The following is a 115,343-nucleotide window of genomic DNA, read 5'->3' on the forward strand; positions in this document are numbered from 1 at the left end:
TTGGAAAACCGCGCTCATCAAGTAAAAAGGTAAGGTATGGACCATATTCTCATCATACCACTCAAACAAGAGAAATTCTGGAACACATACTTGAAAATACCAGTTCTAATCTTGTTGAAAAATATGAATTGAATAAAATCGTTCCAAAACTTGCAGCACAGCATCATTCAAGAGATACCTCCACAAAACTGGAACGATTGCTCAGCAAAGCAGATACAGTGGCTTCAGCTGCAGACAGGATCAATGAAATTGACAGTAATCTGGAAAACGGAAATCTTCATCTTGAAAGCAAGGATAAAATATTTCCTCATGAGATCAACTGTGATGCAGGGAATCTGAAATGTCTGGAAAAGAATCATACCACTGTACTGGGTAATGGAAGCACAATTGATTGCAAGGTTGAAATCAAAGACCCAACAGCAAACTCTGCTCAACTGTTCTATGATTCTGTATGCTATGGAGGGCCTGTAAAATATCTCGGGAAAACATATCCTATATCGGGCAACATCGGTATTCTTTCTCTTGATGTAATGGGCATTCAAGGGTTCATAGGTGAAGCAGATAAACTCAATATGTTGAGGGGTGGAAGTTACTTTGTAGACAAAGTTCTTGAAGCAGCAAAAGACGTAATTGCACATAAAGTATGCCCTGAAGCAGTCCTTTTCTGGGGAGGAGGCAATCTTCTCTCATTCATTCCAGCAACTGAAATGTATAGAAAAGAATTAAAGGAAACTATAGAAAATAAGGTAAAAGATATATCAAACGACGGATTGCAGGTTGCGGTAATTACCTTTGAAGAAGAACTTGCAAACGTTGCGGGGCAGTTCAATGATACTCTGGAAAAATCGCAGAATGAACTTGAAACCAGGAAGAATGAGACAAGATCCAGACAGCCCATAAAGAATACGAAAAAGACATGTCGGTATTGTGCCAAAAGACCTGAAGCATCAAGTGGTGGTTCTTGCAAGGTATGCAAGGAGAAAGAAGAAAAAGGCAAATTGGCGAAGTGTCGTCTTTTCAACAAATATATCAAGAATACTCATGATTGTTCCATACCCACAGAGCTTTCTCATCTTGGTGAATCGATCGGTGCACTGGTAATCGATGGTAACATGATGGGGAGATTATTCCAGCAGACAAGTACACCTGCAGAGTATACCTATAAGAGTCACACCTTCAAGACCAAATTCGACAAAATACTGGAAGATTCAATAACCACTTTTCTTGATCAAGAAGAGAATCTCAACCTGGTAAAGCATCGAAAAGAAGGTATTGACTATCTTGGAATCGATGTACTCTATGCGGGTGGAGATGATGTACTGATTCTCATGAATGCAAAAGCTGTAATCCAGTTTGCAAGTCATTTGATTGAAAATGTATCTGAAGAGTTCATGTTTAAAAAGAAATTCTATGATACCACTACATTTGAGAATCCTACCGTAACCATATCCTGTGGAATTGCAATTGCGGATAACAGTTTTCCTATCTATTTCCTGCTGGATGCAGCAAGAGAGATGGAATCCAGTGCCAAGAAAAAATTCAGGCAGACTACCAGCACAGATGATTACAACATAATCAAAATTCCAAAAGGTGCCATGTCAGTAACAGCTATAAGTTCTGCTATGCCTGGAAAGGACCATATTTCATTTGTTTTCCCTCATAATCTCAAAGATTTTGAACAGTTAAGCAGGATATTTGCTATTGCTTTCTATCGGGAAAAATCTCGAACTCTCATTTCAGACCTGGTTACATGCGGTAATTCAAAACATGAACGTTTGAACCTGATAAAATACATGTATTCATCTGTGCAGCGTAAAAGTGATAGCATAAATATTGATGATTGTGAATGGATGGCCGATACATTATGTAATGACAATCTGCTTTCGGCATCCCGTATGATCATACCTCATCTGTTACATGGGGAGGGGGAATAAAATGAATATTTGGAAAGTATCACTCAAAGCCACCAGTGATTTCCATACAGCAGGAAAATCCAGCGGTTCAACGATTGACTATCTGAAAAACAGTGAAGATATGCCATACATACCTGCCACTCATATCAAAGGGGTTATGCGAACAGAGGCAGAACGGATAATACGCACTTTAAAAGATGTTAATTGCTGGGTTACGGGTGACCCAGATCAAAAGGAAGTATCTGAAGAAAATAAGCGCAAAATTCGAAGCTGTAGGGATTTATCTGATGAAACGTGTGATGTCTGCAGGATATTTGGCACTCCCAATGACGATAATAAGTACACGGAAGGTAAAATTCGAGTAACTGATTTTGTCTATACGGAAGGGAATAAGAGTACATCTGCAAGGATGCATGTATCTATAGATAGAGATATGCTTTCGAATACAGGTGGTGGATTATATCGAACTTTTGCAGTACCATCAGGCACTGTTTTTTCAGGATATTTCATAATCCGAAACTTAAGTGATGACGATAATAAATTGCTATGGGGTGCCCTGCATTCAATGTGTCATTATGGTCTTGGTGGTGAACGGTCACGTGGAATGGGTAGTTTTGAAGTTGCTGGAATTAAAGAGATCAAATATGAGCAATTTTGCACAGAGGTAGATTTATAATGAAAGTTTTAACGGCAACACTGAAAAACCTGGCACCTCTGCATATTGGAACAGGAAAAAAGACTGGAAATTTTTCAAAAACCCTTGAGTATATTCCAGGCCGAACAATACGGGGAATGGTGGGGTATTACCTATACAATAATAACAAATCTCTATTCAACGCCCTTCGCATCAATGAAGATGAGGATATGAGTCAAACTGGAGTATTCTTCAAAAACGCTCTGCCGATTAATAAAGGTAAGTCCACACGAGCCTGTCCTGTATCATTTAAGTGGTGCAAAAAATGTGGTCATATGATTGAACCTGACAAAAAAGAGTGTACCAATACAGTGGAAGACAGACCGTGTTTGCATGAAGGGAAAAAATATGGAGGCTTTATTACTGCTGATTCGTTTGAAACAGGGGAACTTGAAAGCGTCTCGGTGAATACACAGATTTCTACAAAATGTCCGATTACACGAGATGGTAATACAAGTCCTGGACCATATGATGACATTGCTCCCTATAACATAGAGAGTATTGTAGAGGGTACAGAATTCGAATTCCAGTGTATTGTTGAAGATGAATATGTAGATGGTTTGAAAGAAGCATTGAATGAATCTGGTATATTTGGGGGACTGGGTGGTTTCCGCTCCCGTGGATATGGAACTGTGACATTTTCCAATTTCAATGCAACTCCTGCATCTGATATGATTCAGGAAAAAGCCAGTAATATCTCGCAATTCAAGAATGCAATGATGGTTACTAATTCTCCAATGATTCTCAGGGATGGTGAAACTTCCATTATAGGCTTTGATGAGAATTTCGAACAATATGTTTCTAAAAGTTGTGACATTTGCGCCACTCAGGGAAATTTCAAAATTGTGAGTGGAGATAAGGGTTCACAGAAACTCAATGAAGGTATTGCACGTGGCTGGTCCATTAAGGAAGGTAACAAGGTTTCCGAGATCATTCCCTGTATTGGAATGGGTAGCTGCGCAGTGGTTGAAGGAGACCCTGAAGTCATGGCAACTCTGGAAGTCTATGGAATCGGGGAGATGATCAACAGTGGATATGGTGACGTGTATTTCATGGAGGGCCATCTATGAGCAGCAATTTGATCGAAATCAATCAATATGCCTGGGAACTGGCAACACTGGCCATGTGGAAAGCTGGAAAAGAACTTAAAGCGTATTCTACTGACCAGATTCGCAGAATTGTAGCAGCTGGCAACTCAGGCAACATTAACGATATCAAGAATATTATAGATCAATATTCACCTGCTCCCCCTCAGGGGAAGAAAGAGTACCAGGCTCAGGGTGAAATCCGCGCAAAACGCCAGAAAAATAAGGACTTTGGGAATAATTTGATTCAAGTTATATCTGAAAGAGATGTAGAAGATATACAGCGTTTGTTACAATATGTATTATGGAATATAAAAATTCTTGAATATGCTTACAAGAAATCTGAAGATAAATTTATAGATGAAATTGCTCTGGAGCTTGATTGTGAATATGTAAATAAAGAAAAGATTACGGGTAATTTAAAGCAATTCATAGATGATAACAGAAGGAAAGGTAATTCCAGGGATAAAAGGAGGAGATAATTATGACTGTTGAGTTCAATAGAGATGAGTTGGGGAGTATAGTTCTGGATTCGTATGAACTTATGCTGGAAATTCCATCTCCCAATAAAAAAGGAGATAAATACGAAATTCCTTCCAGGGGCAAACTGAAAAATCTTCCTGAAGCACTGCGGGAGTTTGTAGATCCACAATCTGCAATATTACATTTCACAAAAAGTGCGTCTTATTTTTTACCACGTTCTGATGCTAAATTGAGTGACTATTTGCAAATGTTGCTCTCCAAAGTCCAAAAGATACAAAGGGAAGAATCTGATCCTGAAAAGGCCAGGGAAAGAATACGCTATCTTATAGGATACAGTAACTGGAGTATGGATGCGGTTTGTAATATATTCGGGATGTCTGCCAGTGATCAGCAAGTGCGTGAGAGGGTTCACACCATGGTCAATGCCGAACTTGACCTTATTGACAGAGAAAAAGATGTTGACATAATCGTTGACAAAATTATGAAATGGAAATCAAACAATCCCAGGGGAAGATAATTATGTTCAGAAAACTGGTGGACAGAGCAATTTTGCAGTATAAGGTCACTACGAAATCCGATTTACATATCGGGGGTCACACTACTGTTGAACCTGCAGAGGTTGACAATCCTGTAATCAAAAATACGGAAGGTTATCCAATCATACCAGGTAGCAGTCTTAAAGGTGTAATGCGAACCGAAGTGGAGCGATTGCTTAAAGGACTGGATATTAAAGTATGTGATGTATTTGATAATGAAAGTTATGGAGGCTGTAATGAGTGTCCAGTTTGCTACCTTTTCGGAGGCAAAGATTTGGCATCATCGATACGCATTAAAGATGCAGTTGCCGATAATAAAAAGACATTGATCAGAGATAGTGTAGCCATTGACCGCCAGACAAGGAAAGCCCGTGATGGTGGCAAATATGATATAGAGGCAGTTCCCAGGGGTACAATATTCAAGGGAACAATAACAATAGAAAACACAGGAATTGAATCGGATGGTTATCTCTATGACCATGCAAAACTTGGTGGATTACTCGGTCTGATCGATTTTTTCAATGCATGCAGTGGAAACATAGGTCATGCTGTGTCCCGAGGATTTGGGGAAGTGGAAATTGAAATCGAAAAACTCAATCTGATTACAGCACAGGATTATCTTGACGGCAAATATGAAGGAAGCGAATATTCTCCACAGACTGATGAATATCAGGATTTAAAATCAAATGCTGCTGCTGACTGGTCCAAATATGTAAAAGAAGATAAGCATGTCTGTCAAGAGGGATGATAGTGACCGATTATAGCATCTTTCAAAATCGATGGCAAATAACTGCCAGGTTAACACTGGTTACACCTCTGCGTATCGGTGGTGGACAGAATGCAGGTGCATATTCTCTCTCACAGAGTCCAGTACTCTTATCCTATGATGCCCAGACAAAAAAACCCGACCCGTATATACCAGGCAGCAGCCTTAAAGGTGTATTGAGAAGTACGGTTGAAAGAATAATACGTACTTTCAATGAAAACAAATCCTGCATTGCTGTAAGTAATAAAAGAGATAACAATTTGCTTTGTGGAAAAGAGGATTGTATTCCCTGCTCAATATTTGGATCACAGAAAGAAGGTGCCAGTATTAGGGTACAGGATGCACATCTTTCCGATGAACTAAATCAGAACCTTGCTCTGGGAGAACGTCCACACTGTGCAACCCGCTATAAAAAAAGGGGACACGAATATGTGATGCAAACCAGAAAGAAAGGCAACGGACAAGTACCAAATGCAAATCCTCGCTTTGAAGAAATTGTAACAGCAAACAATTCGTTTGATGTCACTATTAATCTTGATAATGCAAACGAGCAGGAAGTTGGTTTTGTATTACTTGCCCTGAATGAATTCAACCATAAGAGATGCTGTCTTGGAGGAGGGACATCTAGAGGAAACGGGTTTGTAGATGTAAATCGGGTTAGGGTTGCAAAAAAGAGTGTTGACAATGATGATGATGCCTTGTTTCAGGTGAAGACAGAACAAATGGACCCTATTATGTTCTGTAATGCAGCAAAGAAGTACCTGAAAAATATAGATAACGGTGAGGATACATGTCGTAGAGATTTCGATGTATACTATCGTGCTTATTCTACCGATAAATTGGAAGGCAATGTGGTTGTTCCTTATGAGATTATTACAACGAAGGATTTCCAGATGCCAGGGGCAGATGAGGCTACCGTAACCAATCAAGGGGTACCAATAATACCAGGTTCAACCATCAAGGGTTACCTTCGACATACATTGATTTCTAAAGGTGAAGATGCAGATACTATAGACGAGTTGTTTGGTGCCTCTGTGGGTAATAACCAACATCGTTCAAGGATTTTAATCTCCGATGCATTTCCACTAGAACAATTTGCCTCTAGCGATATGATTCCTGCAAATACAAGACTGAAACTCTGGATGGTTTTTGATAATATTGAAAGGCACGAAGTTGAACTTATTAGCAACATCCTGAAAAAAGAATGTACAATTACAGGAAAAAGTGTTGCCGATCCCAACAAAACAGGAAAATCTTCACGAAATGTTGTGAGATTTCATCCAGTATTACCAGAAAAATTTGAGGCAAACAAGTTCCTGGAATTAATGGTATAAATATGAAATACTGGTTGGCTTTTATTGGTTCGAGCCCGTTTGCTGTAATCAATACAATCTGGGCGGCCTGCAGGGAAGAAGGTTATGTACCCGAACATGTCAAGTTCCTTACAAACAGGGAACTTAAAGAAGAGTGGAAGGACACTATTGGCAATTGGGTCCCCACACTTCTTGAAAAATATGGTGTAATCGACCCGCTATACTCCATCGAGGACATTGTAGAAACTGATTTTCAGATGATTCATAACAAATATCGTTCCCTTCTTTCTGAAATCGGTGATAATGATGAGGTTGCTGTGGATATCACGCCTGGACGAAAATATATGTCAGCCATATCGATGGAAGTTGGACTGGAGATGGGGGTGGATCATGTATATTACATGCATCTATCAGATAACAGGTATCAGAATTCTCCGTATCCTTTAATTCCAAAACATCGCCATGCCTTGATTGATATGAAGAAAGAATTCTATGATAATACATCGGTTGGGGAAGATGAATGATAATACCAAAACAATATTTGATTGGTTTGCTTAATGTTTTATCTGAAACTTCCAGCCAATTGGAGGTGGATTATCCTCCTCTGGGAAATCTTTTGGATATCAGGATTGGCGAAAAATGCGAAATAACTGCTATTTCCAGAGAATATTTCAGAACAAGCAGAAGTAATGCATTACGTCTCTATCGGAATGATAATTTCTTGTCTCGGGAAATTCCTGATCATGATGACTTTAAAATATGTATGTATGCCTCATCCCTGTTAAATTCGGAAAATGAATCCGTACTTGAACATGAATTACAGGATGAAGGCAAACGTAACTTATTGAAGGGTGATAAGCCTCTTTTTATTGGATACGATACCAATTCCTTACGTCACAGAAGCAACCTTTTAATTCAAAACACATTATCCAAATTGTCTTTGGCGGATTCTCCAAACATTGGCTTTTGCCTGAGTGAGGTCGTTAAAAGAGAATTGCGCAATCAATGGGAAAATAAACATAAAAAATCAGATATCGACAAACTCTGTGCATTACATCCACAGGCTACACGTTTTCTGAACCAGCATCCTAAAACTGCCCGTATGGCCCGATTGGGTGCAGTAGAATACAAACATCTGATGGCCCAATTAAATTGTGAAGAGATCAATGGGAAGGGTCTGGGGGATAATAATATCATTCAATCGTATGAATTTTTTAGGGATAAGCGTAATGTGGACCTTCTTTTGATAAGTGGTGATAATGATTTTACTGCAATGGCACATGAGGAAAAGATACGTTCTGTGTACATGAAACAGCCATCTAATTATGACACTAACTTCGAGTGTCAGTGGGAAGAGCTTGTTGAATTGCTTTACTGCATGGCAATAATATTCGGTCATATACGTCTGGAACATATCGATATATATGGCATATGGACAGGCAAAAATGAGGACGATTGGGACGATTACAGAATTTCTGTTGAAACAGGTGATCCTTCTATTTTCAAGGACCTGATTATTCTCGAACAAAGTTATAAGTTGCCTATTTGATTTAAGGAAGTGCTTTCTGATGGTTAATCAAAGAGATATCGAAAATAGGGTAAACGACAGTACAGATTGCCAATATGTACTGGATAGGATCTCGGATTTTGAAAATTCGGATGATAGGACCCAGCTGGTATCCATATCAAAGGAATTGTTTTCCTATGAGAAGAAGTATCTTCCAGAATACACAGGAAATTGTGACGTGTTGATATGCACGGTGGGGATGCGTGAGGCTCCTATTATTTTATCCCAGATTTCTGTTAAACCCAAAAGAAGTATCCTTTTGCATACCGAGGGTTCAGAGCATGTGGCTGACAAAATCCAGGCTGATCCAGATATTAAAAAATTGAATATTGAATTTAAAAAGATAGAGATTGATGATCTGGATGCTGCACATAATTATAATGTATTAAAAAATGAAGTACTTCCGCAAATCGGTAATCGACAGAATGTAAGAATTGATCCTACCGCTGGAAGAAAGATTATGGGTACTGCAGTGGGATCATTTGCCTTCTTTTACAGGATTCCGATGATATATCTGCATGCCGAGGAAAAAATGGGTATCAGTGTTCCTTTTACAGGCAAGATCTGTGATATAGAGAATCCCTATGATTACTATGGGGATGTGGATATGCAGATATTGAAAGCAAATTTCGATAATGGGTATTTTGATGCTGCAGCAGAGGTATGTGAACAATTAAGAGGAAAAGTCAGGGATCTTGCTCTGGGTAAGAAACTGGATTTACTGCAGGATTTTATTCAGGTGTACTGTGATTGGGATAGGTTTTTACATAGCAGTTTTGCTTCCAGTGCAAAGGAGAGAAAAGACGAATCCTATCTTTCAGACAGGTTAAAATCCATTTGTGCAGATTGTAAAAGATATGGAATAAGGCTTGTACGCGAAGATGACCTTAGACAAAATATTGAGTTCCTGGAAGAGATTGAGAATCACTGGAAACCTGGTACCAATATCGTGGATAAGTTTCGTATAGTGGATATTTTCAAAAACGCCCAGCGCAGGGCGATTCAAGGTAAGTATGACGATGCAACTGCAAGATTATATCGCTGTCTTGAAATGTGTGCGGCTCTTTTGATGGAAAAGGAAGGCGTTTGCGACATCAACAAGATTGATTATGAAAAATTTGCAGCAGATCATGGTATGACTAAAGAGGATTTGTTTGCCAGGTTCAAAGAAATTTCTAATTTTGATAGTCCAAGGTCACCTCCTGGGTTGAATGATATTATGACAATATTACAGGTAATCAATGTTCCATCTGCACATATGTATGGTCGTATGAATAGTTCAGATGAGAATGGAGAAAATCTTAGAGATAAAAGAAATCGCTCTTTGCTTGCGCACGGTACGAATCCAATCACCAGGGAAGATTACAATGTACTTTTTAATGGGACTGAAAAAATAATTGCCAGTACCCTTGGCAAAAAGCAATTCAAACAATTAGCCAGACGGTCTGATATCCCCAAACTGCTGATCTGATATGAAATCCTCGACACCTTCTACCCTCCATATATCTGGATATGGAAAAAAGTTGAAAAAACATAATAATTCACTGGTGGTGGAATGGAAAGAGGGAGAGAATTCTGAAAAAGCATCTTTTACCCCATCCAAACTTGAGGATGTGATACTTTCAGGAGAGCATTCCATAAGTACTGGTGCCATAAGATTACTTTTCGAGAATAATGTAAGCCTGTCTTGTATGGATAGTTTTGGAAATCCAATCGGGTACCTGTTTCCACATGCATACTGCCAGTATATGAATATATGGGAAAAACAGCTTTCAATAGACTCTATTCATAAACTCGATATTGCTAAAAATATATGTCTGGCAGGAGCAACTAACAAAAAGAGTATACTGCAAACGATACAAAACAGTCGGGATATAGAACTGGGAGAGTTTGTTGCCAGTATTGAAAATATCATAGATAAGATGTATGACGTATCCCATACTGATTCTCTGATGGGTTATGAAGGCAGTGCTGCAAATGCATATTTTGAGGCTCTTAAACTGATTATTCCTGCTAGATTTGAATTCGAACGCAGAATAAAACATCCTTCCCCTGATCCTGTAAATGTGTTGTTAAGTTATGGATACGGTATTCTGTATTCAAAAATACGTGCAGCCATTAACAAAGCCAAACTGAATCCATACCGTGGTGTGCTTCATTCGAATTACAGAAATCAGGAAGGACTTGTGTACGATCTGATTGAAGAATTCAGACAACCTGTTGTAGATAGAGTTGTACTTACCATGATCGGCAGAAATCAGGTGCATCTTGATTATTTTTCAAACGAAGATGGATTTTGCAGGATAGACAATAGTTTCAAGAAAATCTTTGCAAATATGATTTTTTCCAGACTTGAAAGCGAGACGATCTACAGGGATGGAAAGAAGACTTTCCAGGACATTATTGACCTGCAGGCCATCGAGTATCAAAAGGCAATTGTTGAGGGTTATGAGTATGAACCCTTCATGTACAGAAGGAGGTGATTGTTCCTGCCTTCAAAATATATTGTTGTGGCATATGATATTGAGAATGACAGGACAAGATTACAGATTGCCGATATTCTTCAATATTATGGTTTAATGAGAATTCAATATAGTGTTTTTGCAGGTGAAATTCCTTCGAATAAAATAAATGAATTGTCCTCCCTACTATTTGACAGTAATCTAGCAGAAACAGATAATATCACAGTATTTCCTTTATGCAGGGAATGTCTGAATAATGTCCTTACATTAGAACCATTGCCTCAGGAAATCAAGCATCTGTCATTATGATGTACAGACCTTTATAAGGGGTTGAGCAAAAAGGAGGTCTGTACACACATATTATCATTTTTAGGCATCAATGATAGAAATCTTACCTAAAACGGACATCGACTTTATATTAATATTTTTTTGATGATGGCACTTGATAGTGTTTTACTGATGTTAACAGCGTTAATTTTCACGACGCCTCCTGCTATCGATTGTACAGACCTTTTTAAAGGGTACTGGCAAATTGAGGTCTGTACACTACCCCCTCAAAAAGAAGTATTCTAAGGTCTCCAAAAAGGATTTAAAGGAAAAAAACATAGGGTTGACATAAGCACCCGTGATAAAAGGGAATGGTAACATCAAATTGTGGAATTGCCCTGTTCTTAATATTTTTAGTTGACATAAGCACCCGTGATAAAAGGGAATGGTAACATGCTATGAATCGGGCATTCATTCACCCATATAGAAACGTTGACATAAGCACCCGTGATAAAAGGGAATGGTAACTGTTTGTATTTCCTGCATGAAGACTTGCGTAGAAGGGTGAGTTGACATAAGCACCCGTGATAAAAGGGAATGGTAACGTATCTTTAATACCTTTCAGGTCTTCTATTCTTGCTTTGTTGGTTGACATAAGCACCCGTGATAAAAGGGAATGGTAACACACCTTATACATACTTTATTATGTCATCGGGTTTAAAATGTTGACATAAGCACCCGTGATAAAAGGGAATGGTAACGTCTTTGCTATGTGGCTATACTCAATTTCAAAATCTGTTGACATAAGCACCCGTGATAAAAGGGAATGGTAACTAATGAAATCGTCATGAGTAATCCTGCGTTTTTTGCCGTTTGTTGACATAAGCACCCGTGATAAAAGGGAATGGTAACATTTCAAATTAAATCCGAAGAAGGTGCGATAACATATAGTTGACATAAGCACCCGTGATAAAAGGGAATGGTAACTCAATAGCACGCCTGACAAACGAACTAATACAAATATGTTGACATAAGCACCCGTGATAAAAGGGAATGGTAACAGCCTAACTGTTTGTTGCGTAGGGGTATTCTTCATATCGTTGACATAAGCACCCGTGATAAAAGGGAATGGTAACCCCCGGAAAGAGCATCCACCTGATCATCGTGTGGCCTCTGTTGACATAAGCACCCGTGATAAAAGGGAATGGTAACCCTTCTTGATTTCACCATGTGTGATATCTTACTGTTTTTGTGTTGACATAAGCACCCGTGATAAAAGGGAATGGTAACTCCAAGGTATTCCGCCATTATATTTATAATTTCTATCTGTTGACATAAGCACCCGTGATAAAAGGGAATGGTAACAACTGTGGACCGTAATAGGATAATCTGAGTTGCCTGTGTTGACATAAGCACCCGTGATAAAAGGGAATGGTAACGCAAGAGAGCCAAAACTTGCATACTTCATACCAAAGTGTTGACATAAGCACCCGTGATAAAAGGGAATGGTAACCTTGGCATAATAATACATATACTTTCCAGTATTAGGAGTGTTGACATAAGCACCCGTGATAAAAGGGAATGGTAACCCTTCAAGAATGAACCTCTGGCTGAAGGCACATCCACAAGTTGACATAAGCACCCGTGATAAAAGGGAATGGTAACTCGTTGTAATATACCATTCATGTGTCAACGGTGATTGAGTTGACATAAGCACCCGTGATAAAAGGGAATGGTAACCTTTATCTCTTGAAGAGACATCTTCTTTTTTGTTTCGAAGTTGTTGACATAAGCACCCGTGATAAAAGGGAATGGTAACGTTGGTTTTGATTCGGATGCCGTAAAAACTATGAAGTTGACATAAGCACCCGTGATAAAAGGGAATGGTAACTCATTTAATTCATCATCATAACTTATATTTTGCAATACTGTTGACATAAGCACCCGTGATAAAAGGGAATGGTAACATTCTATCAATAATTACACCCTTATCAATAATTGTAGTTGACATAAGCACCCGTGATAAAAGGGAATGGTAACATACTATGAGGACTGTAATTCACACAACCGTTGGCCAGCGGTTGACATAAGCACCCGTGATAAAAGGGAATGGTAACGGGTTGCAGGGATGATAGTTCGTTTGTGGTTGTTGTGGTTGACATAAGCACCCGTGATAAAAGGGAATGGTAACATGCTTGTCGGCTCGTAGGTTTCAGGGTTATGTTCAGTAGTTGACATAAGCACCCGTGATAAAAGGGAATGGTAACTCTAAGATAATAGATTACTTCTCTAGCCTTTTCATGTTGACATAAGCACCCGTGATAAAAGGGAATGGTAACCCTTTATAACTTCCTAAAAATTGAACCATAGTTTATTGGTTGACATAAGCACCCGTGATAAAAGGGAATGGTAACAACACTTCAACACAGTTGAGTTCCTTTGTTTTATATGTTAGTTGACATAAGCACCCGTGATAAAAGGGAATATGGTAACGTGGCAAGACGTTGCAATGGAGTGGTGGTATTTGTTGTTGACATAAGCACCCGTGATAAAAGGGAATGGTAACTCATTTTTCTGGTCTCCTTAAAAATAGAAGGGTTAAGTTGACATAAGCACCCGTGATAAAAGGGAATGGTAACAGAATGCATTACAATAAAAGTTATGAAGTGTAAAGTTGACATAAGCACCCGTGATAAAAGGGAATGGTAACGCCCGCCTTCGCCATACATATAATATATTGCCATCTGGTTGTTGACATAAGCACCCGTGATAAAAGGGAATGGTAACTGAAAAAGTACAATTTTTCCCCGTTCACAGTTATTTCATGTTGACATAAGCACCCGTGATAAAAGGGAATGGTAACTTAGGGAGTACCCACTTTATGCACTTTTGGGATATAGGGTTGACATAAAAACCTGTGAAAATAGGGAATACTTCCTTTTGCAATATATTTAGACTATGCGACAAATTATCCACTCAAAGAACAATTTGCTCAATAATTATAGGTCGATGAACATGGAACTTAATGAAAATATGTATTATGCTTGCTCATTATGCAGTACAGAAAATAAGGTTGTATGGCACAGACCAAAAACGAAGACCTGGCAAGAACACAGACGATACATCGATTTAGATCAGACAAATTCAGAGACTCCACAATACTTCTGGTGTCTAAAACACAATCGTGCACATTCATTGAAAAGAGAATGCCTGAAATATAAGGCTACAATTACTTTCAATGGTAATGAAGGAAATAGGGATTGTAATACAAAACAATTATCCCATAACGACACACTTGATGAAATCAGAAAAACCGTTACTGAAAAGTCCAATCAATTGGATTGGAAAAAAGTTATTGGCAGCAACAGTCTTCCATATCCCTGCACCAGGGAATCAAGGTTGATATTACCCGACATAATATATTGTCAGCGTGATCCAGGTACAAATTCAAGATACTCAATTACTAACATTATTGAATTCGAAACAAAAACACCACCCGAAACAATAATTGACAAGGTTAAAAGATTTGATAAATCTTTTGAAGAAATGAAAAGAAAGAATTATCAAGGAGACATATTGCCCAGAATCATATTTTTATATGACACGGAGACAGAGGTCTCTTTAAGACAGATTCAGAAAATGCTTGATGGAATTGATTACAAACATCTGGAATCTGTTTGTATCGGATATTACGACACTAAAGATAATTGGTATAATAAGTATTTTAGTAACATATGATTTGAACTAATGTTGTGAGTTTGATTCATTCAGCCAAGAGTTTTTCTGAAATTCATGGCGAAGCAATGATATTAGATTTTTCAGAAGTTGCTTATATATACTCATTCATTACCTCTATTAGCTTTGAACACGCCTCATCATTGCTCAGATTCCTTTCCAAATCAGCAGATATCACAGTGAAAAAAATCAAATGTGCACTAAGGTCCTTATAGTATTGTTTGCTTTGAAACTGAAAAATAACATTTTCTTTGACAATCCCATCATTTTTAAATGATATTAGTTTATCCAAAATGTATGCTCTATTTACTGACCGAGTGTATGGAACTAAACTATCTGGTTCAATTTCATCAAACTTTAAGGACAGAGGACCGCATTTTTCAGTTATCAATTCTAAGCTAATTTTATTTGATTCTTTTATGGCTCCTATAGTAGATATAACAACCACTTTATCAGTCATTTCATAGTATACAGAATCTTACTCATTGTTGACAGCATTGTTTCAATCATTTGAATTAATTCTTTTTTGAAGATAAGATACATTATCTATTTTTAAGTTGTTTCCATAAAATTCTCATGGCATCCCTCACAAAATACTGTTCATATCTTTTGGCCCAGATAGGAATAGATATCTTTCGGGTGTTGCCTTTTCGACCACGGTACACCATTTGAGTTTGAATTAATATACCAAAAGAAGTTATATTAGCTGAAAATGTTTCCATTATAGAAATATGTTTTATCTGAAGTGTGCCGATTTCGCCTATCCTTCCACCAGTATCATAGAGAGTAGCGATGATTGCCTTGTCCCTAGGATGATCAGCCACCTCGATGAGCCTGAGAATTTCTTCCTCTGTCAGCAATTCTTCAGGAATTTTCGATTCATTGACCTTGTTTTTGATTTTGATCCAATTTAGTGCAGAATCATCATTGTACAGCCATCGGAAAAACTTTCGAAGACATATCTTATAATCCCTCTTTGTAGAGGCAGATACATCCCTTCTCTGTATGTAGCCGACCAGTCTCTTTAGATCGTTCTCTTTGGCCAACTCAAAATCAGTATCCAGCCAAAGCCGTAATCGATACAATTGATCCAGATATTTTAGAACTCGACATTCACCAAGCCCGTCTACAAAAAGATCAGCTTCGTAAGAAAAAAGGAGGTTTTTATCTCGTTCAGAAAAATTAGAATTTTCAATACGTCTCTCTGAAGACTTGAGCCTTCTTTCCGTATCATAGAGTACAGACATTCTTCCCACCTTCCTTGACCATTCAAGGCAGGAGGGCTTTGTACTGCAAGTTTAAAGCCTCGGGCGGGATTCGAACCCGCGACCTCGTCCTTACCAAGGACGCACTACACCCCTAAGCCACCGAGGCACGCTTTTCTTGACTGCGACCCCTCAATAGGAGTGATACCATAATAAGTTTTCGGTTTTCTGGATTCGGTTCAGAGCAACCAGCGACCATCTGCAGGGAAGCGTTCTTTGATCCACATGAGCGTGTCATTGTGGTGCACAATACGATAGGTCCTTGAGAGACATTCACGACTGCCAAAAAGCGGATCATCGGCTTCCATCTGTATGGTGTCAAGGTCCCTGCGGGTCTCCATGCCGTAATTACGCAGGATCTTACCAATTGGTATATCGGCACGCATCATATCCCTGCGAACCTCTTCTGGCATACGGCCTATAGGAGAGAGGGAAACCGCATGAACATAAGGGACACCATCCGCCACCAATCGCACGGTGCGATTATTCACTTCTTCACCAACATCCACATCCAAAAGCCCGGCCATTTCCTCATCTGCTTTTACAAGATGCTGATCCTCGGTAATTACCTCAACTTCGTGGCGTGTCATGATCTCAAGCAGGAAGGTGACAGAACCATCGGTACCTGCACAGACACGCAGGCATGTGGGAATTTCAAAAGCCTTAAGATCCTTGAGAAAGTCGCGATTGGCAAACACGTATGATCCTGTTATTTGGAAACTGCCTTCTTGGCGTTCTTAACTCGTTCCTTGGCAGTGTAACCTGTTGCCTTATAGAGAAAATCGCGGAATCTCTTGTTGGTATCAAGAATAATCTCATCAGAGACACCTTCAGCTTCAGAATTCGTGTCAACTGCAAGTTTTTTACCGTTCATCCACACAGAAAGTTCCTTCATAACACCGTATGAAGTAACTAATCTATCTCCTTTTCTGGATATATCGGAAGGGAAACATTCCTCAAGCGCTTCATAGATACGCTCAATATCGGGGGAATGACCACGTTTTAATTTGTATTCCTGCATGTCGATCGATTAATTACATACCGGCAGACATGGATAAATGTTTTGGTCTAAAAAAATTATCTGAATTCAAACCACATAGAAAACAAATAAACAAAATATAATTTCTCATATATAAAAACATATTTAAATACCTTCATATCATAGTGCGGTTTGTAATGAGCAAGGCTGAAAAGCAGCTTTCATATCGTACCACCACCATACCACCAATCTGCTTTTTTTTACGATACCTTGCTCATTACCTTATCGTTAAAATTATTCCTTACCAATTATCTTACGCCCATTTTCTCCCACAATTATTACACGGGGCACCTTTTCTGCAACAATAGCGGCAAGGCTTTCCATATCCTCCCAGGCAGGCACAGGCGAGGTGTATCCTGCAAAAGGATGATCAAAGTCGGGATTGCTTAAGAATTGATAAAGAAGTACCTCACAGGCTCCTTCCATAACAGGCAACATCCTCTTCACGGATTCTTCAGTAACATAACCGGGAATTACACGAACCCAGAGTCGCAACCATCTGGTTTTAGCAATATCTATCGATGTTTTGAGATTTGCTACATATTGTTCTACCCTTTTGGAGGAAATGCCTGTAAGTTCCTCAATTGCAGCCGTGTCTTCAAATGGAACTTTCAATTCCAGAACAAAACCTTTTACAAAGGGCAGAGATTGCTCCAGTACTTCAGGTTTCATGCCATCCGACTTTAGAATAATCTCCATACCCATTGAATACAACCGCTCAATCAAAGGGATTAAATCCTTCTGGAGAGTGGGTTCGGCTCCTCCGATAAAAACCTTTTTTGCAGCTGAATTTTTAACAAAGTCAACAACTTCATCTATACTGTATTCCTCAAAGGGTTGCCTGATATGAATACAATAAGGACATTTCAGGTTACATCCAAAAAAGTCCAGACGTACCTGTTCTCCCTTTAACCCCATATTGATAAGTCGCATTTTATATTCCCACTCACAACAATAAATATAGAAGTATATCAAACTTTCTAAAATTGAATTACGCCTGCAACCATGGACAAATTATAATACCAGAAAAACCAATTTAGCCTCAAGATATACGTTACGGGTGAACTTATGGTAAAAAAACTGACCCTCGAAGACCTAAAACTGAGCAAGGAAAAAATGGAAGATGAGATGGGAACTGAAATCGAAGGCCTGTATGACCTCGTAATCCCTCCGGGCACTCCTTCATATCTGGTCTATGATCTTGTTGAAGAATTCGATCTTGAACCCCTTGAGAGAAAGATTGGTGTAAACATTGTTGAATGTGATGAAAGAGAAGTTATAGTACTGAGGGGAGAACTTGAAGCCGTCCAGGCAGCAGAACAATACCTTTATGATGAATTGAAAGCCTATGTGGGATCCGAGTGAAATTACTCCTGGATCCCCGTTATTAAATCTTTGCTGAAATCAAAAACTTCTGCTAAATCTTTACCATCGGTTACTTTCACACAACAACTATCATCAATTTTCCCGATGGCTGCAGCAGTTATATCCACTTCCTCGAATGCATCCAGGCATTCATCGACATTTTCCGGTTTTGCAGTCACAATGTAACCGGTTGCCGGATAAATCATCAGCCACTGATCCAGGGCAACATCTGCAGGTTTGGGAATCTGTCTCAGATCTACCTCTGCACCCACCATACTTGTTTCACAAAGCATCCCCAGCGTACCTATGGTACCCGGATTACTGATGTCCTTGCCGGCGGTGACAAGATGTCTTTCGCCGATCTTTTGCATTATCATGAACCGGGAGCGAACGGTTTCAGGGTCCTTGAAAGAAGTCGTATCCCAGCTGTAAGGAGAATTTTTGCCCACACGACCATCCATATCATAGCCGACAATAACTGTATCACCCACACAGGCAGTGTCACTGCGGATGACACAATCCTTCTTTGCGATTCCTATAATGGACACTGCCAGTGAATTGTAAGGTGTGTCAGGATGCAGATGACCACCGACCATGGGCACACCAAATTTTTTCACCCCGTCTTTCATACCCTGCAGCATACCGTCACATACATCCTTATCAGAAGAAGACATCACATTAACCATGGCAAGCGGCCGTGCCCCCATAGCAGATATGTCGTTAATATTTACAACGACAGAAGTATAACCTGTCCACCAGGGACTTGCTTCTGTGATCCTGCCCCATATCCCATCAGCCGCAAACAGGATGACGTCATCACCATCAATATCAATTATTGCAGCGTCATCACCCATATCAACGACAGCACCCCCATAACTTTCCCTCACGTCATCAAACATACGTGCAATGTCTGCGATAGGTGCCTTGCGGGATACACCCTCAAAATCATGCAGTTTTTGGGCAAGGGTATGTACATCCAATTGAAAGTCTCCACATTTATTCTGGTGTGTCATCAGAAGTTTTCTTTTTGGCGGATTCGGCCTTTTTAAGAGCATCAACTTTAACCATATTGCGACGCTGCTCACTCATTTGAGAAAGATCTTTACCCAAAAGGCCATAAGCATCGGACCGGCACTGGCGACAGTGGCGCATTTGTTGAACATAGGGTTCACAGGAATCCTGTATAGCTTTGCGTTCCTGTGAAGTAGGAGCAGTCCAGTCAGCAAAATCAGCCTGACAGATAAGAGGCATAACATTCATGATATACACACCCATGTCATTGAGTTTCTGTGCAATCTCGATAATATGATCCTCATTGATACCCGGAACAAGCACCGTGTTGATCTTAACAACCAGTCCTGCTTCCACAGCCTTGCGGATACCTTCAAGCTGGTTTTCAAGAAGAATGCTGGCTCCTTTAACACCCCGGTAGGTTTTACCGTTATAGTTTACATGATCTACAATTTTTGCCCCTATTTCAGGGTCAATGGCATTCAAAGTAACAGTTAATGTGGAAACACCGGAATCCAGGACATCCTGTATCCTGGCAGGCAGAGCCAGACCATTGGTACTCAGGCAGAGAGTGACATCCGGGAAAAGTTGTTTTATAAGTTTGAAAGTCTCAAAGGTTTCCTCATTTGCAAGCGGATCGCCCGGACCGGCAATACCCACGACTTTAATGAAGGGATATTCTTCCAATACCTTTTGTGTTTTTTCAAGGGCCTGTTGTGGAGTTAAAACTTCACTTGTAACCCCGGGTCGACTTTCATTTACACAATCAAATTTACGGTCACAGTATTTGCATTTAATATTGCATTTAGGAGCCACCGCCAGATGAATCCTTCCAAATTTATGTTGTGCATCCTTGTTATAGCAGGGATGCTGGGCAATAAGTCTCTTTATCGAGTCCCGGTATTCTTCCGGCAGACATTCCTCAGGGTCCTTTCCGCTCTCCGTGGCCAAAACATTTCCTCCACTCTAGACAAATCTTATGTTGCTATTGAGTCACAGCTAGATATAGGTTTTGGAATCCTGCTCAGTCAATTCCACTTAACTGGCACCACTTGCCGTGTCCTTCCCAGACCTTCACAGAGAGAGGGAAATCCAGCTGCTGGGATAAGCGGTTATAGATGTGCTCACAGAGATTTTCCGAACTTGGATACTCCAGGATATCATTGAGCATGCAATGATCGTACTCTTTCAAAGTAGACCGGACGGTCTGTTTTACATTATAGAAATCAATGACCATTCCGGATGGCTTCTTCTCTCCTTCAAGGACAACTTCGACTTTATATGTATGACCATGAACTATACCACAACTTTCATGCCCGGGCAGATAGTGGGCACTGTCAATATATTCCTCTACTCCAAGTTTCATTTTTGTCATTATAGACACCCCCACATTTTGTGAGTCTGAGGGATTATTAGAGTGTTTTTAATTTCAAGTAAATTTTCCTGCAGGGAAAGTATTGTTTGTATATCTGTAGCCCTTGTGTGCTGTGTGACCGGCTGCAGTACTACACAGCTTATGTAATCGGATATCTGCGCTACAACATCCATCACATCAGCCGGTTTAGTTGAAGAAGTTACTACAATTTTACAGAAACAATCCCTGTGTTGATTGCTGCGAAGTGTGCGGAAACACTGGTATGTGCGTTCGATGTGTTCAACAAAATTACTCCCTTCAAATTCTTCAGGTAATTTCACATCTCCGGCCACATAATTCACCGAGTCCTTTACAATCGCTGCTTTTTCCGGCAGAGTCATGTTGGTTTCAAGATAAACAGGTGCAGGCAGATTCAGCTCCCTGATGAATTCTGCATGCAAAAGAGGTTCCCCGCCTGTCAGGGATACCGAATGAAGATTATTAAATGCTCTGGTTTTCTCTTCAATGTCTGAAGCGCAAAGCAGGGGTGAGAGTTTCTCAAATTCACCACTTCCAGGCACTTTTTCAAAAAGACAATGATCCGGCTCATCGAGAGGAGTATCACAGTAGGAGCAATCCAGATTACACCCAACAAACCTGACAAAGGCCTGCCGCGCCCCTACATAAGGACCCTCTCCCTGTACCGCACAGAATATCTCGGACACCGGCTTCCTTTCCACTTAAACCACATCCAGGGGCCGGGATTTTCGAAGATCTCCTTCGATATCCTCCATCTCTTTAATGTATCTGCCTGTGATAGCTTCCAGCAATTGCCGGGCTTTTTCTGCAGCAATACCACATTCATCCAGGTTGCCATAAAAATCATGGGATACGTTGATGCCAAAATGTATCTTCTGTGAGACCGCAGAGGTGCTTGCAATTGATACTGTCAGTTTTTTCCCATTGACAAAAAGATCATCCCCTTCCCTGTTAGTCATGATTCCCATAGAAAAAAGAGTTTCAGCAACAAGAGTTGTGAAAAGCCGCTGCCTGCTGTAGATTAATTTCAGATCGGTGGAATCGAAATGCTCAATGATGAAATGAAGCATGTCTGCAGATACAATGGATTCGTTTTTCCTTTTGTCCTCAAGGTCTATCATGTGTGCGATTTGCACATCACATTGTCCCCGGAATGCCACCACTGAATCGGCCTGTATCCCGAACATCTGGTAGGCCCAGAGAGAGGATATCTGGCTGCCGTCATAATCATAAATCTCATCCATTATATGCATTTTAATTCCCATTATATATTCTCCACTGCCGGATCCTTGATGCCAGCTTTCCGGAAAGCCCGTGCCCGCCTGACACAACTTTCACATAACCCACAGGGTTTTTCTTCGCCCTGATAGCAGCTCCAGCTTAAAACCAACGGAGCCTGTACTCGCACTGCTTCCTTTACAATGGCCACCTTATCCATTTCAAGCACAGGAGATATCAGCCGTACTCCATTAAGAGTGGAGTAAGAAAAAGCCCTGTTTATACAGTCGACAAATGCCGGCGAATTGTCCGGGAAAGTAGCGGCTTCCTCGGCATTGAAACCGGCAATAATATAACCACAATCCATGGCTTCGGCAAAAGCGGCAGCAATATTTGCCATCAATCCGTTCCTGTTGGGAACCCAGACGTTTGCGGCGGATTCAGAAGTCACTTCCCCATTCCCGAGGTCTGCCTCGGCCATATCCGGTACGTGTCCCTGCCGGTTTACCAGGGATGTTGTAGTAATATCTTTCATCCAGTCCAGCGAAATGACACGGTGTGGAATGCCATAATGGGCACATATCTGCCGGGAGCGTTCAATCTCTGCATCCACAGCCAGCTGCCCATAATCAAAGGTCAGGCCAAGCTGTACATCGTATTTTGCAGACGCTATCGCAAGGGATGCGAGAGAATCCAATCCACTGCTGATCAAACAAACCGCTTTCATTAATATACACCGGTATTCCTCCAGTACTCCCCGAGTATTATTTATAGATATCCCGTCGAAACTGGCAAATATAATATCTACAATATATTAATATAAAAGGTGAAAGTGTGTCCGGAATAAAAGATAAAGAAACACTGAAATCCCAGTTACAGAAAATGTACTGGATCGAAACAGAAATGGAACAACTTGTCGTATGGGAATCACGCATCGAACTCATGGGAGAAGAATTGGATGCCCTTGAAAGACTTGCAAATGATTCAGACAAACACGGCCTGAAACTCAAAAACTGGATGGAAAAAGCCGACATACCACTTCCAGATAAAATACCAAGAGGGCTTCCTCAAAAAGTATTTGATTTTGAGAGTATGGACAGCCCCGAAATGTTCAAAGCCATAATGAAATATGAAATCCTTGCACGAGATGTTTACAAGAATATCACTGAGATCGAGCCCTATATAATTGAGGAACTGTTTCCTGATGAAAATGACCAGAAGAATTTCCTCAAGGAGATGGAACATATCTCTAAAGAGGAAGAAGGCCACAGGCAGATCTGTGAGGAAAGGGTCGGCGGATTTAAGACCATAAGGGGCAAAAGGTGAGTGGTTACCTTGCCCTTACCAGACATAATCAGAACAATTTTGCCTTCGAGCCTATACCTTTATTTTTTGCTTTCTTGTAAACCAGATTGGCAGTCACAATGTCCTGTATTGCCAACCCCGTTGAATCGAAAACCGTGACCTGAGAATCCGATTCGCGCCCCTCATGCAGACCGGCAACTATCTGGCCCAGCTGGGCGAAGATGTCTGCCTGTCGGATGTATCCCTCAGAAAGGGGGACATTCACTTCCCCGGAATGGGTGGCCTGTGTCATATCATCGACCACAACCCTTGCTTTCTGGAGGATAGAAGGGTCCAGTTCCTCCTTACCCCTGGCGTCAGCCCCGATAGCATTTATATGGATACCCTCAGGCAACCATTGTGCTTTGATGATTGGCTGTCTAGAAGGAGTGGTAGTTACCAGAATATCCACATCACAGGCTTTCTGGACACTATCTATTACTGTTATGTCACAGCATGCAACTGATTCCATTCCTTCTTTGAAATCCTCCGCCCTTGAAGTATCCAGATCAAATACATATACCTGTTCAAGCTCGAAAACGTTCGATATAGCCTCTAACTGTGTCCTGGCCTGGTTACCAGCTCCCACCATCCCCACGACACTGCTGTTTTCATGTGCAAGATAGCGGGCTGCCACACCTCCTGCGGCCCCGGTACGTATTTCCGTGAGGTATGTACCATCCATCATGGCAAGAGGTGCACCGGTTGATGTGGAATTGAGTATCACCGTCGCCATAACAGTAGGCAGCCCTACTTTGCGGTTTTCAGGATGAACATTTACGACCTTGACACCTGCAACATCCTCTTCCTCCAGGAAAGCGGGCATTGTGCGTAGATCACCATTATGCTCGGTAAAATAGAGATAGGACTTAGGTGGCATCTGTACCTTATTCCTGCCATGCTGGGCAAAAGCCATTTCCACTGCCTCCAGGGCTGAAGGCATATCCAGCAGGGATTTCACATCATCCTGATCAAGCCAGAGTATTTCCAAAAAATCACCATTAAAGGGTGGTTGCCGACATGTATAAAACTTATCGGAAGAGATTGTCAGATATGACATCTGCCGCAGGTAGCACATCAGTCGAAAGACTCAAAAATAAACTAAGGGAACCTGCAGCCGACATAAGGTACCTTCTCTACCGGGGATACAGGAGAAAAGGTGCAATCAGGTTTGTCAGTAACCATTACCGTCTGGCAGAAGAAGAAAGGCACATTCTCACAAGGCTTATATTTGACCCGGAGACCGCAGCCAGACGCAGTAATAAAAGGCTTGCGTGCTCCCGGCTAAAAGGGTGTGATATATTCATAGACGGGTACAATGTACTGATAACCATGGAAAGCGTGCTTCATAACGAGACAGTATGGTTTGCAGACGATGGATTCCTGCGTGACACCCGGGGAATTTTCAAGAACCACACCAATACAGCTACAACCTACCAGGCTGTTGATGAGATGCTGACCACACTCTCGGTACTGGCAATAAATTCTGCAACAATCCTCCTTGACAGCCAGATGAGCAACAGCGGTAAACTTGCACAATTTATCCGTAAGAGAGCAGCTAAATGCCCTTTCAAAACAGCCGTCACGACATCAAAAAATGTGGATTTCGATCTCAAGCAGGTTGGATACCGGGGGGTTATAGCAACCGCTGACAGCGTAATAGTAGATGCTGTGGAGAGGGCGGCCGACCTAACCGCCTGCTGGATGGAACAGAACGGTATTGTGGGAGAGAATATAGGTAATGGAGAAAAACATACGTCAATCACAGATATTGATCGGATGAACAGAATCTGCCAATGAAATTGATTATTGTCCCCCCCATTCTGCATAAACATTCAAAGACAACAGTTAGATAAATAAGAGACATGGATCATACATTCAATGAATATAAAATATAACAGGCAGTGAAATGAATGGCAGAAGAAATGAGTCCTGAGGAAATGGAACAAAAGAAAGAAATGGTAATGTCCATGTGCATATGCCCTAGCTGTCCCTCTTGGGTCGAATGTGGGGAAAAGGGAGGATATTGTTTCCCAACAATCGGAAAGAGTGACTGTATTAACGAAGAGAGTGGCTGTATCTGTGGAGGCTGTCCGGTAACAGAGGAAATGGGACTTACTAACGGCTATTACTGTACCAGGGGATCCGAGAAGGAACAGCTTGGGAAGTAATCCTTTCATAATATCTTTTTTTGAACATACATATTCCGTGCAGTACATCAGGGAAATATACTGTGATACAATGTCCAAATACCGATGTGAGATCTGTAATGTTTTTGAGTATGACGACGATAGAGGAAAGCCACTTACAGATATCAGGCCGGATACGAAACCGGAAGATTTCCCTGATGACTGGGAATGTCCTATCTGTAAAGCGAATAAGACCCACTTAAAACCCGTAAAAGAGGAGAAGGCTGAGACCCGGAGCAACTGCGGCTGCAAAGAAGTTTGTCAAGCAGGCAACTTCAATACCTACACTGTTTGCCCTGCACAGAGCCAGGAAATTTCTGGATGACAGGAACATAAAGGATATCTCACTGGTTATCACAGGGGGCCTAAGGGTTTCCTCTGATTTTGCAAAGGCCCTTGCAATGGGAGCCGATGCCATAGCAATAGGCACTGCAGCCCTGATGGCATGTGCATGCCAGCAATACCGTTTGTGTGACACCGGCCAGTGTCCTGTAGGTGTCACCACCCAGGATCCGGAACTTCGAAAGAGGTTGAAGATCGAATATTCCGCCAAAAAACTGGAGCATTTCCTGAGAGTTTCAACGGAGGAAATGAAGGATTTTGCCCGGCTGACTGGCAACGATGATGTCCATAAATTAAGCACAGAGGACCTGTGCACCACAAACACGGAAATTTCAGGAAATACTGATATAGAGCATGTCTGATTAAAGACATGTCATTTTTACTAATTTTTCTACTTAATGGACAAAAACATAATTATCCGATCAGGATTACATTAAATCCAGATGAAAAACATAGGAATACTCATAACCGATCCTGAAGACTGGACCACAAAATCCCTAATCGAAACCGCATCTCACAACAACATTAATCCTATTCCGATAAACATTGCAGATGCAGAAGTGACTATCGGGACAAACATAACCTACCACGCAGGGGACATAAACCTGCAGGACCTTGATGCCATCATTGTGAGGGATGCCGGCGGAGGAAATGGGGAAGGAATCATTTTCAGATTTGATATTTTACGCCAGTTGGAAAACTTTGGGATACCTGTTATCAACTCACCGGCATCAATCCAGAATGCTGCAAACAAATATCATGCTACATATCTTCTGGCAGAAGCAAATATACCGGTACCTCCCACAAAAGGTGTCCAGGATATAGAAAGTGCCATGAATGCCCTGGAATCATTCGAAGACGCCATCATCAAACCAGTATTCGGGTATAAAGGCAAGGGAATATACAGGATAAAGAACGCACAGCTAATCAATCCTGATGGAAATTTGGATGATACACCGGCAAGGGAATTTGTGAGCAGGATGATGAATGAAAGAAAAATGTTATACATCCAGAAATATATAGCAAATCCCGGCAGGGATATACGTGCCTTTGTTGTTGGTGATGAAGTAATCGGGGCCATTTACAGGAAAGCAGAAGGGGGATGGTTATACAATCTCAGCCAGGGTGGAAATACTGAGAAATGTATGCTGGGAAAAGAACAGGAAGAACTTTGCGTCCGTGCATGTGAAAAAATGGGGGCTGAATATGCAGGAGTCGACCTGATAGAGGGAAAAGACGGTAATATGGTGCTGGAAGTCAATGCAACTCCTTCCGGGGCAGGTATTTATAGAACATGGGGGATAAATCCGGCAGAGAAGATAATAGACCACCTTATGGAAAGACTTTGAACCGATTTCCTGAAGAGGATATTAAAATGTTTACCTGCAAACAATGTATTGTGATCCGACAGGACCTGAAATTATCAAAGGGCAAACTTGCAGTACAGGTGGCCCATGCTGCAGTATCAGCATCCGAGAAGGCAGATTCCAGAATATATTCAAAATGGAAAGCTGAAGGACAGAAAAAAGTAGTACTTAAAGTGCCTGCCGAAAGGGACCTTTATGAGTTAAGGGAAATAGCCCGGGCACAGAACCTTCCCACCGCCCTGATACAGGATGCCGGTCTGACCGAGATAAAACCGGGTACTGTCACTGCTCTTGGCATCGGACCCGCAACAAATGAAGACATAGAACGTATTACCGGTTCCCTGAAATTGCTTTAAAGGATGGTACAATGGGGAAAAAAGGGTTCATGTTACTGGTAGCCCTGATTGGCATACTGGCCTATATCGGCGCTCAAAATCCGGAAATTCTGCAGGAAAGTTTTTTCGTCTCCGATGACAGGAGTATGGAAACTGCCTATGAACTCGATACACAAACCCTGACATCCCCAAATGTACACATTCTTGATCCAGAATATGATGATAAACCCAGCCAAAGCAATATACTGTCCCCCGGATACAGCATATCAAGTGCTTACAGTTATGGAGAACCTTTCCGGGAAAATACCGGTATGCTCACAATGACCATCACAAATAAGGGAAATAATGAAATTTACGTATATGGATACGGCATCCGGCAGGCAAGTGGAAGTGGCATATACGATTTTGATAGCGGATACCTGATAGCCCCGGAAGAAGAAAAAGAGCTGGGATATGCCTGTTTTGACGTACCCGACAAATCGACAATAAAACCAGAGCCTTTTGTAAAGATAATGGCAACTTCCGAATCCGGGAAATGGCACGATTACGGAATACAGTATTTTGACGCAATTGAAATCAAAACCCGGGCTGCTGCTACAGAAGTAAGTCCACAATATACGTACAACCCGGCCTATCTTTTCGATAAGATAAACTCCCTTGTCAATTCATCCGACCCACAGGTCAGAAGCAAAGCTGCAAAAGCAGCAAAAGAGTACCCCGGCAAATACAATATTTACCAGGTATGTGCCCTTTATGATAATTTGATAGAAGATGTGGATTATATCAGCGACCCCCGTGGATCGGATTACTGGGTCGGGCCGGGTGAGACTCTGGAAATCGGGGCAGGAGACTGTGATGATTACGCTATTACAATGGCTTCCCTGGTAGAAGCTATCGGGGGCACATCCCGGATATACCTGACCGAAACACATGCCTATGCAGCAGTTTACATCGGAATGGAGGAAGACATCGATCGTATCTCAGAGGCCATAGAGCAATACTATGGATGCGTACCCGTATATTACGCAACCGACAAATACGGTTGCTGGTTACTTCTTGACCCCTCGGCAGGCATGTATGCAGGGAGCCTGCCGGTGGAAACCGCTCCCACAGAAAATGGCTGGACATACACCAGGCAGACAAATGTAACAGTAATAGATATTGCCGCAAGATGAGGATTATCCATGCAAGTGCCTGATATAGAGAAACAAACCGGTATCGACCTTTATGTAACGGAAACAGAAGGTATCGGTGGAAAGTTAAAACAAACTAGTGAAGATTTTGTTGTTGAGGAAATCACGGGTAGGGATGAAGGCAATGAAGGAAAATACCTGATCCTCGAACTTACGAAAAAAAACTGGGAAACCCACCACCTGATAAGAGACATGTCCCGAATTCTGGGAATAAGTTCCAAAAGGTTTGGTTTTGCCGGTACCAAGGATAAAAGGGCACTTACCACCCAGCGTATAAGTATATACAACCTTGAAGCAGAAGACGTTGAAAGGATAAAACTCAGGGATGTAAATCTGAAAGTTCTGGGTCGTTCCAACAAAGATGTGGGTTTGGGAGACCTCGTGGGAAATAAATTCAAAATAATTATCCGGGATGTCGACCTGCCACAGGAGGAACTTGATAACAGACTCCTGAATATCACTTCCACAATAAATAAGATTGATGGAGTACCCAACTTTTTCGGGATTCAGAGATTTGGCTCCCGTCGTCCCATCACCCACCTTGTGGGAGAATCGATAGTCAAGGGAGATATTGAGAAAGCTGCAATCGATTATATTGGTTTAAGTTTTCCAGATGAGCACGAGAAAACAAGGCTTGTACGCGACCGTTTCTATAAGGAGCGCAACTATATCGAAAGCCTGAAAGAATATCCGGTTCAGTTGCGCTATGAAAGGGCAATGATGCACTATCTTGTGAATAATCCGGATGACTTTGCCGCAGCATTCGGAGAATTAAGTTCCAATATGCGGAACATGTTTGTCCATGCTTACCAGTCATATATCTACAATCGGATCATCTGCAGGCGAATCCGGGAAAATCTGCCCCTCAATGAAGCTGTGGAAGGTGATATTGTGTGCTTCAAGAATAAACAGGGATTGCCAGATACCTCCCGGCTTGAAACTGTAACATCCTCCAAGATAAAAGGAATCAATAACCTGATTCGCAGGGGCAGAGCTTTTGTGACGGCCCCGCTGGTCGGCACATCCACCGAATTTACGGACAGCTCCCCGGGCAATATAGAAAAAGAAATACTCCAGGAGACAGGTGTTGAACAGAAAGATTTCCATATTCCCGAGATTCCCCGTATCACTTCAAAGGGCAGGCGCAGGGAAATCCTGTTGAATGTAAAACCGGCTTACACAATTGACGATGACGAATTAAATGCAGGGAAGAAAAAAGTTACACTGGAATTCTGCCTGCCCAAGGGAAGTTATGCGACAACCGTCCTCAGGGAATACATGAAAGCAGAACCCGCAGATATGAGTTAATTATTTTTTCTTATACATTGCTTCCACAAAGGCCCTGAAAGGAGGAGAGGGCCTGCCGGGTCTTGAGCGAAATTCAGGATGGAACTGGGAAGCAAAAAAGAAACTATGAGAAGGGATTTCGGCTATTTCCATACGATTGCGATTTTTGCCCGAAAATACCATTCCCTTTTCTTCCAATCTATCTACAAAATTGGGATTTACCTCATACCGGTGACGATGGCGCTCGACTATGGTATCGGTTCCATATATTTTTTCTGCCAGTGAACCTTTTTTGAGAACGGCTTCATAATCCCCGAGTCTCATTGTGGCACCCATATTTACTATATTTTCCTGTTCCGGCAAAAGGTCAATTACCGGATAAGGGGTGTTTTCATCAAATTCGGAACTGTTGGCATTTTCCATATCCGCTACATTACGTGCAAACTCAATTACACACAATTGCATACCAAGACATAGTCCCAGGAAAGGGATATCATTGTCCCGGGCAAACTTTACTGCCTGGATCTTACCTTCTACACCACGTTCTCCGAAACCCCCAGGAACAAGCACACCATCATACATCTGAAGCTTATTGATTGCCGCGGGGTCTTCATCAAAGGATTCCGAGCTTACCCAGTCGGTCCTTACCTTGCATCCAACTTCTATTGCTGCGTGTTTCAGGGATTCCCTTATGCTCAGATAGGAATCCTCAAGATTGGTATATTTTCCAACAATTGCAAGCCTGACTACCCGTGTCGCAGCATTCATTCTTTTGACTATATCTTCCCAGGAATGATCTTGCTGTTTGGTGACAAGATCGAGTCTTTGCATCATATACCCTGTAAGTCCCTGTTCTTCCAGCAGGAGGGGGACATCATAAATATCATTTGAATCATGAGCACTTACTACAGCTTCCTTTGGAACATCACAGAAGAGGGATACTTTAGCGCGGGTACTTTCATGCAGAGGATTTTTACACCGTGCGACAATCACATCCGGGGATAGACCAAGCTGGCGCAGATCTTTGACCGAGTGTTGCGTGGGTTTTGTTTTCTGATCTCCCTGGGCATCAATGGGAACCAGTGTTACATGAAGGAAAATAATGTCCTCCTCGGATTCCTCCCTGTGCATCTGCCTGACTGCTTCAAGGAACGGCATACTTTCAATGTCACCCACCGTCCCACCGACTTCAATCAGACAGATATCAGCACCACTTTTGGCTGCAACCCTGCGGATACGGGCCTTTATTTCATTGGTAATATGAGGAATGATCTGCACGGTCTTACCAAGATATTCGCCCCTTCTTTCTTTTTCAATAACAGACTGGTATATCTTACCTGTAGTCAGGTTATGATCCCATGTCAGTTCAGTGTCAAGATACCGTTCGTAGTTGCCCAGATCAAGATCTACTTCACCACCGTCTTTCAGCACATAAACTTCACCATGCTGGAAAGGACTCATGGTACCTGCATCAATATTGATATAGGGATCTATCTTGATGGCGGTTACCTTTTGTCCCTTGTTTTTCAGGTTCCGTCCTACAGAAGCAGCAGTAATCCCCTTACCGAGACCACTCATAACACCGCCTGTGATTATAATATATTTCATTCTAAGTACCTCGTTATTTCCTGAAAACAGGTAGTTTGGTTAACATATAAACAAATAATAAAGTCAGAAGAATAGCAATTGCCAGGGATGTATAAAAACTGGTTGAAAAACCAGCAGGATTCAGGTTAACAGATGATATTACATAATAGGCACCAAAAAGGAAACCAATTAAAAAAAACAGAAGGATGACTAGTTTCATATCATTCGGAGTGATGGATTTCTTAAGGAACTGGCCAAAATCCATGCTCCATTTAGTCTTTGATGCAGAAGAAGGAGGGGAAGGATTATGGACAGGTTCAATTTTAGGTTCTTCCTCTACAGGGATTCGTATATTGTCCTTCTGCCCTATGTTTATACCAAATGATTCTGTTTTGGAGCCATATCCCATGGTAACAAAAATTGTGCCACTACTGAATACCCTGCCTTCATGTGGAATCCTGACAACAACGGGTACATATTCTTCATGGGTCACATAAGGATTGTCATCAAGGAAAGTTACATAACCATCCAGATTTTCTGAAATGGAAAAATTGACATGAGTAGGCGAACCATAATTGATAATCACAATCTCAAAACTCTGTTCTCCACCGGGAGAGAGGGAGACCTCAACAGAAGGAATATCAAATTCAATGGAATTTACACCAAGTCTGTTGATATGTATCTGTTGCAACGGGGATTCACCTGTTTAGTCTCTCATTTCAGGAGGAAGCATATTGGGAATGCCTTCCTCGATGGGATAATATTCGTCACATGCAGCACAATAGAGGGTACCACTAATAACCTCTTCCCCTTCATCACTGCTTATATTTAGAACTAGCTCCCCCTTGCACAGGGGACAGGCAAGGATGTTTATCATTTCTTTTTTCATGACATTCACATCTCCAGATATTATTGCTAATAATATCAAATTAATGGTATTAATAAAAAGGGGATAAATAGATTAATTTACAGGGATTGTCAACTAAAATGATATGATCGACCTGCTACTTCGGGTTCTTGATTTTGCAGTTCCCATACTTATAATGATCTTTATCGGATTATGGGGTGCCGGACTCCTTGTAGAACTGGGGCTGATGAAAAAATTATCCCGCCTCACAAGACCTCTGCTCAAGCACACCAATCTGCCCGAGTCCTGCAGAAGTGCTTTTTTAGTTGCTATCGGATCAACGGTTGCTGCAAATAGCATGGTAGTCCAGGCAAAGGATAAGGGGTGTATTAATGATAGGGAAGCAATACTATGTGCCCTCCTCAACAGTACGCCTGCTTATGTAAGGGGAATCATAACGTATCAGATTCCCATAATATTACCTGCACTGGGACCTGTAGTCGGTGGATTCTACGTGATGGTATTCATTATATCAGCCATTGTGAAGTTTTCAGTTGTTATTATACTGAGCAAATTCTGGATAAAAGAACAAAAAAGCTGTACACTGGATGACGGACATAACGGGAATAGACCTCCACTAAAGGAAGCAATGAAAGCAAGTTTCAAAAAAGAAAAGAAACTTTTCTTCAAGATTGCCACAATATATCTGGGTATGACCACCCTTGTTTTTGCACTGAGGGAGCAAGGCTTCTTTGAGATATTCAGTGTGCTACCCCTGGCAGACCTTTTTGGGATTCCTTCAGAAAGCATCATTCCCCTGACAACTTACATTGCCAGCCCTATATTGGGAGTGTCATTGCTTGGCCCCATGATCGGTGAAGGAAGTATATCCTACCTGCAGGCTATGATCATCATAATGCTTGGAAGTATGTTCATGCTGCCGATATTCAGTATAAGGACTTTGTTGCCAAGATATATTTCTATTTTCGGTCCTAAACTGGGCGTGAAAATAGTAACAATATCAACCGGAATGAGTATACTGATACGATTAACGATACTGTTGATATTACTCAGTATAATTTAAAAAAAAGTAAAAAGAGGGGAGAATCTCCTTTTAGTGGTGTTCTCCAAAACACTCATCTTTCCTGTCATAGGCCTCATTACAGCTTTCAAGACAGCGCCTGCAGAGATGTCTTGTCTCTTCATCGTATACATTCTTGAAAGAGGGAACAAAAACATCTATGTCATAGAGCTGGCATGTGGTTCCGCATAGGTCACATTTCTCGAATTTATTGCCGGGAACGCAGTTGCCTTCCTCATCACTTTTTTCGTCAAATGTACCTTTTGCAGAATCAAGACATTTTTCGCAAAGACCTTTCCAGATTCCTTCGGGATAAGAGTGTTCAAACCGGGGTTCAAACACTCTTACCGGACAAACGGTGGGTATTGACACACCACATAGATCACAATCTGCCATATTAAATACCTCCGACAAGTACACTGGCTGCCTGCATTGCAATTTCAACGAATGGCTCTGGCCATAAACCAATAGCCATTACACCCACAAGGGATATCAGAAGAGCTGCTACATAAGGAACTGGCTCAGATACTTTTTCACCTTCATGGGGCATTGCATACATGTATCTTACAAGCCTTGCATAATAATACAGGGAAAGCGCACTGTTTAAGATTGCGATTACCGCAAGCCATACCATTCCTGACTGAATGGTCGAGGAGAACAGGATGAACTTGCTCATGTATCCTGCTGTTGGCGGAATTCCTGCAAGTGCAAATACAAATACTGTAAGACACAGTGCAGTTATTGGCATTTTCTTACCCAATCCCTTGAAATTATCAATGTGATCCGGGATTTCCGTATCCCTCTTTTCCTTTATAACCATGTAGACTACAACGGCAGTAGCTATGAAAGCACCGGCTTTCATGAAACCGTGAGCCAGGGTATAAAGTATACCTCCGGTCAGTGCCATCGGGGTCAGGACAACAAATGCCATAGAAATGTAGCCTGCCTGTGCAATAGAGGAGTATGCGAGCATACGTTTCACACTTTTCTGGGACAGGGCCACGACATTACCATAGGTCATGGTAATTACTGCCAGTATCGCAAAAGCCATCCTCCAGTCCGCCTGCATTGCCAGAAGGGCTACTATGAATACCTTGAATGCAGCAACAAATGCCATCTTCTTGGAACCTGCGGCCAGAAGGGCCGATACAACAGAAGGCGAACCCTGGTAGGTATCCGGAGCCCACATGTGGAATGGTACAAGAGCAATCTTGAAACCAAAACCTGCTATCAGGAGTACTATTGCAAGTAAGCCGATTGCGTTGGAGGCCAATACATCCATATTCTGGGCGATACCCGGAATGGATGTGGTACCGGTTGCACCGTAAACAAAGGATATTCCCATAAGCAACAGGGCCGCTGAGAGAGCACCCATAAGCAGGTATTTCATTGCTGCTTCGACAGACCGGGGGTTCTTCTTCTCAAATCCGGCAAGGGCATAGGTTGCTATACTTGCCAGTTCAAAGGCCACAAAAAGAACCATGAGGTCATTGGCAGATGCCACAAACATCATACCGAAAGTGGCAAACAACACAAGGGCATAGAAGATTTCCGTGTCTTTATTGTCTTCAGTATACTTGATAGATGCAATGGACACAATAAGAGCAACCACCAAAAACACCAGTTTAAAGAACTGGGAAAGGGGGTCCACACTCAGGGTATCGGAAAACATCAATGCAGAGGCACTGAAGTTGCCGATCACCATTGCAAGGGCTGCCAGACAGCCTGCTGTTGCGATATAGCCAAGTACGTTTTTGGATGAAGAACCCATGAAAATACCAATCATGAGTACGATCAATCCGGTCAATGCAACTATAATCTCAGGTGCAAGTAACATCAAATCTACCATTCTTACACCCCCATTGCAGCCATTAGGCTGACTATTTCATTCGAACCTGTAATCATCATATCCAGCACCGGACTTGGGTTCAATCCGAAGTACAGTACCAGCAGGGCTATAACTGCCATGGAGAAGGTCTGTACGTTGGACAGGTCAAAGACCTTTCCGATCTTTCCATTATAGACGCCAAACATAGTTCTTTGCATTGCCCAGAGATGGTAACCAGCAGTTATGACTACACCAAACAGTGCAAGTATTACAAATGTTGGCACATTCACGTAACTGAAAGTGAAAACCATGAATTCGGCGATGAAACCGGTCAAACCTGGCAAACCCAGGGATGCCATGAAAGCCAGCATCATTATAACCGCCAGCTTAGGCATTTTTGTAGCAAGGCCTCCCAGGTCATTGATTATCCTGGTACCGGTAGATGCCTGAATTACTCCTACGGACATGAACATTATACTCATGATCAAACCGTGGGAGAATTGCTGGAACATTGCTCCTGAAATGGACAATGTAACAAGTCCTGCAGCTCCCAGGGTAACAAAACCCATGTGACTTACACTGGAATAAGCAACCATTCTCTTGAGATCCTTCTGGGACAGTGCCAGGAATGCACCATACACAATACTTACAGAACCAAGCAATCCCAGGATTGTAATCATCATATCCGGGGATCCTGTAGCAGGAAGCATTGGCAGGATAACACGGAAGATTCCGTACCCTGCAATCTTGAGCAGGATGAACAGTACACTGCCAGCAGTCGGTGCCTCTGCATAAGCATCAGGCAGCCAGGAATGGAATGGTACTATTGGAAGTTTCACCAGGAAACCGAAGAGAAGTGCAAGGAATATTGCATCTCTGGCAATACCTGACCCAATCATCGGGAACTGGCTCATGAGATGGGCAATGCCCATATTTGCCACACCTGTCTGGTCCCAGGCAGCAAAGTAAAGTCCGAAGATACCCAGCAGCATCACCAGGGAAGCCACATGGGTGTAAATAAAGAATTTGATTGAAGCATGCCTCTTATTCGGACCGCCCCATATGTTCACCATGAAGAACAGCGGAATCAGTGTAAGTTCCCAGAATATATAGAAGAGGAAGAAATCCAGGGAAATGAATACACCGATAACTGCTCCCTGCATTGCCAGGATCAAGCCATAAAACCTGTTGGGAGTTGATCTGACATCATTCCATGTGAACAGTATTAGCAGTGGTATTACGATTGCATTTAGCAATATAAGGGGCATTGAGACGCCATCGACACCAAGATGGTAGTTTATACCAAGACTTGGAATCCAGCTTGCCAATTCCTCAAACTGCATCGCAGTTGATGAACTGTCGAAGCTGAAATACATGTAAAGGGTCAGTATCAGTGTGATAAGGGTACCCATAAGGGCCACCACACGAGCTTGCTCCCTTGTTTTCGTAAGGAACGCAAATGCTGAGAACAATAGCGGAATCAGCACAATGAGGGATAATACCGGCAACATTAGAAGACCTCCATGACTAGCTTGATCAATATTACCAGGAGACTTACTCCCGTAATGACAGCCACCGAGTAGTGCTGTATAACTCCTGTCTGTACCTTCCTGAAGGAATCCCCTGCCTCTATTATCAGGTAACTGATTACGTTGACGATACCATCAATAAACCTGTCTATGTGATAGCCTGCCATAGCAAGACCTTCATAGACAAACTTGACAGCAAAGAGCTGGGTGAATATCTCATTCTGATAGTAGCGGTTGTAGAGGAGTTTGTACACAGAGTTGTCTTTTGAAACAAACCTGCTCATGTCTATTGCTTTCTGGTAGTAGATCACAAAAGCGATCAACAGACCGATGACTGCAACGATAACAGGCATCCACAGGATGAGCAGTGGTTCTTGGCCTGCATGATGGACAAGTTCATAGTTACCCACCTCTGCCAGAGCAGGGATGTCCATGTTAACAAAATTGTTCACAAAGGTACTGTTTACAAACTTGTTGAACGGCTCAACAACGATAGCTCCGAATACCAGGGCAAGTATACCCAGTATGGAAAGTGGAACTGTCATTGATGCAGGAGATTCATGCCCACCGTAATTGGTCCTGGGCTTTCCGGCAAATGTCATGAACAGCAGTCTGAATATATAGAGTGAAGTAAGCAGTGCTGCCACGATAGCGAAGATGTATGGGAACCAGTTTCCTGCATGTTCCCCGAAGAGATATGCATTTTCAATTATCGGATCTTTACTGAAGAAACCTGTACTTCCTATAGAGGTTCCGGGTATACCGAAGCCTGCAAGAGCAAGAGATGCGGCTACCATTGTTGCAGCTGTTATCGGCATGACCTTTGCAACGCCACCGAGTTCCCTCATATCATGAGTTCCCACAGCATGGATCACACTTCCGGCACACAGGAAAAGCAGTGCCTTGAAGAATGCATGGCTGACAAGATGGAAGATTGAAACACCGACTGCTTCTGCACCGATGACTGCTCCCATACCCAATCCCAGCATCATGTAACCAAGCTGGCTGATAGTGGAATAGGCAAGTACCCGTTTCAAATCGTTCATCACAATTCCCATTGTTGCGGCAAACAATGCAGTGAAAGCACCCACGTATGCCACTATTATAAGGGATTGTGGTGCAGCTATAAACATCGGGAAAGTTCTTGCAACCAGATAGACACCGGCTGTAACCATTGTTGCAGCATGGATAAGAGCTGAAACTGTTGTTGGGCCTTCCATTGCATCAGGCAGCCACACATGTAGCGGGAACTGACCGGACTTACCAACGGCACCTCCGAAGAACAGAAGGGTGATTATCGTAAGGTGGCTGACCTCAAATCCCAGGATAGTTGCATTCATGGCAGCTATTTCAGGGATGAATGAAAAAATCTCATCGAACCGGAGGAGATAGACACCTTCGGGAATAATGCCGTTTACCAGTTTGAAAAGATCGGCAAACAGGACAATAATACCTGCAAGGAACATGACATCTCCAATCCGCGTGGTGAGGAAAGCCTTCTTTGCCGCTGAAGCAGCGCTGGGCTTCTGGTACCAGAAACCGATCAGCAGATAAGAACACAGACCCACAAGTTCCCAGCTTATGAATAACTGGAGAATATTGTCGGACAAAATCAAACTCAGCATGGACGCAGTGAAAAGGGAGGTCTCTGCAAAGTACCTTGGTTTGGCCGGGTCATGTGACATGTAGCCTACTGAATATATGTGAATAAGCAGACTTACAAAGGTCACCATTGTGAGCATTACCGCTGCAAGCGGATCTATCAGGATACCCAGATTAAAAATTGCAAACCAGTGATAGGACTGGCTAATTACCTGATCCGGGTTCTGCAGCAAACCGATTGTGATCAATAGAGAGATCAAAAAGGATGCTGCTATTGCGAATATCGGGATTAATCCCCCGCCATATGGGGTTTTCTTACCTACAAAGAAGGTAATTACAAAGGCGAGTGCGGGTAAAAGTGGTATTAAAAACGCTAAATTTTCATAAGCCATATCATTACCACCTCAACAAGTTAAGCTCGTCAAGATTGATTGAATCACGCATCCTGTAAACGGACATCATGATTGCGAAACCTATTGCAGCCTCACAAGCTGCCAGTGCTATCGAGAAGAGAGCAAATACCTGGCCGCTCATATCGTCATTGTAACTGGAAAAAGCTACAAGATTTATGTTTGCTGCATTTAGCATAAGTTCCACACACATCAGGATACGAATACCGTTTTTCTGTGAAATGAAACCATAGAGACCTATGGAAAAAATTATTGCAGAAAGTGCAAGGTACCAATTAAGGGGAATCATTGGTTATCCTCTCCTTTTGCCATGTAAATAGCACCCACAAGTGAAGACAGCAGTACAATTGAAAGAACTTCGAATGGCACTACAAACTCAGTGAATATCAGGGTACCTATGGCTTTAATATTACTCTGGTCTGCCATGTTCTGGGGCAGCTGGTCAACTGTTGTCCAGGACGTCCCATAAAGGGATACGAGAACCACCGCAAGGAACAAACCTACAATTGCCGCCCTTGCAAATGCCCTTCCAATTACTTCCAGTGGAGGGATTTCGATATGTGCAAGACGGATAAGGAACCTGCGGGGATTAAACTGATGTACAAAAGAATCCCGGACACCTACTTTATCAGTTGCCATTATCATCACTTCCCATTGTATTCTTTGTAAGCATCACGGCAAAGAGAATCAGTACACCGATTGCACCCACATAGACCAGGACCTGTACGACACCCACAAACTGGGCATTCAGCGTGATAAACAGGCCTGCCATAGTAAACATCGAAAAGACTAGTGAAAGTGCAGCCTTGACGATATCCTTGACCAGTACCGTTGCCAGGGAAAAGAATATGACAACAGTCGCCAGTATGAAAAAGACCAAAGCTTCTCCTATTCCAATCATTGTTCAGCCTCCGGTGCGTCAATAGGTTCTTCCCTTGCCAGTTTGTCCGGTGTAAAGAGAAGATCCTCATGTTTCCACGTGACTATACCATCTGTATAAATTTTTGAACTTGAGAGGGCATCTTGTGGACACTGGTCAATACACAGACCACAAAACATGCAGTGCCCGACATCTATTTCGGGGAACCACCGGGTCTTGGTACTATCTTTACGTACCCTGGCCCTCACAATCTTGATTGCGCAGTTGGGACAGGTATTTGCACATATTCCACACCCGATGCATTTACTTTTATCAAGTTTTTGCAGCCCTCTGAATCTTTCAGGCAATTGTGTGCGTATTTCAGGGTATAAGCGGGTAACACGAGGTCTTCGCATGTACCTAAAAGCACTAATAATATTTTTCAGAACCATCAAATCACACTCCCAGATACAAACCTAATGCAATTGCCCATCCAAGGTTTAACAGGGAGAAGGGCAGGAGTTTTTTCCAGCTGAGATCTACAACCTGATCAATTCTGTACCTCGGAACAGCCCAACGCATCATTATTATGAATGCCATGACAAGTGTTGCCTTGGTTACGAGGACCACTGTGGGAAGGATTACTCCAAGCACAGTATTATCTGTTACAAATCCCGGAACGTTCCATCCACCCAGGAAAAGCAGGGCAATGAGAAATGAACCGAGAATCAAATGGAAATATTCCGCAAAGAATCCCAGACCGAACCTCATACTGCTGTATTCAGTAAACACACCGGCCTGAAGTTCTTCCTCACCTTCGTTCTGGTCGAAGGGAAGGCGACCCATATCAATCATCATAGCAATGAAAAATACTATGAAACCTATTGGTTGCAGAAATGCATACCAGATACGATCCTGAGCATGTACGATTCCGACCACATCAAGGGTACCGGACATTATTGCTACACTTACGATAGTGAGACCCAGAGGGATCTCATAACCAACCATTTGTGCAAAGTTACGGAAGGTACCCATCATTGCATATTTATTATTCTGACCGTATCCAAGTACAAAGGTACCTATGATAGCAATCGCTGAAACGGCCTCGATGTAAAGGATGCTAATGTCCATTTGGGTCGCTGCGAGTACATATTCGGTGCCATTTACATAAACAGCACCAACAGGTATCGCAACAAGCATCAGGAAAACAGACAGCAATATAACAATAGGCGCACTTATGTAGAGTATCCTGTCAACTTTGGCTGGAATGATTTCCTCTTTTGTAAACAGCTTGATAGCATCTGCAACCAGCTGGAATATACCCCTCGGACCGACCCTGTTAGGACCATGTCTTTCCTGTATATCAGCAGACAATTTACGTTCAACCCAGATGGCGAACATACCGAATCCAAACAAGGCACCTATCAGCACAAGGCCCACAATTCCCTTTAACCATGGATAAATATTTGCTGGAACTTCTAACATATTTTCACCTATCCGCCTCACTTACACATGGGTCAAGGCTTCCTACGATCGCTACAACGTCTGCAAGTTGAGAATCTTTTATAAGAGGTGGCATTGCCTGCATTGTAGGGAACACAGGTCCCCTGATCTTCACACGATAGGGCTTATCAGATCCATCGGACACCATATACATTCCCATTTCTCCTCTGGGATCTTCAACCCTGTGGAAAACCTCTCCTTCCGGAACCCTCATCACGGGAGCCCGACGGTCATAGGGGAGATTCTCCGGGAACAACGACCCAGAAGGCATCTGGTCCAGTGCCTGTTCGATGATATACATACTCTCATAGATTTCAGCAACACGCACCCAGATACGGGCATAAACATCTCCCGCGGTTTCGGTACATACCTTGAAATCCAGATCATCATAAACAAGATAGGGTTCATCCTTCCTTATATCGAAATCAACACCAGTTGCCCTCAGAGGTGGTCCGGTAACTCCCATTTCCTTGGCTGTATCCGGTGTAAGGACACCGACACCCACAGTACGTTCCCTGTAGATCGTATCGGACTTCATTAACTCACCCCACTCTTCAAGGCCTCTTCTAAGCAGTGCAAATGCCTCCTTGCATTTTGCCTCAAACCCTTCAGGGAGATCGTCGCGTACTCCGCCAAATCGGAGATAAGAATGTGTAATACGGGCACCGGTGGTCATTTCAAGGAGATCGAGAATTTTTTCCCTGACAGTCATGGGGTAGAAAAACATTGTCATAAAACCAATAAATTCAGTATATTCCCCATAACCGAGCAGATGGCTCTGTATTCTGGACAGTTCTTCAACTATAACCCTGATATACTGAGACCTTTCAGTTGGTTCGATTCCTGCAAGTTTTTCCACACAGCCTACAAAAGCTTCCTCATTGGTAAGAGCCGCAAGATAACAGGCCCTGTCCACCACAGGTATTCCCTGTAGATATGTCTTGCTTTCTAGTATTTTTTCTATGCCCTTGTGGATGAAACCCATTTCCACATCAGAATCCTGCACAGTTTCTCCTTTCAATTTTACATTTAGCCTGAAAGGTCCGGGTTGTGCAATATGATGAGGTCCCATATGGATAAGCATCTCATCAGGGCCAATATTGGTATCCATAATTATCACTCACACCAGGTTTTTAGCAGTCTTTTGGGGAAAATCTTCGTAATCTTTACGCAGAGGCCAGTCACCCAGCAATTCATCCGGCAGGACTAGATTTCTCAAATTCGGATGATTTCTGTACTGTACACCGAATAGTTCGTAGGCTTCCCTTTCATACCAGTTGGCATCCCAGTAAACAGAAGTAATGGATTCAATCTCCGGATTGTTACGTGGAAGTCTTGCTTTCAGTTTCAGTACCAAAGGCTGGCCGAAGGAACTCAGGTGATATACTACTTCAATTTCATCTTTCAGGATCAAATCCACAGCTGTTTCCGAAGAAAGATGGTCAAACTGAAGTTCATCCTTCAGGTATCTGCATATTTCCACAATACTTCCGGCTTCTGCATAAGCAGAAATACGTTTTTCTGATTCAATTTGTGAATCAGAGATTGTATCAGGGAACTTTGCATTCAGTGAATCAATAATCTTCTCCGCTTCCATAGTATCAACCTTCATAGCCAGAACCCCGGTCCTTTTTGGTTTCAATCTTTTTCTGGATCTCAACAAAACCCTGGATTATTGCTTCGGGTCTTGGAGGGCATCCGGGAACAAAAACATCTATCGGGAAGATCTCATCTATATTCTGAACTGTGCTGTAGGATTCATAGAAGGGACCCCCGCTTATGGAACAGTCGCCCACACAAAAAACCCATTTAGGGGAAGGCATTTGATCCCACAATCTCTTAAGAGCGGGGAAATATTTTCTGGTAACATACCCACTGATTATCATAACGTCAGCCTGTCTGGGAGAATTACGGGGAATAATACCAAAGCGATCGGTATCCATCGGAGCCACACCGGCAACGATAAGTTCCACACCACAGCATCCCATTGGCTGGGACATAAACCAGAGAGAATTCTTGCGTCCCCAGTTAAGAATATCCTGAATTTTGGTCTTTTTAAGGAATTCGTTGATTTCCCGGGATGTTGTAGTTATAACTCCAGGAATGGATTCCTCTTGAGCCTGCTCTTTAGGAGCCGGCTGTTCATAGGATTGGGAAGTTAATTCTTCAGCCATCTAAGTGCCCCCTTCTTCCATAAGAATGCATAACCGAACAGGAGAACAAAAATAAATATAAGCATTTCAACTACCGCTACCGTCGTATCCACTCCTGTATTACCTCTGTATATCATAGCCCACGGGTAAAGGAAGAGGACTTCGATATCAAACAATACGAATGCGATCGCATAGAGGTAATACTCCACACTGAATTGAATACGTGCAGGGCCGGTAGGAATCGAACCTGACTCGTAGGTGGAATATCTCTCAGCACCTGTACTTCTCGGACTGAGCAATTTAGCGATCAACATCGTCATTGGAGGCATCAGTAGTGAGACGACAAGAAACACCGCAACCGGGATGTAACTATATACGATATTACTATCGACAATTCCTGACATATAACTCACCTGATTATGAATATCAAATAAATGTGAACCAATTGACTTTATGTAACATCATTGCATTTGTATAATAAATGGTCCACTGGATTTTATTTTGAATCTTCTAATGAATCATCACATAAAAACATATTGGATTTATCACGCTTTATAATCAAAATTGAAATTTAAAAAAAGGCATTACACAAGACGCGAGAAATACAAATATGGTTGGACTTAAAAAAAGTTGGAAATGTATACATCAAAGAGTTTTTGGAGCGAAGTATTTCTTAATCAGCTCACCGCATTCCGAACAGGAAATAATGATCCAATCCCCTACTTCCTCTTTTGAATACCTGTCAAAGATAGAAGCTCCACAAGAAGGGCATACATAATATTTCTTAAAATAATAATGATAAAACGCCGGGTTGTCTTCCAGCCATTTTACAACAGCCTGCATTCTTTCAAAATATCGCTGCTTTGAAGGGACTTCCACATATTTAATTGCATCCGAAGCTTTTTCGGAAATATGTCTTTCATATTTTTTCGAACGGGATGTGATTTTCTTGTAATCAGAAATGTATTTTGATGTACTGTTTAAATAACTGAAATACGTTTCATGGGACTGGGGTTTGGAACAATTACAAATTGTGCGGAGGAAAAATTCCCCCATCACATCTTCCATAACATCAGCACAGGTAGTACAGATATTATAATTACCATACTGTTTGTAATCCTGAGCCTCACCACAAATCAAACAGGTTTCCATCCCAATACCCCTTAGTCAACTTCAGTAGGAGTCATTGCTTCCCTGGTAAACATTATCGGGAAAACATTCAATACACCAAGCAGGTCGCCTTCCCTGATTTTTCCATTTGCCTGACCGAAGACATATGCATACCTGATGGTGCGCTCCTTATCCACCGGACATGCTCCCTCAGTGGAAGCAATCTTGAGAACAGAAGCAACTGCATGATACGTGAAAGCGCATGGCATGGCAAGAGTATCGGGATCAAGAGTGATTTCCCTCACAGGAATCTTTTTGTATTCCCCTGCCCTGATTTCCAGATCATTATCCGCAATCACCATTTCCCATCTTGCACGAGTTGCGATAGTAAATTCATAGGGCGCTGCCTTAACTTTTTTAGAAACAATTTCACCCTTTTTCCGGGATACTACCTGTATTATCTCTGCAGACATCCAATCACCATTTAAGAATATATGAACAAGGAGATATATAACTATCACCATTGATAATTAACAATGGGTCGCTTCCACCATTACTACCTTTAAAGTAACGAAAACTAAATATTAATAAATTGTGTATTCATCTCAATTCCAATCCATATCAGAATTCAAACCATTATTATACCTACCAGAATAGCGGAGAATCATATGCGAGTCAATGAAAAATGTGTCGGATGCGGACAATGTACCGCTTTCTGCAAACAGGATGCCATTGTAGTCAAAGGAAATGCATATATTACTGACAAATGTACCAACTGCGGCGTATGTGCATTCTACTGTCCCCTTAAGGCTATCGAGGCTGAAAAATGAAAATCAATGTAATCGGAGCAGGTCTCGGAGGTCTTTTAAGTGCGGCTTCACTCGCAATCGAAGGACATGAAATAGAGGTGTTTGAAAGATTACCCATTACAGGAGGGCGGTTTACAAACATCGAATATCACGGTTTCAGCCTGTCTACGGGAGCATTGCACATGATACCTCATGGTTCTACAGGTCCTCTGGGAAGCCTGCTCAGGAAAATAGGTGCAGACGTGGAAATCGTACCCTGTGAACCTATGGCCATGATCCGTATACCCGCAAATGGTTCAAATAATTATAAATCCGGATTTAAAGATATATCTTTCAATCAGTATGGTTCACAATTCTCCATGTGGAACAGACTCAAGCTTGCAATCCTTTTAATTACCACCAGAAGGTGGCCTCCTAAAAATATTTCTTTTGAAAACTGGATTCGTAAATACCTGAATGAAAATAGCGCACACAAAACCGCCAACTCTTTCTGCGGCTGGGCACTGAGCCTGACAAACAGAGATGTACCTGCAGAGGAAGCTTTTGAAATATTTGAGAATCTCTACCGCTATGGAGGAACAGGCATCCCAATGGGTGGATGTAAAGGAGTCACGGATGCTCTTGTGAAAATAATTAGTTCAAATGGCGGAAAAATTCATAAAAGAACCGAAGTGAGTCGGATAATTGTGGAAAACAATACAGCCCGGGGAGTAATAGCAGATGGGAAAAAACATTATTCCGATGTTGTAATAAGCAATATTGGTCACCCTTTTACAAGAGATCTTTATGACTCAGATACCATTAATAATGCTTATGAAGAAAAAATCGACAATACCAAACCTTCTGCAGGAATTAAGATATGCCTGGCCGCAGATGAGCCTTTGATCGGCCACAATGGGATTCTCCTGACACCTTACTGTCGCCGGGTCAACGGAATCAATGAAGTGACCAACACAGACCCCAACCTTGCTCCTGCAGGGAAACATCTGGTAATGGCACACCAAAGTGTCCGGCAGGAAAAAATCGATAAGCTTGAAGAGGAGATCGAAATTGGCCTGCAGGATCTCAAGGAAGTCTTCCCCAATAAAAAATACGAAGTAATCCTCACTCAGTCATATTATGACGGCTGGCCCGTAAACCGGGCATCCTCCGGCTCAGATATAGGCAATACCACACCCATCAATAGCCTTTACGTAGTTGGTGACGGGGCAAAAGGAAAAGGAGGCATCGAAGTAGAAGGTGTTGCCCTGGGTGTTATGAATACTCTGGATATCATAAAGCAACAACATCGGGAATGACCGGTATTCCTTAAATACCTCTTCAACCAATTCACCACGGGGGATAATCATGCAAATCAGAAGATTCACTGTACTGTTACTGGTAGTTATACTGTTAATCATCCAACCTGCTTTTGCCTTCACCTCATACGATGGCAAAGAGGATATGGAAATCTTACAACAGATAGATGATGATGTTTATGCTGCAGGAGGCAATCTGCAGATCAACAGTGATATAAACGGTGATCTGGTCGTTACCGGCGGCACCATTACCGTCAACGGAGATATTTCCGGAGATCTGATAGCTGCGGGCGGTACAATAGCAATACAAGGAAACATAGCCGATGATGCCAGGATAGCAGCCGGGACACTGACCATATCAGAAAGTATCGGAGATGATGTTATTGCAGGCTGCAGCCAATTCATCCTGGAAGAAAATGCAACAATCGGAGGAGACCTGGCAGCCGGCACGGATACGGCATACCTCTACGGGGATGTTGCGGGCAATGTGTCAGGAAACTTCGGGAATATAATACTTGGCGGGAATGTCGCAGGAGAACTGGATGTTGATACCGAAAAAATACAAACCCTTCCTACTGCCACTATTCAAGGGGAAAGAATTACTTCTACAGATACATACCCGGGTCAAACAGAATCCGATGAAAATGGATATGGGTTCATGGATATTGTATTCTGGTTATTGCGTTACATAATGTTACTGTTAACCGGCTGGATAATTCTCTATATGGCAACAAATAGCATAGAGGACATGACCTTTCATCTCACGGATAAACCAATTGACAAGACTATAGCCGGCCTTTTATCATTGCTGGGAATCCTCATGGGATCAATTATACTTGCAGTAACAGTGGTTGGAATCCCCCTGGCACTGATACTGTTATTGATAATGATTTTTTTGCTCTACTGCGCAAGGATAATAGCCGGCTTATGGCTGGGAAAAAAACTATTCGGATTGCTAGGCAGGACTACTACACGATGGCGGGAGATGGCAGCTGGCATATTCATACTACTGCTACTGGGAAGCATCCCATACATCGGCTGGATAGTCTATGTGATCGCCACCCTCCTATCAACAGGTGCAATCTATTATCTATTTAAGGAAAAGGTCAGGAATCGGCCTGCATGAGTTCAAATACATCTACACCTACCTTTTTTAACATCTGCGAAAGCCTGAAAAGGGGAAGGCCGACCACATTAAAAAAATCCCCTTCCACTTTTTCCACAAGCACAGCACCAAGCCCCTGTATGGCAAAGGCCCCTGCTTTATCCATTGGTTCACCGGTTTTCACATAAGCTGCAATATCTTGCCGGGAGAGATTCGCCATCCTAACTTGAGTGGATATTATATCAGTATCCTCAATCCCTTTTACCGAATCAATAACTACAATTCCGGTTAAAACTTCCACAGTTCTGCCACTAATCATCCTCAGCATAGACATGGCGTCTTCTTTATCTGCAGGCTTGCCGAGAAGTATTCCACCGGATGATACAACCGTGTCAGCTGCGATTATCACAGAATCCGGATATTTTGTCGCAACGTCACGACCTTTTCCCAGAGCGTGCTGAAGAGCCTGAGATGGAGGGTCCAACTCCTCATCCATGAGCTCATTGTAAGCAGAAGGGACTATCTCAAAGCTATTCCCAATGAGCTGTGTCAGCAATTCCCTGCGCCGGGGAGATGTAGAAGCCAGAATAATCCTGCGCATCGCCAGCCTCAATGTTGCTTGTAAGTGAACTACACCACACTTACGCATGGTGCTTCCTGCTTCATTCTTTGAACTTATGTTCACAAGTCCACAGGCTCTCCCCATAGTTCCTACGGTGCTTCAAATACCTATCAAATTCTGCTTATTTAAGGCAAACTTCTTAATGTTAATTGCAGCATTGACATCTCTGTCATGGGATGCACCACAATCAGGACATTGCCATTTACGGTCTGCAAGTGTAATGTTTTTGTTATGATACCCACAGATATTGCATATTTTAGTAGATGGCTCAAATTGTCCAATTCTCAATATGATTTTGCCATACCATTCTGCTTTATATTCCAATTTGGTTACAAAAGAACTCCATGATACATCATTAATGGATTGTGCAAGACAATGATTTTTCAACATTCCAGATATGTTTAATGTTTCCAGTGCAATCGCTTGGTTTTCGCTTATGAGTCGACTTGTCAACTTGTGCTGGAAATCATTTCTCTGATTTGCGATTTTCTCATGAAGTTTTGCTATCTCCTGTCTTGCTTTTTCTCTGTTTTTTGAACCTTTTTGTTTTCGTGAGAGACGCTTTTGCAATACTTTCAAACGTTTTATTGAATTATTAAGATGCTTGGGATTATCTATTTTTTCACCATTAGAAGTAATGGCAAAATCCTTAATTCCCACATCAATACCAACCGTATTGTTTTCATTAAACTTTTGTTTGGCAGGCAAATCTTTTTCGTCATCTACAAGAATACTAATGAAATATTTACCAGATGGTGTTTTTGATATTGTTGCAGTTTTCAAATTACCTTCAAAACGTCTATGCAACTTTGTTTTTATCCATCCGATTTTGGGAAGTTTCACTTTGTTACCATCAAAATCTACCTCATAATGTTGTGGAACAGAAAATGATTGCACTGGATTTTTCTTTGATTTAAATTTAGGAAATCCTGTTTTATCCCTAAAGAATTTGGTAAATGCATTATCCAGATTAAGAGTAGCCCCACGTAAAGATTGTGAATTAACCTCTTTCAACCATTCCATTTCATCATACAATGTTGGAATCATTTTATTCAATGTAAATCTGGACACCGCTTTTCCATCTTGTTCATAAGTTTTAATTTTCTGTTCTAACGCCCAATTATAGATTACCCTCACACATCCGAAATGTTTGCTGAACATTTCTTTTTGCCCTTTTGTGGGATACATTCTATATTTATAGGCTTTCAACATGCACATTCATCTTTGAATTTAACATTATTTATATTTTGTATCAAAACAACAAAAGGAGACGCATTCATCTCCTACCTTACGGAAGGAGTTTTCTGCTTTTCATGATAAACCCGTATTTGTGTTGCATTAATCTTATGTAGGATATATATCATTTCATTCTCCATTCATGCCAGAGTATGCCACATTCGCACGTAATGTATTCATTCCTGTCACAAACATCTGCAGGAACAACTGCCATTACTGTACCTTCCGTCGTGAACCATCCCATCCTGATGCACAACTGATGGGTGAAAAAGAGATAGGTGATATTCTAAGCCACGGAAAAAAGGCGGGTTGTACGGAAGCCCTGTTCGTGTTCGGAGAGTATGCCGAGGAAGTGCCCGAATATATGGAGTGGCTGGAACAAAGAGGTTATTCTTCAACTGTGGATTATGTCTACAAATTGTGTGAAATGGCAATTGGAAAAGGACTGTTGCCCCATACAAATGCCGGGATACTGACCTATGAAGAAATGGAGATCCTCAAACCTGTAAACGCAAGTATGGGCCTCATGCTCGAAACCACTGCACGATTATCTGCCCATGAGCTGTCACCGGGTAAAGAACCCGAAATCCGCCTTGGCATGATAGAAGATGCAGGCAAACTACATATCCCGTTCACAACAGGCATCCTTGTAGGTATCGGAGAAACCCGCAAAAACCGTATCGATTCCCTTGAAGCCATTGCAGAGCTACAACTCAAATATGGCCATATCCAGGAAGTAATTATCCAGAATTTCATGCCCAAGCCTGGCACCAGGATGGAAAGCATCAGGCCACCATCAAAAGAAGAGATGCTCGATACTGTACAACTGGCAAGAAGTATCCTGCCTGCAGATGTAGAAGTGCAGGTGGCCCCAAACCTGATTGATCCTTACCTGCTGATAAAAGCAGGTGCCAAAGACCTAGGAGGAATATCCCCCACAACGATTGACTGGATAAATCCCGAAGCTGAATGGCCGGATGTTGAAAAATTGAAAACTATGGCAAGAGGTATCCCATTAAAGGAAAGATTACCCATCTACCCGCAATACATAAGAAGTGGATGGTATAGTAAGCAACTTGATGGATTGATAAATTCCCTTGCAAATTCCGAAGGTTATCGAAAATAACAGAAGGATTCCTATGAAAACCACGATACCTGATGATATCATACAGCAGGCATATGAGGGGAAAGTCACAAAAAAAAATGCCCTCAAATTGCTGGAAGTGCCCCCTTTACAACTATTTTCCTTTGCTGACAGATTACGCAAGCAAGCCGTCGGCGATGATGTGACATATGTTGTCAACAGAAATATCAATTTCACAAACCGATGCATAGGCAACTGTGGTTTCTGTGCTTTCAAGCACCAGGAAAATTACCTTCTGGAAAAATCGGATATACTCAAAAAAACAAAAGAAGCTGTTGAGTTGGGTGCTACAGAAGTCTGTATCCAGGGCGGATTACTTGAAGATGCAAACCTGGAATTTTACCAGAATATTCTCAGTTCCATCAAAGCAAATTACCCCGACATACATGTTCACGCCTATTCTCCGATGGAAATTTTCCACCTTGCAAAGAAAAACGGACTTTCTATCGAATCCACAATAAAAAGGCTCAAAAACAGCGGCCTTGAAACTATGCCCGGTACTGCTGCAGAGATCCTTTCAGACAGGGTGCGCGAAATAATATGTCCCGGAAAACTGAACACTCTGCAGTGGGAAAATGTTATCACTACAGCCCACAGGCTTGGAATTGCCACTACTGCGACCATGATGTACGGGCATGTGGAAACAAAGGAAGAAAGGATAGATCACATACTGAAAATAAGGGAGATCCAGCAAAAAACCGCTGGTTTTACCGAATTTGTACTTTTGCCGTTCATGCCCTATAACAATCCTATCGGCAAAAAGATGATAAAAGAAGGCAAGTATGCCACCGGCGGCATAGAAGACTTACAGTTTTATGCGCTCTCCCGGATCCTCCTGCATACCCACATCCCCAATATACAGGCAAGCTGGGTCAAGCTCGGAAAGAAACTTGCACAGGTAGCTCTTGTCTCTGGTGCCAACGATGTTGGGGGGACATTGATGGAAGAGAAAATCTCCAGCTCTGCAGGTGCAAAAAACGGGGAAAGTATGGAAGTTTCCGAAATAAAATGGTTGATCCAGACGGCCGGCCGCAAACCTGTGCAAAGGAATACTCTCTATGAAAGTATTGAGGCAGGGAAATGATTCCTGAAGATATTGAAAAACGGGCTAGAAACGGGTTGGCCACCAGGGAAGATGCCCTGAGACTTCTCAAAGAAAACCCTTTTGAGCTTTTTGACCTGGCAGACCGGCTTCGCAGGGAATCGGTCGGTGACGATGTAACCTATGTTGTGAATCGCAATGTGTACATCACCAATATGTGCAGGGGCAAATGTAATTTCTGCTCATACAACCAACCTGACGGTTACATACTGACAATATCGGAAATCCTTGAAAAGGTGGAAACAGCATATGTTGCAGGCGCCACTGAGATTTGCATACAGGGAGGTTTCCTTCCTGAGCTCAATCTTGATTTTTATCTTGATATCGTACGAGCAATCAAGGAAAAATATCCAGATATAAGCATTCATGGATATTCCCCCATGGAAATCAACCACGCTGCCAGGTTTGATGGTATTTCTCTGGAAGAGGCATTCACAAAATTGCTGGAAGCCGGATTGGGGACCCTTACAGGAACCTCTGCGGAAATCCTCTGCCAAAGAGTGCGAAATATAATTTGTCCTGAAAAGATTACTACAGAAGAATGGATTGATACAATTAAATCAGCACATAATGCAGGTCTGGTCACAAATTCAACCATTATGTATGGCCATGTGGAGACCTGGGAGGAGCGAATCGACCACCTCCTTATACTAAGGGATATCCAACAAAAAACGGGCAAATTCACAGAACTTGTCCCTCTTCCATTTCTGCCCTACAACAACAGGGTGGGTAAAAAAATGATTAAAGAAGGGAGATATGGCCCGGGTGGAATAGAAGACCTGAAATTCTATGCCATTGCACGCGTTCTCCTCAATAAACATATACCGAATATACAGGCCAGCTGGGTAAAACTTGGAAACAAGCTTGCACAGGTAGCCCTGAATTGTGGTACCAACGACCTGGGTGGTACACTTATGGAAGACCAGATCACCGTTGCATCCGGGGGAAAGAATGGTGAATACCTGCACCCCGAAGAGATGCAATGGATCATCAAAGGAATCGGACGCAGGCCTGTCAGACGAGATACACATTACAGGGAATGTAAATGAGAGCAGTAATACCCTACAAAAAGGAAAATGCCAAATCCAGGCTTTCAACTGTTATGACAAAGGAGCAGAGGGAAACCTTTGTCGAAAAGATGCTTCTGGATGTTGTTGCAACTTTAAGGAAAGGTGGGATTCTGAATATAGATATAATCACCCCCAAAGCCTGTGACGTGAAAAAGGAAGTGAAAGCAAATATAATTGAGGATGACACGGACCTCAACGATTGTTTGAATAAATATCTCTCTCAAAAGGAAGAGCCGATACTGATCATTATGGCGGATCTGCCCCTTGTGAAATTCAGTCATATAAAAGATATAGTAGCGAGTAAAGCGGATGTGACAATTGTTCCGGGTAAAGGAGGCGGCACAAATATACTGTTCATCCGCAAACCTGAGAATTTCAGGGTCAAATACTACGGTTCAAGTTTTGAGAATCACTGCATGATTGCCGCACAACAAAAACTCTCTATTCGGGTATATGATTCATTCCTTGCAAGTACGGATATTGATGAACCACAGGATATTACAGAACTCCTATTACATGGACAGGGAATTGCAAAGGATTATGCCGAAAGAAGGTTCGGAAAAACAGAAAGTAAAGGAAGGGTGAAAATAAGCCCCTTTAATGAGATACTGATGTCCTGATCCATTCCAGGAATTCAGGGTCTCCCTCAATATCCCATGAAACAATTGCAGGCAATTCATAACTGTGTGTGCTGCGCACAAGCTCTCGCACAGGTTCAAAATTGTTCCTGGTCGTTTTGGCAAAAAGGACGACTTCATCGTCCTCGTTTACTTCCCCTTCCCACATAAAAACCGATCTTATAGGATACATATTCACACAGGCCACAAGACCTCTGGAAACTAACTCGGATGCTATATTGCGTGCCTCAACTGTACCTGAAGTTGTGATATAAACAATAATAAATTCCATAATAAATGATAACATGCAATAATTTATAAATCTCCTGCATATATGATACTTGAAAAGGTAAAATGTAATAATTTTAAACCCTTACTGACAAAACATATATCTTTACATGTGTTCTTAGGGTCAATTCATATCTTATTTCGGTGATTGGATGAGTATTAATATAAATAGGTACAAGTGCGGATACTGTGGTGCATGTGTGGGCGTATGCCCCAGCGGAGCCCTCGAGCTTGTAGAAACATGGGTGGAAGCTAATGATTGCTGCACAAGTTGTGGATTCTGTGCTAAAATCTGCCCGGTAGGAGCTATTGAGGTGAATAAATGAAAGAAATGTATGACTTAATAGTCGTAGGTGGTGGACCCGGGGGAGCAATCGCCGCAAAAAATGCTGCAGAACTCGGACTTGATGTACTCCTTATCGAAAAAAGGCAGGAAGTAGGCGACCCTGTGCGCTGTGCAGAGGGAGTTTCTAAAATTTGTCTCAGTGACCACATTGAACCTGATCCACGATGGATATGTGCAGATCTTACAGGCTCCCGTATATATTCCCCGGACGGCACAATGGTTGAAATGAGTGAAGAAATGTCTGGAGGAGAAGTAGGTTATGTCCTTGAGAGAAAAGTTTTCGACCGTGCCCTTGTAGACCAATGTGCCAGGGCAGGTGCAGAAGTTAGAGTCAAGACCCGGGCAACCGGGCTTATAATGGAAAAGGGTGTTGTATGCGGAATATATGCAATGCACCTGGGCGAAGAATACGAAATACACTCAAAGATCGTGATCGGCGCTGACGGTATGGAATCAAAGGTCGGCAGATGGGCAGGAATCGACACCTCCCTGAAACCAGCCGATATGGAAACCTGCGTACAATATCTTGTAACTGATATTGATATTGATCCACAATTCTGTGATTTTTATCTCGGAAACGAAATTGCACCCGCAGGCTACCTCTGGGTATTCCCGAAAGGTGAAAATATGGCAAACATCGGTGTTGGCATCCTGGGAAGTAAATCCGGTGACCACAGAGCCATCGACTATCTTGACAAATTTATGAGAGATGTTTACCCCGAAGGGAGGATCATCGAAATGGTCTATGGAGGAGTTCCCGTTAGTGGACCCATCGAAAAAACCGTTAGTGATGGCTTAATCCTTGTGGGTGATGCTGCACGTCAGTCTGATCCAATTACAGGAGGAGGCATAATCAATGCAATGGAAGCTGGAAAGATTGCTGCAGAAGTCGCTGCTGATGCCATCAAAAAAGGAGATTACACCACAGATACCCTGAACGAATATGAAACTCTCTGGAGATCCACCATCGGAAAGGAAATCGAATATAGTCTGGTAGTAAAAGAAACATTTATCAAATTTACAGACAACGACCTCAATCACCTTGCACAATCCCTGTCCAATGTTAATTTTTATAGCCTAAGTCTTAAGGACCTGCTTTATGCCCTATTCAAAGCAAACAAGAAACTATTATGGGACCTGAGGGGCCTTTTCAGAGATGTTGTTAACAACAACTTTGAATTCAAATATAAAAAGAATCAGTTTGACTGATTATTTTATTTTTCAGAATGTAGTCGTTTTCGACTTCTCTATCCTCCAGTCACCGGATATGGACACCCAGAAATGTACTTACTTGAACAGTTTTTCTACAGCCTGATGTGCCGTGGGCAGGGAAAATACAAGCAGGTGATCTCCCTCCCTTATCCTGTAGTTACCCCGGGGAATAATAGTTACTCCTCCATGTACTACCATGCTTACGAGTGAATCATCCGGGAAATTCACATCTTTTAGAAGCTTTCCTGTCACTCTTGATTTGCGAGATACGGTATATTCGATAATTTCTGCCTTTTCGCCTTCAATAGTCGTCAGGGCTTCGATTCCCGTTCCCATAGTAAGTTTGAGTACTTCATTAACCGTAGCTTCCCTGGGACTGACAGCACGGTCTACACCTACCATTTCGAAAAGTGGCACATAATCAAAGTGATCAGCTCTGACAATTACCTTCTTTGCTCCCAGCTGTTTGGCCATCAGTGAACACAATAAATTCTTTTCATCATTGTCTGTGACAGAGATTACTACGTCTATCTCACCGACACCTTCTTCCTTTAGAAGATTCAGGTCGGAACCGTCCCCATGCAAAACAAGTGCCTTTTGAAGATTATCGGCTACCATTTCAGACCTCTGGCGACCCTTTTCAATAATCTTTACGTTCAAACGGGTATTTTCAAGCAGCTGTGCCAGATAAAATCCAACTACCCCCCCTCCAATTATCATCACGCGGCTACGTGATTTAGTGATCTCACCAAAAAAGGAAGAAATGTCCTTCATTGCTTCTGTTTTACCAATAATTACGATGTGGTCGCCGGCCTGAATAATATCTTCACCATGAGGAATGATCAGTTGCGAACCCCTGAAAAGAGCACTTACGATACAGCAATCGAGCAAATCTATGTCCCGAAGATGTTTGCCTGCAATATTACTATTGTCCTTAACAACAAACTCCATCATTTTTACTTTTCCATCTGCAAAGGATTCAGAATCAATAGCAGAAGGAACTGATAAAATGTCAGCAACTTCAGATGCAAGGGCAAGTTCAGGACATATCATTACATCAATACCAACCTGTGTACGTTTGGCTACCGGCCTATCTATATAATCAGGATTACTGACCCTTGCCATGGTCTTGAAGTTCTTATTGGACTGTTTTATCAATTTAGCAGCCATACATGAAACTATGTTTACTTCATCATCACCGGTTACAGCCACAAGGAGATCTGCGCCTATCAAAACTTTTTCAAGAACTGTAGCATTTGCACCGTTGCCCCGGATGACCTGAACATCGAATTCATCGACCCTCAGGCAAGCATCTTCATCTTCATCAATAATAACAAGATCATTTTCCAGGTACAGTGATTTTGCTATATGATATCCAACTTCACCTGCACCTATGACAATGATTTTCATAAAAGTACCTCTATCCAATTAACATGAAATAATGAACTGGATTGGGCGATAATATATGCTATTATTGTTAAAGCTTACTGAAAAAAAGAAAAATCAGGCAGGAGAATCGCCCGGAGAGTCATCAGGAGAGATTACAGATTCAAAAGCATTTTTGAATTTATCAAAAACACCACCTTTACCTGAACCGGCTGATCCTCCACCCAAACTGTCAAATTCCCTGAGAAGCTTTTTCTGCTCCTCATTGAGCTTTGTAGGAGTCTGCACGATAACTTTTACTAGTTGGTCCCCCTGTCCATGCCCATGCAGATGCGGCATCCCCTTGCCTTTCAGACGCAATACTGAATGGGTCTGTGTACCGGGTTTTATATTCATCTTTACATCACCGTAAAGAGTGGGAACCTGGATGCTGTCACCCAGAGCAGCCTGTGCAAATGAGATAGGGATTTCACATACTATATCGTCACCCATCCTTTCAAAGAATTCATGAGGCTTAACATGAAGGACAATGTAAAGATCCCCCGGCGGGGCACCTGGACTTCCGGCTTCTCCTTCTCCAGTCATTTTCAAACGCAGACCGGTTTCCACACCTTTAGGGATGTTTACCTCAATGGTCTTTGTCTTTCGGACTTTGCCGGTACCATTACAGGTTTCACAGGGCGATTCGATTATCTGTCCCCTGCCGTGACATTTGTCACAGGTAGTGGCTGTCATAAAATTACCAAGGGGAGTACGACGGGCATGGGTTACCTGTCCACTGCCACCGCAGTTAGAACAGTTGACTGGTTCTGTACCGGGTTTGGCCCCGGTCCCACCACAGGTGTCACAATTCTGAGCCCTTGGGACATCGATGTTAACCTTGTCTCCGAATGCAGCCTGTTTGAGGGTAATATCCATGTCATATCTCAGGTCAGAACCTCTCTGTGGGCCCCTGCGTGAGCTGCGTGAACCGCCGAAACCGCCAAAACCACCAAAATCACCGAAACCGCCGCCGAAGATATGCTCGAGGATATCCTCGAAACCTCCGAAATCGGCTGTGCGGAATATATCTTCTTCCGAATACTGGTTATCAATTCCCGCATGTCCGAAGCGATCATATTGTGCTCTCTTTTCCTCATCAGAAAGGACGGCGTAAGCTTCGGATATCTCCTTGAACTTATCTTCAGCATCCGGTTCCTTATTCTTGTCCGGATGGTATTTCATTGCAAGCTTTCGATAAGCTTTCTTTATATCGCTGGCGGATGCGTCCTTGGAAATACCCAGTATTTCGTAGTAATCACGCTTTGTAGACATGAGAAAACCTGTAAAGATGTTTTTTGTTTATAAAATATAAAAAAGCAGGAAGGAATCCTGCCTGAATACGATTACTTTTTGTCGTTGTCGTCTACTTCTTCGAAGTCTGCATCAACGACATCCTCATCAGATCCACCTTCTGAACCGGTTGAAGAACCACTGCCCTCACCTGCTGCCTGTTCGGATGCTGCAGCTTCTTCCTGGGCCTTCTGGTACATCAGAGAGGATATTTCGTACATTGCTTCCTGCAGGGCCTCTGTCTTGCTCTTGATGGTTGCGGTATCGTCACCTTCAAGAGCTGTCTTCACTTCGGATATTGCATCTTCTACCTTGGATTTCTGCTCATCTGAAGCAATGTCTCCTGCCTCCTTGAGAGCCTTCTCGGCAGAACTTACCAGAGTTTGTGCATTATTCCTTGCCTCAACCTCTTCTTTCTTAGCCTTATCCTCTTCAGCATGTGCCTCTGCATCCTTGACCATCTGGTCGATCTCCTCATCAGAAAGACCACCTGGCTTCTCGATTGTTATAGATTGCTCTTTGCCGGTTCCCTTATCTTTTGCAGAAACATGGAGGATACCATTGGCATCTATATCGAAAGTTACTTCGATCTGTGGTATTCCACGCGGTGCAGGTGGTATGCCGTCAAGGATAAAACGTCCAAGGGTCTTATTGGCAGAAGCAATGCCTCTTTCACCCTGCAATACGTGAATTTCCACAGAACTCTGGTTATCCGCAGCTGTCGAGAACACCTGACTCTTACGTGTAGGAATTGTGGTATTTCTCTCAATCAAGGGTGTTGCGACACCACCCATTGTTTCGATACCCAGGGTAAGAGGAGTGACATCCAGCAGCAATACATCTTCAACTTCTCCTCCCATTACACCGGCCTGTATGGCAGCACCTACAGCAACCGCTTCATCAGGATTGATATTCTTGTACGGATCCTTACCGATGAATTCCTTCACAGTCCTGACGACTGCAGGCATCCTGGTAGAACCACCGATAAGCAGCACCTTTTCGATATCTGAAGTTTTAAGATTTGCATCGCTGAGAGCTTTTTTCATGGATTGGAGGGTCTTGTCGATAAGATCCTCGGTCATCTTTTCGAACTGTGCCCTCGTTATATCTATGTCGACATGTTTTGGCTGGCCGTTTGAATCAGCTGTAATGAAAGGAAGGTTGATATTTGTGGTACCAACACCGGATAATTCAATCTTGGCCTTCTCCGCGGCATCTTTGAATCTTTGCATTGCTGCCTTGTCACCGGATAGATCGATACCTTCTTCCTTTTTGAATTCACTTATGATGTGGTTGACAATCCTGTCATCGAAGTCATCTCCTCCAAGATGGGTATCACCACTTGTGGATAGTACTTCAAAAACGCCGTCTCCCAACTCAAGGATGGACACATCAAAAGTACCGCCCCCGAGATCGTAAACAAGAATCTTGTGGTCACCGGTTTCCTTGTCCAGTCCATATGCCAGAGAAGCGGCTGTGGGCTCATTTATAATCCTCTTAACTTCAAGCCCTGCGATCTTACCGGCATCCTTTGTAGCCTGTCTCTGAGAGTCGTTGAAATAAGCAGGGACTGTGATTACAGCATCTGTAATTGTTTCACCAAGGTAACTTTCTGCATCTTCCTTGAGTTTGCGCAGTATCATTGCAGAAATTTCCTGTGGCGTATATTCCTTGCCGTTGAGAGTTACCTGATAGTCCCCTTCTCCAATATGACGTTTGATTGAGCTTACCGTATTATTCGGATTTGCTACCATCTGTCTTTTGGCTACCTGACCCACAAGTTTTTCTCCCTTTTTTGAGAAGCCCACAACAGAGGGAGTCGTCCTGCTACCTTCTGCATTCGGTAATACAGTTGGTTCGCCACCTTCAATCACTGCCATGCAGGAATTTGTAGTTCCCAGATCAATTCCAAGTATTTTACCCATATAGATTACCTCTTTGTAATATTATCAGATTTATAGTTGATATTTCTTATCTATTCATTTCAATGAACTTTACTTCTCTTCTTTGTCAGAACACTTCTCCTCTTTGTCAGAAGACTTCTCCTCTTTGTCAGAAGAAGTGTTCTTGGAGACCGTCACCATAGCGGGCCGGATTATCCTGGAATTTAACTTGTATCCAGGTTTACAAACATCAATGATAGTATTGTCAGGATGATCCGCATGTTCAACGTGCATCATGGCTTCATGTTCGGATGGGTCAAATTCCTCACCTTCACATTCAATCCTTTTGAGACCTTCTTTTTCCAGGATCGATACAAATTGCCTGAACACCATTTCTACCCCTTCAACCACCGAATCCACATCATTGGTATTGTGAGCGGACTCAATGGCCCTCTCGAAATTATCATAGACATCAAGCAATTCCATCATTAGGTTTTCCACCGCAAAATTGCGGAATTCTTCCTGCTCCTTGCGGGTACGTTTACGGAAATTATCGAATTCTGCTCTCTTACGCAAAAGGTCTTCCTTCAGAGATGCAATTTCCGCATCCTTTTCCTGAACCAGCTGTTCCAGCTCTTCAGGAGAATATCCCGCATCTGAGGAGTTATCATCTTCTTGTTTATCTTTACCTACCATCACTGACATCTCCGCCTGTGTATTGAGCGGTCCAACTTATAATAGAAATTGCAATGAATTGGATGTATGATATTCTATAAATAGTTTGTGGGAAGAGAGTATCTAATCAGGAATACTGGTTCTGGATCCTGTAAGAGAAGAATTTGACAACCAACATACTAACAATCATACAAATCGCCAGTGCAGAAACTAGTCTATTCCATCCTATGGAAAAAAGTCCATCATTAAAAGCAAAACTCAGTCCTCCCAGAAAAGAGATGATTGAAAAGGTACTTACCGAGGATACAAGTGCTGCACCAGCAATTGATCCCAATTCGTCAGCCCCTCTCTTTTCAAAGAAAACAGAGCCAAGAATGAAGATTATGGCGAACACCAAAAGTATAATAGCATAAGGTACGGGGTTTGAACCGGTGGTTACTATTTGCATTATACCCATGGCCATACCCACCATGAAAATTGCCATTGCAAAAGATATTAACAGTGCCTGAATAAAAGGATTTTCTGACATTTCCATATCCATCCCTCTCTGCAAAAAAGAGGTCCTGATAGTATATATTTATTGTCTCAGCGATATAAACCCAAAGCATATATTAAATAAAACATTTCTCGAAATATGAACATCTTAATTTGCGAATATGCCACAAGTACCGGAATGGGAGGTACCTTCCTGCTTGAGGGTAAAGCCATGCTAAAAAGCCTTGCAGAAAGCTTTGTCGCAGGCCATCATGAGATCAAATATACGACATCTGCAACCGAAATCCAGGTCGGCACACCTGTATACTGTACTGAAGAGAATATAAAGACGGTTTTACAGGACGAGGGCAAAAAATGTGATGCTGCACTGGTAATTGCACCCGATGACCTGCTTGCGGGGCTTGTGGAAGAAATAGAAGAATATACCTCAAATATGGGATCATCCCCGAAGGTCATCCGGGAGTGTGCGGATAAATTCAAGTGCGGAAAAATCCTTGAAAAAAATGGAATATCTACACCCCGACTTGTTGAAACGGTGGAAGAGCTCAAAAAAGATACCAATTATGTGGTTAAACCCCGTTATGGATGTGCTGCAGAGAATACGATCATTACATCCAATCCTTCAATATCCCAGGACATGGTCGTAACCGAATATGTAGAAGGAGAACACCTGAGTGTGAGTCTTGTCTGTGCCAATGCGCCTCTTCCCCTGACAATCAATCGCCAGTACATAGAAATTACAGGAAAGGGGGATAGAACTGCCATCGATTACAAAGGAGGAATAACCCCCTATGAAACACCTGACAGGGAACTGATTATTGATACTGCAAAAAGGGCGGCCCGGGCACTTGGATGCAGGGGGTACACAGGTGTTGATATTGTAATGGGTGACAGGCCCTATGTAATAGACATAAATCCCAGGCCTACCACTTCGCTTGTGGGTATCTGCAAAATAATCAAACCCCAAATCGGAGAATTGTTGATTGGTGCTATGGAAGAGAATTTACCACCAACAGTACATATTACCGGCAATTATGAATTCCGAAAGGAGGACCTTTTATGAAAAAACTCGGGATAGATATCGGAGGGGCAAATACAAAAATAGCCTCCTCCGACGGCGCTGTCTGTGAACTTCACTATGTACCCCTCTGGAAAGAAACAAAACTTCCAACGGTTCTGAAAAATATCTCAAAAAAGCACAATCCATCTCATGTGGGCGTTGTGATGACCGGAGAACTTGCCGATTGTTACGAAGACAAAACAGCAGGGGTTGTTGGCATTATGGATATTGTAAGAGACTGTTTTGACTGTGAGATTGACTTTCTGGACCAGGAAGGCAATTTTATAAAACATACACAAAATCCCGCCTCCCTTGCCGCAGCAAACTGGATGGCTTCTGCAAGTTTCATTGCCAGAAAAATGAAAGATTGCCTATTTGTGGATATGGGCAGTACTACAAGTGATTTAATCCCTGTAAAAAACGGGAAAGTAATTGCACACAATACCGATACACAACGTCTTGCAAACAATGAATTATTGTATCAGGGAATCCTGAGGACAAATATCGCTGCCCTGCTGGATAGTGTGGCGATAAGGCCGGGGAATTGCCAAGTCGCCTCTGAACTCTTTGCCACAAGCGCGGATGCTTACCTCCTCCTGTCATATATCGATGAAGATGCATACACATGTGAAACTGCTGACGGGCATGGAAAATCAGAAAAAGAGGCTGCCAGAAGACTTGCAAGGGTTGTCTGCGCAGACCTGAATGAAATTGACATGGCAGATGTCAGAAAGATAGCAGTGGCTGTAAAGGATAGACAGAAAGAAAAGCTCTCAGAAGCAATCTCAGAACTTTGCCACAAACACGACATTAATATTGTCCTGGCAGCAGGACTTGGCGAATTTTTGATCAAAACCACATGTGAAGAACTGGGTATTGAGTGCATATCACTTGCAGAGAAATGGAGCCTTGATGTATCAAAGGTATTCCCCGCCTATGCAGTAGCCAATCTGCTGGAGTGAAACTGAAGAAAACATGAAAGAAAAAGTTGTATTAAAGTTGGGCGGGAGTCTGATAAAACAGGGGCCTGAATTACTGCTGTCACTGAAAAGTTGGGCAAAGGGTAAAAAAGTACAGTTGCTCGTGGTTCCCGGCGGAGGACCCTTTGCAGATAGAATAAGGGACATGGAAGAGACGACAGGTTTTGATGATGATACCTCTCACTGGCTGGCAATCCTATCCATGGAACAGTACGGCATATACCTCAGGGAAAAAACGAAAATTGAAACAACCGTTACTCTCAGACCTGTTGAAGGGATACGAATTCTGCTACCCTACAGACTTCTTACAGATAGCGACGACCTGCCTCATTCGTGGAAGGTCACATCCGACACAATAGGTGCAAAATTTGCCCAAATGATGGGAGCAGAATATATTAAAGTAACAGATGTGGACGGGATCCTGGAACAGGGAAAATTATTACGGGAAATTACCGCTTCTGACATCATAAGAATGGGACAGAGTTGTGTGGATTCCTATCTTCCACACTACCTTAAACAACATGAAATGAATTGCACTATTGTAAATGGCAACTATTTTTCCAGAATAACAGGGGCTATTATGGGAAACAGAGATACAGGTACCTACATCAGGGGGAAATTTTAAATTATATACGGATTATGTACTCAATCCGTCATACTTATAGTAAAATCACAATAAGGAGAAATACAATGGAGAAGGTCAATTACTGTACCTCCTGCGGTGTACACCTTTCGGACAAGGGTTTTGCACGTTTTGCATGCCCCGAATGTGACACCGAACTTGGAAGATGCATAAAATGCAGACAGCAGAGTAACAATTACGTCTGTCCTAAATGTGGATTCATGGGTCCATGAGGTGTAAATATGGGAGATGTTGCAGCTACTATTAAAATAATGCCAGATGGCGTAGAAAGAGATCTAGAAGAGATCAAAGCAAAGATTGCAGATGTTTTACCTGAAGGTTCAGAACTCTTCGGAACTGCCGATGAACCTATCGCTTTTGGCCTCAAGGCCATTAAAGCTACAGTTCTTGTAGGCGACCTGGAAGGCGGAACCGAGCCTGTTGAGGAAGCCATAGCAACTATCGAAGGCGTCGAAAGCGTACAGGTAGAAGAAGTAGGAAGACCTGTCTGAAGGTCTTCACAGTCTTTTTTTTGGGCTTGTAGATCAGGGGAAGATCGTTACGTTCGCAACGTAAAGGCCGCGGGTTCGAATCCCGCCAGGTCCACGTCACAAGCTTAAATAAATCTGATATAAGTCCTTCATTTTCTTTTTATTATCCTGTTTGCCCTATTCATAAATCAATTCAATGCTACAGGATCCAATGCATAGTCTACAAAAAATGAAGAAGTGTCCTGGCCCAACCACAATACAACATCCATCAGGGCACCAGAATCGTCCCTACCTGTACAGACAAAATTACCATGACAAAAAGCAGATATAACATAAACATCCATTTTTATAGGGTGGTTAAATGGGAATCGAAGACTATATACCTGATGATTTTTTGTCAACAGCGTGGGCGGTAGAACATGAAAACGCAAAAGTTGCATTAGGGCTTGTAATACTTGCCCTCTACGCAATTCTGCTTACAAGATGGCTGGAGGGTTTTTAATTCCTTGATAGTTTAACCCTATCAAGCCTTATTTTCACTCAAACTCATACAATACCTTGGCATTTGCCAGGGAATCGTCAATAAGACCATCAACATCCAGTTTTGCTTCCTCTTCAACTACCGCATCATACATAGCCCTTACCTCCGGACGTTCAGGGACAGCTCCACATCCTGCAGAACTGAGTATGGATATATCAAAAGTACCTATTTTTTTAGCCATATCGATAATCTCAGTCTTATCAAAACTTATGAGCGGATGATATATAGGAAATCCCAGACCATAAATTTCAGCATGCAGGTTGAAAGTTGTCTGGGAAGCCACCTGACCCAGAGATGACCCGGTAATAATACCTGATGCTTTTTCTTTTTCCATAACTTCAAAAGCAATCCTGTACATCATCCTCTTGCATAATATACAGGTATTTTTGAGAGAACAGTTATCCCGAATTGCCTGCAAATTCTTTCCGTTGGAAACTTCATACATTTTCATGGGGTTGCCGGCAGACCACTCATTAAGTACTTTCACACATTTGATGGCTTTCTGTCGGCTTGCCTCATCGGAAAAGGGTGCATTATTGCAGAATACAGGAATGACCTTTACACCCCTTCTCATCAGCAACCAGGCAGCAACCGGGGAATCGATTCCCCCTGATAACAGGACTACCATTTTACCCTGAGTACCCACCGGAAGACCACCTACACCTTTGGAAATTCCTGTAAACACATAAGCAGCGTTTTGCCTCATTTCCACAAAGATCTCTTTATCAGGGTCATCAAGGTTCACTGAAGGATTCCTTCCCAGTGACTCAAGTTTCTCATAAACCGCATCTCCACAACTTCGCCCTAAATCTGTGGAGGTAAAAGAATGATTCCCTGAGCGACGTGGACGGATTGCAAATGATTCGGATTCTGCGATGAACTCACCAGCTGTTGCAGCACATTCCTCTGCGGCTGATTTCAAATTTGGATCGACTTTACGGGCAAAAGAGGTAGAGACCACCCCGAAAACATTCGCACACACTTTTGCGGCTGCCGGATTATCGGATTCAACAAAAATACGGCCCCTATCCCTGATAACTTCATTATATGATACTGCCTGCTGATCAAGCATTGCTTTAAGATTATTAACCAGTGTACGTTCGAAAAAGTTGCGCACACCCGGACTTTTCAGGGACAGTTCACCGTATCTTATAATGACTATAGTGTTCATGGGAAGAAATATTCACATTTGTTAATTTAAACCTATTCCACAAAATATAACAATACATATTTAATAAAGAAAATGCAAAAACAGGTTGATGCTAAGAAAGGGTCGCAGATATCTGGAAATTCTCAAGGTTTTTACGAAATATAATCTTTTCAGTCTTCTATATAAAGAAATTAACCGCAACTACATATCCAGTAGACGAGGTACCTGTTATCTCGATGTTGAGAACCAGCAAAATGCCAGCAAAATGCGACTTGCTTTTGAGGAATTGGGACCTACTTTTGTTAAATTGGGCCAAATAATGAGTAAAAGGCCCGATATCCTTCCCCCAAGCTACATACGGGAACTGGCAAATTTGCAGGATCATGTAAACCCCCTTGAGTTTGAACAGATGCTGCCTTCCTTTGCAAGCCTGCAATGTGCAATACCGGACACCCAAAACGGCGAACCTGAAATATCAATGGAACAGGTGATAGGATATTTTGATGAATTTGATACAAAGCCTATAGCAAGTGCATCAATTGCCCAGGTATACAAAGCAAAGCTGAATGATGAGAAAGTGGCCGTAAAAGTTTCAAGACCCGGCCTTATAAACAAAATTAACATTGACCTATCCATAATTGAAGACCTAAAACCTTTCATCGTAAGAATCGGGGGGTTTGGAAACAACATCGATTTTGATGAATTCCTGTATGAATTTCGGGAATTATTGAACAAGGAACTGGATTTTCGCAATGAAGCCCGCAACATCAAGCGTTTCCGGGAAAATTTTGAATCAATTGATGATGTAAATATCCCTCAGGTATACGACGACTACTGTACTGAAAGCGTACTTGTAATGGAGTATATGGAAGGAACCCCGGTGAAAAATATACAGGACCTGGATTCTGAACAGCGTTTAAAATATACCCACATGATTAGTTCCAGTTACTTAAAGCAGGTTTATCTCGATGGGCTGTATCATGCAGACCCACATGGAGGGAATATCCTCATCCAGAATAATAGTATTGCCTACATTGATTTTGGAGCAATCGGAATCATAGATGGTGAACTGAGACGCAACATGCTCAACCTTTTCTACGGAATATACAAAAAGAATCTGGATATTGCTTTTGAGGCTTTCCTGAGGATCGCGGATATAAAAAAGGAAGATATCAATGTGCGTCATTTCAAACTTGATCTTGATGATTTGATAGCAAAGCAAAACTATGCGCTGGGCCAGAGACAGAATGACAGTTATGCAAACCTTGCCCTGAAATACAACCTATCTCTTCCAAGTGATTTTTCCACACTTGAAAGATCCCTTATCCTCATCGAAGGTGTTTGCCTCGAACTAAATCCCGACTTCAATCTTATTGATGACGCCAGACCTCTCATCACAGAAGTATTACTGCAGAGATATTCCCCGGCCAAGGCGATGGAATACTTCCAGCTTGAAGGAGATCGCTATTTTGACATTTTCAAAAATTTGCCCCAGGGAGTAGATGACGTTATCGAAACAATCCGGGGTTACAGGATAGAAAAATTGGAGAACAAAACCAATGAAATTAAAAGAAACAGGATGTATGAAAACTTCGCAAGCTATGTATTCCTGTCAATAATCCTGGTTACATCGGCCTATCTTGCTACCAGAGCCGACACAGCAACCAATGAACTGGGAATCGCCGGATTTGTAGTAGCCATCCTGCTTTTTGGATATTCGTTCCTGCGAAATACCTGAAGGACCAAATATACATGGAAAAAACAGTTGACAAAAACAAGTTGACTTGTCCCACTACATTTAAATGCAAAAATAATCTTATTATTCCAGACGGAATTTACTAAAAGATAGGATAAAATAATTTACTTTTAGAATTGATCCTATTTCAAAGACATATGGGGAGAATAATATGCCAAGACTAAACATATGTCCGCAATGTAATTGCAAAATGGAAGTCAACGAAAATGGAATAGAATACTGTAATGTGTGCGGTTACTGGACAATAGAGTAAACAGCACGCCCTTGATTCCATAACTATACTTGCGTGAGAGAGGTAGTATGATGCAAGCATCCTCCTGTAAGATCTGCACTCAATGCAGGAAAAAGTTAAAGGTAATGAAGATGAAATCCAATGTCCTTTACTACTGCCGCAAATGTGGCAGGACAACTTTCCGGAAATTACTTCACTAATACTGTTGTAAAACAGTATATCTCATTTTTTCCATGTGACTATCAAGACTTTCTACATCTTTTATCTCTTTTTGAACAAGGGACACCAATCTATTTCTGATAGAAGTATCCACATCGACACCCATGTATTCCAGGTCTGTAGATATCTTATCTGCAAGTATGTTTCCCCTTCTGTCCCAATCAGTCAGAACAATAACACAGCGATCCATTTTCCGCAGTTTTTCGGATAGATCAAGCAGGGGAATATGAGTTACTTTCTTAATAATACCATGTACACCGAGACTGCGCAATGAAGAAACATCCCTTTTTCCTTCAACCAGAATAATGTCACCTTCATCAGAACATTTTATGAGCTCGTTCAGCAATTCATCAAGCAGTTCATACCTTCTCTTAATTTCATACATCGAAGAGGTAGTCAAAGAACTATTGTTCAAAAAAGAAGACATCAATAGCCATAGAAAGGGAGAACTTATAAAAATAACCCTTCTGTTAAGGGTCGAAAGTAATATATACAAATCTTTTCAAAATAAAATAAGAAGGAGGGGGTTTCTTGAGCTGTATATTTTGTGGAAAAGAATGTATGGATTACGAGATTGAGGGCGGATCCGAAAAAGATGCAGAATCGGGTAAAATAATAGGAAAAGTCCATGTATGCCTGGACTGTATCGAAGAATTACGAGATGTACTGGGAGTCACTTCTCTTGAGAGGGATGTTTCTTCCGTAGAATATGAGATACTTGAAGAGACTATCCGCTGATAAATAAGGAGGATGATTTTATCCCTTATTTTAACCCTGAGATGGAAAATCTCGGAAGAGAAGAACTGGACAGCCTTGTTGATGAAAGGATTAAATATACTGTCAAGTATGCAGCAGAAAATTCGCCTTTTTACAGGAAATGGTTCAGGGAAAATAATGTCACACCTGCAGATATTACCACCCATGAGGATTTGCTGGAATTACCAATTGTTACAAGTGAAATCATAAGAAACAACCAGCCTCCTGAAACACCGGATTTTCGTTTTAAGAGTGCAGGCTGGAAAGATGTCTATACAGTGCATGAAACCAGTGGCATCAGCGGGGTGCCCAAATCGTATGTGACCGTGAGAAAGTCCAGGAGAACTTCCTGAAATGTTTCCTGCAATCCAAACCTGGTCTGCAGGATGCCTATAACAAGGAAGCCTTTGAGATATTATTCAATTTCCTTTCTAAAAGGGAGATGGAATTCTATAAAGTGAAAGGACGCCAAAATGAGTAATTGACAGGAGATAAATTATCTCCTGATACTGAAATCATTAAATTCGCCTGTTGGGGACTCCCAAACTATTTCGACATTATCTACCCGGGATGCAGGAGGACCTTCTTTGAGAGCATTCAACAGGGCATCTATTTTACCCTTACTACCTTCGACAACAGCTTTTACCCTGCCGTCCGGGAGGTTTTCCACATAACCTGTAAGTCCGATGCCGGATGCTTTCTGCATGGTAAAGGAGCGAAAGAAAACACCCTGCACAACACCGGATACATGTATTATTGCACGTTCCATATCCATAAATTAATTTTCGAGACGATATTATATGAATCTTGGTCTCATGCTAAGTTTTTGTGCAAGAGGCAGGTGACCCTGAGGCATCCCGGCAGTTTCTGCAATAATACGGCTGTTGAGTTCATCCACCGACATTTCAACCCTGGAAGGCTTCTTTGGTCTGGATTCTTCCCTCACAGTGACATTGATATTACCGCTTTCAGTTTCCCTGTCACCGACAACTACCACATAGGGAACCCATTCCTGTCCTGCATTACGTATCTTCTTGCCAACTGTTTCTTCCCTGTCATCTATATCCGCACGACACTGAAGACGTGATGCAATCTTTTCGGCAAATTCCATATGTCGCTCTGCAATGGGTATGATCCTGACCTGTGTAGGTGATAACCAGACCGGAAGCATCGGGACTTCTCCCCCTTCAGCCTTCATGGAGGCCTTTTCCAGCAGGGAATAAATACAGCGTTCAATTGCACCGCTGGGTGAACAATGCAATACGACAGGTCTTTTAGCTTCCCCTGCCTGGTCGATATACTTAATATCATATCGTTCTGCATTTTCCACATCTATCTGGACTGTGGAAAGCGCACTTGCCTTTTTCAGGGCATCCACAAAATTGAACTCGAACTTGAGCACAAAGTAGAAGAAACGTTTCTCCCACATTTCCACAAGAACAGGTTTATTGACTTTCTTTGCAAGAGCAGTGATAAATTCCTTATTCTCCTCATAAAAGTCCCGGGTAAGCCTGATTGCAACTTCATAATCTGAAACATCAATCCCGACATCTTTCAACACATCTATTGACATCTGGTACTGGCGACCGAACTGTTCGACAGCCTGGTCCATATCCTCGCACATTGTATGCATATCCGGCATTGTAAAAGCCCGCAACCTGCGCAGGCCCACCAGTTCACCCCTCTGTTCCTTACGGAAACTGTAACGTGTAAGTTCCACCATTTTCATCGGGAGGTTGTGGTGGGAGATGGTCATATCATGACTCATCAGAAACTGGCCAAAGCATGCCGCAAATCTCAAAAACATCTGGCGTTTATCGGATTCGATGGAATACTGACGTGCAGGGAACCTGTCCAGGTATTTCTTGAGCGTTGGGTGATTCATATCGTACATCAAAGGTGTTTCTACTTCCATTGCTCCTTCTCTGGCAGAAGAATCCAGCACATACCGCTCAAGCAGGGATTTGATCAACCTGCCTTTGGGATAATAACGCATGTTACCGGAGTCAGACCCGGGTTCATAATCAGCAATCTCAAGTCTGCGCATCAATTCAACATGAGGAGGGACCTTTTCCACAGCCCTGCTTTTGGAGATTTCATGATCTACAAAGGTAGCTAGATTCTCATGATCATTGAGATTGAAATCATCAACATCATGCAGCACACCGTCCGGAGTCAGGACCTTCCAGTAAGATTTGGCCGTACTTTCGGCTTTCAGGGCTTCAGATACAACTTCTTCCTCTGTATCTACTACTTCACCACATGATTCGCTTTCTGGGTTGATAGTTCGGGAAAGTTCTGAGAGAGGATGCCCTTTGCAACTGATTTTGAATGATTTATACCACCCAAAAGGAGCACGTTTGACATTAAAAGAATCAATAAGGCTATTTTCAATATCCTTCATTACAGAAACTGCCACCTTAGGGGAAGAAAGGTCGGAACTTAGATGGGCATAAGGATAAAGCATTACATTGTCAGTATTTACCTGGGATGCAGTCTTTTTGATCTCAGTAACTGCCTTTTCAGCCACATCTCTCGGGTTTGCCTCATCAGTACTTTCCACCGCCATGAAAGCGGTCAAAGCTTCATCTAGTCTGCCTTTTTTGAAGGAATTCTCTATTTGCTCTGCAACAGGAGTACTTTTTTTCACTTCGTATTCAATATAATCGGAATGGATAAGCAATAATTGCATGAACTCACCTCGGGTCTTCTGGATAAATTGGAACAATCCTTATTAACCTTTTTCAAATGGAATCGTTCTTATGGCACGCTTCATCCGAATCCTTGCCGGAATCTTTAGTATCCTGACTGTTCGAATTGTCAATATATACCCGGTAAGCTGCCACCAAAGCCCCAAGGAGTACCGGTGCGGCAAAGAATCCCGCTATTCCCCCTACAAAACCTCCACCCAGAAATACAACGACAAGTACTACCGGATGTATCTGGGATTTCATGCTCACAAAATACGGACGCAGAAAAAGCTCAGGCGGGACGTAGATTACTATAGAAGACACAATGAAAAAGACAATTGCAGCCTCTGCGCCCATTTCTATGTACCTGATAACAGACAGTGCCAGAAGTACCATATAACCGGCAAAAAGGGGAATCACAGAAGCAATAAATATCAGGGTCGCAAGTGCCGGTATATGAGATAAACCAAAGGCATAAAACACAATTACTGAAATCGTACTTACAGTCAGAGCAGCGTAGGCATTACCTATAAATATTCCACTCAGTATCCGGTCCAGCTCCCGAAGGTAACGGCCCGTATTTAACTGGGTTCCCGTTGGAGCGATACATACCGCAGAAGCATACAGTTTCTCACCTTCAAGCAACAGGAAATAGCAAACAAAGATTGCCACAACCAGATTGACCATAAACATACCCAGACTTTTGGCATACGAAACAAAACCCAGGCTACCTGCAAAAGAAAGAATCGAAAGCGATGAGTCCCAAACAAGCTGGTTGATATGTTCAAAATATGTACTCGGCACTATTGCCCTTATAAAATCAAATATGATCCCAAGTACCTGTGACTGGTTTTCGATGACCCAGATAAGCTGTCTGAATATCTCTACAAAACCGGTGCCTATTATGATAACGAGAGGCGTTACGATAAACATCGTCGCAATGAATGCCCCATAATGATTTTTCCTGTTTATCTTTTCATATATCGGCCTGCAGATATAGGCAAAAACCAGACCCAACACGATACCGTCTGCAAGAGGGAGAAGAATTTTCACAAGAGCCAGAAATACAATGAAAAAAGCAATAAAAGCAAGTATTTTCCACCTATTTTCGATAATTACGGATACGCCGTCTATATCTTTTAGCTCCATGAAACTCCCTTACATTATTGATAATAGTCTTCCAATAAACTATCTCATATTACTATTTCATTATATTGAACTACTCCACACTTACGCATGGAGATTCCTACGAGTTGTTATGTCATTCATTGGATGTATTTGGGATACATCAAATGTCAATAACCCTGTTTGTCGTAGATTATGAGCAAAATGCTCATAGCCTGTCCAATTGGCATTTTGTGATAGGTAACGTATCATGATATTGATAGCACTGTTTCTATCTCTATCAATAACGTTACCACAATCACATGTCATATCACGTCTATATAATGGCATCTTATGTTGTTTTCCACAAACATAACATGTTTTTGACGTATATCTTTCATCAATTTTAACTACTTGTTTACCTATAAGTTCTGCTTTATAGGTGAGAAATTCGATGAAACGTGATAAATAACCATTATTTTGTGTAGAACGATTCAACGTTTTGTTTTTCGATTTACCCATATTTTTAACGTGGAGTTTACCTGCAATAATTGTATTGGCTCTTGTATTCTCTACCATTGATTTAGATAATTTGTGTTGCCAATCTTTTATCTGATTATTTTTCCTTCTTACCATAGTACGAATAGTTTTGTTTAATCGATGCCATTTTTTACTGTATTTTTTGCAATGGTCACGCCTTGATTGAACTGCACTGATTTTAGAATCCCAATATAAATCATATCGTGGATTGTTTATTTCAAAAAATTTTCCTTTATCATTTATTGCAGTAATCGTTTTGGTAATCCCTAAATCAATTGCTTGAAAATGATTATTTTGAGCATAAGGCACATTGATTTCAGGTTCATACGTAATCGTGACAAAGAAATCTCCATTACCCTTTTTATCTTCATTGAATATTTCGATTTGTTTGATTTTCAAATTTGATATATCTTGTTCAATATCAATTATCAAATCTTCATCATTCATTTTATGTGAAAATCTAATACTATTTCCAATTACTTTGAAACCACTCTGATTATATGTTATTGTAAAAAAGTATTTACGACTTCTAAATCGTGGAGTTCTTGCTTTTTTGTCTCCATTTTTGTGAAGTCCAAAGAATGATTTGTAATTAGCATCTAATTTACGCAAAACCATCTGGCATGATTTAGAATAAAGAATATTTATATCAGGATTCTCTTTTTTAATTTGTGGTAAATCATTCTGTTGTTTTTTATATGAAATGGATTTTTTATCATTTTTCCATGTGTCTTTTCTTTCAGATAATGCAATATTATAAAGAGATGTACATGCATTGGATAACTCCCAAAGCATATTCTTTTGTAATTCAGTTGGATGAATTTTGTATTTCTTTGTTAATTGCATTATTTGCCCTGATTATCAACATAATTTATCAAAACATCCAGTGTAACCTGTCCAGTTGTAACCAAAAAATATGATCTTATCCAGAATGCATCTTTGCACTTACATTATATACGGTTTTTTCAAACAATCAACTACAAGAGGATTCACCAGCATATCTCTTCTATATTCTACACTTTGTACAAAATAATATTGTAGTAAATATACAGAATGACTGGCCTTATCCAGATTGTTATTCATAGTTATCTGTATAAATTTATAATTACAAATAACTTATGCAACTTTTTATTTTATATAGCACGGCTTTCATCCCTTACCTTACGGAAGGGGACTTCTCACCTGTTTAGTTAAAAGCAGCGCATCAAATGTCAGGAATGATACGGTTAGCATAGCGGACTACCACACAGGACTCATTGCATTTTCCACACCCTGTGCAGGAGTCATGTATTTTAATTTTCCCGTTTTTCAATTCAATGGAACCTCTGGTACATGCATTGAGACATACCCCACAGCCACTGCAACGGGCAATACGTAGCAACTGTAAACATGCATTCCTGTACATCCTGTCTGCAACTTTCCTGTCAGCAGCTGTTACTTTCAAGTTACCCGATGCAAAGAATTTAACCGTACATGAGCGACTCTTTATGAGGACAACACCCATCTCAGGGGAATATACGACATTACCCAGCATTCTCATTACATCCGCTGCTTCTGAAAGTGACACCCCGCGTATCCGGGCCTCTACTGAAAAATCGCCTCCACTACAGACAGAATGTCCGGAAACTGCACTTATGCTGAAATCTTCTGTTTCAACGGGTGTGATAGCTATTCCCAGCTGTTTTGCCAGGGCAAGCATTTTAGGAGGATGCTGCTGCCAGCGCCAGAAACCATATTCGGCATATTCCGGGGGCAGGCCTTTTGAAGCTGTCCATTTTTGCAGGTATGCCATCCATCTTTCATACAATCCGGGGAACAATTGCCTGACCCTCTCGAATTCACATTCAAGGGTCGAAGGGCAAAGATAGCAACCCACCCTTTCAAAACCCATATCATAGAGAGGGTTATAAGCAAGGTTTTTCCAGTAGATGTACAGCCAGACCTCAATAGCCCTCCACTGCCTGATTGGAAAAACGTTCAGCTGACCCGGCACAAAAGGATTGGCCTCGGTTGCAGCAGTCTCCTGCCTGGAAAAAGACTCATATTTGCGTTTACCGTCAATTGCAAGACATGGATTCTCCGCACTGCATGACTCAAAAGCCGAATTAGCAGGACCCAGTTTACAGACTTTACAACACCAGCGGAAATCCTTTCCAGGTGGACCGAAACTCTCCACATTATCCCAGAAAGCATTCTCTGCCTTTTTTTCAATAAGTTCTATGCCATTGGCATTGCAAAACTCATGTGCAAATTGCACTGTCTCAGGAAATTCAATCCCCGTATTGAGGAAAATTGCCCTGAGACGGCTGGCATCCAGTGCCCTTCGGGCAAGGTCCAGCGCAACCAGACTATCCTTGCCCCCACTGAACGATACGTTGACAAGAAAGGAAGAATAGGCGGGATCATTGCCAATCCCTTTTATCATGTTTACAGCATTGGATTCTATTCTTTTGAGAGAGGATTGGTTGGCCTTAATGACAGAATCCATGGAAGGCGCTGATTGTTTCAGGTTTGCAGAAATCTTTTTGATTTTTTTGACCCGAAGCAAAGGTTTGCCTGGCCTGTAATTAGCTGAATCCTCAAGAGATATGCCAATACCCACCAATTTTCCACATCGCAGCAATACCGGGTCACCATTTTTGATATCCGGGGAAAAATGGTCGATACCCTCCATGGAGATTTTTTTACCGTTTAAATGGCGACCGGAATAATGAAGATGTGCTGTTTTTGAATGTGTATGGTTTAGCAGGACGCTGGCACCCATGTCCGTGGGTTCAAACCTGAATTGCTTTTGCAGTATATCAAAATACATATGCCCGATACGTATGCCATCAACCAGTACCTCATCATTGCGGTCATCCCCTGCAACCTTGTTCAACAGTATGACTCTGTCAACAAAAGGATTACAATCATACAGTTGCCGTAGCAGGTCATCAAGTAGATCTCTTTCATAGGCAGAAGCAAATCTCACATCACAAGGAGAGGTCAGGGGTAATTTCGTACCTTCACTGCCACAAATATCACAGACAGGACCTATTAAAGGCACATTGCAGGAGTTACACCAGAAAATATGGTCGGCTAACACCTGTTTATCGGATCGTTTTCGGGTCTTCCTGGTCTTTGGACGACTCTTTTTGCCTGCGGAAGCAAAAGTAAATGTAGAGCGTTTTTTTTGCATTTTATAATGATATGAATCCTTTCTTCAATTAACCTTTTGTCAGGACCGGTTTTCAATATACCGATTAATGGTTGCAGCTGCCTGCTTACCCGCGCCCATTGCGCTGATTACAGTTGCAGCACCGGTAACCACATCACCACCCGCACATAATCCTGCCAGGGATGACATCGCATCTTCATCAACAACTATTGTGCCTTTCGAAGTGGTTTCAAGTTCTTCTGAGCCTGCAAAGATAACTGGATTTGGAGATGTTCCGATAGCAACTATTATTATATCAGCATCGATCACATGCTCAGAACCTTCAATTGGTATAGGGCGCCTCCTGCCGGATTCATCGGGTTCCCCGAGTTCCATATTTACGCATTCCACACCTGTAACAGTCTTATTCTCACCTTCAAGGATACGGACCGGATTGGTAAGCAGGTTGAAAACCACACCTTCTTCCTTTGCATGTTCAACTTCTTCAATACGGGCAGACATCTCCGCCTCACTACGCCGGTACACAACTGTTACTTCTTCTGCACCCAGCCGGAGGGCACTGCGGGCAGCATCCATCGCAACGTTACCGGCCCCTACTACAACAACCTTATTTCCGCATTTGATGGGTGTGTCATAATCCGGGAAACGATAGGCTTTCATCAGATTGACCCTTGTAAGGAACTCATTTGCAGAATAAACACCGTTGAGGTTCTCCCCTTCAATACGCATGAATCTGGGAAGACCGGCACCTGTACCTACAAAGACCGCATCGAATTCATCGCGGAGTTCATCAAGGGTTTTTATCCTTCCTATGACATAATCCACTTTTATGTCAACCCCAAGGTTACGGATATAATCTACTTCTTGCCTGACAATGTCCTTGGGTAGCCTGAATTCGGGTATACCGTAGGTCAGGACCCCGCCCGGTTCATGGAGAGCTTCATAAATGGTTACACCATGCCCTGCTTTTGCAAGTTCTGCTGCCGCAGTAAGTCCAGCAGGACCTGCACCAATGACAGCCACGTTTTTCCCGCTGGATTTTGGTTTTTCCGGGGATTTTACTCCTGCATCCCTTTCATAATCCGCACAGAAACGCTCAAGCCTGCCGATAGCAAGAGGCTGGCCCTTTTTGCCAAGTATACAGAATTTCTCACACTGCTCTTCCTGAGGACAAACACGTCCACAGATTGCCGGCAGGGCATTGGATTCCTTGAGTATACCAATAGCCCTATCAAAGTCTTTGTTCTTGATCCTTGAAACAAACCCGGGGATATCAATATTAACAGGACATCCTGCCACACATTGGGGATTCTTGCACTCAAGACAGCGTCCCGCCTCGATTACAGCCTGCTGTTCTGTGTACCCCAATGCGACTTCATCAAAGTTTCCAATCCTTTCCTCTGGTTTTTGCTCAGGCATTTGCTGTTTCAGTGACACTTACAATCATCCCCGCATTTTTTGTTGTAACTTTCAAGGGCTTCCTTTTCCTGCGGTCTGTAAAAAGAAAGCCTGCTCATCATAAGGTCAAAATCCACATCGGCTGCATCAAATTCCGGGCCATCCACACATGCAAATTTGGTTTCTCCGCCAACAGATACACGGCAACCACCACACATCCCGGTACCATCGATCATAATTGGATTGAGGTTTACAAGGGTTTCCACGCCATAGGAGGCAGTTACACCGGCCCCTACTTTCATCATAATAGGCGGACCGATTATGACAATACGGTCAACCTGCTGGTCACTATCAAGAATATCTTTAACAATATCGGTTACAAAACCGTGATGGCCTTTGCTCCCATCGTCAGTAGCCACATAGAGTTCATCACTCACCTCTGCCATTTCATCTTCAAGAATGAGCATTTCTTCATTGCGGGCACCGATTATAGATATTACATGGTTACCTGCCTCGCGATAGGCACGTGCCTGTGGGTACACAGGAGCTACACCGACACCACCCCCAACCATTACTACTGTGCCGAGTTTACGGATATCAGAGGGAGTGCCCAGAGGACCGACAAAATCCTGCAAAGTCTCACCTGTCTTGAGGGTTGTTAATTGTTTGGTAGTCTTGCCCATTACCTGATAGATTACCGTTATAGAACCCTCATCAACATCAAAGTCAGCTATTGTGAGAGGGATGCGTTCACCGCTTTCATCAATACGTAATATTACAAATTGGCCCGCTTTCGCTGCTTTTGCTATATCCGGAGCTTCGACCTTCATGAGGTCCACATCAGGAACAAGATTGCGTGTTTGAAGTATATTGTAAGACATATGATCACATCAACGATTATTGGATAAGAGGGAGAGATGTACGTATAAAGGTCTATCCGATGGTTTCAATTTACTAATAATATTTGTAGCTTTTCAATTGTTCTTAAAGCCAGAAATCACAATATCATTAGTTTTTGCGACGAAGCAATAGTAAACCCACTATTGCAAAAGCAAAAAGAGGACTGGCAAAACCAACAAATGAAAACCCTGAAGATGAGTCTGATCGTGGGATGTAGGAATTTAGAGAGAGGATAATTATCATCCCATATCCCGTCTTCAACATATTCATCCGTGATGTGGGGAATTACAAGAATAGAAGATTGCTCAATATTTAATTCAGGAGATTTTACAGGATTGATTGAATAGTGGAATCCAACCGGAACCCCACCACATGCCGTATTTGCTGCCTCCCCCATTACCCACTTATAGGTAAATGTTTCATTGGGGGCAAACTTACGTGAAAGAGTTGAATTGAATGCACATGACCCTGTCTGTATTTCCAGAGATGCGCCATGATCCAAAATGTGTTGGATCGATAGTGACATCGACAACACTTGCCTGTTTTACGGTCTCTCAACTGCCAATGAGAAAGACTCATTTGCATCCATAACAGGAGAAGGAGTGAAATGTTCCGGATATAGTTCACCATTACAATAGACCTCAGTCACTGCATAGGAACCATTGGCAAACACGCCTGTAGAAAAAGATACTACCCCAGTTTGACAGTTTCTACTCTTTCTTGAAGAGAATGTCTTCTCTTTCAACCCAAAATTTTCATTTTTTTGTCAGAAAAAGCTATTTGACAGTCCAAACAATTTCATGTGAAAAACTCCGATTTCATCGGTTTTCCTTTAAAATGGATGCAATTTTCAGGAATTTTGGCCTGAATTTACTCGTTGAACCCTTATTTTCATAAGAATAATGCTCATCTGTCAAATTCCATTAAACTATTTTTGGATATTTTTTGCTTGAAAAGAAAATGAAATTGATCTAAGAGGCTTATTTAGAAGATTCAACAATGCTGTCAAATTCTTTGTCCAAAAAATGGGCAAAAATCAGAAAAAACACAATCCAATGACTTATGTGATACTGTCAAATCAATGGGGCAAAAAATGGATAAAATTATAAAAACAAGCATGAAGAAAGAAAAGATGCTAGCGAACGACTAAAAGAAAAAAGATAAACATAGAGATTAGAATAGAACCTAAAAAGAGAGACATTCAGTTGATTAAAAATAAAACTGTCAAAGTTGGGATACTATGAAAATGAAAAAGACACAGAGCAATCTGAATATGTAGTGATCTGTGATTCTGTTCCACAGCAATATTCTATCCGATATTCTGAAACAACTAAGGACGAGAACTATATAAAAATTATCGTTTTAGAACTAAGTAATTGTATATACACATGAACAGACGTGTTCTTAAAACAATAATGATACTACTCTGTTACAAAATTATAGAAAACAAAATTAGATGTGAGTTTTGGCCCCGGCAGAACCGGAGCCTTTCGGAAAAGTTTTGTACGCCCGAACCGGGATTCGAACCCGGGTCGGGGCCTCGACAGGGCCCCATGATAGACCTCTACACTATTCGGACAATGTCCGGGCACACTTTTCCGCTCACACGAGCAGCACTCAAATACATTTAATTATATATAAGGGTTTTGTTTACACCCTTTAGAAGAGGTGTTTGGTCCCGCCTCCCAGACTCGAACCGGGGGCATCGCGGTAACCGCGCGGTATGTGGATAATCCACACAAACCATACTACAGCCGCGCACTCTACCAACTGAGTTAAGGCGGGACATTACTCAGCGAGATATTCTCATCCTCACAATCTTATATAGACTTTTCGCCGAATTCCCATTCCAAAGGCATATAAATTCAATATCCGCAGGAAAAATCACCAGCGCTTAAAAGCAAGAATAAAAAACAAAATTCAAAACCACTGAAAAGAATAAAAAGAGGCAATCTTGTCTCAGAAAGTGTCAATTGCCCCGTTTATAACAAGATCGGTGATCTTGGTAATATTACCAAGCCACTCATCGGCAACTGCTTCGGCATCATCCTGAATTGTAGCGAAATTTGCCCCCTCTTCGGGAATTATTTGGATGCTGGCAACCATGGGCTGATCAATAGGTTTACCTATCTGTGATAGCAGTCGCACATATACTTCATCTACTTGTGGCACGGCTTCCACAATATCCCGGGCCATCTGAGTAGAAAGCAAATTGTATATCTTACCTACATGATTGACAGGGTTCTTACCACTCGTAGCCTCCATACTCATGGGCCTGTTCGGGGTTATCAAACCATTGCACCGGTTCCCCCGACCAACAGAACCATCGTCGCCCATCTCCGCAGAAGTGCCTGTTACCGTCAGGAAGATACAGCCACAACCACCCGCAGTATTATCGGCAGCATTGACATATGCATTAACGTTCCTGTCAGTGTATTTGCCCGCAATATCCAGAATATAATCCTTCATCTGTTCCTTGAAACTAATATAGGCATCCATATCATCAACATATTTGTCAACCATTCCACAGCAAACAGTCAGGGAAATATCATCTTTCTCCCGCAATCCCATGACCTTGATGTCTTCACCTATTGCAGGTAATTTCCCTTTCAGATCACCTATAAGCTGCTTTTCGGTATCATACACTATACGCTCAAGTTCGGAAAATGATGCATGGCCAACACCAAAAGATGTATCATTGGCAGTGGGAACTTTTTCCCGGCCAAATACATCCCGCAGGTCAGAAGATCCCGTACCAAGTTTGCAGTCAAGGATAATATCCCTGTCAAGATCAAGATTTACAATATTATTTCTCAGGTAATCATGTGCTGCCGAGACAGCTACTGTTTCAGCCGGGATTTCCACACCATTAAATTCCTTTGTAGCCCTCCCCACAAGAAGAGTATAGATTGGCTTGATGACCTCCCCACCACCAAAAGCAGGGGAAGAACGACCTGCAACAATCTGGGTTTCATCCGTGTTATGGTGAAGTACTGCACCGCATTTTTCGATATATTCAGCACAAAGGGCACGGCTTACAGCCTCTGCAATTCCATCAGATATACTGTCTGGATGTCCCACACCCTTACGTTCAACAAGCTCTATCTCCTGATTTTCCACAGGTGTCTGGACAAGTTGCTCAACCTTTATATTCCGCATAACCAAACCTCATGAAAATACTAAAATATGAATTAAATAAGGCTCCAGTATCAAATCTGTGTTGATATGAAAAACCCATTCTATATAAATTGGATACTATATGAAAGTGAATTAATTACTGGAAAACAAGATATCTTATGGATACTTTTTCTTCATCAAACCTTTATATGCAATGAAAGTATTGGAAATGTTGACCCAGATTCCAGAGGCAACCAGGATGATACGCATTGCAATACCAAATAAAGGCAGACTCCACGATCCGACCGTGAAACTCTTCAAAGAAGCAGGTCTCCCGGTACTTGAGGGATCAAGCCGCAAACTTTTTGCAAAAACAACAGACCCGGATATGACATTTTTATTCGCAAGAGCGGCGGATATTCCCGAATATGTGCAGGACGGAGCTGCAGACGTAGGAATTACCGGGCTTGATCTTATAGATGAAACTGATGCAGAAGTTGAAGTTATGCTGGATCTGCATTTTGGGAGGGCAAAGCTGGTACTTGCAGTTCCTGAAGACTCAGGGATTAAAGCCCCTGAAGACCTGAAAAATATGCGGGTTGCTACTGAATTCCCAAATATTACAGAGAAATATTTTAAAAATGTTGACATTCCAGTTGAAGTTATCAAAGTAAGTGGTGCCTGCGAGATGACACCCCATGTGGGAATTGCAGATGCAATTGTTGATATATCCAGTTCCGGCACAACTCTTGTGACAAATCATCTCAGGAAAATTGCAGAGGTGTTCAGCTCATCTGTGTACCTGATTTCAAATGCCGATAGTTCCCAAAGGGAAGAAAAAATCCAGCACATAAAAACAGCCCTTGAAAGTGTACTCCATGCAAAACAAAAGCGCTATCTTATGATGAATGCCCCCTCAGGCAAACTGGAAAATATCAAAGACATCCTGCCAGGTCTTGCGGGCCCGACTGTTATGAAAGTAGAATCAAAAAATTCCACCCATGCAATACATGCCGTTATTGATGCAGACCAGGTCTTTACAATAGTCAGTGAACTGAAAAAAGCAGGTGCATCAGACATACTTGTTGTACCCATCGAAAGAATGATACCCTGAGGAGAGTAAATAATGGAATTTGAGGTCATCCCCGCTGTAGATATGAAAAACGGGAAATGTGTCCAGTTGATACAGGGACTGCCAGATAAGGAACGTATTTCACTTGATGATCCCGAAGCAGTTGCGATTAAGTGGATCGGACAGGGAGCAAAAACACTGCATCTGATAGACCTTGACGGAGCCATCGAAGGGAAAAGGAAAAACGCCCCTATAATAGAAAAAATCATAATGCTGTGTGAAAGACAAGGAGTCGAAGTACAGGTAGGTGGCGGAATTCGCTCTTTTGAGGATGCTGCAAACCTCCTGCACATGGGTGCTAACAGGGTGATACTAAGCACCGCAGCTGTCCAAAATCCGGACCTGGTTGAAAGACTTGCCAGGCAGTTCAAACCCGAAAACATTAATGTCGCCCTGGATTCAAAAAATGGTAAGGTTTCTACAAAGGGATGGACCGAGCAATCCGAGTATACCGCGGTACAGCTCGGGAAAATGTTCGAAGAAAAAGGCGCAGGAAGCATTCTGTTCACCAACATAGACAAAGAAGGATTAATGGAAGGTGTGGACACAGAACCCACAACAGAGCTGGTTAATGAACTTACAATACCGGTGATTGCTTCTGGAGGAGTTACAGCCCTGAAAGATATTTTGACCCTGAAAACAACCGGTGCCTGCGGTGTTGTGGTAGGGAGTGCTCTTTATGCAGGAAATTTTACCCTTACAGAAGCGATAAATACAATCAGAGAGGAAATCTCTGGTGGAGAGTAAGTATGCCAAGAATTTCCACTGTATCCCGTACTACCAGAGAAACCAGCATAGAACTTACGATCAACATCGATGGCAAAGGGGATTCACAGATAAATACAGGCATCGGTTTTTTTGACCACATGCTGGTATGTTTTGCACGACATTCAGGTTTTGACCTTACAATCGATGCTAAAGGTGATCTGGAAGTAGACGGCCACCACCTGGTAGAGGATATTGGGATCGTAATGGGGCAGGCCTTTGACCGGATAATGGCAGAAAAGTCAGGAATTGCCCGTTTTGGAGAAGCAAGAATACCAATGGATGAGGCTCTTGCAAGCGTAGTAGTGGATATAGGAGGGCGCAGTTATCTGGTGATGAACACTACTTTTGAATCCGAAAGAGTAGGGGAATTCAACACCCAGCTTACAAGGCATTTCTTTGAATCATTCGTCTCCAATGCAAAACTTACCCTTCATGCAGCTGTATATGGTTACAATGACCACCACAAAATCGAAGCCCTTTTCAAGGCATTTGCTCAGGCAATGAAAAAAGCAACGGTTATCGAGGGCAAAGAGGTCAAAAGTACAAAGGGATGCCTCTGATTAGCATCCTTCTTCGAATTTATTTTTCAAACGTCTGTAAAACTCCCTTTCAACTTCCCCCCCACTTCTGAAAAGACGCTCCACGATTAACTCCGGAGTACTCTTTGCAATATGATTATAAATCGGATTGCGATCAACAATCAGGTTCAATTCATTATCAAGTCCTTTTGCTTCAATTCCATCCACCCTGATGGAGGCATCGGTATTTTCCAGTATCTGGTCGGCAAGATGGGAAACAAAAATAGCCATTGTATTGGATTCTTCAGAAAGGGTTTCAAGGATACCGGCTATGATTTTTGCAGAAGCTCCGGGTTCGGTGATGGATTCAAGTTCATCGACAAGCACAAGTTTGGATCCCGCCCCTCTCAAAGCTGAAAATGAGCGTAAGGTAGTTTCAAATGCCCCCGCATCAAGAGTGCCCCTGGATTTGCTGAAATAATACAAACTATCAATCGGCCCGATCTTCAATTCATCTGCCGGCACAGGGAAACCCATGTGGGAAAGAATTGTACATTGAGCCACTAACTCCAGCATGGATGTTTTTCCTCCGGAATTCACACCACTTAAAAGAACTACGGAAGAAGTGGGAACCTGCGAAGGAGACATGATCGAGCCCAGAGAATAATCTATAGGTTCCACAGCAACACCCTTTTCACAAAGGAAAATATTTTTTCCATTCTTGAGACCCATACCACATTCATCTTCAAAGCCGGCAAGTTGCATCTGCAGAGAATGACCAAAACGGGCCACTGCCAACCCCACATCCAGATCAAGTAACCTCATAACAAGTTGTTTCAGGGGTTGCCTGAATTCGTGTAGCTCATATGCAATATTCCTTTTATGAGTAACTTCCCTGCGGAATATCTGCTGTTTGATCTGTTCTTTGAATTTTTGTAACTGGGACATGTCGGCTTCTACAGGATAACAAAGTTCAGAGGGGAAAAAATAATCCACTAATAGAGATTCATTTTGCTTCATTGAAAGGGTTTCAATGAATTCTTTTCTGGCATCATTAATTATCTGGCTGAAAGATGCCGATATATTGCGTGAAAGAATATCCTTTAACTCCATCTCATCCCTGATAACACCCAACATATCATTCCCGCTGAGTGTAATACTACTTTTTTGGAGGAGATCATTTATTTCCTGGTTGCACTGGTCTACATATTTTGTAAGTTCCGAATCCACATTATCCAGAATATGATGTAAGCGGTCTATTTCCCCATCCCTGCCTTCAACAATATTTCCTTCAGGATTAATGGCAGCCATGAGATTGCTAAGAGCCGAAATATCCGCATTGACTACTGGAGGTATGCCTGCTTTATCCAGTGCAATTGCAAGATCCAATGCATTCATTATTCGTTCATGATTGAAAGCAAAAAACGAAATCTGTTTTTCGGGTAAAATATGCCATTCCTCAATTTCCCGGGCATTTGTTATTATTTCAGGATTCGTATCCTCTGGAAAATCATATTCCAGGAAGGGTTCTCCTATGGCAATTACATGGGGATAACTGCGTGCAACATCTGCAAATTCCAGAGGATCTTCCACCAGCTGGACCTCAATGCTTTTACCATATTTTTCCTTTAAAGTGCTGTAATCATCTGTATTTGAAGTGACAATTACCCTATCCCTGATCCGGGGAATTGAAGGAGAGTTTTTCAGGGGTTCTATTCTGGAAAGACTTGCTGAAATCCTATCCATATCATCGAGCATGGAGAGGTATTCCATATGGTTTTCAACCCAGTCCCGGTTTATGTCAATAAGGTCTTTCCTGCTTGAAGGATATGGGATATAAGTGTGCAACTTATCCCTTGCATAAGGGGTAGAAGCATAATTTTTGATAGAATCGATTACCCGTTCATAAATATCGACTGAATCCCGGGTTTTCAAAAAAGAGGAGATATCAATACCATCCTGTGTAGACCTCACATCGTGTACAAGGGATATGGCATACCTTCTACCTACTCCTTCGATCTCCGATATACCGGCTATATCCCCTCTGAGAATTGCCGCCATGGCATCCTCTTCACATCCAAAATGAGATATAAAGCGCTGTGCCATTTTTTCTCCTATACGTGGAGCATCAACCAGTGACTGCATATTATTGACCACCTTGTTTCTCATTCACAAAATCAAGTAATGTAGATGTGGGAATACCCCGTTCTACAAAATACCGATCTTTTTTAGACATTGTACTATAGCCGGAATCGCCGCGGGGCTGTAATCTTTTTGAAAGCGAATGGTTACGTCTGTTGTCTATCATCTGGCTTTTGTAATAGGTATCCCACAATTCTTCCGGATTAGCAGAATCTTCAGAAGGAATCAAATGTTGTATTGAATCCACAGATGTTTTCAGGAAATGCTGCATCTTCAGGATTTCACCATTGCATACATAAGCAAACTTTCCACCAACAACAATTACCGCCCTATCTGGATTGCGTACTGCAAGCCACCTGCAAAGCATATCAGACACATGGTTTTTGGGAGTTACATTTACATAAAGGACTGTATCTCCGCAAACTGGCCGCACAAACATGCAAAGTCTGTGATAATTGTTTTTAACCTCACACATGTACCGGTAATATCGCTTGTAAAGTCTTTCTTTACCACAATAAAGACCATCCACCTCCCCTTCACACCCATGCAATAGTCTCACAAGCTCTGCAGGATTGCATTTTCTGTGCCTGAGCACCAATTCTATATAATTCAATGGAGGGGAATCAAAATTGGTTATTCTGTGCCACCCATCGGGAAAAACTCTTTTGGCCAACTGCTGATTATCAACCTTACTATTGAATCCAACCCGAATTATTTCAGCTGTCGGGTAGGTCATTTTCAATTTCGTTTCCCCTTCTTTGGGATCACAGGCAAAAACCAGATCTGCCTCTGGCCGTTGCCTCAATTCCAGACAGGCCAGTAAGACACCTGTTACAGTGGCCTTAAAAAGAATAATCATGTGCATTCTCCTGCAAACTGTATAAGGTTAGTTTGCCCGGAACCACCAATTTTGATAAAGGGGCGTGCACGACCTATAACAACACCCATACGTGCAAGTTCATCCTCCCCATAAATTGGCCTGGATCTCAGGATACGGGAAGCACTTATAGGCCCTATACCCGGCACCCTGAGCAGGGAAGAATAATCGGCGCTGTTTATTTCTACCGGAAACATTTCCGGGTTGACCCGGGCAAGTTCAAGTTTAGGATCATCATTCAAAAGAAAACCATCGTCATTATAGATTTGATCAATATGCCCGGAATCCAGGCCATAATCTTTCAAAAGATAAGATACCTGATAGAGCCTCTGTTCCCTCCATTTTGGAGATGTTGAACCATTCTCAAGCGGAGTATCAGGTACCGGGTCAAAACTCATAAAATAAGGTCTGCGCAACTGGTATTTTTCCATGAAATCATGCACGGTATTCACAATATCCCTGTCGGGTTCGTCAAGGGCACCCACAACAAACTGGGTATCGTTGGCACCTATGATCTTATGATCATATCTGTGCAATTTCCTCTGTTTCCTGATCAATTTGCAGATCCAGTTCAAACGCTGAAGGACATCATTTTTGTAATCGAAATTGGGACAGATTTCCGAATAGTTCACAGAACCCGTTGTTTCTGCATTTACCCCGAATTTGTTGGCAACCCCGGCTACCTCCTGCAGCAAATGGAAAGGTGTACCGGGCATGAGCCGAAGGTGGATATAACCATTAAACCCCTGATTTCTCAAGAGCCGGGCCACATGAAGCTGTTTTTCAGTTGTTGTTTCAGGATCCCCGATAACACCGGAGGAAAGGAAAAGGCCTTCGATCGCATTTTTCCTGTAAAAATCCCAGGTAATTTTCACAATCTCTTCCGGGGACAGGGAAACCCTGCGCACATCCCTGTGACAGCGATTAGGACAATAGGTACATTCTCCGGCACAGTAGTTGGTCAGTAATGTCTTGTATAATTGAATGCAGCGCCCGTCTGGCCCGAAAGCGTGGCATACTGCACTCTGATTACAGCTGTCATACTTTGTACCCGAGGAAAGGTATCGCATCCTCTCATGCAAAGTGAAATGATAGCCGTCTGAAGGAATACTCATTACATGTAACTAAGTTCATCGCCTATATAAGAGACAAGAAAGTGGATTGAAAGTATTCGTTGGGCACCTTCATTCCCTGACGTGAATGTCAAGCCGAATCCTTGTGATAGGTTCCAGCTTTTTCCAGTCCACGATTGTATCATCTTCCAGTACGCAGTCATTCACGTTTTTATCCCCCAATTGGCCATCAATCTCATAAACATAAAGGCCTTCCTCCCCATCAGTAGAAACAATCATCTCCCTATCTCCCTTTTTCCTGACATCAATATCTGCCACATTGCGCAGGGCTTCCATAAGGCAAGCACCTTTCTCGACTTCCACATGCCTGGTGGGAGCAAACGAATCAACAGCCAGATGAATATTTTTCCTGTTGGGTTTTAATACATGGGATTTTCCGAAAATATGTCTCTCAAGGAGTTCTGATTCTTCAAGCACCTTTACATGCTTGGAAACTACCGATACTGATATATCCAGTTCCCGGGCAATTTCAGATATATGCATTTCGTTGCTGCTTAAGAGTTCCAGTATTTTAATCCGGGTTTCACTACCAAGTGCATGAAATATCCTGCATCCCATAGAACTCATATACAAATCAAGTGAATTGTAAATATATAAATTTAACTGGATTTGTTCATTTGATACCCATATTTTTCAGAGCAGAAATACTCTGAAGGGCATCTTCAGCTGATTTATTCTCAATTATCTTAATAGAATTGTTTTGGCGGAGTAATCCCTGTATGGCCGAAAAATCAATGTTTCCCTCACCAGGGGGCAAATGTTCATCGTTATCCCCGTGGTTATCATGAATATGAAAATGGGAAATCTCACGTTCAAGAAATGCCTCCAGATTGCCCATTGTGTTGGCATGACCAATATCCAGTACAAAATCATTTGCCCCTATCTCAAAATCCGGTTTTCTGAAAAGGAAACATTCCCATTTGGGCATATTTTCCACACATATCCGCACACCGGCATCCTCACCAATCCTTTCCAATACAGGCAACGATTTTTGGAATGCATTAAATGCAAAATCCCTATCATAAGCAAAGGGGAAATAACCGGGATGGACAACCATGACTTCAGCATCAATTTCATTGCAAACACCTGCCATGTCTTCCACAAGTTGGAGAGCTGCATTCCTTATAGGTTCACGAATGCTTGCAAGATTGAGGTCTGTACTGGGAGCATGAACCGTATATTTCAAGTCATAGGAAAAGGCGATTTCATCCTGCCTGAATAGGTCATGTCTTCCTTCAGAAAAGATTTCTGCACAATTGACAACGTGTTCAATATTTTGCAAAGCTTCACCAAGCGATAAGTCGTGATAAGCAAACGAAGAGATACCGATCATAAGTAAAATACTCCTGGAATATAAATAATAACCCTGATTACTTTAACTTATGGCAAGTGTACTTGAGACTATATTAAACTTATCTCGAATCCACCAAAATTAATATAAAAATTGCAACACGGAATGGATAGCCTGAAATTTTCAGGATCTATTGCGTAATTCAAGCAAGCGCAGGAAAGAAGATGCAGTAAATGTATCTCCCAACCCAACTGTCACTGCCGGCTCATTGACCACAAGCGTGGGAATTGCACAAAAATAATACTCATTGAAGATACCACATATCCCAAAACCATACTGCCTGGCTCCAGTAATAGACTTTATTCTCTTAACCTGCAGGCTACCGTATTCACTGCGCTTGAATTGACTGCACCATTCCTCCAGTTTGGACCTGTCCGGCAATAATCCTGAAGAAGCAAAGTATGCCGCACACTTCAAACCAAAATCAATAGCATCTATTTTCTGCTCATTCAGGTTATCTGAAGCAGAGAGACAAAAGACAAAATCCCTGGTATGGACAACAAGGGCTCTGGCCAAACAACCTTTAATGCAATTGCGGGCCGCTTGGAACATTGCGGAAATATCCATTTCATGTATGCCTTCTATCCCAAAACCCATCTTCTGCGTCAGGGTTGCAAGTTCATCTTCGTTCAAACCCATAGAATCAACCCTTCCTGCAAGTTTAAGGAAAACATGCCTGGCGATATCCGATGTCGCAAAATGACCCAACTCAGCATGGATGAAAAACCCGGGCATCGAATTCCATTCATCAATCTGTGCAAGGACAGGAGATAACTTTTCCTCGAAAGAAGAACCATCCGGATAGGAGGGTTGGAGCATATGAAAACCGGATACAACTGCACCATCCATTTCCCCAATATATGCGGTTGCATATTGTTTGAAGAAGGAAGAAATTGTCATTTGAGGGTTGAATTTATCAAATGTTGCAATGAACCTGTTTTCCCGGGATACAGTTATCCTGCGGCCGTATAAGTCGAAATTATCCCCTTGACGAAAATCAAAAACAAAATGTACCGGCTCCTCTTCACCCCTCTGGCTTTCGAATTTTGGAGGCAGCACCATTCCCCTTTTTGAAAAAAGAGCCTCCTGTGTCCCGGAAAGATAAACAACATTGGGAACAATCATATCCACATTGAGCCCGGAGAGGACATTGGCCATTATACCCATATTCCCCCCAATTCTGATCTCTGCCCGGTCAAAAAAACGTTTCTTGAGAAAATCAAGAACATCCCGGGAATAAATGAACCATTCTGCACCCCTGCCATATTCCATACAATGGATAAGTCCGGCAAGGAAATCTTCGAGGGAATTTATGATATCCGGCTGGCGTTCGATCTTCATCAGCAGTTCCTTTTCATCCACCTCACCAAGGATGGATTCCACATCCCTGCCGGTTATCCTGTAAACTGCATCGATATTAGCGTTGTAACCGCAAAGGATATTCATTCAATCCTCCCGCGGACTGCACATACCTGCCAGCACAGCTGCAAAGGCACTTGCTGAAATAGTATCTCCTATACCTACCGTATCAACGGGATGATCCACCACCCTGGCCGGAATGATCAATACGTCATGATTGCGGGTGCAGATACAACCTCTTTCAAAATCGTCCAGATTACATTTTCCCTGCCTGACAAGATAGGCACCCAGTTTGTCAATTTGGTCCATTCCCTGTGTGGATATAGGTACATCCAGACCTGCTTTTATATCCTCAAAACTGTCTATCCCGCCCTGAAGGGCTCGGGCAGCGGCTGCAGTGGATGCAAAAAGCAGGGAATCAAGATGTTGTTCAATATCAATTGGACAATCTTTGGAAACAACACATATATAAAAGCCCAGAGAGTGCACATGAATCCTCTGCAATCTGAGCTCATGAAGCAGCCGGACAGCTCCTTCATAGAGGGCTACTATAGCATCTTCTCCCCTTTTGATTACCGAATATGCAAGTTCTTCATAACCCAATACATTCAATGCATTGGCAACTTCCACAGTATCAAGACCCAGTGAGTGGACATGATTGCGCACAATATCATTCAGAATTGCTGAGCGAATGAATTTATTCTGTATGGAAGTGAATTCCACATGTATGCAAATATCAGGATTGGCTTTTTTTAACTGGCCTATTGCCCCTACCGCACGTTCTACATAATCCCTGTAAGTCATGCCATCTTCATATTCTTCTTTTATCATCTGGTAACCGGAGAGAATAGCCCCATCGACGGTTTTGCCCATCTCGGGAAGGTGCTCATAGACCTCATCGGACATATCGATACGAATCCAGGGCGGACGTGATGAAATGATCAGGCGGTTATTACGAGGAACTATTATCCTATCCTCGGCATATTTCACAGAGAGTCCTTTATTGAATTCTATAATCCAGTTGACCTTGGCTTTATAATTGGAATTGCAGGCCTCTGCAGGAGGAAGCAATTCCATCCTGCCCTCTCTGACAAAAGGATGTAAAAGATTAGGGGAGGATACAAAGTAATCCGCCTGCTCAGGGGAAAGCCAGGGGATATAAGCAATTACCTTATTCAGGTCCATGTTGGCAAGCAGATTGGATATTATCCCGGCCTGCCCCCCCATCCTGGCTTCATCAAAAACAAGATTATCGGTCAACCATTCATGGATATCAGTTGAATAGGTGGGAATTTCCGCAGCTTTACCGTCCTTCATTGCAATCAGGAGTCGTGCAAGGAAATCTACAGGAGAATCTATCTGTCGGGGATAGGAAAATATTCTCTGCTGGACAGTATCCACATCCACTTTCCTCAGCAGGTTTTCCACATCACCGGGACCAATGTGCTTGATGGCATCCACATTACTGTTGTAGGCAACAAATATTCCGTTTACACAGTGAATATTTCGTGCAATCGACTCATAACTCTCAATGTATCTCTTATCCCACTCAGATATATCCATTCAAATTCCCCCTGAAACAATATCATGTAGTATATTCCGCATTAATACGCACATAGTCATATGTAAGATCACAACCCCAGGCAACCGCAGAAGCTTCCCCAAGTGAAAGGTCCACTGAAATTATGACAGTATCACTTTCCATTATGGATTTTAGCTGTCTGTTGGCAGAGATATCCGCCACATGACCGTGATCCACCAGAGTAACTGCATTTTTTCCATCCGAAAATTTCAGAGAGATTTTATCCTGATCAAGAGAGGCACCTGAATATCCAGCTGCGGCAACAACCCTACCCCAGTTGGGATCATGCCCGTATATTGCAGATTTTACAAGAGGTGACCGTACAATGGTTTTGGCAACCTTGCGTGCATCGGCCAGGTCAGAGGCACCGTTTACCTGTACTTCGATAAGTTTGGTAGCACCCTCCCCGTCTCGGGCAATTTTCTTTGCAAGTTCCACAAGGACATAATCAAGTCCTCTCTGGAAATTTGCTACATCAGGAGCTATTGAAGAAGCACCTGTTGCGGTTAACAGAGCCATGTCATTGGTACTGGTATCACCATCGACTACCATCATGTTAAAACTTGAATCGTTGGCTTTTACAAGACATTTTTTCAGTGTATCGGCAGAAAGAATAGCATCAGTATAGATAAAAGCAAGCATTGTTCCCATGTTGGGCTCGATCATACCGGAACCCTTTGCAATACCTCCGATACGTACACCACACTCCAGTTCTACAGCCACTTCCTTTTCCATCAGATCAGTGGTCATGATGGCTTTTGTAGCATTGCGGCATCCCTGAGGATCCGCAGAAAGTGCCCCGTAAACTTCATCCAGATGATCTTTTATCCAACCTACATCAAGAAAACGGCCAATTACACCGGTGGATGCAACTGCGATGTGGGAATCCTGAACTCCCAGTTTGCTGGCAGCAGCCTTTGCCATCTCACGGGCATCGGCCATTCCCTGTTCACCGGTGAAGGCATTAGCATTTCCGCTGTTTATAATTGTGCCTGCAATATATTTATGGTTTTCAAGATTGTCTCTGGTAAACACTACCGGCGCCGCTACAATCTTATTGCGTGTAAAAACGCCTGCGCAAGGACCCGCACCTTCAATCAGTGCAAGGCCCATGTAATCATCCTTCAAACCGGAAGCATGGACGCCACGTACCGCACATATACCGCCTTCAATTGCTCTCATGACCGCAAACCTCACAGACTACCCAGACCCCTGATGATATCTCCTCTGGTGATTATCCCTGTAAGTTTATCATTTTCAACCACCGGCAGGCGGTTTATCTTGTGTCTGGACATCAGGTGGGAAGCATCCTCAATTGAATCTTCAGGAGAGACAGTGAATACACCGGTGCGCATTATTTTGCGAACCGGCATTGAACCTACATCTGAAAGCATTTTTTTGGTATCTTCCCAGCTGATAAATTCCCGGATAGGGATTTCTATCACCTCAAAGGGACTGGGGAGCCAGAAGTCACCATGTTCGGGAGTTTCCAGCAGAGCCAGTAAGTCAACCTCTGAAAGTATACCTACAATCTTGCCGTTGTCCACTACAGGCATACCACTTATGTCATTATCCTTCAACGACCTGGCAGCATCACTCACATTGTCATCTGGGCTGCAATAAATCACATCACTGTTCATAATTTCTTTTACAAGCATAAATCAACCTCCAAATAAATCAGGGCGCAAGGCCCGCATTCCATAGACCATCGGTTTCCCTGAAACCACACATGAGATTCATGTTCTGTATAGCCTGTCCTGAAGCTCCTTTTACGAGATTATCAATTGCCGAGATAACTACAAGCCTGTTACTGTTTGCGTCAATCTCAAAACCAATATCACAGAAATTGGAACCACGTACATTACCCAGCGCAGGTATATCATCGACCATTCTTACAAAGGGACAGTCGGAGTAAAAAGAATCATATAACTGCCGGATATCTTCTTCTGAACACTCTTCATTAAGAAAGAGGTGAGCTGTAGTTAATATCCCGCGGATAGCAGGGATTATGTGGGGAGTGAAATTAACACTATCAAGGCCGCCAAGGGCATTCAATTCCTGCCAGATCTCCGCCCGGTGGCGATGGGTTGTGAGCTTGTAGGGCTGGATGTTTTCCGCCATGTTGGGGTAATGGGATGCCTGGCTTGGATTCACACCGGCGCCTGTTATGCCGGATTTGGAATCAAAAACTGCAATATCTGCAAGCCCTGCATTAACAACAGGAGCAGCTGCCAGGGTGGCTCCTGTGGGATAACAACCCGGATTGGAAACAAAGGTTTCCCCCTTTACCTCGGGATGCAGCTCCACCAAGCCAAATACTACCTTACGGGGGTCATGGTGTTTAATGCCATAGACCTTTTCAAATTCTTCCACATCCAGACGATAATCCGCACTCAAATCCACAATAAGCAGGTCACTGTCAATAAGTTGAGGTACAATATCCATAGCACTGCCATGAGGCACTGCCAGAAATACCACATCACACCTCTGCTTTACAGCAACAGGATCAAGTTCTTCAAATTCAAGATCCGTCAAACCTGCCAGATGGGCATGTTTTTTGGATACATTTTGTCCGGCAAGTTTTCTTGAAGTTGCCATTTCAAGATTTACATGGGGATGATTGAGAAGAAGGCGCATCAATTCTCCCCCAGTATAGCCGGAGGCACCGATTATGCCTGCATTAACCTTATCTTTCATGTTTTAGTGTTATGTTTTACCACTAATTAAAGTTATTACCATACAGGCAGGCAAGGGAAACAATGAATTACAAAAAAATATACCTGGCAGGCCCTCTTTTTTCCGAGGCTGAGAAGAATTTCAATGAACAACTCACAGAGAAAATCGAAAGTGCAGGATATGACGTATTCCTGCCACAGAGGGATTCAACAGATACGAAAAATATGCGCAAAGAACAGGATGCTGCAGAATTGTTCCGGAGAAATTCAGAAGCTATAGACAGAGCCGATCTTGTAATTGCTATACTGGATGGAGGCAGCGATGTGGATTCCGGTACAGCCTGGGAAATCGGCTATGCTTATGCTAAAAATATCCCGGTAATGGGGATGAGGACTGATTTTCGTACACTTGGAATCGAAGGTACGGTCAACCTGATGATAGAAAAAACCCTAATTAAACTAGTGTATTCAACCGATAAACTACTTACAGAACTTGAAAATATGAAAAGATAAGCAGTTTAGAACTGCTTTTCCACAACTTGCCCCTCAGGGGATTCTTCAGAAAAGACCTGTCCTTCAAACCAGTATACTTCAGCGCCTGTAAGCCATGCGTCCGGTGAAAGTCCGGCTTTTATGCAGGTGTGATTCAAAAAATCCACAGCATTAAATCCCTGCTCAGGGGCCACCTGTGGCAGAAGTAAACCCTGATAGAAACCCTGTTTGACTATAAGCCCATGCCTGCCTATCTCTATAAGACCGGGCAAATCTGCAGCAGCCGCATCAATCTTTTCAGGCGGGGTCAGTACAGTAACTTCGACCGTGATTACAGACATCTCCTGTAGCTTTACAGGAGGAAAACGCGGATCCCTTGTTGATGCTGAGATGGCAGAATCAACAATTGCATCCTTCAGGGATGAATCTGGATAGGGATGACCAATACAGCCTCTCAAATCTCCTTCCATGGAGAGGGTTACGAAAACGCCGCGCTCTTCTTCAAAGACCGGAGAGAGGGACATAGAATCCGGATTCAGCTTAGTACCGCTCTCAAGAAATTCAGTGATAGTATTGCGGGCAAGGTTTACCGCCATCTTGCCTTCATCCAGGCCAAGCATAATATTACCTCCACTCAATCGTGTTTAGATATTATGACAGCAGCTTTTTTAAGGGCTTCGATTGCGGGTAGGGGAGTGCCTGCAAGATAGTCGATGCATGAGCCGCCTCCTGTACTTATGTGGGATAAACTGTGATCGAACCCCATATTCCGCACCTCGGCAGAAATATGCCCGCCTCCTGCAATGGAATAATCGGCTTCTGTGGCAGCTTTTACAATCTCATAGGTCCCCAGTTCAAATCCATCCTGTTCGGAAACCCCGGCTGGTCCATTGAGAATTACAGTGCCTGCTTGACTGATTTCCCTGGAATAAGCAACAATCGTTTCAATTCCTATGTCATTGATTGGGAGTACTGAATCCCCGACTTCTTCGACCGATACTTCGATCCTGCTGCCGTTATCATTCAATGCTACATCTATGGGTAAACCCACTTTTCCGTCAAAATCGTCAAGAATTTTCTTTGCCCTGTCTATCTGTTCAAGGTAGCCCTGGGATTCAATGAAATCCTTATTTGCTTTCCCGATATCAAAACCTGATGCAGCCAGCATTACATTTGCAACAACACCTGTCACAAGTACGCGGTCAGCACCACCATTTGAAAGTACATTTTCAGCAACCTTAAGGGAATCGTCAACCTTGGCACCACCCAGTACAAAAATACAGGGTCTTCCCCCTCCCTTTATTCCCATGTCCAGAGAGGTAATCTCTTTTTCCATTAAACGGCCTGCACCACAGGGAAGGAGATGTGTAAAACCCATTAAAGAAAGATGAGAACGATGGGATACTGCAAAAGCATCATTCAAAAAGATGTCCGCAAGGGGAGCCAGATTTTTCACCATATGTGTGCTTGCATGCTCTTTGGCAGATCGTGAAATGGTTTCCTCAGAATAGAAACGTACATTTTCGAGCAAAAGCACATCCCCTTTTTCCATTGCTGCAATCCTTGAACGGGCATGAGAGCCGAAAATATCATCTACGTATTCCACTTCCCTGCCCAGATAGTGACTTAGTCTTTTTGCATGGGGTTGCATTGTTGTGAAATCACTTTTTCCCGCCCGACTTTGATGGGCAAGCAATACTACCCGTGAATCTTCAAGATCCTTTATTGTGGGAATGTGGCTGCTTATCCTCAGGTCATCCAGAATACTGCCCTCGGGGTCCATCGGGGTATTGATATCGACTCGCACCAGAATTGTTTTGTCGTCAACATCAAAATCATCAATCGTGAAATAATCCTTGTCCTGCACGGTATCCATCACCAGTCAACCTTTCCATTAACATAGGCTACTTCAGCCAAGCCCCTATATACATATCCATATTATATATGTTCTTATAAACCTGCTGAATCCAGTATAGAGTCAACATCCACATTCTCTTCAATCAGTCTAACGATTGTTTCAATCTTGGTCTTCTGCTGAATCCGGGCATGTCCGATTAGATTCTCCATTCTTTCTATCGTGGAAAGAGTGTCACCCTTTACAAGTACAACAACCACGCCTGCTTCATCAGCACTTCCAAGTACAGCTTCGCTGGGCCGGAGATTGCCCGTCAGGATCAATGCCCTTGCCCCGGCCTCTATAGCCGCCATCTGTATATCCGCGCGGTCCCCCCCAGTCACTACTACACTGTTTGGTGTGCGCCTGAAATACTTGATCGCTGAATTAACTTCCATAGCACCCACAAGATAATGTTCAACAAGTTTACCCATTTCCTGTGCACCCGTCAGGACATCCCCTCTCAAATCTTCCACAATTTCTGCTATAGAAACCGCTCCAAGTGTATGATCGCGGGGAATTACACCAAATACCTTCACCCCTTTCTTTTCAAGGAAGGGTACGACCATATCCCTTACCATTCCTAATTTGTCTTCTTCAACTTCATTGAGAATGATACCTGAAAGCATATTCCTGTCATCTATCAATTCAATGTCACAGAGAATCCGGTCCACTGCACTAACCGAATCAAAACGGGTAATCAGCAGGATCTTACTATCCAGTATGGAAGCTACCTGGGGATCTGACAAATTGTACATGGCACCACTACCGATACCTCCTTCACCCTCTATGAGAACCATATCTTTACTCCTGGAAACTTCTGAATAAGCCTGTTTCAGGGTTTCTTCCAGGTGTTTTTCCACTCCCAGCAGAGCATCATTGATAAGATTCTCGGTAAGCATAATCGGAGTGATGCAACTGCGGGGGGTCTCAAGAGACAGCAGATTCCGCATTTGTTCTGCATCCTCATCGGAGAGAACACCATCAACATCAACCAGCAGGTTACCCACCGGTTTCATGTAGCCCACACTTTTTCCACGCTCTTTAAGAATCAAGCCAAAGCCACTGCATATCGAACTTTTACCAGAATAATTTTCAGAAGAACTTACAAGTATTGAAGCCATACAAACCCTCCCTTTTATCAATTTGATTCTTTCAATGTAAGACGCATATCCATAGCAAAACAACCTTCATCTTCTGGAAGGACCATCAACGGATTTATTTCAAACTCAAGGACCTGCGGGAAATCTTCCACAAGTCTGGAAACACGCACAAGGACATCCGCCACCGCATCCACATCATATGCTTTTTCTCCCCTTACACCTGTAAGTAAAGGATAGGAACGGATGGAAGAAATCATTGAGTGAGCATCCTTTTCATTGAGTGGGGCAAGCCTGAAAGATACATCTTTAAGGACCTCTACATATGTCCCACCCAGCCCGAACATAAGAAGCGGGCCGAACTGCACATCCCTGTTCATACCGATTATCACTTCCCGGCCACCTTCAATCATTCTCTGCAATTGTACACCTGTAATTCTTGCAGAAGGCATGTAGCGACCTACATCCGACATCATTGTATGATAGGCACGCCTGACATCATCTTTATTCATCAGTGAAAGCCGGATACCTCCAACATCGGTCTTGTGTGAAATGTCAGGAGACAGGACTTTCATAACTACAGGGTAACCAATCCTTTCACTTTCCTCCACCGCTTCTTCCACAGTGGAAGCCTTCCCGGTTTCCACAACTGGAATACCATAAGCTTTCAGAAGATCAAATGATTCAAGCCCCAGGATTTTTTTATCCTTTGCTGCTGCTTCATCGAGCAGTGCAGATGCCATTTTCCTGTCCGAATGAACCGGTTTGGGTAAAGGATAAGTTAAACTTCGCCTTTCCCCATAATCACACAGGGCACCCATACTGGCAACTGCTCTTTCAGGGAAGGTGTAATTGGGTACTCCCCCTGCTACAAGAATTGAATTGCCTTCCATAACCCGTGTACCTCCTACAAAACTGCAAAGTACCGGTTTATCAGAATTTTCCATTTTTTGAATTACAATCCTGGCGATGCTTGTCACATCAGTCATAGCCTGGGGAGAAGTCAACAGGATTACACCATCCACATTTGGATCTTTTAACACAATTTCAAGGGCATCACCGTAGAGTTTTGCACTTGCATCCCCCAATACATCCACAGGATTGTAGAAACTGGCAGCATCCGGCAGAAACTCACGTAAGCCTTCAATTGTTTCACCAGATAAAGAAGCCAGCTCCAGACCTTCATAATAACATGCATCCGCCGTGAGAATACCCAGACCACCTGCGTTTGTGAGTATGGCAATTCGCCTGCCTGCAGGGATTGGCTGGGTTGAAAATGCCCTTATGTAATCCAGCATATCTTCCAGCGTATCCGCACGAATCACACCGGCTTTATCAAAAGCGGCATTATAGGCCTGATCAGAGCCGGCAAGAGTACCTGTATGGGATGATACTGCCCGGGAACCGGCAGCTGTACGTCCTGATTTGACCAAAACCACAGGTTTTTTCCTGGAAACATCCCTGGCAATTTCAATGAATTGTGACCCATTTTTGATACCTTCCAGATAGGCTGCAATAACCGAGGTCGACGGATCGTCCCGGAATTCGGCCAGAAATTCGTTTTCCCCCAGATCAGCCTTATTCCCAAGGCTTACAAATTTGGAAAACCCCATTCCATTGGCTTCTGCCCAATCAAGGGTAGAAGTACATATGGCACCGGACTGTGACATCATTGCAATATTGCCCTCATATGCCATCGATGCAGCAAAAGAGGCGTTCAGACCTGCAACCGGGTCCATGATTCCCAGACAGTTGGGACCTACCATGTGCATTCCGTATTCCTTACAAATCTCCAGGGACCTGCGTTCAAGTTTAGCTCCCTCAATACCTGCCTCCTTGAACCCCGCAGAGATTACCACCACGTATTTCACACCTGCCTTTCCACATTCTTCCAGTGTAGGAGGCACTACTTTTGCAGGTACGACTACAACAGCAAGGTCCACTTCATCGGCCACATCAAGGATGGAAGCATAGCATGTAAGGCCCTCTATCATTTCCTCACCGGGATTGACAGGGTAGATATTTCCTCTGAAATCCTTTACAAGGTTGGAAAGGACAGCATTTCCCACTTTACCCTTTTTCCTTGATGCACCGATCACAGCCACTGAATCAGGATTAAAAAGACTGGATAACATGATTATTCCCGGCTCCCTCTTTACAATAAGGAGAAGGGCCTATGATTAATAAATTTATACCAAAGTCACCCAAAAGCTAATATCAACATAAACCTATACGAGCAGTCAGGTGATCTTATGAAAATTCTGGGCATATCAGGCAGTCCTAAAAAGAACGGAAACAGTGAACAAATGATAAACAGAGTCCTCGCCATGGCTGAAAAAAGAGAATTTAACACTGAGAAGGTATTCCTCTCAGGGATGGAAGTCAAACCCTGTATTGCATGCGGCAATTGCAGGGAAAGCGAGGAATGTCCTATCAATGACGATATGGAAAAGATCTATCCAAAACTGGATGAAGCGGATGCAATTATCGTGGCTTCCCCGGTCTATTTCGGAAGTCCCACTGCCCAGCTGAAGGCCCTATTTGACAGAAGCGTCCTGCTCAGGAGACATAATTTCAAGCTCAGCGATAAGATTGGTGCAGGTATTGCTATTGGTGGCTCCAGAAATGGGGGACAGGAAAAGACCATACAGGTAATCCAGGACTGGATGCATATTCATGGAATGGTTGTTGTGGGAGATGGCGGACATTTCGGCGGCATTGTCAAGAAGCCATTCAGCGAGGATGAGACAGGCACCAAGACACTGGACGATACTATTGAAAAGGTGTGTGACTTACTCGAAATGATGAAGAAAACATAAATAAGGAGTCCTTTCCTTATTACTTTCTTATTTATGAAGGCGACCTTTTTTGAATAACCTCAAAAACGAGTTACAGGATCGGTATTATACCGAAGGGTTCATTTCTAATTTCCTTGCCATAATAATAGGAATAATAACAGCCCTGGTTTTTGTGGCCTATGATCAGGTTACCTATTACTTTACAACCCTTTTTTTCAACACTCCGAATAATAGCCTGCCCATATATATCATCCTCCTCCCTGCTGCCGGAGGATTATGCGTTGGCCTTATATCCTATAAATTTATGAAAAAAAGTAGGTGTGGAGTTGCAGAGATTGTAGAGGCAACAGCTCTTCAGGGAGGGAAGATAAAGAGCAAATTTGCTTTTTATGAAGTATTCCTTTCAATGATCTCAATATGCACAGGAGGATCGGTGGGCAAAGAAGCTCCCGGTATACTTGCGGGAACCGGAGTAGGAGCTACGGTCGCCAACCTGCTGAAAAGTCCGGACAACCGTTTCAGGACATTGATTGCCTGTGGGGCTTCTGGAGGAATTGCAGCGGCATTTCATGCCCCTCTTGCTGGAGTGGTTTTTGTAGTAGAGGTAATTCTCGGAGAATTACAGACCAGGACACTTATACCGGTAGTTCTTTCTTCAGTATTTTCTACTCTTGTAACTGACATCATTTTTGGAATTCAGCCCATACAGGTTTCCTACTACGGGATGGAGAGCCCGTTCCGCGAGCCAGTACTCTACATTATTATGGGTCTACTTGCAGGCATTGTGGCTGCAATATTCATAAAGTGTACATATCTCACCCAGGATTCCTTTGAAAAACTCCCGATAAAACCCTATTTAAAACCAGCCCTTGGCGGACTTGTTGTCGGATGTATCGGTTATTTCTATCCCCAGATATTCGGAATCGGTTACGATGTCATCAAACAATCCCTCAACAACGAACTTGCCATGCAAATGTTGTTGATATTGCTTGTCCTGAAAATAGTGGCATTTGCCTTCACTGTTGGTTCAGGGGGTTCAGGGGGAGCGATCGTACCAGCCCTTTTTGCGGGTTCCATGCTGGGAGGGGGTTTTGGAAAACTGGTGAATTATATTTTTCCTCTGTCCACAGCACCTGCGGGAGCATATGCCCTTGTAGGGATGGGGGCAGTTTTTGCGGGAGTTGTACATGCACCCCTGACTGCCATGCTTATCCTTTTTGAATTGACCCGTGATTACAGCCTTATCCTGCCCCTTATGTTGACCTGTGTAATCAGCAATGTAATATCAACTCACCTTCATGAAGAGTCGATATATACAGAATTGCTCAGGAGAAGAGGACACGTTATCAGAGCCGGTACCGAGGTAAATGTGATGGAATCGCTAACTGTAAGGGATAATATGGTAAGAGATGTTTTATTTCTTAATGTAAAAGACACAGCTGCCAATCTTCTTAATCTGATGCATAAAAGCAAACATGCAGGTTTTCCTGTACTTGACAATCAGGGAAAACTTGCAGGAATTGTTACCCTCCATGATATGCGCGACAAAGTAAAGCAAGGAGAACTGGAAAAACCGATCACCCAAATAATGAGTAAAAATGTTGTTACTGCGTATCCTGATGAATCCCTTGATATCGTACTCAAAAGACTGGCAGCCCATGATGTGGGCAGATTACCTGTTGTCTCCCGAAAGGACAGAATTACCCTGATAGGAATAATAACCCGCAGTGATATCGTGAAATCCTATGACCGGGAGATCGTTAAAAGAATGCAAACAGGTGAAAATGATAATCTTAAACCGGATGGCCGATAAAGTAACCCGGGGTTGCTTCATCTATCTTCAGCCTGCAACGTTGACCGGGACTAAATTCACCTGATTCAGGGATCACAACAGGTTTATAAGAAGCAGTGCGGGACATCAATCCTTTTACCTTTGCCTGTTGTGAGATGAATACATCAACTTCTTTTCCTACCATATCTTCCTTTTTTCCGAGTTTGATTTGATTACAGAGCCGATGGAGTTTGCCCGAGCGCTCCACAACAATACGTGTATCTATATTTCTGAATTGCAATGCTTCAGTGTGCGGTCTGGGTGTGTAACGTGAAATATTTACCTTATCGGGGCGATAGGTTCGAATCCAGTCCAGTGTAAGTTCGAAATCCTCTTCATCCTCCCCCGGAAAACCCACAATAATATCTGTGAAAAGGGTACTTTCAGGAAATGTATCCCTGAATTTTTCGACGATGAAATTTGCCTGTTCCATTGTATGTTTGCGCCTCATCTTCTCAAGCACTTTGTCCGACGCTGACTGGATGGGCAGGTGTAAAACTTTGTAGACCTTTTCACTGGAATAAGCCTGTAACAACTCATCCAGTATCCCGAGAGTGGAAGTCGGATTCATCATACCCACACGTAGCCTGAAATCTCCGGGAATTGCAGTAATCCTCTCAAGCAGGGCAGGCAAATTAATTCCTTTATCCAAACCATACTGAGCATTGTCCTGAGATGTTAGCCAGATCTCACTGCAGCCCTCGTAAACAGCCTGCTCGATGTCTGTAACGATTGAATCGGCATCAAAGGAGTAAAGGGGACCCCTGGCAAGTGTAACAATACAATAGGAACAACGGTTATTGCAACCCTGTGATATCTGGCAGATATGGATATTCGGACTCGACCTGTTGCGGGGTACATTGAGTAAACCTTCAGGAGAATCATCAAAGACACTCATGGGCCTCAGTGAAAGTCCCCCCAGCCTTTCATGAACCCGGTTGAGAATTACTCCGAGCTTAAGAAGGGAATTCATGCCCAGGACATGAACCTCGGGATTATTTTCTAATATTTCGTCCATTTGGACCTGAGGCATGCAACCTGTAACAATTACTTCCCTGCCCTGAAGGCCCCATTCCTTGATCTTGTGCAATATCTTCTGCTCTGTAGTATCCTTGACTGTACAGGTGTTGCATATGATCACATCAGCTTCTCTTTCAGATACAAGCCTGTGGCCCAGCTCCACCGCTTTAGCCTCAAGGATCTCGGAAGAGGACTGGTTGGCCGTACAGCCAAAGGTTGCTATATGTATATTTAACAGAACAAAATCTCCATATTATAGCCTGAGAGGCGTATTTTCCTTATCATGTATATAAACAGAATCTGAAAATTTGACAACACCGGAACTACCCATTGATATACTATGTACCCTTGCGTCCCCATAACCAAAAAGGTTGGTGCCTTTGAGGAAATGCCCGGAGGTCACACCAGTTGCAGCAAAGATTACATCTTTACCGGGTACAAGTTTTTCAGTGTCAAGAACATCATTCATGTTGTCTTCGTTTATGCCCATCTTTTTAAGCCGGGGCATCTTTTCCTCTACCTCCCGTGCAATTACATCATCGGGTTTGCGATTGGCAACTGAAGGTAAAACCAGGCGTGCAAGCACCTTACCACCCAGGATCTTCATTGCAGAGGCTGTAAGTACAGCTTCGCCCGAGCCACCCGAACCCATTACCACATGGATACCTGAGCCACGTATAGCCGTTGATACGCCGGGCATAAGATCACCGTCGGAAACCAGATTTACCCTGGCACCGGTTTTCCGGATTTCCTCGATTTTATCCTTATGACGCTCACGGTCCAGAATCACAACCACAAGTTCCTCTACACTGCGGTTTAAAGCACGGGCCACTATCTCAAGATTGTCAATTACCGGGGCGTCCAGATCAATTTCTTCCCCGGGATGTTCGCGTTCATACTTTACGACTTGTGGACCTACCACGATTTTATCCATATAGACATCTGGACCGTGGAACAAACCATCGGGTTCGGACATGGCCATAACTGAGATGGAACCCGGTACACCGTCTGCACATAGATTGGTACCCTCCAGCGGATCAACTGCAATATTTACCTTAAGGTCACCTTTACCTGTACCGACTTCTTCACCAATATAGAGCATTGGTGCTTCATCCCTTTCACCTTCACCGATCTGGATGACACCACTGATATCCAGGCAATTAAGCATCCTGCGCATTGCTTCCACCGATACCTGATCGGCATAATTCTTGTCACCCCTGCCTATCTGATGGGCAGCAGCAATAGCAGCAGCTTCTGTGACATGGATCAGTTTGGGGAGTAAGGCACTTTCTATCGGACCGGCATTTTTCATAATATTCTCTGCAGTCTTCGGGTGTGGCATTAATAATCCTCTCATTTGATAGATATATAGATGAATAATCTGTATGTACTTATTAATAAGTTTACCAATGGACTTATTTCAGGATGTCCACCAGTGACACTCGCTCCAGCACGATGTCAGGTATCCGCGATACACCGATTGCATCTGTCTCTGCAGAACCGATTCTGAAATGAGCCCTTACAGCCTCTTCCTTTTGGACTGAATAACCGACCACTTCAATCCTGGAGACCATTGAATCAAGTGCAGGTAAAACAGCATCTACATTATTTTTTTCACCCAGGACAAGAAAAACAACAGAAATATCCCCTTCCTTCATACCCATAGAAAAAGCTTCAACAATCTGTCGTTTTCCGGAAGCATACCGGAGAATTTCAACCCCCAGGTCCCGGGCCACATTGCTGCCGGAATCGAATGCTTTTCTGGCTTTTTTTATTGCAAGTTCGATATGGGCCCTACCTGCTATTTTGCCTGCATCCATTGCCTGTATGGTAACATCATGTTCATCTGCAATATCATTCAGTTTTTGCAAAAAAGCATTCAAGTCATCAACAAAAAGAGTACCCTGAACAGTCTTCCAGTACATGGTGGATAGGTGGGGCTTCCCTACAATAAAGATAACGGTGGTCTTTCAACAGATTTAATAACAATTACATAATAGAAGGGGTCAGGCGCCATTTCCGAGTACTTTATTTATATTGGAATTGATTAGGTTATAAGATTCACCCTATTAAAACTTTAAAACTATCAGGAGAACTCCAATGTACTATTTAAAATGCATCGAATGCGGTAAGGAATATCCTAAAACAGAGGTCCTGTATACCTGTGAATGCGGCGGTTTGCTTGATGTAATTTATGATTATTCTCAGATTGATATTAAAAGGGAAGATTTAGAGGGAATTGCACTTTCTGTATGGAAATATGCAAAACTTCTTCCTGTTGACAGAAAACCTATAACAATACAGGAAGGTGGCACACCTCTCTATAAATGTGACAGGTTAGCCGAAAAGATTGGTGTCAGGGAACTATATGTCAAACATGAAGGCATGAATCCTACCGGTTCCTTCAAGGACAGAGGTATGACCGTAGGTGTCAGCAAAGCCCTGGAATTAGGGATGAAAACAATTGCCTGTGCATCTACAGGTAATACTTCCGCAGCCCTTTCCATCTACGGTGCAAAAGCGGCAGTTCCTGCTGTTGTACTGTTACCGGAAGGGAAAGTTGCACTGGGCAAGGTTGCGCAGGCCCTGATGCATGGCGCAAAGGTGCTTAGCATACGCGGCAATTTCGATGATGCTCTGGAACTTGTAAGAGAACTCTGCGATGAGGAAAAGATCTACCTTTTAAACTCCATTAATCCCTACAGGCTGGAAGGACAGAAAACAATAGGTTTTGAAATCGCAGACCAGCTGGATTTCCAAATGCCTGACCGGCTGGTACTTCCGGTAGGTAATGCAGGCAACATTACTGCCATCCATAAAGGCTTCAAAGAATTCAAGAAACTGGGAATTACAGATAAAGTCCCACAGATGATGGGAATACAGACTGAAGGTTCTTGCCCAATAGTAAAAGCCGTAAGGGAAGGAAAAACTGATATTACCCCTGAAAAGAATCCCGAAACTATCGCAACAGCAATCCGGATAGGGAATCCGGTTAATGCCAGAAAGGCCCTTATAGCAATTTCCGAATCAAATGGTGGTGCGGAAAGTGTTACTGACGATGAATTGGTGGAAGCCCAGATAGACCTGGCACAACTTGAAGGAATCGGCGTTGAACCTGCAAGTGCCACCTCTGTTGCCGGTCTGAAAAAACTTGTAGAGACCGGAGTAATAGGTGCAAATGAATCCGTGGTCTGCGTGACTACAGGACATCTTCTCAAGGACCCGGAAGAAGTAATATCCGTTGCACCAAAACCCATTGTAGTTGATGCCACAATGGAGGCTATCAGAAAGGTCCTGTACTGAGGGGAAATGAATATGGAGCAGAACTACAAACCTGCCATCATTGAAAAAAAGTGGCAAAATATATGGTCTCAGGACAAAGTTTTCGAGGCCGAACCTGACAGCCGGAATAAATATTTCATAACTGTTCCCTACCCATATCTCAATGGGAATCTGCATGCAGGCCATACCAGGACATTCACCATCGGGGACGTTATTGCAAGGCACAAGAGGATGCAGGGATACAATGTACTCTACCCGATGGGATTCCACGTAACCGGTACGCCCATTGTAGGACTTGCTGAACTAATCGCCAACAGGGAACCCCAGACGATGGAAGTCTATTCTAAGTTCCATGGCATTCCGAAGAATATCCTTGAAGGACTTGATTCTCCGGAAAAAATCGTGGAATATTTCAGTGTGGAAGCAGAAAAAGCCATGCGATCCATTGGATATTCCATTGATTGGAGAAGAAAGTTCACCACGACCGATGAAACATATAAAAAATTCATCGAATGGCAATACAATCTGCTTTACGAAAAGGGACTGATTGTAAAAGGTTCACACCCTGTCAAATGGTGCCCCAATGATGACAATCCTGTGGAAGACCATGACATCCTCAGGGGAGAAGAAGCCACTATCGTGGATTATACCCTGATCAAATTCACCTACGATGGCATGGTATTACCCTGTGCTACCCTGCGGCCGGAAACCACATTCGGGGTCACCAACCTCTGGATAAACCCTGATGTGGAATATGTCAAGGCGAAAGTGAAAACCGACGAGTATGAAGAGACCTGGATTGTAAGTGAAGAAGCATACAACAAACTTACCTACACAGATCGTAGAGTCGAACTCATAGGGAAAATAAGTGGCCTGGACATCATCGGAATAAAGGCCAAAAACCCATTGACAGACTCGGAAGTCATCACCCTTCCGGCATCTTTTGTCAGGGGAGGGAACGGAAGCGGAGTTGTTATGAGTGTGCCCGCACATGCACCTTATGATTATCTGGCCCTGAAGGACCTTTATGATAGAGACCTTTCAGAATACGGTATTACAGAAAATCTCCAGAACATCCAGCTCATACCCCTTATCGATGTTCCTGAATACGGAGAGTATCCGGCAGTTGAAGCGGTGGAGGAATTTGGAGTACAGGACCAGGATGATCCAAAAGCCGAATCTGCAACAAAAATGGTCTATCGGCGGGAATTCCACGGAGGTACCCTGAAAGAAAATACCGGGAAATATGCAGGCATGAAGGTCTCAAAGATAAAAGATCTTCTTACACAGGATTTGATCGATGAGAAAATCGGCGAGATATTCTATGAATTCAGTGAACCTGTGGTCTGCCGGTGTGGAACCCCATGTGTAGTAAACATGGTTAAGGGCCAGTGGTTCCTCAATTATTCCAATCCGGAATGGAAGGATAAAGTATACCGCTGCATAGAAAATATGGATATAATCCCCGAAGAACTGAGGGTGGAGTTCAATAATAAAGTTGACTGGCTTAAAGACAAAGCCTGCGCCCGTAAAAAAGGCCTCGGAACACGCCTGCCCTTTGATAAGGACTGGTTGATCGAATCCCTGGGAGATTCCACGGTATACATGTCCTACTACATAGTTGCAAAGTTTCTCTCTGAAGATATTAAGACCGAGCAACTGGTGCCCGAACTCTTTGATTATGTGCTTCTTGGAAAGGGAAGGGTGCAGGATGCAGCAGAAAAAAGTGGAATTGATATCTCTGTAATTGAAAGCATGCGAAAGGATTTCAATTACTGGTATCCCGTCAATCTCAGATCCTCAGGAAAAGACCTGATACCCAACCACCTCCTGTTCTTCCTTTTCCATCATGTTGCGATATTCAAAGAAGAGAACTGGCCTCGTGCCATTGCAATCAATGGTTTTGTATCTCTAGAAGGACAGAAAATGAGTAAGTCCAAGGGACCACTGCTAACACTCAGTGAGGCAGTGAAAGATTATGGTGCGGATATTTCCAGGATGTATATCCTGTCCAGTGCCGAACAGACACAGGATGCAGACTGGAAGAACAGTGGCATCGAGTCCGCCAGGAGACAGGTCGACAGGTTCTACCATTTTGCAAAAGATACTATCGATACCAAATGTACCTCTGGAACCTACAGGGAAAAACAATTGATAGACAGGTGGATACAGAGCCGCTTGCAGCAGCGTATCAGTGAAACAAACGAGGCCCTTAAAGGTATACGCACCCGGCAGGCCCTACAGAATTCTTTCTTCCTGCTTCTTAATGATGTGAAATGGTATCAGAGAAGAGGAGGAAAGACCCTCCAGTATGATATACTCGATACATGGGTGCGCCTGATGGCACCTTTCACTCCCCACATATGTGAGGAAATCTGGAGTGAAATGGAAGAAACGCAAGGTTATGTGTCCCTGCAAAAATATCCTGAGTATGACCCACAACTTATCGACAGGGATGCCGAAGCCGGCGAAGAGCTGATCAGCAACACTTTTTCAGATGTTGAGGAAATAATAAAAGTCACCGGTATAAAGCCGCAAAAACTTGTCCTCTATACAGCCTCCCAATGGAAATCAGAAGCTTTTAAGCAGGCTCTTGAACTCCAGCAACAGGGAAATCTCAACCCGGGAATTCTCATAAAGAATCTCATGCAGGATCCCGAAATGAGACCTTACGGTAAAGAAATACCCAAGTTTGCAAAGAAAGTTGTTGATGACATAAAGGCCATGAAAGAAGAGAAATTCGAGATGGTATACGGTTTCAACCTGGACGAAAAAGAAACGCTGCAAGAAGCAATAAGTTTCTTTGAAAAGGAAATTGGTTGTGAAGTGCAGATAGCCAGGGAAGGTGAAGAGACGTATGATCCCGAAAAGAAAGCCCGCTTTGCAGCACCAATGAGACCGGCTATTTATATTGAATGAAGGGGATTATACCTTTCTTTTTTACCTTTTTTTTAAGTTGCCAGTTTTGTTTGTTTAGTCTTGGGTACAAGGCCTTCCAGATTCATAAGCGCCTTGAGCACCGGCAGGAGGACTATACCTACATACCGGAGATTATCATTATCTTTCCCGCTTATTTCATAAGCAGGGTCAACCGAGGGAATGGATATCCGGGTAATAGAATTGCGCAGGATCTTGATGTCTTTTTCAGGTATTTCTATGATAGGATTGCCCTTTTGCACTGCATCCATGATCGTATTTTCATGAAAACCCATCGATTTTAACTCTGCCCTGAAAACCGGCCTTTCCAACAGAGAAGAAAATACATAGATTGCTACATAGATGCGTTTGGATGCAGGAACATCCTTCAGATGATGACCTATAAGAGAATAAATATTATCTTCTTCTTTCTCAGCATTATCTGGAAGTTTATAGGTCTTTGATGGAGGCACCTCTATTTCATCAAGTTTTTTCAGATCTCTCAGTGCCCTCAAATAACCGGTCATGATCAAACGATGCTCATCAATACCTTCTGATTTGAGGTCTCTCGTGATGCCACTGATCGAAAGCTGTCGGTTATCAAGCAACCTGAATATTTTAGAATACAGTGCCTCTGTCATAATACCTGAACAGTATTGTTAACAGGATTGAATAAATGTAACGGTATAAATGTACAAGGAAAAAACTGCGATAAGTATCAACACAAATACTACAACACATTTATTAATCTTAAGACCATATTAGTATAGCTGTATTAACCTTTTCTAAATCGAATCAATTACCTACATATGAGGTTTTGTGATGCCCAGGAGAACCCGAATAATAAACGACCCATCTGAAATGGTACCCCTCCTACAAACATTCAGATCAAAGGAGCATAAACATGTCTTTAACGCACTCAGTTCAGAGTGGATGACAAAAGGCCAGCTTGACGAAAAAATGGGAATTGACACAGAGGAAAGTATCGATATACTCCAGAAATGCGGGTTACTGGAAAGCCAGTGGCGCATGCCCAAACCTGGAAAAAAACCGGATAAGGAATATCACTCATCGTATTCAAAAGTACAGGCGAATTTCCAGTGTTCTTTTGACGACCTCAGTGAAATAATTACTTTAACATTCACTCCTTACGAAGAGATAAAAGATCTGATAGGAGAACTTGAAAAGGAAGTAGAAAGTGGCAACCATTCTATGAGTGCTCTTACACGTAAGCTCAACAGAAGTGCATTATACATAAGATCCCTTGCAAGAAGAGCAAATGGGTTAACGGTTATGGGCCAGAGATTGAAAATAAATGAGGAAAAGAAATGATTGACATTCTCCAGAGTAAAAGCGGCATTACCAAATTCCAGATACTTATCGAAGTTGCCGCCCATCAACCCAATGTCAGACAGAAAGAAATAGCAGAGAAAGTCGGAGTAACCCCCCAGGCAGTTTCAGAATATATCAAGGAACTTACATCTGAAGGATATATTTATTCTGATGGGAGGGTACGTTACAGAATTACAAAAAATGGAGTAGAATGGGTCCTGGAAAATGCTGCTGACATGAAAAGATATGCCAAATTCGTAATGAGTGATATCATAAGCCATGTATCTACCTGGACTGCTATTGCCGATGAAAATCTGGATAAAGGCGAAGAGGTCTATCTTCATATGAGAAACGGTCTGCTATATGTTGACACTAAAGAAGAAGCAGATGCCCGGGGTGTCACCGTATCTGATGCAGAAGAAGGAGAAGATGTAGGTGTCACCAACCTTACCGGGATGATCGATCTGGAAACGGCAAGTATTACAGTCTGCAAGATTCCCCGCAGCGAAAGACAGGGGTCCAGAAATGTAGATTTGGGACGATTGAAAAAACTCACCGAATCAAAGGACTATATAGCGGTGATTGGAGTTGAATCGCTCGTGGCACTCAAAAAAATTGGAAGTCAACCCGATGTTATGTATGGGGCCAAGGAATCGGTCGTAGAAGCTGCATTCCATGGGCTTTCATCCCTTGTGCTTGCAATCGATGAGCAGGTCCCGACTATAATGAGTAAACTTGAAATGGAAAACCTGGAATACGAACTTGTAGACCTGAGTCTCCATTAAGGTAAAAACATGAAGATACTAGTTATTTCAGATACACATCTCAAAAGTGGAGAATTTCCTCCTGATTTGAAAACCCTGATTGACAGATATGACATGGTAATACATGCAGGGGATTTTACTACACTAGAATGTTATAAGGCTTTCAACGATACAGGGAAACTCAAATCAGTATATGGAAATTCTGATACATACGAGTTAAAAGAGATTCTTCCCGAAACCCTGCAACTTGACATTGACGGCATAAGGGTCGGCGTGGTCCACGAAGCCGCCCTATCAATAAACGATACAACTGCCCTGCGCTACAAAGCCCTTGAAATGGGTGTTAATGTGCTTATATTCGGCCATATTCACAGCCCAATCCTGGAAAAAACAGATGTACTGGTATTGTGTCCCGGCTCTCCGACATCGCCCCGCATGTCAGACCCTATGGCCGCCGAACTAAATATTGAAAACGGTGAAGTAAAAGCAAGATTTATAGAAATTAAAGGAAAGTCCTGTGGATTTGTCGGATTTTCAAGAGAACTAGAAAAAGCGGACAATTAATCCGTTTCCTTTTTCCCATCAATCGTTTCTATTTTAAATATAACTCCAAGCCCATTGAGGCTCAGGTGTACTTTATCCCCAAACTGGAGGATTTCCTCAACATGAACATTATTGCCCCATTCATAGACATAGTCATAATATCCCTGAATTGGTTTAAACCCCAGAGACAGAAGGCGACGGTTAACTTCAGAGGGACTGGCACCTTCACTGTTAAACCACACCAGCAGATAAGTTTTCACAAATATCACCCGAATAAAAATAGATTTACTCATTTATTATACTTATGCAAAAAAAGGTGTGCATAAAGCACACATCAAATCTGTTCTTTCAGGGATTTCAAAGCATCCAGTACCATGGATGAATAACTTCCCTTATCGGTGTTGTAATGTTCTTTAGCACGAGTCACATATGTATCCGAACCATCCAGATCATTTAATCTGTTAATTGTCTGAATAGCAGTATCAACAACCCACATATCCCGTGTGTTACCATCAACTATGCTTATGGATTCAGGTCTTATGGAAGTAATAGTGTCCCCATCAGGAGTCTCATAAACACTGGGTTTGCCTGCAACAGCTACAAATGCGGGAGTTTCACATTCTGACAACAGTTGTGCTGCTTCCGGTTGATACTGACCTGCATATATTGTGAAGGTACCTGTAGGATCTGTAACCCGACCTCTCCAGTATTCCGCTTCATTGCCTATATTTTCCTTCTCGATAAGAGTCCCTACAATAAAAAGGCGATTTACCCTGGCCCCGGTTGGTGTTAACAGATACTGAGGAGAATAAACATCGTCACCTTCCCTGAATGAGAGATCCGAATTCCTAAACTCTTTTGCAAACATTCTTTTTGCTACTTCACGTACATAGGTAGACATTCAGGCCACCTCCAGATCTGCAATAAGCTCATCAACCTTTTCCATATCAACAGTGGATAATGGTTCAATGGATTTTGCTATTAAGTAACGATCAGCAAGCGATCCTTCCACACAATAATATTTTCCCACAAGGTCCTCACGCATTTTACTTACCACTACCGTTTGATCAAGGGCATCTGCTGCAAGATTAATTGCTTCCTCAAGAGTGATACCGGTCAATTCTTCGGTAATTTCCCTGTTCAGAAGAACATCCTGCACAGTTTCCCCATTATCAAGCACAGCTTTGATACGCAGGTCATAATTCCCATCAACCTTACCGTGCTCCATACAGGCTCCTTTTGTAAGTGCCCGGTTACATTCAGGACAGCGCTTAATAAGACCGGACCCATCCTGGATATCAATCATTGCACCCTGGAAACTATTAGCTCCCACTTCTATTTCTTCAGAGAGAGGTTCAATTGTAGTAGTACGGTTGAGAATTACCTCATAGCTTCCATTCCACTCATTGACAACAATGTTATTGAAACGATAAACATGTCCTTCTTCTACATCAGGCAGATCATCACGAGACCATTTGACGAATTTGATAGTACCGGATTCATCCCCAAGAATGCCAACCTGGGATATTGCATCATTTGAATTGTCCCATAATTGGACAACCTTGGCTTCAATGTTGGCCCACATGTTTTCCTGACGTAATTCTGAAAGTAAACGGTCTTCAGCCGACCCCTGGGGCTGGAAGGAGGTATCAATATCTTCTTCCAGAGGCTCAATGTTACTGGTGCGGTTTAGGGTAACTTCATACTTACCATTCCATTCATTGACAACCACGTTACTGAAAAGGTAAGATTTACCTTCTTCTACATCAGGCAGATCATCACGAGACCATTTGATGAATTTGATAGTACCGGATTCATCCCCA

125 protein-coding genes, 4 tRNA genes and 1 CRISPR repeat array (1 of these 130 running past the window's edge) are annotated in these 115,343 nt (G+C 42.6%); of the genes, 54 read left to right on the forward strand and 75 right to left on the reverse strand.

From position 1 onward, the window contains the following. The 13 genes from A9957_RS02810 to A9957_RS02870 all read left to right on the forward strand — a co-directional run. Positions 1-1,934 (forward strand): hypothetical protein (locus A9957_RS02810; protein ID WP_292343115.1); only part of this gene is annotated, 1,934 nt, incomplete at its 5' end. Position 1,935: 1 nt separating this feature from the next. Then, positions 1,936-2,589, forward strand: coding sequence for an RAMP superfamily CRISPR-associated protein (locus tag A9957_RS02815; RefSeq protein WP_165868986.1), 654 nt, complete (start codon positions 1,936-1,938; stop codon positions 2,587-2,589). Further along, positions 2,589-3,677, forward strand: coding sequence for an RAMP superfamily CRISPR-associated protein (locus tag A9957_RS02820; RefSeq protein ID WP_096712442.1), 1,089 nt, complete (start codon positions 2,589-2,591; stop codon positions 3,675-3,677). Before A9957_RS02815 ends, A9957_RS02820 begins: the two co-directional genes overlap by 1 nt. Then, complete coding sequence (locus A9957_RS02825) at positions 3,674-4,174, forward strand: hypothetical protein (RefSeq protein ID WP_096712443.1); 501 nt, start codon at positions 3,674-3,676, stop codon at positions 4,172-4,174. Before A9957_RS02820 ends, A9957_RS02825 begins: the two co-directional genes overlap by 4 nt. Positions 4,175-4,176: 2 nt before the next feature. Continuing rightward, positions 4,177-4,692 carry a hypothetical protein gene (locus A9957_RS02830; RefSeq protein ID WP_292343117.1) on the forward strand — a complete coding sequence of 172 codons (516 nt, stop codon included), beginning with the start codon at positions 4,177-4,179 and terminating at the stop codon, positions 4,690-4,692. A gap of 2 nt (positions 4,693-4,694) precedes the next feature. Continuing rightward, positions 4,695-5,459: a CRISPR-associated RAMP protein Csx7 gene (gene csx7, locus A9957_RS02835; RefSeq protein WP_164909073.1), complete on the forward strand. Its 765-nt coding sequence runs from the start codon at positions 4,695-4,697 to the stop codon at positions 5,457-5,459. Positions 5,460-5,461: 2 nt separating this feature from the next. Then, positions 5,462-6,811, forward strand: coding sequence for an RAMP superfamily CRISPR-associated protein (locus A9957_RS02840; RefSeq protein WP_164909074.1), 1,350 nt, complete (start codon positions 5,462-5,464; stop codon positions 6,809-6,811). Positions 6,812-6,813: 2 nt separating this feature from the next. After that, the gene (locus tag A9957_RS02845) at positions 6,814-7,314 is read left to right on the forward strand and encodes a hypothetical protein (protein WP_292343119.1); all 501 of its coding nucleotides are present in this window, start codon (positions 6,814-6,816) and stop codon (positions 7,312-7,314) included. Then, complete coding sequence (locus A9957_RS02850) at positions 7,311-8,339, forward strand: hypothetical protein (protein WP_128754636.1); 1,029 nt, start codon at positions 7,311-7,313, stop codon at positions 8,337-8,339. The genes A9957_RS02845 and A9957_RS02850 overlap by 4 nt, the downstream gene beginning before the upstream one ends. A 19-nt stretch (positions 8,340-8,358) precedes the next feature. Beyond that, positions 8,359-9,828: a TIGR02710 family CRISPR-associated CARF protein gene (locus A9957_RS02855; protein WP_096712449.1), complete on the forward strand. Its 1,470-nt coding sequence runs from the start codon at positions 8,359-8,361 to the stop codon at positions 9,826-9,828. A gap of 1 nt (position 9,829) precedes the next feature. Continuing rightward, positions 9,830-10,840 (forward strand): CRISPR-associated endonuclease Cas1, encoded by a 1,011-nt coding sequence (gene cas1 / locus A9957_RS02860; RefSeq protein WP_292343121.1) that lies wholly within the window; start codon positions 9,830-9,832, stop codon positions 10,838-10,840. After that, complete coding sequence (gene cas2 / locus A9957_RS02865) at positions 10,841-11,128, forward strand: CRISPR-associated endonuclease Cas2 (RefSeq protein WP_181079351.1); 288 nt, start codon at positions 10,841-10,843, stop codon at positions 11,126-11,128. A gap of 300 nt (positions 11,129-11,428) precedes the next feature. Beyond that, a CRISPR array of direct repeats spans positions 11,429-14,024; the repeat unit is 37 nt; unit sequence GTTGACATAAGCACCCGTGATAAAAGGGAATGGTAAC. Between the two features lie 77 nt (positions 14,025-14,101). Continuing rightward, entirely contained in the window at positions 14,102-14,824 is a 723-nt protein-coding gene (locus A9957_RS02870; RefSeq protein WP_292343123.1) for a hypothetical protein, read from the forward strand. A 91-nt stretch (positions 14,825-14,915) separates the two neighbouring features. On the opposite strand, the gene A9957_RS02875 is transcribed toward A9957_RS02870, so the two are convergent. From A9957_RS02875 to A9957_RS02900, 6 genes are all read right to left on the reverse strand, one after another. Next, entirely contained in the window at positions 14,916-15,281 is a 366-nt protein-coding gene (locus tag A9957_RS02875) for a hypothetical protein (RefSeq protein ID WP_292343125.1), read from the reverse strand. Positions 15,282-15,363: 82 nt separating this feature from the next. Beyond that, a complete protein-coding gene (locus tag A9957_RS02880) occupies positions 15,364-16,068 on the reverse strand; it encodes a tyrosine-type recombinase/integrase (RefSeq protein WP_292343127.1) in 705 nt (234 codons plus the stop codon). 55 nt (positions 16,069-16,123) lie between these two features. Continuing rightward, a tRNA-Thr gene (locus A9957_RS02885) sits at positions 16,124-16,195 on the reverse strand. A gap of 70 nt (positions 16,196-16,265) precedes the next feature. Next, entirely contained in the window at positions 16,266-16,784 is a 519-nt protein-coding gene (locus tag A9957_RS02890) for a chorismate pyruvate-lyase family protein (protein ID WP_292343128.1), read from the reverse strand. 11 nt (positions 16,785-16,795) lie between these two features. Further along, complete coding sequence (locus tag A9957_RS02895; RefSeq protein WP_096712457.1) at positions 16,796-17,107, reverse strand: DUF5611 family protein; 312 nt, start codon at positions 17,105-17,107, stop codon at positions 16,796-16,798. Between the two features lie 252 nt (positions 17,108-17,359). Further along, entirely contained in the window at positions 17,360-18,058 is a 699-nt protein-coding gene (locus A9957_RS02900) for a radical SAM protein (RefSeq protein ID WP_292343129.1), read from the reverse strand. A 135-nt stretch (positions 18,059-18,193) separates the two neighbouring features. Between A9957_RS02900 and A9957_RS02905 the strand changes: the two genes are divergently transcribed. Then, positions 18,194-18,490 (forward strand): hypothetical protein, encoded by a 297-nt coding sequence (locus tag A9957_RS02905; RefSeq protein WP_292343131.1) that lies wholly within the window; start codon positions 18,194-18,196, stop codon positions 18,488-18,490. 2 nt (positions 18,491-18,492) lie between these two features. Here A9957_RS02905 and A9957_RS02910 read toward each other — a convergent pair whose 3' ends face one another. The 6 genes from A9957_RS02910 to queC all read right to left on the reverse strand — a co-directional run bounded on the left by A9957_RS02910 (position 18,493) and on the right by queC (position 22,839). After that, positions 18,493-19,470: a methanogenesis marker 2 protein gene (locus tag A9957_RS02910; RefSeq protein ID WP_105460869.1), complete on the reverse strand. Its 978-nt coding sequence runs from the start codon at positions 19,468-19,470 to the stop codon at positions 18,493-18,495. A gap of 16 nt (positions 19,471-19,486) precedes the next feature. After that, complete coding sequence (gene nifB, locus A9957_RS02915; protein ID WP_292343133.1) at positions 19,487-20,452, reverse strand: nitrogenase cofactor biosynthesis protein NifB; 966 nt, start codon at positions 20,450-20,452, stop codon at positions 19,487-19,489. 73 nt (positions 20,453-20,525) lie between these two features. Beyond that, on the reverse strand, positions 20,526-20,876 hold the full coding sequence (gene queD / locus A9957_RS02920) for a 6-carboxytetrahydropterin synthase QueD (protein WP_096712460.1): 351 nt from the start codon (positions 20,874-20,876) through the stop codon (positions 20,526-20,528). After that, complete coding sequence (locus A9957_RS02925) at positions 20,876-21,595, reverse strand: 7-carboxy-7-deazaguanine synthase QueE (RefSeq protein ID WP_292343135.1); 720 nt, start codon at positions 21,593-21,595, stop codon at positions 20,876-20,878. The genes queD and A9957_RS02925 overlap by 1 nt, the downstream gene beginning before the upstream one ends. After that, positions 21,596-22,159, reverse strand: a complete 564-nt coding sequence (locus A9957_RS02930) for a DUF366 family protein (RefSeq protein WP_394328853.1) — start codon at positions 22,157-22,159, stop codon at positions 21,596-21,598. It abuts the gene before it with no gap. Further along, entirely contained in the window at positions 22,159-22,839 is a 681-nt protein-coding gene (gene queC, locus A9957_RS02935) for a 7-cyano-7-deazaguanine synthase QueC (protein WP_292343137.1), read from the reverse strand. Before queC ends, A9957_RS02930 begins: the two co-directional genes overlap by 1 nt. A gap of 107 nt (positions 22,840-22,946) precedes the next feature. Between queC and A9957_RS02940 the strand changes: the two genes are divergently transcribed. After that, positions 22,947-23,438: a hypothetical protein gene (locus tag A9957_RS02940; protein WP_241646018.1), complete on the forward strand. Its 492-nt coding sequence runs from the start codon at positions 22,947-22,949 to the stop codon at positions 23,436-23,438. Positions 23,439-23,466: 28 nt separating this feature from the next. Here A9957_RS02940 and ala read toward each other — a convergent pair whose 3' ends face one another. Continuing rightward, positions 23,467-24,447 carry an alanine dehydrogenase gene (gene ala, locus A9957_RS02945; RefSeq protein ID WP_292343139.1) on the reverse strand — a complete coding sequence of 327 codons (981 nt, stop codon included), beginning with the start codon at positions 24,445-24,447 and terminating at the stop codon, positions 23,467-23,469. Between the two features lie 62 nt (positions 24,448-24,509). Here ala and A9957_RS02950 point away from each other — a divergent pair, with 62 nt between their 5' ends. The 8 genes from A9957_RS02950 (at position 24,510) to truD (ending at position 30,190) form a co-directional block, all read left to right on the forward strand. After that, positions 24,510-25,256: a DUF434 domain-containing protein gene (locus A9957_RS02950; RefSeq protein WP_096712492.1), complete on the forward strand. Its 747-nt coding sequence runs from the start codon at positions 24,510-24,512 to the stop codon at positions 25,254-25,256. A gap of 113 nt (positions 25,257-25,369) precedes the next feature. Further along, positions 25,370-25,627, forward strand: coding sequence for a DUF2769 domain-containing protein (locus A9957_RS02955; RefSeq protein ID WP_096712463.1), 258 nt, complete (start codon positions 25,370-25,372; stop codon positions 25,625-25,627). Beyond that, entirely contained in the window at positions 25,617-25,970 is a 354-nt protein-coding gene (locus A9957_RS02960; protein ID WP_292343141.1) for a rubredoxin, read from the forward strand. The genes A9957_RS02955 and A9957_RS02960 overlap by 11 nt, the downstream gene beginning before the upstream one ends. Further along, positions 25,933-26,349, forward strand: a complete 417-nt coding sequence (locus A9957_RS02965; RefSeq protein ID WP_258082618.1) for a glutamate synthase-related protein — start codon at positions 25,933-25,935, stop codon at positions 26,347-26,349. Before A9957_RS02960 ends, A9957_RS02965 begins: the two co-directional genes overlap by 38 nt. A gap of 81 nt (positions 26,350-26,430) precedes the next feature. Next, complete coding sequence (mptN, locus tag A9957_RS02970) at positions 26,431-27,336, forward strand: tetrahydromethanopterin:alpha-L-glutamate ligase (RefSeq protein ID WP_105460873.1); 906 nt, start codon at positions 26,431-26,433, stop codon at positions 27,334-27,336. Between the two features lie 26 nt (positions 27,337-27,362). Continuing rightward, positions 27,363-27,710 (forward strand): peptidyl-tRNA hydrolase Pth2, encoded by a 348-nt coding sequence (pth2, locus tag A9957_RS02975; protein WP_072360357.1) that lies wholly within the window; start codon positions 27,363-27,365, stop codon positions 27,708-27,710. An 11-nt stretch (positions 27,711-27,721) separates the two neighbouring features. After that, the gene (locus A9957_RS02980; protein WP_096712466.1) at positions 27,722-28,864 is read left to right on the forward strand and encodes a transglutaminase family protein; all 1,143 of its coding nucleotides are present in this window, start codon (positions 27,722-27,724) and stop codon (positions 28,862-28,864) included. 9 nt (positions 28,865-28,873) lie between these two features. Beyond that, positions 28,874-30,190, forward strand: a complete 1,317-nt coding sequence (gene truD, locus A9957_RS02985) for a tRNA pseudouridine(13) synthase TruD (protein WP_292343143.1) — start codon at positions 28,874-28,876, stop codon at positions 30,188-30,190. On the opposite strand, the gene pyrG is transcribed toward truD, so the two are convergent. The 3 genes from pyrG to A9957_RS03000 are packed head-to-tail and all read right to left on the reverse strand — an operon-like array spanning position 30,191 to position 32,645. After that, the gene (gene pyrG / locus A9957_RS02990; RefSeq protein ID WP_105460875.1) at positions 30,191-31,777 is read right to left on the reverse strand and encodes a glutamine hydrolyzing CTP synthase; all 1,587 of its coding nucleotides are present in this window, start codon (positions 31,775-31,777) and stop codon (positions 30,191-30,193) included. 13 nt (positions 31,778-31,790) lie between these two features. Further along, entirely contained in the window at positions 31,791-32,447 is a 657-nt protein-coding gene (locus tag A9957_RS02995; RefSeq protein WP_105460876.1) for a hypothetical protein, read from the reverse strand. A gap of 15 nt (positions 32,448-32,462) precedes the next feature. Further along, positions 32,463-32,645, reverse strand: a complete 183-nt coding sequence (locus A9957_RS03000) for a methytransferase partner Trm112 (protein WP_096712470.1) — start codon at positions 32,643-32,645, stop codon at positions 32,463-32,465. Between the two features lie 103 nt (positions 32,646-32,748). Between A9957_RS03000 and A9957_RS03005 the strand changes: the two genes are divergently transcribed. Continuing rightward, positions 32,749-33,687 (forward strand): nucleoside recognition protein, encoded by a 939-nt coding sequence (locus A9957_RS03005; protein ID WP_292343145.1) that lies wholly within the window; start codon positions 32,749-32,751, stop codon positions 33,685-33,687. 30 nt (positions 33,688-33,717) lie between these two features. Here A9957_RS03005 and A9957_RS03010 read toward each other — a convergent pair whose 3' ends face one another. The 15 genes from A9957_RS03010 to A9957_RS03080 all read right to left on the reverse strand — a co-directional run bounded on the left by A9957_RS03010 (position 33,718) and on the right by A9957_RS03080 (position 45,151). Continuing rightward, complete coding sequence (locus tag A9957_RS03010; RefSeq protein WP_096712472.1) at positions 33,718-34,080, reverse strand: F420H2 dehydrogenase subunit FpoO; 363 nt, start codon at positions 34,078-34,080, stop codon at positions 33,718-33,720. 1 nt (position 34,081) lies between these two features. Then, positions 34,082-35,533: a F(420)H(2) dehydrogenase subunit N gene (fpoN, locus tag A9957_RS03015; RefSeq protein ID WP_096712473.1), complete on the reverse strand. Its 1,452-nt coding sequence runs from the start codon at positions 35,531-35,533 to the stop codon at positions 34,082-34,084. Positions 35,534-35,535: 2 nt separating this feature from the next. Next, a complete protein-coding gene (gene fpoM / locus A9957_RS03020; RefSeq protein WP_292343147.1) occupies positions 35,536-37,023 on the reverse strand; it encodes a F(420)H(2) dehydrogenase subunit M in 1,488 nt (495 codons plus the stop codon). After that, a complete protein-coding gene (gene fpoL / locus A9957_RS03025; protein WP_096712475.1) occupies positions 37,023-39,035 on the reverse strand; it encodes a F420H2 dehydrogenase subunit FpoL in 2,013 nt (670 codons plus the stop codon). Before fpoL ends, fpoM begins: the two co-directional genes overlap by 1 nt. Positions 39,036-39,039: 4 nt before the next feature. Continuing rightward, positions 39,040-39,342 carry a F420H2 dehydrogenase subunit FpoK gene (fpoK, locus tag A9957_RS03030; protein WP_096712476.1) on the reverse strand — a complete coding sequence of 101 codons (303 nt, stop codon included), beginning with the start codon at positions 39,340-39,342 and terminating at the stop codon, positions 39,040-39,042. Then, a complete protein-coding gene (gene fpoJ, locus A9957_RS03035; RefSeq protein WP_292343149.1) occupies positions 39,339-39,692 on the reverse strand; it encodes a F420H2 dehydrogenase subunit FpoJ in 354 nt (117 codons plus the stop codon). Before fpoJ ends, fpoK begins: the two co-directional genes overlap by 4 nt. After that, on the reverse strand, positions 39,682-39,954 hold the full coding sequence (locus A9957_RS03040) for an NADH-quinone oxidoreductase subunit J (protein ID WP_105460881.1): 273 nt from the start codon (positions 39,952-39,954) through the stop codon (positions 39,682-39,684). Before A9957_RS03040 ends, fpoJ begins: the two co-directional genes overlap by 11 nt. Further along, on the reverse strand, positions 39,951-40,364 hold the full coding sequence (fpoI, locus tag A9957_RS03045) for a F420H2 dehydrogenase subunit FpoI (protein ID WP_096712495.1): 414 nt from the start codon (positions 40,362-40,364) through the stop codon (positions 39,951-39,953). The genes A9957_RS03040 and fpoI overlap by 4 nt, the downstream gene beginning before the upstream one ends. A gap of 4 nt (positions 40,365-40,368) precedes the next feature. After that, complete coding sequence (gene fpoH, locus A9957_RS03050) at positions 40,369-41,397, reverse strand: F420H2 dehydrogenase subunit FpoH (protein WP_096712478.1); 1,029 nt, start codon at positions 41,395-41,397, stop codon at positions 40,369-40,371. 4 nt (positions 41,398-41,401) lie between these two features. After that, positions 41,402-42,526 (reverse strand): F420H2 dehydrogenase subunit FpoD, encoded by a 1,125-nt coding sequence (gene fpoD, locus A9957_RS03055; RefSeq protein ID WP_292343150.1) that lies wholly within the window; start codon positions 42,524-42,526, stop codon positions 41,402-41,404. A gap of 9 nt (positions 42,527-42,535) precedes the next feature. Beyond that, positions 42,536-43,012, reverse strand: coding sequence for a F420H2 dehydrogenase subunit FpoC (gene fpoC / locus A9957_RS03060; protein WP_096712497.1), 477 nt, complete (start codon positions 43,010-43,012; stop codon positions 42,536-42,538). 4 nt (positions 43,013-43,016) lie between these two features. After that, entirely contained in the window at positions 43,017-43,589 is a 573-nt protein-coding gene (gene fpoB, locus A9957_RS03065) for a F(420)H(2) dehydrogenase subunit B (RefSeq protein ID WP_096712479.1), read from the reverse strand. Further along, positions 43,574-43,972 (reverse strand): F420H2 dehydrogenase subunit FpoA, encoded by a 399-nt coding sequence (gene fpoA / locus A9957_RS03070; RefSeq protein ID WP_096712480.1) that lies wholly within the window; start codon positions 43,970-43,972, stop codon positions 43,574-43,576. The genes fpoB and fpoA overlap by 16 nt, the downstream gene beginning before the upstream one ends. A gap of 241 nt (positions 43,973-44,213) precedes the next feature. After that, positions 44,214-44,720, reverse strand: coding sequence for a hypothetical protein (locus tag A9957_RS03075; RefSeq protein WP_292343152.1), 507 nt, complete (start codon positions 44,718-44,720; stop codon positions 44,214-44,216). 11 nt (positions 44,721-44,731) lie between these two features. Continuing rightward, positions 44,732-45,151, reverse strand: a complete 420-nt coding sequence (locus A9957_RS03080; protein WP_292343154.1) for a DUF22 domain-containing protein — start codon at positions 45,149-45,151, stop codon at positions 44,732-44,734. Positions 45,152-45,346: 195 nt separating this feature from the next. On the opposite strand from A9957_RS03080, the gene A9957_RS03085 reads away from it, so the two are divergent. From A9957_RS03085 to A9957_RS03095, 3 genes are read left to right on the forward strand one after another with little or no spacing between them, the layout of a single operon-like run. Next, entirely contained in the window at positions 45,347-45,508 is a 162-nt protein-coding gene (locus A9957_RS03085) for a 4Fe-4S binding protein (RefSeq protein WP_072360394.1), read from the forward strand. Then, positions 45,505-46,785, forward strand: a complete 1,281-nt coding sequence (locus A9957_RS03090; RefSeq protein ID WP_292343155.1) for an NAD(P)/FAD-dependent oxidoreductase — start codon at positions 45,505-45,507, stop codon at positions 46,783-46,785. The genes A9957_RS03085 and A9957_RS03090 overlap by 4 nt, the downstream gene beginning before the upstream one ends. A gap of 49 nt (positions 46,786-46,834) precedes the next feature. Beyond that, complete coding sequence (locus A9957_RS03095; RefSeq protein WP_292343157.1) at positions 46,835-47,911, forward strand: hypothetical protein; 1,077 nt, start codon at positions 46,835-46,837, stop codon at positions 47,909-47,911. Here A9957_RS03095 and A9957_RS03100 read toward each other — a convergent pair. Then, the gene (locus A9957_RS03100) at positions 47,892-48,575 is read right to left on the reverse strand and encodes a Maf family nucleotide pyrophosphatase (protein WP_292343159.1); all 684 of its coding nucleotides are present in this window, start codon (positions 48,573-48,575) and stop codon (positions 47,892-47,894) included. The two genes, A9957_RS03095 and A9957_RS03100, sit on opposite strands and share 20 nt — an antisense overlap. A gap of 36 nt (positions 48,576-48,611) precedes the next feature. Then, positions 48,612-49,724, reverse strand: a complete 1,113-nt coding sequence (gene tnpB / locus A9957_RS03105; RefSeq protein WP_292343161.1) for an IS200/IS605 family element RNA-guided endonuclease TnpB — start codon at positions 49,722-49,724, stop codon at positions 48,612-48,614. 166 nt (positions 49,725-49,890) lie between these two features. Here tnpB and cofG point away from each other — a divergent pair, with 166 nt between their 5' ends. From cofG to cofC, 4 genes are read left to right on the forward strand one after another with little or no spacing between them, the layout of a single operon-like run. Then, complete coding sequence (gene cofG / locus A9957_RS03110; protein ID WP_292343163.1) at positions 49,891-50,874, forward strand: 7,8-didemethyl-8-hydroxy-5-deazariboflavin synthase subunit CofG; 984 nt, start codon at positions 49,891-49,893, stop codon at positions 50,872-50,874. A gap of 13 nt (positions 50,875-50,887) precedes the next feature. Beyond that, positions 50,888-51,976 carry a 7,8-didemethyl-8-hydroxy-5-deazariboflavin synthase subunit CofH gene (gene cofH, locus A9957_RS03115; RefSeq protein WP_292343165.1) on the forward strand — a complete coding sequence of 363 codons (1,089 nt, stop codon included), beginning with the start codon at positions 50,888-50,890 and terminating at the stop codon, positions 51,974-51,976. Further along, the gene (gene cofH / locus A9957_RS03120) at positions 51,973-53,043 is read left to right on the forward strand and encodes a 7,8-didemethyl-8-hydroxy-5-deazariboflavin synthase subunit CofH (RefSeq protein WP_292343167.1); all 1,071 of its coding nucleotides are present in this window, start codon (positions 51,973-51,975) and stop codon (positions 53,041-53,043) included. The genes cofH (A9957_RS03115) and cofH (A9957_RS03120) overlap by 4 nt, the downstream gene beginning before the upstream one ends. After that, positions 53,040-53,684 carry a 2-phospho-L-lactate guanylyltransferase gene (gene cofC / locus A9957_RS03125; RefSeq protein WP_292343168.1) on the forward strand — a complete coding sequence of 215 codons (645 nt, stop codon included), beginning with the start codon at positions 53,040-53,042 and terminating at the stop codon, positions 53,682-53,684. Before cofH (A9957_RS03120) ends, cofC begins: the two co-directional genes overlap by 4 nt. Here the strand turns inward: cofC and cutA are convergent. Continuing rightward, positions 53,662-53,973, reverse strand: coding sequence for a divalent-cation tolerance protein CutA (cutA, locus tag A9957_RS03130; RefSeq protein WP_292343169.1), 312 nt, complete (start codon positions 53,971-53,973; stop codon positions 53,662-53,664). The two genes, cofC and cutA, sit on opposite strands and share 23 nt — an antisense overlap. A 148-nt stretch (positions 53,974-54,121) precedes the next feature. On the opposite strand from cutA, the gene A9957_RS03135 reads away from it, so the two are divergent. Both A9957_RS03135 and A9957_RS03140 read left to right on the forward strand, forming a co-directional pair. Then, positions 54,122-54,295: a 4Fe-4S binding protein gene (locus A9957_RS03135; RefSeq protein ID WP_128754179.1), complete on the forward strand. Its 174-nt coding sequence runs from the start codon at positions 54,122-54,124 to the stop codon at positions 54,293-54,295. Beyond that, entirely contained in the window at positions 54,292-55,524 is a 1,233-nt protein-coding gene (locus A9957_RS03140; protein ID WP_128754178.1) for an NAD(P)/FAD-dependent oxidoreductase, read from the forward strand. Before A9957_RS03135 ends, A9957_RS03140 begins: the two co-directional genes overlap by 4 nt. Positions 55,525-55,602: 78 nt before the next feature. Here A9957_RS03140 and trkA read toward each other — a convergent pair whose 3' ends face one another. From trkA to A9957_RS03165, 5 genes are all read right to left on the reverse strand, one after another. Further along, the gene (gene trkA, locus A9957_RS03145) at positions 55,603-56,937 is read right to left on the reverse strand and encodes a Trk system potassium transporter TrkA (RefSeq protein ID WP_096712718.1); all 1,335 of its coding nucleotides are present in this window, start codon (positions 56,935-56,937) and stop codon (positions 55,603-55,605) included. A 93-nt stretch (positions 56,938-57,030) separates the two neighbouring features. Further along, positions 57,031-58,227: a molecular chaperone DnaJ gene (gene dnaJ, locus A9957_RS03150; RefSeq protein WP_292343170.1), complete on the reverse strand. Its 1,197-nt coding sequence runs from the start codon at positions 58,225-58,227 to the stop codon at positions 57,031-57,033. Positions 58,228-58,298: 71 nt separating this feature from the next. After that, positions 58,299-60,170, reverse strand: a complete 1,872-nt coding sequence (dnaK, locus tag A9957_RS03155) for a molecular chaperone DnaK (protein ID WP_292343172.1) — start codon at positions 60,168-60,170, stop codon at positions 58,299-58,301. Positions 60,171-60,239: 69 nt separating this feature from the next. Further along, entirely contained in the window at positions 60,240-60,824 is a 585-nt protein-coding gene (gene grpE, locus A9957_RS03160) for a nucleotide exchange factor GrpE (protein ID WP_096712715.1), read from the reverse strand. 106 nt (positions 60,825-60,930) lie between these two features. Further along, positions 60,931-61,338: a heat-shock protein gene (locus A9957_RS03165; RefSeq protein ID WP_243641528.1), complete on the reverse strand. Its 408-nt coding sequence runs from the start codon at positions 61,336-61,338 to the stop codon at positions 60,931-60,933. 99 nt (positions 61,339-61,437) lie between these two features. Here A9957_RS03165 and A9957_RS03170 point away from each other — a divergent pair, with 99 nt between their 5' ends. From A9957_RS03170 to A9957_RS03195, 6 genes are all read left to right on the forward strand, one after another. Next, positions 61,438-62,361 carry an ATP-grasp domain-containing protein gene (locus A9957_RS03170; protein ID WP_096712714.1) on the forward strand — a complete coding sequence of 308 codons (924 nt, stop codon included), beginning with the start codon at positions 61,438-61,440 and terminating at the stop codon, positions 62,359-62,361. Beyond that, positions 62,358-63,320: a hydantoinase/oxoprolinase family protein gene (locus tag A9957_RS03175; RefSeq protein ID WP_105460955.1), complete on the forward strand. Its 963-nt coding sequence runs from the start codon at positions 62,358-62,360 to the stop codon at positions 63,318-63,320. Before A9957_RS03170 ends, A9957_RS03175 begins: the two co-directional genes overlap by 4 nt. A 13-nt stretch (positions 63,321-63,333) precedes the next feature. Next, on the forward strand, positions 63,334-63,963 hold the full coding sequence (locus A9957_RS03180; RefSeq protein ID WP_105460954.1) for an amino acid kinase: 630 nt from the start codon (positions 63,334-63,336) through the stop codon (positions 63,961-63,963). 65 nt (positions 63,964-64,028) lie between these two features. Beyond that, positions 64,029-64,193, forward strand: coding sequence for an HVO_2753 family zinc finger protein (locus A9957_RS03185; protein WP_013038060.1), 165 nt, complete (start codon positions 64,029-64,031; stop codon positions 64,191-64,193). A 9-nt stretch (positions 64,194-64,202) separates the two neighbouring features. After that, a complete protein-coding gene (locus A9957_RS03190) occupies positions 64,203-64,472 on the forward strand; it encodes an elongation factor 1-beta (protein WP_096712711.1) in 270 nt (89 codons plus the stop codon). A 22-nt stretch (positions 64,473-64,494) separates the two neighbouring features. Beyond that, positions 64,495-64,566, forward strand: a tRNA-Ala gene (locus A9957_RS03195). 73 nt (positions 64,567-64,639) lie between these two features. On the opposite strand, the gene A9957_RS03200 is transcribed toward A9957_RS03195, so the two are convergent. Further along, the gene (locus A9957_RS03200) at positions 64,640-64,795 is read right to left on the reverse strand and encodes a hypothetical protein (RefSeq protein ID WP_164909015.1); all 156 of its coding nucleotides are present in this window, start codon (positions 64,793-64,795) and stop codon (positions 64,640-64,642) included. A gap of 17 nt (positions 64,796-64,812) precedes the next feature. On the opposite strand from A9957_RS03200, the gene A9957_RS03205 reads away from it, so the two are divergent. Beyond that, complete coding sequence (locus A9957_RS03205) at positions 64,813-64,953, forward strand: hypothetical protein (RefSeq protein WP_164909014.1); 141 nt, start codon at positions 64,813-64,815, stop codon at positions 64,951-64,953. 34 nt (positions 64,954-64,987) lie between these two features. Here A9957_RS03205 and thiI read toward each other — a convergent pair whose 3' ends face one another. After that, complete coding sequence (gene thiI, locus A9957_RS03210) at positions 64,988-66,163, reverse strand: tRNA uracil 4-sulfurtransferase ThiI (RefSeq protein ID WP_105460953.1); 1,176 nt, start codon at positions 66,161-66,163, stop codon at positions 64,988-64,990. 88 nt (positions 66,164-66,251) lie between these two features. On the opposite strand from thiI, the gene A9957_RS03215 reads away from it, so the two are divergent. Further along, positions 66,252-67,880 (forward strand): AarF/ABC1/UbiB kinase family protein, encoded by a 1,629-nt coding sequence (locus A9957_RS03215; RefSeq protein WP_105460952.1) that lies wholly within the window; start codon positions 66,252-66,254, stop codon positions 67,878-67,880. 446 nt (positions 67,881-68,326) lie between these two features. On the opposite strand, the gene A9957_RS03220 is transcribed toward A9957_RS03215, so the two are convergent. Continuing rightward, positions 68,327-68,776, reverse strand: coding sequence for a toprim domain-containing protein (locus A9957_RS03220; RefSeq protein ID WP_292343174.1), 450 nt, complete (start codon positions 68,774-68,776; stop codon positions 68,327-68,329). A gap of 104 nt (positions 68,777-68,880) precedes the next feature. On the opposite strand from A9957_RS03220, the gene A9957_RS03225 reads away from it, so the two are divergent. Continuing rightward, the gene (locus A9957_RS03225; RefSeq protein ID WP_096712708.1) at positions 68,881-69,087 is read left to right on the forward strand and encodes a hypothetical protein; all 207 of its coding nucleotides are present in this window, start codon (positions 68,881-68,883) and stop codon (positions 69,085-69,087) included. Positions 69,088-69,128: 41 nt separating this feature from the next. Further along, positions 69,129-69,458, forward strand: a complete 330-nt coding sequence (locus A9957_RS03230) for a hypothetical protein (protein ID WP_367121715.1) — start codon at positions 69,129-69,131, stop codon at positions 69,456-69,458. 143 nt (positions 69,459-69,601) lie between these two features. Here A9957_RS03230 and A9957_RS03235 read toward each other — a convergent pair whose 3' ends face one another. The 12 genes from A9957_RS03235 to A9957_RS03285 all read right to left on the reverse strand — a co-directional run bounded on the left by A9957_RS03235 (position 69,602) and on the right by A9957_RS03285 (position 82,053). Further along, on the reverse strand, positions 69,602-69,880 hold the full coding sequence (locus A9957_RS03235; protein ID WP_096712707.1) for an acylphosphatase: 279 nt from the start codon (positions 69,878-69,880) through the stop codon (positions 69,602-69,604). Positions 69,881-69,901: 21 nt separating this feature from the next. Further along, positions 69,902-71,797 carry a threonine--tRNA ligase gene (locus A9957_RS03240; RefSeq protein ID WP_292343175.1) on the reverse strand — a complete coding sequence of 632 codons (1,896 nt, stop codon included), beginning with the start codon at positions 71,795-71,797 and terminating at the stop codon, positions 69,902-69,904. Positions 71,798-71,849: 52 nt separating this feature from the next. Next, entirely contained in the window at positions 71,850-72,944 is a 1,095-nt protein-coding gene (locus A9957_RS03245) for an AI-2E family transporter (RefSeq protein WP_105460951.1), read from the reverse strand. An 81-nt stretch (positions 72,945-73,025) separates the two neighbouring features. Continuing rightward, entirely contained in the window at positions 73,026-74,285 is a 1,260-nt protein-coding gene (locus A9957_RS03250) for an RNA-guided endonuclease TnpB family protein (RefSeq protein ID WP_105460950.1), read from the reverse strand. Further along, the gene (locus tag A9957_RS10570) at positions 74,285-74,350 is read right to left on the reverse strand and encodes a hypothetical protein (protein ID WP_241645854.1); all 66 of its coding nucleotides are present in this window, start codon (positions 74,348-74,350) and stop codon (positions 74,285-74,287) included. Before A9957_RS10570 ends, A9957_RS03250 begins: the two co-directional genes overlap by 1 nt. A gap of 293 nt (positions 74,351-74,643) precedes the next feature. After that, a complete protein-coding gene (locus A9957_RS03255) occupies positions 74,644-76,617 on the reverse strand; it encodes a phosphoadenosine phosphosulfate reductase family protein (RefSeq protein WP_292343178.1) in 1,974 nt (657 codons plus the stop codon). A gap of 39 nt (positions 76,618-76,656) precedes the next feature. Further along, positions 76,657-78,015 carry an NADPH-dependent glutamate synthase gene (gltA, locus tag A9957_RS03260; RefSeq protein WP_394328854.1) on the reverse strand — a complete coding sequence of 453 codons (1,359 nt, stop codon included), beginning with the start codon at positions 78,013-78,015 and terminating at the stop codon, positions 76,657-76,659. Positions 78,016-78,023: 8 nt separating this feature from the next. Then, complete coding sequence (locus A9957_RS03265) at positions 78,024-78,875, reverse strand: sulfide/dihydroorotate dehydrogenase-like FAD/NAD-binding protein (RefSeq protein WP_105460948.1); 852 nt, start codon at positions 78,873-78,875, stop codon at positions 78,024-78,026. A gap of 116 nt (positions 78,876-78,991) precedes the next feature. After that, positions 78,992-79,420, reverse strand: a complete 429-nt coding sequence (locus A9957_RS03270; RefSeq protein WP_096712701.1) for a sarcinarray family MAST domain-containing protein — start codon at positions 79,418-79,420, stop codon at positions 78,992-78,994. A 980-nt stretch (positions 79,421-80,400) separates the two neighbouring features. After that, a tRNA-Asp gene (locus A9957_RS03275) sits at positions 80,401-80,473 on the reverse strand. Positions 80,474-80,567: 94 nt separating this feature from the next. After that, a tRNA-Tyr gene (locus tag A9957_RS03280) sits at positions 80,568-80,679 on the reverse strand. 174 nt (positions 80,680-80,853) lie between these two features. Beyond that, a complete protein-coding gene (locus A9957_RS03285; protein WP_096712700.1) occupies positions 80,854-82,053 on the reverse strand; it encodes a methionine adenosyltransferase in 1,200 nt (399 codons plus the stop codon). 217 nt (positions 82,054-82,270) lie between these two features. Here A9957_RS03285 and hisG point away from each other — a divergent pair, with 217 nt between their 5' ends. The 3 genes from hisG to hisB are packed head-to-tail and all read left to right on the forward strand — an operon-like array spanning position 82,271 to position 84,471. Beyond that, on the forward strand, positions 82,271-83,125 hold the full coding sequence (hisG, locus tag A9957_RS03290) for an ATP phosphoribosyltransferase (RefSeq protein ID WP_096712727.1): 855 nt from the start codon (positions 82,271-82,273) through the stop codon (positions 83,123-83,125). 12 nt (positions 83,126-83,137) lie between these two features. Continuing rightward, positions 83,138-83,890: a 1-(5-phosphoribosyl)-5-[(5-phosphoribosylamino)methylideneamino]imidazole-4-carboxamide isomerase gene (gene hisA / locus A9957_RS03295; RefSeq protein ID WP_096712699.1), complete on the forward strand. Its 753-nt coding sequence runs from the start codon at positions 83,138-83,140 to the stop codon at positions 83,888-83,890. A 2-nt stretch (positions 83,891-83,892) separates the two neighbouring features. Beyond that, positions 83,893-84,471, forward strand: coding sequence for an imidazoleglycerol-phosphate dehydratase HisB (gene hisB / locus A9957_RS03300; protein ID WP_105460891.1), 579 nt, complete (start codon positions 83,893-83,895; stop codon positions 84,469-84,471). Here the strand turns inward: hisB and A9957_RS03305 are convergent, their stop codons facing one another. The 10 genes from A9957_RS03305 to argC all read right to left on the reverse strand — a co-directional run bounded on the left by A9957_RS03305 (position 84,472) and on the right by argC (position 95,570). Next, positions 84,472-86,574, reverse strand: a complete 2,103-nt coding sequence (locus tag A9957_RS03305; RefSeq protein ID WP_292343181.1) for an endonuclease MutS2 — start codon at positions 86,572-86,574, stop codon at positions 84,472-84,474. A gap of 1 nt (position 86,575) precedes the next feature. After that, on the reverse strand, positions 86,576-87,430 hold the full coding sequence (locus A9957_RS03310) for a DUF4130 domain-containing protein (protein WP_165868984.1): 855 nt from the start codon (positions 87,428-87,430) through the stop codon (positions 86,576-86,578). After that, the gene (locus A9957_RS03315; RefSeq protein ID WP_096712695.1) at positions 87,427-88,563 is read right to left on the reverse strand and encodes a radical SAM protein; all 1,137 of its coding nucleotides are present in this window, start codon (positions 88,561-88,563) and stop codon (positions 87,427-87,429) included. The genes A9957_RS03310 and A9957_RS03315 overlap by 4 nt, the downstream gene beginning before the upstream one ends. A gap of 69 nt (positions 88,564-88,632) precedes the next feature. Further along, complete coding sequence (locus A9957_RS03320) at positions 88,633-89,148, reverse strand: metalloregulator ArsR/SmtB family transcription factor (protein WP_096712694.1); 516 nt, start codon at positions 89,146-89,148, stop codon at positions 88,633-88,635. 46 nt (positions 89,149-89,194) lie between these two features. After that, positions 89,195-89,914: a sugar phosphate isomerase/epimerase family protein gene (locus A9957_RS03325; RefSeq protein ID WP_096712693.1), complete on the reverse strand. Its 720-nt coding sequence runs from the start codon at positions 89,912-89,914 to the stop codon at positions 89,195-89,197. Between the two features lie 141 nt (positions 89,915-90,055). After that, on the reverse strand, positions 90,056-91,378 hold the full coding sequence (locus A9957_RS03330; RefSeq protein ID WP_096712692.1) for an ADP-dependent glucokinase/phosphofructokinase: 1,323 nt from the start codon (positions 91,376-91,378) through the stop codon (positions 90,056-90,058). Then, entirely contained in the window at positions 91,379-92,854 is a 1,476-nt protein-coding gene (pfkC, locus tag A9957_RS03335) for an ADP-specific phosphofructokinase (protein WP_292343183.1), read from the reverse strand. 22 nt (positions 92,855-92,876) lie between these two features. Next, positions 92,877-94,055 carry a bifunctional ornithine acetyltransferase/N-acetylglutamate synthase gene (gene argJ / locus A9957_RS03340; RefSeq protein WP_292343185.1) on the reverse strand — a complete coding sequence of 393 codons (1,179 nt, stop codon included), beginning with the start codon at positions 94,053-94,055 and terminating at the stop codon, positions 92,877-92,879. An 11-nt stretch (positions 94,056-94,066) separates the two neighbouring features. Then, positions 94,067-94,531, reverse strand: a complete 465-nt coding sequence (locus A9957_RS03345; RefSeq protein WP_096712689.1) for a CBS domain-containing protein — start codon at positions 94,529-94,531, stop codon at positions 94,067-94,069. Positions 94,532-94,550: 19 nt separating this feature from the next. Continuing rightward, a complete protein-coding gene (argC, locus tag A9957_RS03350; protein WP_292343187.1) occupies positions 94,551-95,570 on the reverse strand; it encodes an N-acetyl-gamma-glutamyl-phosphate reductase in 1,020 nt (339 codons plus the stop codon). A 62-nt stretch (positions 95,571-95,632) separates the two neighbouring features. Here argC and A9957_RS03355 point away from each other — a divergent pair, with 62 nt between their 5' ends. Beyond that, on the forward strand, positions 95,633-96,061 hold the full coding sequence (locus tag A9957_RS03355) for a nucleoside 2-deoxyribosyltransferase (protein ID WP_105460897.1): 429 nt from the start codon (positions 95,633-95,635) through the stop codon (positions 96,059-96,061). A gap of 5 nt (positions 96,062-96,066) precedes the next feature. Here the strand turns inward: A9957_RS03355 and A9957_RS03360 are convergent, their stop codons facing one another. The 4 genes from A9957_RS03360 to acs all read right to left on the reverse strand — a co-directional run bounded on the left by A9957_RS03360 (position 96,067) and on the right by acs (position 101,169). Further along, positions 96,067-96,660 carry a TIGR00296 family protein gene (locus A9957_RS03360; RefSeq protein WP_105460898.1) on the reverse strand — a complete coding sequence of 198 codons (594 nt, stop codon included), beginning with the start codon at positions 96,658-96,660 and terminating at the stop codon, positions 96,067-96,069. 14 nt (positions 96,661-96,674) lie between these two features. Continuing rightward, positions 96,675-97,919: a phosphoglycerate kinase gene (locus A9957_RS03365; RefSeq protein WP_394328817.1), complete on the reverse strand. Its 1,245-nt coding sequence runs from the start codon at positions 97,917-97,919 to the stop codon at positions 96,675-96,677. 71 nt (positions 97,920-97,990) lie between these two features. Continuing rightward, entirely contained in the window at positions 97,991-99,058 is a 1,068-nt protein-coding gene (locus A9957_RS03370) for a phosphotransacetylase family protein (RefSeq protein ID WP_096712684.1), read from the reverse strand. 17 nt (positions 99,059-99,075) lie between these two features. Next, the gene (acs, locus tag A9957_RS03375) at positions 99,076-101,169 is read right to left on the reverse strand and encodes an acetate--CoA ligase alpha subunit (protein ID WP_292343189.1); all 2,094 of its coding nucleotides are present in this window, start codon (positions 101,167-101,169) and stop codon (positions 99,076-99,078) included. Positions 101,170-101,286: 117 nt separating this feature from the next. Here acs and A9957_RS03380 point away from each other — a divergent pair, with 117 nt between their 5' ends. Together A9957_RS03380 and A9957_RS03385 are read left to right on the forward strand one after the other, a co-directional pair. Next, positions 101,287-101,853 carry a flavodoxin family protein gene (locus A9957_RS03380; protein ID WP_096712682.1) on the forward strand — a complete coding sequence of 189 codons (567 nt, stop codon included), beginning with the start codon at positions 101,287-101,289 and terminating at the stop codon, positions 101,851-101,853. 49 nt (positions 101,854-101,902) lie between these two features. Then, positions 101,903-103,645: a chloride channel protein gene (locus tag A9957_RS03385; protein ID WP_292343190.1), complete on the forward strand. Its 1,743-nt coding sequence runs from the start codon at positions 101,903-101,905 to the stop codon at positions 103,643-103,645. Here the strand turns inward: A9957_RS03385 and A9957_RS03390 are convergent. The 3 genes from A9957_RS03390 to cgi121 form a co-directional block, all read right to left on the reverse strand. Next, positions 103,626-104,921: a tRNA (N(6)-L-threonylcarbamoyladenosine(37)-C(2))-methylthiotransferase gene (locus A9957_RS03390; protein ID WP_367121729.1), complete on the reverse strand. Its 1,296-nt coding sequence runs from the start codon at positions 104,919-104,921 to the stop codon at positions 103,626-103,628. The genes A9957_RS03385 and A9957_RS03390 overlap by 20 nt on opposite strands. Before the next feature lie 15 nt (positions 104,922-104,936). Next, positions 104,937-106,025, reverse strand: coding sequence for a class II fructose-bisphosphatase (glpX, locus tag A9957_RS03395; protein WP_292343191.1), 1,089 nt, complete (start codon positions 106,023-106,025; stop codon positions 104,937-104,939). Positions 106,026-106,098: 73 nt separating this feature from the next. Then, positions 106,099-106,608 (reverse strand): KEOPS complex subunit Cgi121, encoded by a 510-nt coding sequence (gene cgi121, locus A9957_RS03400; RefSeq protein ID WP_096712678.1) that lies wholly within the window; start codon positions 106,606-106,608, stop codon positions 106,099-106,101. Positions 106,609-106,783: 175 nt separating this feature from the next. Here cgi121 and thrC point away from each other — a divergent pair, with 175 nt between their 5' ends. Both thrC and leuS read left to right on the forward strand, forming a co-directional pair. Beyond that, complete coding sequence (thrC, locus tag A9957_RS03405) at positions 106,784-107,986, forward strand: threonine synthase (RefSeq protein WP_096712677.1); 1,203 nt, start codon at positions 106,784-106,786, stop codon at positions 107,984-107,986. Positions 107,987-107,998: 12 nt separating this feature from the next. After that, positions 107,999-110,884, forward strand: coding sequence for a leucine--tRNA ligase (gene leuS, locus A9957_RS03410; protein WP_292343192.1), 2,886 nt, complete (start codon positions 107,999-108,001; stop codon positions 110,882-110,884). Positions 110,885-110,916: 32 nt separating this feature from the next. Here the strand turns inward: leuS and A9957_RS03415 are convergent, their stop codons facing one another. Continuing rightward, entirely contained in the window at positions 110,917-111,522 is a 606-nt protein-coding gene (locus A9957_RS03415) for a hypothetical protein (RefSeq protein ID WP_096712675.1), read from the reverse strand. 181 nt (positions 111,523-111,703) lie between these two features. On the opposite strand from A9957_RS03415, the gene A9957_RS03420 reads away from it, so the two are divergent. From A9957_RS03420 to A9957_RS03430, 3 genes are read left to right on the forward strand one after another with little or no spacing between them, the layout of a single operon-like run. Continuing rightward, positions 111,704-112,213 (forward strand): ArsR family transcriptional regulator, encoded by a 510-nt coding sequence (locus tag A9957_RS03420; protein ID WP_096712674.1) that lies wholly within the window; start codon positions 111,704-111,706, stop codon positions 112,211-112,213. Then, positions 112,210-112,998 (forward strand): winged helix-turn-helix transcriptional regulator, encoded by a 789-nt coding sequence (locus A9957_RS03425; RefSeq protein ID WP_096712673.1) that lies wholly within the window; start codon positions 112,210-112,212, stop codon positions 112,996-112,998. Before A9957_RS03420 ends, A9957_RS03425 begins: the two co-directional genes overlap by 4 nt. Positions 112,999-113,007: 9 nt before the next feature. Then, positions 113,008-113,541, forward strand: coding sequence for a metallophosphoesterase (locus A9957_RS03430; RefSeq protein WP_292343193.1), 534 nt, complete (start codon positions 113,008-113,010; stop codon positions 113,539-113,541). Here the strand turns inward: A9957_RS03430 and A9957_RS03435 are convergent. The 3 genes from A9957_RS03435 to A9957_RS03445 all read right to left on the reverse strand — a co-directional run. Then, positions 113,538-113,780 (reverse strand): hypothetical protein, encoded by a 243-nt coding sequence (locus A9957_RS03435; protein ID WP_129598432.1) that lies wholly within the window; start codon positions 113,778-113,780, stop codon positions 113,538-113,540. The two genes, A9957_RS03430 and A9957_RS03435, sit on opposite strands and share 4 nt — an antisense overlap. 74 nt (positions 113,781-113,854) lie before the next feature. Then, positions 113,855-114,421: an RPA family protein gene (locus tag A9957_RS03440; RefSeq protein ID WP_096712671.1), complete on the reverse strand. Its 567-nt coding sequence runs from the start codon at positions 114,419-114,421 to the stop codon at positions 113,855-113,857. Further along, positions 114,422-115,343 carry the 3' portion of a replication protein A gene (locus tag A9957_RS03445; RefSeq protein ID WP_096712670.1) on the reverse strand. It continues 629 nt past the right edge of the window, so 922 of the gene's 1,551 nt are visible here — the last part of the coding sequence; its start codon lies beyond the right edge, outside the window; the stop codon is at positions 114,422-114,424.

Origin of the sequence: Methanohalophilus sp. DAL1 (assembly GCF_001683555.1) — an archaeon.
Taxonomy (GTDB): Archaea; Halobacteriota; Methanosarcinia; order Methanosarcinales; family Methanosarcinaceae; genus Methanohalophilus; species Methanohalophilus euhalobius.

What these genes read in the sequence shown, in the direction of transcription:
- dnaJ (WP_292343170.1), bottom strand. Translation starts at nt 58,227, where the DNA reads ATGTCTACAAAGCGTGATTACTACGAAATACTGGGTATTTCCAAGGAC.
- A9957_RS02875 (WP_292343125.1), bottom strand. Translation starts at nt 15,281, where the DNA reads ATGACTGATAAAGTGGTTGTTATATCTACTATAGGAGCCATAAAAGAA.
- cas1 (WP_292343121.1), top strand. Translation starts at nt 9,830, where the DNA reads ATGAAATCCTCGACACCTTCTACCCTCCATATATCTGGATATGGAAAA.
- A9957_RS03090 (WP_292343155.1), top strand. Translation starts at nt 45,505, where the DNA reads ATGAAAATCAATGTAATCGGAGCAGGTCTCGGAGGTCTTTTAAGTGCG.
- fpoN (WP_096712473.1), bottom strand. Translation starts at nt 35,533, where the DNA reads ATGGTAGATTTGATGTTACTTGCACCTGAGATTATAGTTGCATTGACC.
- A9957_RS03040 (WP_105460881.1), bottom strand. Translation starts at nt 39,954, where the DNA reads ATGATTGGAATAGGAGAAGCTTTGGTCTTTTTCATACTGGCGACTGTT.
- A9957_RS03220 (WP_292343174.1), bottom strand. Translation starts at nt 68,776, where the DNA reads ATGTCTTCTTTTTTGAACAATAGTTCTTTGACTACCTCTTCGATGTAT.
- A9957_RS03010 (WP_096712472.1), bottom strand. Translation starts at nt 34,080, where the DNA reads ATGGCAGATTGTGATCTATGTGGTGTGTCAATACCCACCGTTTGTCCG.
- A9957_RS03270 (WP_096712701.1), bottom strand. Translation starts at nt 79,420, where the DNA reads ATGTCACTATCGATCCAACACATTTTGGATCATGGCGCATCTCTGGAA.
- A9957_RS02980 (WP_096712466.1), top strand. Translation starts at nt 27,722, where the DNA reads ATGGGGAAAAAAGGGTTCATGTTACTGGTAGCCCTGATTGGCATACTG.
- fpoH (WP_096712478.1), bottom strand. Translation starts at nt 41,397, where the DNA reads ATGTTAGAAGTTCCAGCAAATATTTATCCATGGTTAAAGGGAATTGTG.
- fpoJ (WP_292343149.1), bottom strand. Translation starts at nt 39,692, where the DNA reads ATGGCAACTGATAAAGTAGGTGTCCGGGATTCTTTTGTACATCAGTTT.
- trkA (WP_096712718.1), bottom strand. Translation starts at nt 56,937, where the DNA reads ATGAAAATCATTGTCATAGGTGCAGGTGAAGTTGGATATCATATAGCA.
- A9957_RS02930 (WP_394328853.1), bottom strand. Translation starts at nt 22,159, where the DNA reads ATGGGAATTAAAATGCATATAATGGATGAGATTTATGATTATGACGGC.
- A9957_RS02815 (WP_165868986.1), top strand. Translation starts at nt 1,936, where the DNA reads ATGAATATTTGGAAAGTATCACTCAAAGCCACCAGTGATTTCCATACA.
- thrC (WP_096712677.1), top strand. Translation starts at nt 106,784, where the DNA reads ATGTACTATTTAAAATGCATCGAATGCGGTAAGGAATATCCTAAAACA.
- cofH (WP_292343165.1), top strand. Translation starts at nt 50,888, where the DNA reads ATGAAAACCACGATACCTGATGATATCATACAGCAGGCATATGAGGGG.
- A9957_RS03075 (WP_292343152.1), bottom strand. Translation starts at nt 44,720, where the DNA reads ATGGAAACCTGTTTGATTTGTGGTGAGGCTCAGGATTACAAACAGTAT.
- pfkC (WP_292343183.1), bottom strand. Translation starts at nt 92,854, where the DNA reads ATGGATATATCTGAGTGGGATAAGAGATACATTGAGAGTTATGAGTCG.
- hisB (WP_105460891.1), top strand. Translation starts at nt 83,893, where the DNA reads ATGCCAAGAATTTCCACTGTATCCCGTACTACCAGAGAAACCAGCATA.
- A9957_RS03135 (WP_128754179.1), top strand. Translation starts at nt 54,122, where the DNA reads ATGAGTATTAATATAAATAGGTACAAGTGCGGATACTGTGGTGCATGT.
- A9957_RS03140 (WP_128754178.1), top strand. Translation starts at nt 54,292, where the DNA reads ATGAAAGAAATGTATGACTTAATAGTCGTAGGTGGTGGACCCGGGGGA.
- A9957_RS03440 (WP_096712671.1), bottom strand. Translation starts at nt 114,421, where the DNA reads ATGTCTACCTATGTACGTGAAGTAGCAAAAAGAATGTTTGCAAAAGAG.
- A9957_RS03085 (WP_072360394.1), top strand. Translation starts at nt 45,347, where the DNA reads ATGCGAGTCAATGAAAAATGTGTCGGATGCGGACAATGTACCGCTTTC.
- A9957_RS03250 (WP_105460950.1), bottom strand. Translation starts at nt 74,285, where the DNA reads ATGCAATTAACAAAGAAATACAAAATTCATCCAACTGAATTACAAAAG.
- fpoB (WP_096712479.1), bottom strand. Translation starts at nt 43,589, where the DNA reads ATGGCTGAAGAATTAACTTCCCAATCCTATGAACAGCCGGCTCCTAAA.
- A9957_RS03175 (WP_105460955.1), top strand. Translation starts at nt 62,358, where the DNA reads ATGAAAAAACTCGGGATAGATATCGGAGGGGCAAATACAAAAATAGCC.
- cofG (WP_292343163.1), top strand. Translation starts at nt 49,891, where the DNA reads ATGCCAGAGTATGCCACATTCGCACGTAATGTATTCATTCCTGTCACA.
- fpoD (WP_292343150.1), bottom strand. Translation starts at nt 42,526, where the DNA reads ATGGATACCAATATTGGCCCTGATGAGATGCTTATCCATATGGGACCT.
- A9957_RS03185 (WP_013038060.1), top strand. Translation starts at nt 64,029, where the DNA reads ATGGAGAAGGTCAATTACTGTACCTCCTGCGGTGTACACCTTTCGGAC.
- A9957_RS03310 (WP_165868984.1), bottom strand. Translation starts at nt 87,430, where the DNA reads ATGATTATTCTTTTTAAGGCCACTGTAACAGGTGTCTTACTGGCCTGT.
- fpoM (WP_292343147.1), bottom strand. Translation starts at nt 37,023, where the DNA reads ATGTTGCCGGTATTATCCCTCATTGTGCTGATTCCGCTATTGTTCTCA.
- A9957_RS03005 (WP_292343145.1), top strand. Translation starts at nt 32,749, where the DNA reads ATGATCGACCTGCTACTTCGGGTTCTTGATTTTGCAGTTCCCATACTT.
- A9957_RS02950 (WP_096712492.1), top strand. Translation starts at nt 24,510, where the DNA reads ATGACATCTGCCGCAGGTAGCACATCAGTCGAAAGACTCAAAAATAAA.
- A9957_RS02825 (WP_096712443.1), top strand. Translation starts at nt 3,674, where the DNA reads ATGAGCAGCAATTTGATCGAAATCAATCAATATGCCTGGGAACTGGCA.
- glpX (WP_292343191.1), bottom strand. Translation starts at nt 106,025, where the DNA reads ATGCCACACCCGAAGACTGCAGAGAATATTATGAAAAATGCCGGTCCG.
- cofH (WP_292343167.1), top strand. Translation starts at nt 51,973, where the DNA reads ATGATTCCTGAAGATATTGAAAAACGGGCTAGAAACGGGTTGGCCACC.
- queD (WP_096712460.1), bottom strand. Translation starts at nt 20,876, where the DNA reads ATGACAAAAATGAAACTTGGAGTAGAGGAATATATTGACAGTGCCCAC.
- A9957_RS03345 (WP_096712689.1), bottom strand. Translation starts at nt 94,531, where the DNA reads ATGCTTGTAAAAGAAATTATGAACAGTGATGTGATTTATTGCAGCCCA.
- pyrG (WP_105460875.1), bottom strand. Translation starts at nt 31,777, where the DNA reads ATGAAATATATTATAATCACAGGCGGTGTTATGAGTGGTCTCGGTAAG.
- A9957_RS02880 (WP_292343127.1), bottom strand. Translation starts at nt 16,068, where the DNA reads ATGTCTGTACTCTATGATACGGAAAGAAGGCTCAAGTCTTCAGAGAGA.
- A9957_RS03190 (WP_096712711.1), top strand. Translation starts at nt 64,203, where the DNA reads ATGGGAGATGTTGCAGCTACTATTAAAATAATGCCAGATGGCGTAGAA.
- A9957_RS02900 (WP_292343129.1), bottom strand. Translation starts at nt 18,058, where the DNA reads ATGCGACTTATCAATATGGGGTTAAAGGGAGAACAGGTACGTCTGGAC.
- argJ (WP_292343185.1), bottom strand. Translation starts at nt 94,055, where the DNA reads ATGAGAGCAATTGAAGGCGGTATATGTGCGGTACGTGGCGTCCATGCT.
- A9957_RS03245 (WP_105460951.1), bottom strand. Translation starts at nt 72,944, where the DNA reads ATGGAGCTAAAAGATATAGACGGCGTATCCGTAATTATCGAAAATAGG.
- argC (WP_292343187.1), bottom strand. Translation starts at nt 95,570, where the DNA reads ATGAAAGATAAGGTTAATGCAGGCATAATCGGTGCCTCCGGCTATACT.
- thiI (WP_105460953.1), bottom strand. Translation starts at nt 66,163, where the DNA reads ATGAACACTATAGTCATTATAAGATACGGTGAACTGTCCCTGAAAAGT.
- A9957_RS02830 (WP_292343117.1), top strand. Translation starts at nt 4,177, where the DNA reads ATGACTGTTGAGTTCAATAGAGATGAGTTGGGGAGTATAGTTCTGGAT.
- A9957_RS03265 (WP_105460948.1), bottom strand. Translation starts at nt 78,875, where the DNA reads ATGTCTTACAATATACTTCAAACACGCAATCTTGTTCCTGATGTGGAC.
- A9957_RS03240 (WP_292343175.1), bottom strand. Translation starts at nt 71,797, where the DNA reads ATGCAATTATTGCTTATCCATTCCGATTATATTGAATACGAAGTGAAA.
- A9957_RS03205 (WP_164909014.1), top strand. Translation starts at nt 64,813, where the DNA reads ATGGGAATCGAAGACTATATACCTGATGATTTTTTGTCAACAGCGTGG.
- A9957_RS03235 (WP_096712707.1), bottom strand. Translation starts at nt 69,880, where the DNA reads ATGGATATGGAACGTGCAATAATACATGTATCCGGTGTTGTGCAGGGT.
- A9957_RS03215 (WP_105460952.1), top strand. Translation starts at nt 66,252, where the DNA reads ATGCTAAGAAAGGGTCGCAGATATCTGGAAATTCTCAAGGTTTTTACG.
- A9957_RS03355 (WP_105460897.1), top strand. Translation starts at nt 95,633, where the DNA reads ATGAATTACAAAAAAATATACCTGGCAGGCCCTCTTTTTTCCGAGGCT.
- A9957_RS03370 (WP_096712684.1), bottom strand. Translation starts at nt 99,058, where the DNA reads ATGGCTTCAATACTTGTAAGTTCTTCTGAAAATTATTCTGGTAAAAGT.
- acs (WP_292343189.1), bottom strand. Translation starts at nt 101,169, where the DNA reads ATGTTATCCAGTCTTTTTAATCCTGATTCAGTGGCTGTGATCGGTGCA.
- A9957_RS03080 (WP_292343154.1), bottom strand. Translation starts at nt 45,151, where the DNA reads ATGTCTGCAGAGATAATACAGGTAGTATCCCGGAAAAAGGGTGAAATT.
- A9957_RS03165 (WP_243641528.1), bottom strand. Translation starts at nt 61,338, where the DNA reads ATGGAAATGTCAGAAAATCCTTTTATTCAGGCACTGTTAATATCTTTT.
- A9957_RS03415 (WP_096712675.1), bottom strand. Translation starts at nt 111,522, where the DNA reads ATGACAGAGGCACTGTATTCTAAAATATTCAGGTTGCTTGATAACCGA.
- A9957_RS03425 (WP_096712673.1), top strand. Translation starts at nt 112,210, where the DNA reads ATGATTGACATTCTCCAGAGTAAAAGCGGCATTACCAAATTCCAGATA.
- A9957_RS03305 (WP_292343181.1), bottom strand. Translation starts at nt 86,574, where the DNA reads ATGCAGTCACTGGTTGATGCTCCACGTATAGGAGAAAAAATGGCACAG.
- queC (WP_292343137.1), bottom strand. Translation starts at nt 22,839, where the DNA reads ATGAAAGCGGTTTGTTTGATCAGCAGTGGATTGGATTCTCTCGCATCC.
- leuS (WP_292343192.1), top strand. Translation starts at nt 107,999, where the DNA reads ATGGAGCAGAACTACAAACCTGCCATCATTGAAAAAAAGTGGCAAAAT.
- A9957_RS03095 (WP_292343157.1), top strand. Translation starts at nt 46,835, where the DNA reads ATGCAAATCAGAAGATTCACTGTACTGTTACTGGTAGTTATACTGTTA.
- A9957_RS03285 (WP_096712700.1), bottom strand. Translation starts at nt 82,053, where the DNA reads ATGCGGAATATAAAGGTTGAGCAACTTGTCCAGACACCTGTGGAAAAT.
- pth2 (WP_072360357.1), top strand. Translation starts at nt 27,363, where the DNA reads ATGTTTACCTGCAAACAATGTATTGTGATCCGACAGGACCTGAAATTA.
- A9957_RS03420 (WP_096712674.1), top strand. Translation starts at nt 111,704, where the DNA reads ATGCCCAGGAGAACCCGAATAATAAACGACCCATCTGAAATGGTACCC.
- A9957_RS02820 (WP_096712442.1), top strand. Translation starts at nt 2,589, where the DNA reads ATGAAAGTTTTAACGGCAACACTGAAAAACCTGGCACCTCTGCATATT.
- A9957_RS02855 (WP_096712449.1), top strand. Translation starts at nt 8,359, where the DNA reads ATGGTTAATCAAAGAGATATCGAAAATAGGGTAAACGACAGTACAGAT.
- dnaK (WP_292343172.1), bottom strand. Translation starts at nt 60,170, where the DNA reads ATGGGTAAAATACTTGGAATTGATCTGGGAACTACAAATTCCTGCATG.
- A9957_RS03430 (WP_292343193.1), top strand. Translation starts at nt 113,008, where the DNA reads ATGAAGATACTAGTTATTTCAGATACACATCTCAAAAGTGGAGAATTT.
- gltA (WP_394328854.1), bottom strand. Translation starts at nt 78,015, where the DNA reads ATGCCTGAGCAAAAACCAGAGGAAAGGATTGGAAACTTTGATGAAGTC.
- fpoC (WP_096712497.1), bottom strand. Translation starts at nt 43,012, where the DNA reads ATGGAAGCGGAGAAGATTATTGATTCACTGAATGCAAAGTTCCCTGAT.
- grpE (WP_096712715.1), bottom strand. Translation starts at nt 60,824, where the DNA reads ATGGTAGGTAAAGATAAACAAGAAGATGATAACTCCTCAGATGCGGGA.
- hisG (WP_096712727.1), top strand. Translation starts at nt 82,271, where the DNA reads ATGATACGCATTGCAATACCAAATAAAGGCAGACTCCACGATCCGACC.
- A9957_RS03170 (WP_096712714.1), top strand. Translation starts at nt 61,438, where the DNA reads ATGAACATCTTAATTTGCGAATATGCCACAAGTACCGGAATGGGAGGT.
- hisA (WP_096712699.1), top strand. Translation starts at nt 83,138, where the DNA reads ATGGAATTTGAGGTCATCCCCGCTGTAGATATGAAAAACGGGAAATGT.
- fpoL (WP_096712475.1), bottom strand. Translation starts at nt 39,035, where the DNA reads ATGGCTTATGAAAATTTAGCGTTTTTAATACCACTTTTACCCGCACTC.
- A9957_RS03330 (WP_096712692.1), bottom strand. Translation starts at nt 91,378, where the DNA reads ATGAATATCCTTTGCGGTTACAACGCTAATATCGATGCAGTTTACAGG.
- A9957_RS03380 (WP_096712682.1), top strand. Translation starts at nt 101,287, where the DNA reads ATGAAAATTCTGGGCATATCAGGCAGTCCTAAAAAGAACGGAAACAGT.
- cutA (WP_292343169.1), bottom strand. Translation starts at nt 53,973, where the DNA reads ATGGAATTTATTATTGTTTATATCACAACTTCAGGTACAGTTGAGGCA.
- mptN (WP_105460873.1), top strand. Translation starts at nt 26,431, where the DNA reads ATGAAAAACATAGGAATACTCATAACCGATCCTGAAGACTGGACCACA.
- A9957_RS03325 (WP_096712693.1), bottom strand. Translation starts at nt 89,914, where the DNA reads ATGATCGGTATCTCTTCGTTTGCTTATCACGACTTATCGCTTGGTGAA.
- A9957_RS02850 (WP_128754636.1), top strand. Translation starts at nt 7,311, where the DNA reads ATGATAATACCAAAACAATATTTGATTGGTTTGCTTAATGTTTTATCT.
- csx7 (WP_164909073.1), top strand. Translation starts at nt 4,695, where the DNA reads ATGTTCAGAAAACTGGTGGACAGAGCAATTTTGCAGTATAAGGTCACT.
- A9957_RS03360 (WP_105460898.1), bottom strand. Translation starts at nt 96,660, where the DNA reads ATGCTTGGCCTGGATGAAGGCAAGATGGCGGTAAACCTTGCCCGCAAT.
- A9957_RS03255 (WP_292343178.1), bottom strand. Translation starts at nt 76,617, where the DNA reads ATGCAAAAAAAACGCTCTACATTTACTTTTGCTTCCGCAGGCAAAAAG.
- A9957_RS02905 (WP_292343131.1), top strand. Translation starts at nt 18,194, where the DNA reads ATGGTAAAAAAACTGACCCTCGAAGACCTAAAACTGAGCAAGGAAAAA.
- fpoI (WP_096712495.1), bottom strand. Translation starts at nt 40,364, where the DNA reads ATGGTTCTGAAAAATATTATTAGTGCTTTTAGGTACATGCGAAGACCT.
- A9957_RS02955 (WP_096712463.1), top strand. Translation starts at nt 25,370, where the DNA reads ATGGCAGAAGAAATGAGTCCTGAGGAAATGGAACAAAAGAAAGAAATG.
- cgi121 (WP_096712678.1), bottom strand. Translation starts at nt 106,608, where the DNA reads ATGTACTGGAAGACTGTTCAGGGTACTCTTTTTGTTGATGACTTGAAT.
- A9957_RS02895 (WP_096712457.1), bottom strand. Translation starts at nt 17,107, where the DNA reads ATGCAGGAATACAAATTAAAACGTGGTCATTCCCCCGATATTGAGCGT.
- tnpB (WP_292343161.1), bottom strand. Translation starts at nt 49,724, where the DNA reads ATGTTGAAAGCCTATAAATATAGAATGTATCCCACAAAAGGGCAAAAA.
- A9957_RS03180 (WP_105460954.1), top strand. Translation starts at nt 63,334, where the DNA reads ATGAAAGAAAAAGTTGTATTAAAGTTGGGCGGGAGTCTGATAAAACAG.
- truD (WP_292343143.1), top strand. Translation starts at nt 28,874, where the DNA reads ATGCAAGTGCCTGATATAGAGAAACAAACCGGTATCGACCTTTATGTA.
- A9957_RS02845 (WP_292343119.1), top strand. Translation starts at nt 6,814, where the DNA reads ATGAAATACTGGTTGGCTTTTATTGGTTCGAGCCCGTTTGCTGTAATC.
- A9957_RS03230 (WP_367121715.1), top strand. Translation starts at nt 69,129, where the DNA reads ATGGAAAATCTCGGAAGAGAAGAACTGGACAGCCTTGTTGATGAAAGG.
- A9957_RS03315 (WP_096712695.1), bottom strand. Translation starts at nt 88,563, where the DNA reads ATGAGTATTCCTTCAGACGGCTATCATTTCACTTTGCATGAGAGGATG.
- A9957_RS03000 (WP_096712470.1), bottom strand. Translation starts at nt 32,645, where the DNA reads ATGAAAAAAGAAATGATAAACATCCTTGCCTGTCCCCTGTGCAAGGGG.
- A9957_RS02870 (WP_292343123.1), top strand. Translation starts at nt 14,102, where the DNA reads ATGGAACTTAATGAAAATATGTATTATGCTTGCTCATTATGCAGTACA.
- A9957_RS03320 (WP_096712694.1), bottom strand. Translation starts at nt 89,148, where the DNA reads ATGAGTTCTATGGGATGCAGGATATTTCATGCACTTGGTAGTGAAACC.
- cofC (WP_292343168.1), top strand. Translation starts at nt 53,040, where the DNA reads ATGAGAGCAGTAATACCCTACAAAAAGGAAAATGCCAAATCCAGGCTT.
- fpoA (WP_096712480.1), bottom strand. Translation starts at nt 43,972, where the DNA reads ATGTCAGGAATTGTCGATAGTAATATCGTATATAGTTACATCCCGGTT.
- fpoK (WP_096712476.1), bottom strand. Translation starts at nt 39,342, where the DNA reads ATGATTCCCCTTAATTGGTACCTTGCACTTTCTGCAATAATTTTTTCC.
- A9957_RS03200 (WP_164909015.1), bottom strand. Translation starts at nt 64,795, where the DNA reads ATGGATGTTTATGTTATATCTGCTTTTTGTCATGGTAATTTTGTCTGT.